The 97,579-nt window shown below is 54.8% G+C and carries 81 protein-coding genes and 1 pseudogene; 17 read left to right on the top strand and 65 right to left on the bottom strand.

The annotated features are described in order from the left end of the window. Positions 1-287: 287 nt before the first annotated feature. From nagZ to AC0YNU_RS17555, 13 genes are all read right to left on the bottom strand, one after another. The gene (gene nagZ / locus AC0YNU_RS17615; RefSeq protein WP_475758851.1) at positions 288-1,895 is read right to left on the bottom strand and encodes a beta-N-acetylhexosaminidase; all 1,608 of its coding nucleotides are present in this window, start codon (positions 1,893-1,895) and stop codon (positions 288-290) included. 71 nt (positions 1,896-1,966) lie between these two features. After that, entirely contained in the window at positions 1,967-3,649 is a 1,683-nt protein-coding gene (locus AC0YNU_RS17610) for a response regulator (RefSeq protein WP_475758849.1), read from the bottom strand. A gap of 4 nt (positions 3,650-3,653) precedes the next feature. Beyond that, positions 3,654-5,456, bottom strand: coding sequence for a sensor histidine kinase (locus tag AC0YNU_RS17605; RefSeq protein ID WP_475758847.1), 1,803 nt, complete (start codon positions 5,454-5,456; stop codon positions 3,654-3,656). An 87-nt stretch (positions 5,457-5,543) separates the two neighbouring features. Then, on the bottom strand, positions 5,544-6,440 hold the full coding sequence (locus AC0YNU_RS17600) for a carbohydrate ABC transporter permease (protein ID WP_475758845.1): 897 nt from the start codon (positions 6,438-6,440) through the stop codon (positions 5,544-5,546). Next, positions 6,440-7,321, bottom strand: coding sequence for a carbohydrate ABC transporter permease (locus AC0YNU_RS17595; protein WP_475758843.1), 882 nt, complete (start codon positions 7,319-7,321; stop codon positions 6,440-6,442). The genes AC0YNU_RS17600 and AC0YNU_RS17595 overlap by 1 nt, the downstream gene beginning before the upstream one ends. 268 nt (positions 7,322-7,589) lie before the next feature. After that, positions 7,590-8,963, bottom strand: coding sequence for an ABC transporter substrate-binding protein (locus AC0YNU_RS17590; RefSeq protein WP_475758841.1), 1,374 nt, complete (start codon positions 8,961-8,963; stop codon positions 7,590-7,592). A gap of 229 nt (positions 8,964-9,192) precedes the next feature. After that, positions 9,193-10,170: an aldo/keto reductase gene (locus AC0YNU_RS17585; RefSeq protein ID WP_475758839.1), complete on the bottom strand. Its 978-nt coding sequence runs from the start codon at positions 10,168-10,170 to the stop codon at positions 9,193-9,195. Positions 10,171-10,318: 148 nt separating this feature from the next. Further along, entirely contained in the window at positions 10,319-10,597 is a 279-nt protein-coding gene (locus AC0YNU_RS17580; RefSeq protein ID WP_475758837.1) for a hypothetical protein, read from the bottom strand. Positions 10,598-10,685: 88 nt separating this feature from the next. Further along, positions 10,686-13,625: a DEAD/DEAH box helicase gene (locus tag AC0YNU_RS17575; protein WP_475758835.1), complete on the bottom strand. Its 2,940-nt coding sequence runs from the start codon at positions 13,623-13,625 to the stop codon at positions 10,686-10,688. Next, on the bottom strand, positions 13,622-15,205 hold the full coding sequence (locus AC0YNU_RS17570; protein WP_475758833.1) for an SWIM zinc finger family protein: 1,584 nt from the start codon (positions 15,203-15,205) through the stop codon (positions 13,622-13,624). Before AC0YNU_RS17570 ends, AC0YNU_RS17575 begins: the two co-directional genes overlap by 4 nt. A 154-nt stretch (positions 15,206-15,359) precedes the next feature. Then, complete coding sequence (locus AC0YNU_RS17565; protein WP_475758831.1) at positions 15,360-17,108, bottom strand: sensor histidine kinase; 1,749 nt, start codon at positions 17,106-17,108, stop codon at positions 15,360-15,362. A gap of 191 nt (positions 17,109-17,299) precedes the next feature. Continuing rightward, the gene (locus tag AC0YNU_RS17560; protein ID WP_475758829.1) at positions 17,300-17,974 is read right to left on the bottom strand and encodes a tetratricopeptide repeat protein; all 675 of its coding nucleotides are present in this window, start codon (positions 17,972-17,974) and stop codon (positions 17,300-17,302) included. Between the two features lie 181 nt (positions 17,975-18,155). Further along, the gene (locus AC0YNU_RS17555) at positions 18,156-19,625 is read right to left on the bottom strand and encodes a DHA2 family efflux MFS transporter permease subunit (RefSeq protein WP_475758827.1); all 1,470 of its coding nucleotides are present in this window, start codon (positions 19,623-19,625) and stop codon (positions 18,156-18,158) included. Between the two features lie 233 nt (positions 19,626-19,858). Here AC0YNU_RS17555 and AC0YNU_RS17550 point away from each other — a divergent pair, with 233 nt between their 5' ends. After that, positions 19,859-20,461, top strand: coding sequence for a TetR/AcrR family transcriptional regulator (locus AC0YNU_RS17550; RefSeq protein ID WP_475758825.1), 603 nt, complete (start codon positions 19,859-19,861; stop codon positions 20,459-20,461). Between the two features lie 198 nt (positions 20,462-20,659). Here the strand turns inward: AC0YNU_RS17550 and glpX are convergent, their stop codons facing one another. From glpX to AC0YNU_RS17530, 4 genes are all read right to left on the bottom strand, one after another. After that, the gene (gene glpX / locus AC0YNU_RS17545; protein ID WP_475758823.1) at positions 20,660-21,634 is read right to left on the bottom strand and encodes a class II fructose-bisphosphatase; all 975 of its coding nucleotides are present in this window, start codon (positions 21,632-21,634) and stop codon (positions 20,660-20,662) included. A gap of 61 nt (positions 21,635-21,695) precedes the next feature. Continuing rightward, complete coding sequence (locus tag AC0YNU_RS17540; protein WP_475758822.1) at positions 21,696-22,520, bottom strand: pyruvate, water dikinase regulatory protein; 825 nt, start codon at positions 22,518-22,520, stop codon at positions 21,696-21,698. Between the two features lie 6 nt (positions 22,521-22,526). After that, positions 22,527-23,168, bottom strand: a complete 642-nt coding sequence (locus AC0YNU_RS17535; RefSeq protein ID WP_475758820.1) for a CBS domain-containing protein — start codon at positions 23,166-23,168, stop codon at positions 22,527-22,529. Positions 23,169-23,392: 224 nt separating this feature from the next. Further along, a complete protein-coding gene (locus AC0YNU_RS17530) occupies positions 23,393-23,617 on the bottom strand; it encodes a helix-turn-helix domain-containing protein (RefSeq protein WP_338046040.1) in 225 nt (74 codons plus the stop codon). 254 nt (positions 23,618-23,871) lie between these two features. Here AC0YNU_RS17530 and AC0YNU_RS17525 point away from each other — a divergent pair, with 254 nt between their 5' ends. Continuing rightward, the gene (locus AC0YNU_RS17525; RefSeq protein ID WP_475758818.1) at positions 23,872-24,135 is read left to right on the top strand and encodes a hypothetical protein; all 264 of its coding nucleotides are present in this window, start codon (positions 23,872-23,874) and stop codon (positions 24,133-24,135) included. 114 nt (positions 24,136-24,249) lie between these two features. Here the strand turns inward: AC0YNU_RS17525 and AC0YNU_RS17520 are convergent, their stop codons facing one another. Then, complete coding sequence (locus AC0YNU_RS17520) at positions 24,250-25,164, bottom strand: phytanoyl-CoA dioxygenase family protein (protein ID WP_475758816.1); 915 nt, start codon at positions 25,162-25,164, stop codon at positions 24,250-24,252. 175 nt (positions 25,165-25,339) lie between these two features. On the opposite strand from AC0YNU_RS17520, the gene AC0YNU_RS17515 reads away from it, so the two are divergent. Then, positions 25,340-26,185 carry a helix-turn-helix transcriptional regulator gene (locus AC0YNU_RS17515; RefSeq protein WP_475758814.1) on the top strand — a complete coding sequence of 282 codons (846 nt, stop codon included), beginning with the start codon at positions 25,340-25,342 and terminating at the stop codon, positions 26,183-26,185. A 100-nt stretch (positions 26,186-26,285) separates the two neighbouring features. Here AC0YNU_RS17515 and AC0YNU_RS17510 read toward each other — a convergent pair whose 3' ends face one another. The 8 genes from AC0YNU_RS17510 to AC0YNU_RS17475 form a co-directional block, all read right to left on the bottom strand. Then, complete coding sequence (locus AC0YNU_RS17510; protein ID WP_475758811.1) at positions 26,286-27,917, bottom strand: YhcN/YlaJ family sporulation lipoprotein; 1,632 nt, start codon at positions 27,915-27,917, stop codon at positions 26,286-26,288. Between the two features lie 292 nt (positions 27,918-28,209). Continuing rightward, complete coding sequence (locus AC0YNU_RS17505; protein WP_475758808.1) at positions 28,210-29,361, bottom strand: ABC transporter permease; 1,152 nt, start codon at positions 29,359-29,361, stop codon at positions 28,210-28,212. A gap of 2 nt (positions 29,362-29,363) precedes the next feature. Beyond that, positions 29,364-30,479: an ABC transporter permease gene (locus AC0YNU_RS17500; protein WP_475758806.1), complete on the bottom strand. Its 1,116-nt coding sequence runs from the start codon at positions 30,477-30,479 to the stop codon at positions 29,364-29,366. A 27-nt stretch (positions 30,480-30,506) separates the two neighbouring features. Further along, entirely contained in the window at positions 30,507-31,442 is a 936-nt protein-coding gene (locus AC0YNU_RS17495; RefSeq protein ID WP_475758803.1) for an ABC transporter ATP-binding protein, read from the bottom strand. A gap of 304 nt (positions 31,443-31,746) precedes the next feature. Then, positions 31,747-32,859: a sensor histidine kinase gene (locus AC0YNU_RS17490; protein WP_475758801.1), complete on the bottom strand. Its 1,113-nt coding sequence runs from the start codon at positions 32,857-32,859 to the stop codon at positions 31,747-31,749. 25 nt (positions 32,860-32,884) lie between these two features. Beyond that, positions 32,885-33,592, bottom strand: a complete 708-nt coding sequence (locus AC0YNU_RS17485) for a response regulator transcription factor (protein ID WP_475758799.1) — start codon at positions 33,590-33,592, stop codon at positions 32,885-32,887. 224 nt (positions 33,593-33,816) lie between these two features. Then, positions 33,817-34,578: a hydroxypyruvate isomerase family protein gene (locus AC0YNU_RS17480; protein ID WP_475758797.1), complete on the bottom strand. Its 762-nt coding sequence runs from the start codon at positions 34,576-34,578 to the stop codon at positions 33,817-33,819. After that, positions 34,575-35,645: a zinc-dependent alcohol dehydrogenase gene (locus AC0YNU_RS17475; protein ID WP_475758794.1), complete on the bottom strand. Its 1,071-nt coding sequence runs from the start codon at positions 35,643-35,645 to the stop codon at positions 34,575-34,577. The genes AC0YNU_RS17480 and AC0YNU_RS17475 overlap by 4 nt, the downstream gene beginning before the upstream one ends. Before the next feature lie 146 nt (positions 35,646-35,791). Between AC0YNU_RS17475 and AC0YNU_RS17470 the strand changes: the two genes are divergently transcribed. The 3 genes and pseudogenes from AC0YNU_RS17470 (at position 35,792) to AC0YNU_RS17460 (ending at position 38,663) form a co-directional block, all read left to right on the top strand. Continuing rightward, on the top strand, positions 35,792-36,649 hold the full coding sequence (locus AC0YNU_RS17470) for an AraC family transcriptional regulator (protein ID WP_475758792.1): 858 nt from the start codon (positions 35,792-35,794) through the stop codon (positions 36,647-36,649). A gap of 57 nt (positions 36,650-36,706) precedes the next feature. Then, a pseudogene (locus tag AC0YNU_RS17465) lies at positions 36,707-36,868 on the top strand (DUF2188 domain-containing protein); the annotation flags it as partial. A 289-nt stretch (positions 36,869-37,157) separates the two neighbouring features. Beyond that, the gene (locus AC0YNU_RS17460; protein WP_475758790.1) at positions 37,158-38,663 is read left to right on the top strand and encodes an S-layer homology domain-containing protein; all 1,506 of its coding nucleotides are present in this window, start codon (positions 37,158-37,160) and stop codon (positions 38,661-38,663) included. A gap of 125 nt (positions 38,664-38,788) precedes the next feature. Here AC0YNU_RS17460 and AC0YNU_RS17455 read toward each other — a convergent pair whose 3' ends face one another. The 4 genes from AC0YNU_RS17455 to AC0YNU_RS17440 all read right to left on the bottom strand — a co-directional run bounded on the left by AC0YNU_RS17455 (position 38,789) and on the right by AC0YNU_RS17440 (position 46,325). Beyond that, positions 38,789-39,463, bottom strand: coding sequence for a hypothetical protein (locus AC0YNU_RS17455; RefSeq protein WP_475758788.1), 675 nt, complete (start codon positions 39,461-39,463; stop codon positions 38,789-38,791). A gap of 24 nt (positions 39,464-39,487) precedes the next feature. Further along, positions 39,488-40,039, bottom strand: coding sequence for a HupE/UreJ family protein (locus AC0YNU_RS17450; protein ID WP_475758785.1), 552 nt, complete (start codon positions 40,037-40,039; stop codon positions 39,488-39,490). 89 nt (positions 40,040-40,128) lie between these two features. After that, positions 40,129-45,105 carry a CehA/McbA family metallohydrolase gene (locus AC0YNU_RS17445; RefSeq protein ID WP_475758783.1) on the bottom strand — a complete coding sequence of 1,659 codons (4,977 nt, stop codon included), beginning with the start codon at positions 45,103-45,105 and terminating at the stop codon, positions 40,129-40,131. A gap of 425 nt (positions 45,106-45,530) precedes the next feature. Further along, positions 45,531-46,325: an SDR family NAD(P)-dependent oxidoreductase gene (locus tag AC0YNU_RS17440; protein ID WP_475758781.1), complete on the bottom strand. Its 795-nt coding sequence runs from the start codon at positions 46,323-46,325 to the stop codon at positions 45,531-45,533. 294 nt (positions 46,326-46,619) lie between these two features. On the opposite strand from AC0YNU_RS17440, the gene AC0YNU_RS17435 reads away from it, so the two are divergent. Beyond that, positions 46,620-47,207, top strand: a complete 588-nt coding sequence (locus AC0YNU_RS17435; RefSeq protein ID WP_475758779.1) for a P-loop nucleotide/nucleoside kinase family protein — start codon at positions 46,620-46,622, stop codon at positions 47,205-47,207. Between the two features lie 52 nt (positions 47,208-47,259). On the opposite strand, the gene AC0YNU_RS17430 is transcribed toward AC0YNU_RS17435, so the two are convergent. From AC0YNU_RS17430 to AC0YNU_RS17415, 4 genes are all read right to left on the bottom strand, one after another. Beyond that, on the bottom strand, positions 47,260-48,387 hold the full coding sequence (locus AC0YNU_RS17430; RefSeq protein WP_475758777.1) for a glycoside hydrolase family protein: 1,128 nt from the start codon (positions 48,385-48,387) through the stop codon (positions 47,260-47,262). A gap of 102 nt (positions 48,388-48,489) precedes the next feature. Continuing rightward, entirely contained in the window at positions 48,490-50,352 is a 1,863-nt protein-coding gene (locus AC0YNU_RS17425) for a heparinase II/III domain-containing protein (RefSeq protein ID WP_475758774.1), read from the bottom strand. Positions 50,353-50,667: 315 nt separating this feature from the next. Next, entirely contained in the window at positions 50,668-51,501 is an 834-nt protein-coding gene (ypfJ, locus tag AC0YNU_RS17420) for a KPN_02809 family neutral zinc metallopeptidase (protein ID WP_475758773.1), read from the bottom strand. Between the two features lie 257 nt (positions 51,502-51,758). After that, a complete protein-coding gene (locus tag AC0YNU_RS17415) occupies positions 51,759-52,658 on the bottom strand; it encodes an AraC family transcriptional regulator (protein WP_475758771.1) in 900 nt (299 codons plus the stop codon). Between the two features lie 111 nt (positions 52,659-52,769). Here AC0YNU_RS17415 and AC0YNU_RS17410 point away from each other — a divergent pair, with 111 nt between their 5' ends. Next, positions 52,770-54,701: a glycoside hydrolase family 127 protein gene (locus AC0YNU_RS17410; protein ID WP_475758769.1), complete on the top strand. Its 1,932-nt coding sequence runs from the start codon at positions 52,770-52,772 to the stop codon at positions 54,699-54,701. Between the two features lie 202 nt (positions 54,702-54,903). Here AC0YNU_RS17410 and AC0YNU_RS17405 read toward each other — a convergent pair whose 3' ends face one another. From AC0YNU_RS17405 to AC0YNU_RS17385, 5 genes are all read right to left on the bottom strand, one after another. Then, on the bottom strand, positions 54,904-56,250 hold the full coding sequence (locus AC0YNU_RS17405) for a sulfatase family protein (RefSeq protein WP_475758767.1): 1,347 nt from the start codon (positions 56,248-56,250) through the stop codon (positions 54,904-54,906). A gap of 29 nt (positions 56,251-56,279) precedes the next feature. After that, entirely contained in the window at positions 56,280-57,107 is an 828-nt protein-coding gene (locus AC0YNU_RS17400) for a carbohydrate ABC transporter permease (protein WP_475758765.1), read from the bottom strand. 10 nt (positions 57,108-57,117) lie between these two features. Continuing rightward, positions 57,118-58,422, bottom strand: coding sequence for a carbohydrate ABC transporter permease (locus tag AC0YNU_RS17395; protein ID WP_475758763.1), 1,305 nt, complete (start codon positions 58,420-58,422; stop codon positions 57,118-57,120). Positions 58,423-58,503: 81 nt separating this feature from the next. Continuing rightward, positions 58,504-59,859: an ABC transporter substrate-binding protein gene (locus tag AC0YNU_RS17390; protein WP_475758761.1), complete on the bottom strand. Its 1,356-nt coding sequence runs from the start codon at positions 59,857-59,859 to the stop codon at positions 58,504-58,506. Positions 59,860-59,952: 93 nt separating this feature from the next. Beyond that, the gene (locus AC0YNU_RS17385; RefSeq protein ID WP_475758759.1) at positions 59,953-60,963 is read right to left on the bottom strand and encodes a LacI family DNA-binding transcriptional regulator; all 1,011 of its coding nucleotides are present in this window, start codon (positions 60,961-60,963) and stop codon (positions 59,953-59,955) included. A 353-nt stretch (positions 60,964-61,316) separates the two neighbouring features. On the opposite strand from AC0YNU_RS17385, the gene AC0YNU_RS17380 reads away from it, so the two are divergent. Continuing rightward, positions 61,317-62,687, top strand: coding sequence for a dicarboxylate/amino acid:cation symporter (locus tag AC0YNU_RS17380; RefSeq protein WP_475758756.1), 1,371 nt, complete (start codon positions 61,317-61,319; stop codon positions 62,685-62,687). 241 nt (positions 62,688-62,928) lie between these two features. Here AC0YNU_RS17380 and AC0YNU_RS17375 read toward each other — a convergent pair whose 3' ends face one another. The 13 genes from AC0YNU_RS17375 to AC0YNU_RS17315 all read right to left on the bottom strand — a co-directional run bounded on the left by AC0YNU_RS17375 (position 62,929) and on the right by AC0YNU_RS17315 (position 76,122). After that, positions 62,929-63,483 carry a TlpA family protein disulfide reductase gene (locus AC0YNU_RS17375; protein ID WP_475758754.1) on the bottom strand — a complete coding sequence of 185 codons (555 nt, stop codon included), beginning with the start codon at positions 63,481-63,483 and terminating at the stop codon, positions 62,929-62,931. A gap of 14 nt (positions 63,484-63,497) precedes the next feature. After that, positions 63,498-64,202, bottom strand: coding sequence for a cytochrome c biogenesis CcdA family protein (locus tag AC0YNU_RS17370; protein WP_475758752.1), 705 nt, complete (start codon positions 64,200-64,202; stop codon positions 63,498-63,500). Between the two features lie 96 nt (positions 64,203-64,298). Then, on the bottom strand, positions 64,299-66,506 hold the full coding sequence (locus AC0YNU_RS17365) for an S-layer homology domain-containing protein (RefSeq protein ID WP_475758750.1): 2,208 nt from the start codon (positions 66,504-66,506) through the stop codon (positions 64,299-64,301). Positions 66,507-66,574: 68 nt separating this feature from the next. Then, the gene (locus AC0YNU_RS17360; protein WP_475758748.1) at positions 66,575-67,291 is read right to left on the bottom strand and encodes a hypothetical protein; all 717 of its coding nucleotides are present in this window, start codon (positions 67,289-67,291) and stop codon (positions 66,575-66,577) included. Between the two features lie 330 nt (positions 67,292-67,621). Next, complete coding sequence (locus AC0YNU_RS17355; protein WP_475758746.1) at positions 67,622-68,419, bottom strand: prolipoprotein diacylglyceryl transferase; 798 nt, start codon at positions 68,417-68,419, stop codon at positions 67,622-67,624. Positions 68,420-68,784: 365 nt separating this feature from the next. Continuing rightward, positions 68,785-69,585, bottom strand: a complete 801-nt coding sequence (locus tag AC0YNU_RS17350; RefSeq protein WP_475758744.1) for an alpha/beta hydrolase family protein — start codon at positions 69,583-69,585, stop codon at positions 68,785-68,787. A gap of 524 nt (positions 69,586-70,109) precedes the next feature. Then, complete coding sequence (locus tag AC0YNU_RS17345) at positions 70,110-70,910, bottom strand: COG4705 family protein (RefSeq protein ID WP_475758742.1); 801 nt, start codon at positions 70,908-70,910, stop codon at positions 70,110-70,112. Between the two features lie 79 nt (positions 70,911-70,989). Continuing rightward, on the bottom strand, positions 70,990-71,556 hold the full coding sequence (locus AC0YNU_RS17340) for a hypothetical protein (RefSeq protein ID WP_475758740.1): 567 nt from the start codon (positions 71,554-71,556) through the stop codon (positions 70,990-70,992). A gap of 407 nt (positions 71,557-71,963) precedes the next feature. After that, on the bottom strand, positions 71,964-72,650 hold the full coding sequence (locus AC0YNU_RS17335) for a response regulator transcription factor (RefSeq protein WP_475758738.1): 687 nt from the start codon (positions 72,648-72,650) through the stop codon (positions 71,964-71,966). Continuing rightward, positions 72,647-74,122: a sensor histidine kinase gene (locus AC0YNU_RS17330; protein WP_475758735.1), complete on the bottom strand. Its 1,476-nt coding sequence runs from the start codon at positions 74,120-74,122 to the stop codon at positions 72,647-72,649. The genes AC0YNU_RS17335 and AC0YNU_RS17330 overlap by 4 nt, the downstream gene beginning before the upstream one ends. Before the next feature lie 98 nt (positions 74,123-74,220). Continuing rightward, positions 74,221-74,835: a DedA family protein gene (locus AC0YNU_RS17325; RefSeq protein WP_475758733.1), complete on the bottom strand. Its 615-nt coding sequence runs from the start codon at positions 74,833-74,835 to the stop codon at positions 74,221-74,223. Positions 74,836-74,875: 40 nt separating this feature from the next. Beyond that, positions 74,876-75,703, bottom strand: coding sequence for an undecaprenyl-diphosphate phosphatase (bacA, locus tag AC0YNU_RS17320; protein WP_475758731.1), 828 nt, complete (start codon positions 75,701-75,703; stop codon positions 74,876-74,878). A 224-nt stretch (positions 75,704-75,927) separates the two neighbouring features. Next, on the bottom strand, positions 75,928-76,122 hold the full coding sequence (locus AC0YNU_RS17315; protein WP_475758729.1) for a hypothetical protein: 195 nt from the start codon (positions 76,120-76,122) through the stop codon (positions 75,928-75,930). A gap of 366 nt (positions 76,123-76,488) precedes the next feature. On the opposite strand from AC0YNU_RS17315, the gene AC0YNU_RS17310 reads away from it, so the two are divergent. After that, a complete protein-coding gene (locus AC0YNU_RS17310; protein ID WP_475758727.1) occupies positions 76,489-77,496 on the top strand; it encodes an iron-siderophore ABC transporter substrate-binding protein in 1,008 nt (335 codons plus the stop codon). 65 nt (positions 77,497-77,561) lie between these two features. After that, a complete protein-coding gene (locus tag AC0YNU_RS17305) occupies positions 77,562-78,383 on the top strand; it encodes an AraC family transcriptional regulator (protein WP_475758725.1) in 822 nt (273 codons plus the stop codon). A 134-nt stretch (positions 78,384-78,517) separates the two neighbouring features. On the opposite strand, the gene AC0YNU_RS17300 is transcribed toward AC0YNU_RS17305, so the two are convergent. The 4 genes from AC0YNU_RS17300 to AC0YNU_RS17285 form a co-directional block, all read right to left on the bottom strand. Continuing rightward, a complete protein-coding gene (locus AC0YNU_RS17300) occupies positions 78,518-79,930 on the bottom strand; it encodes a hypothetical protein (RefSeq protein WP_475758723.1) in 1,413 nt (470 codons plus the stop codon). A gap of 56 nt (positions 79,931-79,986) precedes the next feature. Beyond that, complete coding sequence (locus tag AC0YNU_RS17295; protein WP_475758721.1) at positions 79,987-81,345, bottom strand: sensor histidine kinase; 1,359 nt, start codon at positions 81,343-81,345, stop codon at positions 79,987-79,989. A 5-nt stretch (positions 81,346-81,350) separates the two neighbouring features. Beyond that, a complete protein-coding gene (locus tag AC0YNU_RS17290) occupies positions 81,351-82,034 on the bottom strand; it encodes a response regulator transcription factor (RefSeq protein ID WP_475758719.1) in 684 nt (227 codons plus the stop codon). Between the two features lie 113 nt (positions 82,035-82,147). Continuing rightward, on the bottom strand, positions 82,148-83,488 hold the full coding sequence (locus AC0YNU_RS17285) for an extracellular solute-binding protein (protein ID WP_475758716.1): 1,341 nt from the start codon (positions 83,486-83,488) through the stop codon (positions 82,148-82,150). A 376-nt stretch (positions 83,489-83,864) separates the two neighbouring features. Here AC0YNU_RS17285 and AC0YNU_RS17280 point away from each other — a divergent pair, with 376 nt between their 5' ends. The 5 genes from AC0YNU_RS17280 to AC0YNU_RS17260 all read left to right on the top strand — a co-directional run bounded on the left by AC0YNU_RS17280 (position 83,865) and on the right by AC0YNU_RS17260 (position 88,846). Beyond that, on the top strand, positions 83,865-85,187 hold the full coding sequence (locus AC0YNU_RS17280; RefSeq protein ID WP_475758714.1) for an S-layer homology domain-containing protein: 1,323 nt from the start codon (positions 83,865-83,867) through the stop codon (positions 85,185-85,187). Between the two features lie 400 nt (positions 85,188-85,587). Next, entirely contained in the window at positions 85,588-86,541 is a 954-nt protein-coding gene (locus AC0YNU_RS17275; RefSeq protein ID WP_475758711.1) for a glycosyltransferase, read from the top strand. Next, on the top strand, positions 86,542-87,231 hold the full coding sequence (locus tag AC0YNU_RS17270) for a glycosyltransferase family 2 protein (RefSeq protein ID WP_475758709.1): 690 nt from the start codon (positions 86,542-86,544) through the stop codon (positions 87,229-87,231). Positions 87,232-87,257: 26 nt separating this feature from the next. Then, entirely contained in the window at positions 87,258-87,428 is a 171-nt protein-coding gene (locus AC0YNU_RS17265; protein WP_475758707.1) for a hypothetical protein, read from the top strand. 119 nt (positions 87,429-87,547) lie between these two features. Beyond that, on the top strand, positions 87,548-88,846 hold the full coding sequence (locus tag AC0YNU_RS17260) for a M48 family metallopeptidase (RefSeq protein WP_475758705.1): 1,299 nt from the start codon (positions 87,548-87,550) through the stop codon (positions 88,844-88,846). A gap of 24 nt (positions 88,847-88,870) precedes the next feature. Here the strand turns inward: AC0YNU_RS17260 and AC0YNU_RS17255 are convergent, their stop codons facing one another. From AC0YNU_RS17255 to AC0YNU_RS17215, 9 genes are all read right to left on the bottom strand, one after another. Further along, on the bottom strand, positions 88,871-89,875 hold the full coding sequence (locus AC0YNU_RS17255; protein ID WP_475758885.1) for a GerAB/ArcD/ProY family transporter: 1,005 nt from the start codon (positions 89,873-89,875) through the stop codon (positions 88,871-88,873). An 85-nt stretch (positions 89,876-89,960) separates the two neighbouring features. Continuing rightward, positions 89,961-90,623: a DUF998 domain-containing protein gene (locus AC0YNU_RS17250; RefSeq protein WP_475758703.1), complete on the bottom strand. Its 663-nt coding sequence runs from the start codon at positions 90,621-90,623 to the stop codon at positions 89,961-89,963. A gap of 18 nt (positions 90,624-90,641) precedes the next feature. Next, positions 90,642-91,454, bottom strand: coding sequence for an alpha/beta fold hydrolase (locus tag AC0YNU_RS17245; RefSeq protein WP_475758700.1), 813 nt, complete (start codon positions 91,452-91,454; stop codon positions 90,642-90,644). Between the two features lie 449 nt (positions 91,455-91,903). Further along, a complete protein-coding gene (locus tag AC0YNU_RS17240; RefSeq protein ID WP_475758698.1) occupies positions 91,904-92,275 on the bottom strand; it encodes a MerR family transcriptional regulator in 372 nt (123 codons plus the stop codon). Between the two features lie 25 nt (positions 92,276-92,300). Continuing rightward, positions 92,301-92,660, bottom strand: coding sequence for a carboxymuconolactone decarboxylase family protein (locus AC0YNU_RS17235; RefSeq protein ID WP_475758696.1), 360 nt, complete (start codon positions 92,658-92,660; stop codon positions 92,301-92,303). A gap of 445 nt (positions 92,661-93,105) precedes the next feature. Further along, on the bottom strand, positions 93,106-93,282 hold the full coding sequence (locus tag AC0YNU_RS17230; RefSeq protein ID WP_475758882.1) for a glycine zipper domain-containing protein: 177 nt from the start codon (positions 93,280-93,282) through the stop codon (positions 93,106-93,108). Positions 93,283-93,564: 282 nt separating this feature from the next. Further along, the gene (locus AC0YNU_RS17225) at positions 93,565-94,431 is read right to left on the bottom strand and encodes an aldo/keto reductase (protein WP_475758694.1); all 867 of its coding nucleotides are present in this window, start codon (positions 94,429-94,431) and stop codon (positions 93,565-93,567) included. A 657-nt stretch (positions 94,432-95,088) separates the two neighbouring features. After that, positions 95,089-95,730: an NAD(P)H-dependent oxidoreductase gene (locus AC0YNU_RS17220; protein WP_475758691.1), complete on the bottom strand. Its 642-nt coding sequence runs from the start codon at positions 95,728-95,730 to the stop codon at positions 95,089-95,091. 25 nt (positions 95,731-95,755) lie between these two features. Further along, positions 95,756-96,229: a carboxymuconolactone decarboxylase family protein gene (locus AC0YNU_RS17215; protein ID WP_475758689.1), complete on the bottom strand. Its 474-nt coding sequence runs from the start codon at positions 96,227-96,229 to the stop codon at positions 95,756-95,758. A 197-nt stretch (positions 96,230-96,426) separates the two neighbouring features. On the opposite strand from AC0YNU_RS17215, the gene AC0YNU_RS17210 reads away from it, so the two are divergent. Continuing rightward, entirely contained in the window at positions 96,427-97,293 is an 867-nt protein-coding gene (locus AC0YNU_RS17210) for a sigma-70 family RNA polymerase sigma factor (RefSeq protein WP_475758880.1), read from the top strand. Positions 97,294-97,579: the final 286 nt, after the last annotated feature.

The raw sequence follows: 97,579 nt of genomic DNA, 5'->3' as shown, positions 1-97,579 counted from the left end.
TTCCAACCAGCCTCTCGGCCGGAATTAGAATATATCATATTTCAAAACCGTTTGGCAAGCTTTATTTTTGGGCTTGTTTCGATTTCGATCACCGTTTCGACGTGTCCGTCTTGGCCGGAATTAGAATATACCATGTTGGCGAATAGACTTGCAAGTTGTAAAATCTTACAGTTGATTGTCGTCCCGTGTCGAGGAGCGCAATTGCAATCCCCATCCAGCCAATGAACCAACAAAGAGACTGATCATGCATGATTGCATGGTCAGTCTCTCGGCAAGTCCCAGCTCCTCTATTGCTGCGCCTCCCAGCGCCAACCGTAAGGGTATTGCTCCGACAGGGTTAAAGGAAGCCTGCCCTTCGGCTTGATTTCGCCGATAAGCACGCGGGCCGCGGACTCCAGCGCGAGCGGACGGCACTCGTATACCGCCAGAAAGGTCGATACCTCAGGATAGACGAGCAAATCGAGCGGATTGCGGACCGATACCGCGATCGTTCTTGCTCCTGCAAGCGTCATTAGGCGCCTGGCCGTGTCCCGCTCGTTGTCGAGCTTCGCCGCGTCGTAGCTGACATAGACGATCTGCTCGAATGCTTCCAGTCCTTCAAGCGCATCTGCATCGTCGACGCGACGCTCCGTTACGTCGAGCATGCGGATCGATAAGCGAGCACCAAGCGTACCGTCGTCCGTAAGCAATTCATCCGCTTCCGACACCGTTACGATGGACGGCCACAATACCAGCGTCTTCGCCGAGCGCTTCAGCGGCAGCAGGCCGCGTTCGTTCTTCACGAGCGTAACCGAGGCTTCGCTCCACTGTCTTGCGGCCGCAGCCTGCTCCGGCGTATGAAGCGTCGGTGCTACTGCTGCCCATGTTTGAAGGGGTTCGCCGACCTTGCGTTTTGCTTTCAAGCTCATAATACGCGTAAGCGAAGCTTCGATCCGCGCTTCTGTCAGATCGCCGCGCTCCACGGCAGCAGCAACGGCCTCGATTGCAGCTCGCTGCTTGCTCGGCGTGTGGCAGACGAGCACCATATCCGCTCCGGCCTGAAGCGCCAGAACTGCGCCTCGCTCCGGTCCATAGAACTTATCGATCGCGTTCATCTCCAGGCAGTCCGTCACGATAACGCCTTCGTAGCCGAGCTCGTCCCGAAGCAGGCCCGACAACACCGGTGCCGACAGCGTCGAAGGCAATCCTGACGGATCGATCGCGGGCAGGCACACATGGGCGGTCATGACCATGTCCGCTTCGCCTGCGATCGCTTTGAACGGCACAAGCTCGACCGCCTCCAACCGGTCGCGGTCATGCGTTAGAACAGGCAGGTCGCGATGCGAGTCCACGCTCGTATCCCCGTGTCCAGGGAAATGCTTCGCCGTCGCGCTTACGCCTGCGCGTTGATAGCCGCGAACGGCGGCCAGCCCCAGCTCGCCGACTACTTCCGGCTTATCGCTGTAAGATCGAACGTTAATGACGGGATTGTCCGGATTGTTATTCACGTCCACGCAAGGCGCAAAATTCAAATTAATGCCCAGCGCGCGCATTTGTTCGCCGCAGATAGCCGCCGTCTCGAATACCCCTTCTGAATCGCCCGTTGCACCGAGCGCCATGTTGCCAGGCATCAGCGTCACGCCTTTCACAAGCCGCGATACCATGCCGCCCTCTTGATCGACCGCTATGAACATCGGAGGACGGCCTGCGCGCTCCGCGGCATTCATGAAAGCCGATGTCAGGCCATGCACCTGTTCGGCGTCGACGATATTGCGGGTGAAATAGATAATTCCGCCTACGCCGTACTCGTCTATCAATGCGGTAATGTCCTCCGACGGTTCATGTCCATGAAAGCCGAACACGAACAGTTGGCCGATCTTCTCCCGCAAGCTCCAATTATTCCACGCCTCTCCCATGTCAGCACGCCACCTTCTGTGTAAATTTCTTTATGTCGAGCGCCATACGTTGAACTTGAACCTATCGGCGTCTATCGATCTTCTTCTTGCTCCTCGTGGACCTGCACGAGCGCTCCCGCTCCCTGCAAGGCCATTCGATAATCCGTCGGATTCTGGCCTGCATACTTCATGAATACCTTCGTAAAATATCGCCGTTCCGAATAGCCGACTTCCTTCGCGATTCGGGCGACGCTCTTATTCGTCTCCTCCAGCAGCGATTTGGCCGATTCCATCCGCTGCCGGGTCACATATTCAATGAACGTTTCTCCATAAGCGCCTTTGAAAAGCAAGCTGAAATGCGAAGTGGAGAGACCGACGTACGTCGCGGTTTCCTCCACGCTTAGATCGCGGAAGAGATGGCGGTCGATATATTGCTTCGCCTGCGCCATCTGCAGCTCCGAATGTTTCCGTTTGTCCGTCGAACGGGCGACGCCCTCGTTCGATGCCTGCTGGATCGCGGCGAATAGATCCTTCACGCCGAAGCGCAAATCCATCTTGCGCCATAGCGCTTCTTCCTGCACCCACGAGAGCAGGTCCGCCTCTTTCAGCTCCCGCATCAAATGCAGCGCCAAAAAATGCAGCAGCGGCTTCAGCCTGCCCTCGGCGCCGCCGCCCGCCTGCCGCAGCTGCTCCGCGATGCGCCGCTGCTCCACGCCAACCCCCGAAGCGTCTCCGCGTTTCATCGCGCCGATCAGCCGCTCCGCAATATCCCACAGCGTCCGTCCAGCCTCGAAGACGCAGGGCAACTCGCTGCCGTAAAGCGCGATCGGCAGGGGCTCCGTCGACAGCTGCATGCCCCGCTGCACGTTTTTGTACGCTTCGGACAGCTCGTTCATCGCCGCGACTTTATGGTAGATACCCGCGTGAAGCCGCAGCTTTGCGTTCAGCCTCACCGCTTCCAACAACTGCTCCGTCCATCGCACGACCTGCTGCCTGTGACGCTCTTCCCGGTCCGCTTCCGTTAGGGCAGGCAGCTCTTCCGTCCTCCCCAGCTGGAGAAGCACGCACCATTCCCCGTCGCGCATCTGGATGACGGCATGCTGCAGTCCCGCGTTATGCAGCGTCTCCCGAAGCACGTTGCATACGGCGAAATTCCACATCTTCCGCTCTTTGTCCGGCCATTCGCGCCAGTCGCGGGCATCCGCGGAACCCACGTCAATATCGAGCACGATAAGCGAATACTGCGGCTCGCCGATCAGCTGCTCCTGCCCTGCCATCAGCCAGTGGTCCGGCGTCAGGTCGGTATAATCCATCAAGACGTCGTACATCATTTTCTCGTTCGCCATATCGATGATCCGTTGGAGCTTGCGGCGCTCCTCCCTGTCCTGCGACCGCTTGCTGCGCTGTTCCGACATGACGCGCGCAATGACGCCCGTCAACTCGTCGTACGGTATCGGCTTCAGAATGTAATCCTTGACCCCGTACTGGATGGCTGACCGCGTATACGAGAAGTCCTGATAGCCCGACAGCATGATCACGTCGCACGTGATACCGAGCTCCCGGATATTCCGCACCAGCTCCAGTCCGTCCATGACGGGCATCCGGATATCGCAAAGCACGAGATCGGCGGGCTCCGCTGCCAGTAGCTCCAGCGCCTCGACGCCGTTCTTCGCCGAACCGGAGACCTCCAGTCCGAGCATGCTCCACGGGATGACCTTCTCCAAATTGCGCGTGATATGAAGCTCGTCGTCGACGAGCAGCACTTTGCCGTTCATAGACTCACCTCTGCCTCGGTATAGTGATCCGGATGACCGTTCCGTACCCCGCCGCGGAGCACAGCCTCAGCCCGTACTTCGCTCCGTAATGGATGCGCAGCCGGTCCGCGACGTTGTGCAGCCCCAGTCCCCTGCGTTCCCCATGCTGCGCATCGTCCGCATCCAGCCCCCGCTCCCGGATTCGCGACAACCCGTTAATCCGCTTCAAGGCGACGACATCCATGCCGATGCCGTTGTCGGAGATCACGAATACGAGTTCGCCCTCCTCGACCGTCAAACCAATATGAATCGCCCCCATGTACGGAAGCCCTTCGAAGCCGTGCTGGATACTGTTCTCCACGAGCGGCTGCAGCGTCAGCTTCAGAATCGTGTCATCCAGCGCTTCCTCGGGAATGTCGAGCTCGTAGCTGAACACATCCTCGAAACGGTATTTCTGAATCTCGAGATAGCTTCGCACATGCTCGACTTCCTGGCGGATCGTAATGACTTCGGAATGATGCATGCTCGTTCGCAGCAAAATGCTCAATCGGCGCACCATCGCCATGATTTTGCCGCCTTCGTTCTGAGCCGCCAGCGCATTGATCGATTCCAGCGTATTGAATAGAAAATGCGGCTTGATCTGCGCTTGCATGAGCATCATCTCCGCCCGCTGCTTACGCTCCTGCTCCGTCCGGACCTCGGACAGCAACCGGCCGATCGTATCTACCATGCTGTTGAAGCTGCGCGCGAGCAGCACCGTCTCGTCCTTGCCCGTTGCGGGCACGCGGGTGTCGAGCACCCCTTGCTCTACGAGGCGCATTTTGCGGACGACGCGGATGATAGCCTTGGCCACGCGGCTGACGAAGAAAATATTGAACAGCACGGCGGAAATCAAACAAAGCAGCGTAATGCCGCCGATCCATTGCAGGAAGCGGACGTTCTCGCTCGTAAGCGACTGCCAGGATTTCACGGAGACTAGAACCCAGCCGCTCCGGTCGAGATTGTATGCGGAAATCAGCGAATCCTCATGACCGAACAGGCCGTGGTAACTGGCATAACGCTCGGTCGCCTGCAGATCCAGCTTCGTCTCGTTGCCGACCAGTCGGCCGTCCAGCTCGTGCCGGCTGTCCATCATGACCAAGCCGTCCTGGTCGATGATGAGATACCTCGACTGCGTCTGCTGCTCGCCGGTCAACGTAAAGTCCTGGAGCATGTTGTCGACCTCGTCCGACTTGATTTGGGTGACCATGATGCCGGAATCGTTCAAGGTGTCGACGTCCTTAACGAGACGCATCTGGGTGAACAGGGCCGCGCCCGTTCCGGTCAGCTCCGGCTGCTCGTAAGGACCGAGCCACAGCGGACGGCCGGCTAGCCGCATGATGTCGGGATAGATGGAATGACCCTGCAAAAGGTCGTACGGAATCGGTTTGAACGTCGTCGGATCGTTCCGGTAAGATCGGAACATCGTACCGTCCTTGCCATACAGCACGACCATGCTGAGCGCAGGGTTCTGGAACAGGATTTTGCCCAGCGACTTCTCGTATTGGCTGATTGCGATGAGCCTGCTGGCATCGTTGACGGATTCGCGCGAGCTTCGCAAAGCTTCCTGAACGCTCGGATTCGTCACGCTGGAGTCGGAGAGCTGATCCAGCTCCCGGAAGAAATAGCGGATGTTGCCGCCCACAGCCTTCAGCGTAATCTCGGTCTGCTCGCTGTATTTCTTCTCCAGCAAATGCTCCGATTTCAAAAACGACGCGATGCCGAGCCCGATCAGCGGCACGACGATCAAGGTGATGAAGGCAAGCAGCAGCTTGGGACGCAAATTCATAAGCGGAAGGCTCCTTGTACAAAATGCGCGAGCTCATGGCGAACGAGCCTGCGGCCGCAAATGCGGGTCGTCCGGGGTTCGAGGGTATCAGCCTTTGACGCTGCCCGCGGTCATGCCGTCGATAATTTGGCGCTGCAGGAACATATACACGGCCAGCACCGGGACGATGCTGATGATAACGGCCGCGGACAGCGAAGAGAAGTTCGTCCGGTAGCCGTCGTTGAAGATCGCCATTCCGGTCGGCAGCGTGCGCAGCGACTCCGACGTCACGAAAAGCTGGGAGAAAATATATTCGTTCCAATTGCCGATGAAAGCGAGAATGAATACCGTGACGAGTGCCGGCACCGTAACCGGAAGGATGATTCTGGCGAAAAGCCCTGCCGCGCCAAGTCCGTCCATGATGCCCGCTTCCTCCATTTCCTGCGGAATGGACTGCATGAAGGCATGAAGAATGAAAATCGTAATCGGCAGCGCATAGGTGCAGTATACCAAAATGAGAGAGCGAAGCGTATTAATCAGATGAACGTCATTCACTAGTTGATAGAGTGGTATAAATACCGCGCTTGGCGGCACGATGAGTCCAACGAGAATAAAGGCGAAAATTTTCTTGCTGAGCCCCTTGTATTTCATCCGGGAGAGCGCGAATGCCGTCGCCGATGATAACAGCAAGGTCAGGAAGCAGGCAGCCAACGTGACGTAGAGACTGTTGAACGTATAGCTGCCGATATGGGCGCTCTCCCAGGCGGCCTTGTAATTGCTGAAATTAAGCCGTGACGGCAGCGCCCAAGTATTGACCGTGATCTCCCGGTTCGTCTTGAACGAAGACAAGAGCAGCCATACGAGCGGAAACAACGCGATGACGACGTAAGCCCACAAGAGCAGATGCATCGGGAATTGGCTGCGCTGCATGCGGCCGAGCAAACCGGGCCTGCTGCACGTGGTACCGAAGGGTACTGCGGCGTTCGTTTGCAGCGTGCGGCCCATCAGTACTGCACCTCCTCCGTCTTGGATATCCGTTGCAAAATGCCCGTCATGACCATGGTGATGAGGAACATGGCGACGCCGATCGCGCTGCCGTATCCTAGCTCCATAGAGCGGAAGCCGACCTTCAGCATGTACGTGGACATGACCTCGGTAGATTGAAACGGCCCCCCGTTCGTCATGATTTGGACGATGTCGAGCACCTTGAGCGTCCCGGAAACGGTCAGGAGCAGCATGACGAAGAGAATGGGCCGGACGAGAGGCAAGGTGATGAACCAGGTTTCGTTCCACCCGTTCACGCCATCGATCTTGGCCGCATCGCCGATCTCCTTCGGAATGTTCAGAATCGCGGCGAGGCACAGCACGATGAAGAAACCGATATTCTGCCAGGCGTTCGCGATCAGGATGGAAAGCATCGCAAGATGCGGATCGGACAGCCACTCCCGGGCCCAGCTCTCGCCGCCGATGGCGCGCAGCGCTTGATTGAACAGCCCGGATTCGTAGTCGTAGAGGACCCCGAACAGAATCGCAACGGTAGCCGTCGAGATAACGACGGGAATGAATACGGCCGATTTATAGAAGCCGCGCATGCGCCTGACTTTGCCGATCACGATCGAGATCAGGAACACGAGCGGAATGTTGACGATAAGCGAGAAAGCCATGAAATATAAATTGTTGCCGAGCGCCTTGAGGAACGTGGCGTCATCGAGCAGGCGCGTGAAATTGTCGCTGCCGATGAACGACTTCGCCGACACGCCGTCCCATTTATACAAGCCATAAATGAAAGAAACGATGACCGGGTAAATGAAAAACAGGGAATAGAGCAGCAAAGTCGGAACGACGAATGCAATATAGGTCCAGGGATTGCGAAGCGTATGGATCATAAAGGGACCTCCTGAAAATTGGGCTGAGCGGGGCGGGGCCATAGATGACGAAACGGGATATAAGGAAGCAAAAGCAGTAGGAAAAAGGATATAAGGAAACAAGGATCGCCGTATCGCGCCGGGCGAACCTGTTTTCATCGAAAAGAGGATGCCTTGTTTCGGCAGGGCACCCTCTGCTTCATTCGGGAAGGACGAACATGGTAGCTGGTCATAATGGACTGACATGACAGACTGACATGACAGTACGGGTAATGCGGCTGACTCGCAATTACGATTGCTTGTTTGCCTTATCCTGGGACGCTTGGATTTGCTTCGCCACCGCATCCGGCTTCTTCACTTTGCCGATCAGCTCCTGCAGGCCGACGCCTACGTCCGCGCCTACGCTCGGTTGCACGATGGCGTCGAACGCTTTCCAAGAGGTCGATGCGCTTGCCATGACCTGCAGCACTTCGGAGATGAGCGGATCCACGCCGGACAGGTCGGACAGCTTCATGGACGGCAGCACTTTATCTTCTAGCAGCGTGCGCTTCTGGATGTCTTCGTTGAAGAAGTTCTTGATGAACGCCTTCACCATGGCCTTCTGGTCGTCCGTCAGGTTCGACGAGAAGCCGAAGCCGTTGGAATAGCTCGCATTGATGGACGTTTGGTCGCCTTTGCCGCCCTCGATGGACGGGAAGGAGAAGTAGCCGACGTTGCCCTTCAGATCGCCTGCTTCGTCGCCCGTGAACCGGTTCGCGTCCCACGTGCCCGTAAAGACCATCGCGGCATCGCCTTTGAGGAACTTCGCCCCTTGCTCCGCGTATGCCAGACCGAGCGCGCCTTTGGTAAAGTAGTCGTTGTCCACCAATTTCGCATAATCCGCAAAACCGGCCACGAAATCGGGATCCGTCCACTTGCTGTCGCCAGTCACCAGGCCTTCGAATCCCTTAATGCCGACATGGCGCTCCATGACCGTGTTCCAGAGCATGCCGTTTACCCAAGCGTCCTTCGCGGCCAGCGCGAACGGCGTTTTGCCCTTCGCTTTGATCGCATCCGCCAGCGTCAGCAGCTCATCGAACGATTTCGGAATGGCAAGGCCCATGTCCGCAAACATTTTCTTATTATAGAAGACGCCTTCGCTGTAGCCGCCGAAAGGCAAACCGTACACGTTGCCATCGATCGTGAATTCGTCCAGGCTGGCGAATTTGTCTTTGATGCCCAGCTCTTCGATAATCGGCGTCAGGTCGAGCATTCGGCCTGCCTTCACATATAAATTCAGGTCCGCGCCGCCGAACACTTCGAACATATCGGGCGGGTTGCCTGCCGCCATCTCCGCCTTCAGCTTCTGGTCGCGGTTGACGACCTCGTCGATGCCTTCCAGGTTGATCTTGAGTCCAGGGTTCTCCTGCTCCGTCTTCGCGACGACGTCCTGCAGGATCTTCAAGCGAACCTTGCTCGTTTCTTTGATCTGCGTATGGCGGAGCGACAAGGTTACGTCCTTCGCCTGTTCTGTATTCGCGGTCGTATTTGTCGCTGTATTTGACGGCTTGTTATCGGCCGCGTTGTTGGCGTTGTTCGTATTGTCGTTCGAGGAACCGCAAGCAGAGAGCACGAGTGACGCCGACATCAATGTCGTAACTGCGGCTGCCAAGCCCTTTTTCATGAAAAGACCTCCTGATTTGGTGATGATGGTTTCATTGCGTTCCTTACACTCTGAATTATAGAGGGAGAAGGAGAAAGACAGGAGGTCGAAATTACGACGAGCACGGGTGAATATTCGACGGAGATGTCAGGCGCGGGGAACAATAAACGGCCCACAGGAGGTGAATATCCTGTGGGCAGCGTTTTCAATCAGAGAATAGTATCCATCATGTCTGGTTATCGCAGTTCGCTTACCAAGCGTACGCGCGAGGCGCTTCTCCGCCCGGTCCCGGGAAAATTTCGTCGATCCGGGCAAGCGTCGCCGAATCCAGCTCCAGCTCCACGGCACGCAGGGAGCGTTCGAACTGCTCCAGCGTCCGCACGCCGATGATCGGCGCGGTTACGGCCGGATTAGCAAGCAGCCAAGCCAGCGAGACGACATCCTCGCGCTCTTCGAGCTCGTCGCAAAGCTTCGCGTAAGCTTCGAGCTGCGCGGCATGCTTGCTTTGGCGCGCCGTGTCGGCGCTACGCTTGCCGCCCCCGCCGCGGTTGATGTTGCCCGCAAGCAGGCCTCCGTCCAGCGGACTCCAAGGAATGACGCCGATGCCGAGGCCTTGAGCTGCAGGCAGCACTTCCAATTCCGGCAAACGGCAGAGCAGGTTATATTTATGTTGTTCCGAGACGAGGCCGAGTATTCCGCGTGATTTGGCTTCCCCTTGCGCGACGGCTAGATCCCAGCCCGCGAAGTTGCTTGCGCCGACATAACCGATTTTGCCTTGGGTCTGCGCCGTTTGGAATGCGTTCCACAGCTCGTCCCAGCTGACATTGCGGTCAACGTGGTGCATCTGGTACAGCTCGATATGGTCCGTTTGGAGCCGCTCAAGAGAAGCTTCGAGGTGACGGCGCAGCTTGTAAGCGGACAAGCCGCCTTCGCCGTTGGGACCGTCAGACTTGTTGCTCATGTCGCCGTAGAATTTCGTTGCCAGCACCGTACGCTCGCGGCGCCCGCCGCCCTGTTGGAACCAGCGGCCGATGATCTCCTCGGTGCGGCCGGCATTCTCGCCCCATCCGTAAATATTCGCTGTATCGAAGAAGTTGATGCCCGCGTCAAGCGCTGCGTCCATAATCTTGAATGCTTCGCTCTCTTCCGTGTCGACGCCGAAATTCATCGTGCCCAAGCAAAGACGGCTGACCTTCAAGCCGGAACGACCCAAGTACGTGTACTTCATTAATTCTCACAGCTCCTTTGGTTTGAAACCGGATTCAATTCACCCCGCGAGTGTTGTCCCGTTTCGATTCGGTATCCATAACAAATAAGGAAGGTTTCCCCTCCCCATTATAAAGAAAAGCAAGCCGCGAAAGAAATGTCATGAAGTCTTATTTACCTGAACGCATGTCCGAAACCGCATCCCGGATAGCGCGATAGAAGTCTCGCCACTGGGGAGCGGCGCCGGCAGGACCTATGGGAGCATCTACGGCAGCTTGCCCCTCTATGTCCTGCCCGCCATCAGGATCAGGCATGCCTTCCTCGGCGGCTGCAGCTGCCGGGGCATTCCTTACTCCGCTTTCGCTGCCGCTCGCGCTGCTTGAACCGCCTTCGCTGCCCCGCACAGTCCCGTCTTCCGCGATTCGAGCATTCGATTGATCCTCCGCCATCCCGCTTACCTCCCTCGCCGCGCGGCTGTCCGCAAGGCACTACTTGAACCTTTTTTCTTGTATCGCTTATCGTATAGGTTGGTATTGTTTATCCTTTTAACCGATTCTTCCGAAGCGAGAACAGCTCGCGCAGCTCGTCGGTGGACAGCTCCGTGATCCAGTTCTCCGAACCGCTGACGACTTGATCGTTCAGCAGCTGCTTGCGCGCGATCATATCGTCGATCCGCTCCTCCAGCGTGCCGAGCGTCACGTACTTGTGCACCTGCACGTTGCGGCGCTGCCCGATCCGGAATGCCCGGTCCGTCGCCTGGTTCTCGACGGCAGGATTCCACCACCGGTCGAAATGGACGACATGGTTCGCCGCCGTCAAGTTAAGCCCCGTTCCGCCTGCTTTCAACGACAGCACGAATGCGCAGCCCGGCTCGGCTTCGTTCTGGAACGTGTCGATCATCGCATCGCGGTCCGCTTTCGGCACGGCGCCATACAGATACGGCGTCGGCAAGCCGATTCGCTCCTCCAGCAGCCGTTTCAAAGTCAATCCCATCTCCACATACTGCGTGAAAATCAGGCAGCGCTCGCCTTCGGCCGCGATTTCCTCGACCATCTCCAACAGCCGCAGCACCTTGTTGGAACGCTCGGGATCCCAGGCGCCCGGCAGCACGCGGTCTTCCTTCAGCAGCAGGCTGGGATGATCGCATACCTGCTTCAGCCTCGTCAGAGTGGAGAGAATCATGCCGCGGCGCTGCAAGCCTCCGGCTTTCTCCAGCCCGTTCATCAGTTCGGATACGATGTTCTCGTACAGCGCGCCTTGTTCCACCGTGAGCGACAGATACGTGTTCATCTCGTTCTTCTCCGGGAGCGCGAGCTGAATCGCCGGATCCTTCTTCAAGCGGCGCAGCATGAACGGCTTCACCCAGCGCTGAAGCTCGGCGATCCGCTGCTCGTCCCGGTCCTTCTCGATTGGAAGCACGACCGCCTTGCGGAATTCGTTCAAGCTTCCCAAGTACCCCGGATTCGTGAAATCATACAGCGACCAAAGCTCCGTCAGGCGATTCTCCATCGGCGTGCCCGTCAGCGCGATGCGGTGATTCGCCGGCAGGCGGCGGAGCGATGCAGACTGCTTCGTATAATAATTTTTGATGTTTTGCGCTTCGTCCAAGCAAACGACATCCCACGGAATGCGCAGCATCTCTTCCTCGTCGATCGGCGCCAGCGTATAGGAAGTGATCACAAGGTCGGCTTCCGCGACGGCAGCCGCGAATTCTTCGCCGCGCGCGCGCTTCGGTCCGTAGTGGACGAGCACGCGAATATCCGGCGCGAACCGTTCCAGCTCCTTCTCCCAGTTGCCGATAACGGACGTCGGGCAGACGAGCAGCGTCGGACCCAGCCCGCTTGTCGCCCTCACATGAAGGAGATAGGCGGTGAACTGAATCGTCTTGCCGAGGCCCATGTCATCGGACAAACAAGCGCCAAGCCCGAAGCGGCGCAGAAACGCCAGCCAGGAGACGCCTTGCAGCTGGTAATGCCGCAGCTCGCCATGGAAGGCTTCGGGCTTCTCCACGAGCGGCAGCTCGCTGGACTCGTTCAGCTTCGCGATCCATGCCGTCAAATGCTCGTTCAGCTCCACCTCGGCAGTGAGCGATTCGCCGATCTCGTTCTCCGGCTCCAGCTCCGTCTCGCCGCGCAGATGCATCTCGAAGACGTCGCGCATCGTGAAGCCTTTCTTGCCGCCGTTCTTCTTGAGCCAGCGGCGCAGCCGTTCCACGTCGCCGGGATCCAGATGCACCCATTCCCCGCCGATCTGCATGAGCCGCTTGTTCTGGGCGGCCATCTGCATAAACTCCGCTTCGCTCACGTCGACGTTGCCTACGGCAAGCTTCCAATCGAAATCAACGATCTGCTGCAGACCGAACATCGACTGCTCGCCGGAGCCGACGGATGACTTCACCTTCGCCTTCAGCTTCATCTTCCGGCTCCGAGCCGCTTCCCACCAGCCTGGCAGCAGCACGGAGCAGCCGGAAGCGAGCAGCTTGGCGCTCTCGTGCTCGAGAAACTCCCATGCCTGCATGTCCGTCAACTCGGAGACGATTTCGTCGCGAGCTACCGCTGCGCCAGCCAAGCCCTCGGGCAGCGCCCAATCCGCCAGCGCAGCCGCCCATTTCGCTTCTTCTCTAGCCAATCGGCCTACAAAAGGCGCCCGCCATGAATCCGGAGCGTCCGCTGGCAGCACGAAACGAGTGACTTCGTCGCCGCTGCGCTCCCCTTCTCCATCCGAAGACAATTCCAGCGTGAACCAAGGGCCGCCTTGCTCACGGTCCTGCAAGGCAGGCCGGAGCCGCCAGCCGCCGCGTTCGTTCGGCTCCAGCAGTTGAAGGGCGATGCGGAACGGCACGTGATCCTGCTTCATGCCGATCGACACGAGCCAGTCGTCCTCGTCGGTTGCCTTCATCAGCAGCGCGCCTTCCCCCGCTGCCTCCGCCGCGCCGCGCCACGCTTCGGCTGCAGCCGGATCCGCCGCAATCAGCTCTTCGACGATGCCGCTGAGCCAACCCTGCACCGCAGACGCGTCGCCATTCGCTTCCAGACGCGGAACAAGATCTCGCCAGGCGTCCAACGTTTCGGCGCTGTCCTGCGGCAATTCGAGGCGCCATGCGCGGGCGTCGGACTGCCAGCGCGACCAATCCGGCGTATACCAGCCGTTCAACAGCGCCTGCCGCAAGAGCCGCGCAAGCTCGGAGAGGCCTTGCACGCGTTCGGTCCATTCCACTTGAAGCAGACGAACGGGCTCGGGAGAAGACAAATAGTCCATGGCAACGGCGGGCGTCAGCGCTAATTCCGTCCGTTTGAGCCGTTCATTGTTGCTTTCTTCGATCTCCGCGCCGTACCAGGAGGCCTCATGCCAAGCGAATAGCAGCCTGCGCAGCCGAATCGTCAGTCCGGCAGCATGCGCGGCGGCGAGAACGATACCCTCGCCTTCCTTCCAGAACCCGTCCACGATGACCGTTTCCGTACCTGTGTATCCTCTCATGTGACGATCTTTCCTCTCCACAGCTCTTCCTGCAGCGCGCGAAGCCGCTGATGCTTCCGAACGATGCCGTCCACGAATTTTCGCCAAGCCTCGCCCTGCTTCTCTGCCTTATACAGTTTCTCCAGACGCTTCATCAGCTTAACCGCCTGCCGGTAGCCTTGGCGGTTGCGCGTGCGGATGGCACCGTCGATCGCTTGATGATACAGCGGATACAGCACGCGAGGCGCTGCTTTGCTAATCTCGCGCATCAGCTGGACATCAATCTCGTCGGGCTCGATGCCGAACAGCAGCTGCAGATCCGCCCATTTGGTATATTCCCGCAAATCCAGCCAATGCTCCGTAAGCGCGGAATAAGAATACGGCAGGAAAGACACCAAATACCGCTGCCACTGCGGGTTTTCCGGCTGCTGCCGATCCGCTAGGCGGCACATGGACAGAAACGGGCCGAACGCCTTCGATTTACGATCGACGGACAAGCCGCCGTACAAATAATCGACCCAGCCCTCCAGCTTGTTCCAGTCCCTTTCCTCCAGCCGCTGCAAGGCGCAGTCGCAGGCCAGCAAAGCCGTCCGGTTGAACGTCGTGCGAGCCAGCAGCTCCATCGCATCTCCGTCGCGGTTATCGGCGAACGCCAGATAGGCAAGCGCCATGGGCAGGAAGAAGCTCCCGTGCTTCTCCTGCGTCTCCCGCAGACGGCCGCGCAGCAGCGCTTCCTCCCGCGACGCCCAGCCGGCATCCTCGATCAAATGCGCCCATAAGGAAAAATAAAGCGTCTCCCACCGGTGGAGCTGCTGCTCCCGATCCATGTCGCGCCGGTGGAAAACCGCAATCAGGCTTTCCGTCGCCAAGCGTTCCTCCGCGCCGAGCGCCGCCGGATCCAACTCGGCGGCCAGCTCTTGGAACTGATTGATCCAAGGCTCCGTCATGCGGGCAAACGCCATCTCATAGTAGTAGCGGCTGTACGTGTCCGTATGCGAATAAGCGAGCTCGGCCTGCTCCAGCACAAAGACGATGCCGTGCATCCAATGCAGCCTGCGAAGACCGGCCGGCCAATTCTTGGATGCCGCCTTAATGGACGTGAGCACGGCCTGCAGCGGGTGAAGCGAGTGGCGGCATTGCCGCCATACTTCCCCGTTCTTGGCTTCCATGTCCTCCAGCCAGCGGCTTGGTTCTTGCTCATGCGGCTGCTTGTCCCCGGGGGCCGGCTTCCCGGAGTCCTGAGCCTCGCCCGATCGGGAAAGGTAACTGCCGTTCAGCATCCGATTGTGAATTTCGTCCGGACTTTCGCCGATGCTTGCCTGATAGGCATAAAATACGGCAGCCATATGCTTACAATTGCCCTTCACCGGACAAGTGCAGGTACTAAAAGCGAAATCATCGCTGTCCAGCGTGACCGCGTAAATAGCCGTTCCTTTCACGACGCCGTAGACGGAAGAGCTCTCCACCACTTGAACGGAGAGCACCTTCTCGCGACGGTAATAATCGAAGCCTTTCTCCAGCACATCCAATGGAACGCTGCTTGCAATCGCAGTTTCCAGTGCCCGAAGCCGCCCGTCATCCAGCTGAAAAAACGTGGTCATGGCGCCCCTCCGTTCATAAATACCCATTCCTGCCATTATAACACATAGGGATGCGGTTTCGCTTCGCAATCTCCCCTTGGCCGCCGAACGCTTGAATAATAAAAGCCCCCTGTCTCGCAAACCAACGCGGACAAGGGGCAAGTGAATGAATGGATCAGTACGGGATTTTAATAATAAACGTCACGGTATTCGGCTCGTCGAGCACCAAGGAAATGACGCCTTTGTACTTGTCGACGATGGATTTGACGATATGCAGGCCAAGCCCGGAATGGCCGCCCAGTTTCGACGTATAGCCCGCCTGGAATAACGGCTTGTCCCGGAGCTCCTCCGCACGAAGGCAAGTATTGCTGATCATGAATTGGAAGTACCCGTCCTTCTGGCTTGCCTCGATGCTCACCTTGCGAAGGTCTTCCCCGTACGTCAAGACTTCATCGAACGCATTATCGATCAAGTTGCCGAGCAGCCGCGTCATGTCGAGCGACTTGATGCCGAGCTCGAGCTTGTTCATGTCCGTAAATACCGATGCAAAATCGACCTTGAGCATTTCTGCCTGCAGCGATTTGGAACGAATCAGCGCCGCGATCGCAGGATTGCCGATGCTGATGATATCGTTCATCGTGCGAATCTCGCCCGTCAGCTCGGCGGCGTACGCCTTCAGCTCTTCCGTCTTGCCAAGCTCGGCAAGCGACTGCATCGTCTGCACGTGATTCACGAAATCATGGCGCTGCGAGCGGATGGACTGGAACATGCCGTTGATCTCGTCCAGGTAAGTTTCCTGCGCGCGCCGGACAAGCTTGTCCTGCGACTTGCGGTAAGCCATCACGACCCAATACAGGAAGATCAAGCTCAAGAGCGTCGCGATTCCGATGATCAAGCCGATGTTGACGAGCTGCTTATCCAGCGTTTGCTGAATCGTGCTGTAGTCCGCCACGAGCGAAAGCACGTACCTGGGAATCGGCTTGCCGCTGCCATCCAGCATACTGGCGACCTTCGTGCTGACCTCGACCGGAATGAACAGCTTGATGACATGCTTGCCGCCGACGACCGCGTCTTGGTAAATCTTCGTGCCCGTCTTGTTCGCCAGCTTCACGTTCGCGGTATCGGTGCGATACTTCAACGTATAGGTGCCTTCAATGACTGAATTCTGCGTCTTATGCGAGACGAGTTCGCCGTTCTCGCTCATCGTCTGCGCCCTGCCGTCGGGGAAGGTCTCCGGATTGAGGACCGCGATTTCCTTCAACCATTGGTTCGCCTCCAGCGTCTGGCCGATAAGGTGGCTTACGCCGGTAACGTTATCGTAGTCGAGCTGCCTGCTTTTGTAACTGATATAGGGGTCGATGATGTAATTCGTCGATCCGTCATGATAATAGCCCCATTTTTGAATCATGTCCGTTGACGTCGACGAGAATTCGAACGGTCCAGTCCAAAAGTTCGGCAGGCGCTGCCCCCAATTAATAGCGACGTTCTTGTCGTCGAATAATTGGTTGAACGCCTTATACCAGGGATCCCAGCTGTCGGTCTCGTAGCCGAGCTCCTTGGGATCCGATGATTTATAGAGGACGATATTGTCTATCGTCCGCTTCAGCAGCGTAATATCGACCATGTCCAGCTTCTTCGCCAGTTCGCTAAGCTGATCGTTCGTCACTTTCTCGACGTCGGAATCCAGCGCATACTGCGTTGCGATAGAGGCCGCGCGCAGCTCGCGCCCGATCTCTTCTTGGTAAATTTCCGCCCCGTTCCTCGAGCTTTCGATCGAGAGCGCGACTTGCTTCGCGACGGAATCGAGTTCATGGCGAAGGCCGTCCTCAAGAGATTGTTTCGTTGTAAAATAGTAGACGGTGTTGTTCACACCAAGAAGGACGGCGATCAATGCGATGATCAACAGCCATACGTTACGGCGCATTCCCTTAACTCTCCGATCAAATCCTTATTTTATGCGAGTTTCGCGGAACTTCGACATCTGCCGAGCGCCTCTAATTATGACTGATTTCGAGCAGAGTGGCAATGTGAGGATTAACCAATAATGGCGCATAACAGTAATTAAGCCAAGCTAAATTATGGGGCTGCCGCCGACCTGCGGATAGAGGCGAATGCTTACGTCCGCATGCCTTTCAGCCAAGCTCGCAGCGCCCATTTGCGTTCCTGGCGCTTCTTATAGCGCGGAAGCGAGCGATAGATCGTTCCGCATTCCCTCAGCATTCCCTTCGCCTCGTCCCGCTGCCCCATCTGCGCATACAAGTCAGCCATCCGATAATAGGCTTCGATCGACGATGAATGGATCGCGCGAAAGGATTGCAAATACCCGATCGCTTTCTGCGGCTCCGTCTTGGCATAAATGGAGGCAAGGCGCAGATAAGGCGTCCCGTACTTGACCCGGGGGTTGATGGAAAGCGCATTGCCGATCGCCGCCTGCGCGGCTTCCCGTTCACCCAGCTGAAGCAGGGCGGTGCCGAGATCATCCCAGAATTCCGCGGAATTCTCGAGTGCATCCTGCATCGGCATCAGCCACGTCTTCGCTTCCGCGAAGCGCTTGCGCTCGATGAGCAGCCGTGCCAGCTCATGCTTGGCAGGAATATCGTTCGAATTCATCGCGACCTGCTGCCGCAGGCGCCGAATGGCACCGAAACGTCGCAGCGGCTTCACGATGCTTGGCGTCAATCCGACGTAACGACGCTCCAAGACATAGAAAATAATCAATAACACGATGACTGCAAGAATCGGACTTCCCGTCAGCCTCCATAACAACACAAATATAAGTATTTTACCCATGTGGCCTCCCGAGCGCGATATCGAAATGGCAATCTTCCTTTATTGTACACGATACCTATGCCAGCGTCATTGCGAGAATTGTCATGCGCCGGGCGGAACGCAAAACGAAAAACGGCTGCACAGGTCGCAAGAACCCGTACAGCCGTTATCATAATATATAGAAGCTTTGAACGAAGCTTCCTTAACCCATGTGCATCATCATTTCAGGCTGTGCGCCCTCTGTGCCTTCAACCTTCGCCGGACGGCGCAGCATCAGGCCGAGCACGGCACCGAAGACGGCGATGAAGGTCAGGATGAGGAACGTATCGCCGAACGACATCGAATACGCGTCGAGCGGCGTCTTCGCCGTTGGCGAATGCATGGTCATCCGTTTTGCAAGAATCGTGGACAGACCGGCTACCGCGAACGACGTCATGACTTGCTGCGCCGCATTCGTCAGGGACGTCACGCGTCCGACGAGTTCTCTCGGAGCCGCCTGCATCAGATGCGTATTGAGCGGCATCATCGACAGTCCCATGCCTGCGCCGAGCAGCGTGAGCGGGCCCATGATCATCATCATGCTGGACTCCGCGTCGACGAGGGACAGAATGAACGCCGCCAGCGTAACGAGCAGCATGCCGATGAAGACGAGCGGCCGCGCGCCGACTTTATCGTAAAGCTTGCCGCCGATCGGCATGAATACGCCTGCTGCGATCGCTTGCGGCAGCATGATCAGGCCTGTTTCGAGCGCGCCTTTACCGTGCGCGTTCTGCAGGAATACCGGAACGAGGAACATCGTGCCGAACAACGCGATTTGGGAAATCCATTGCACGATAATGCCGCGCGTGAAATCGGAAGAACGGAAGACGCGAAGCTCGAGCAGCGGTTCTCTATGCTTCAGTTCCGCGATAACGAACAGTACGAGCGCGACCAAGCCGACGCCGATACCTGTGAGCGTCTTGGCGGAAGTCCAGCCGTTAGCCCCTTCGCTGACGCCGTAGGACAAGCCCGCAAATGCAAGCGGGGCGAGAATAAATCCAAGACGGTCGAGGGAAGCAACAGCTTTGCGCTCGATGCGCGGAAGCGTCTTGATGCCGAGCAGGATACCGACCACGCCGATCGGTATGTTGATCAGGAAGAGCCATTTCCAGCTGACGGATTCGATCAGCCAGCCTGCAAGCACGGGACCGAGCGCAGGCGCGAGCAGAATCGGAATACCCATCATGCCCATGACCTGGCCGACCTTATCGGGCGGGCTGAGACGGTAAGTAAAGGCCATTGCGATCGGAAGCACCATACCGCCGCCGAGGCCTTGAACAATACGGAACGCAATGAGCATTTCCACGCTGGTGGACAGGGCGCATAGAAGCGAACCTACCGTGAACAAGAAGACGGAAACGAGAAAGACCTGCTTCGCGCCGTACCGGTCGGACAACCAGCCGGAGAGCGGGATCGCCGCGGCTTGCGCGAGCGCGTAGCCCGTTACTGTCCAGCCGACGATTTGAAAGGTAGAATGAAATTCAGTCATGAGGCCTGGAATCGCGACGTTGACGGCCGTACCGTCCAGAACGACCATGAAAATACCGATGATGATGGCTGCAAGCGGGGCCAAGATTTTCTTAATCGAAAACGGCTCCTCGATGCTCGCAGCGGATGAAGCTTGTGCCGACATGCAAACCCTCCTACCCAATGAATCTTATTTCCGCTCCAGTCCCTGTTCTTCACCTGACATTGACCCTCCGCCGTACGTGAGGTTACAATGGAAGCAGCAACAGTCGTATGCTGTGCGGATTTTTTATAAATGGACAATTGTCCGCTTACTTAGTAACAGCTTACCGAACAACACGATCATTGTCAATGAAAGACAGTGTGATTTTTTCCGTATAAATTAGGGGGTCGTCGCTTATGCAGCAGCGCAACGAACGCAAGGATGCCGCCAGGCACCGCGAGCTCATCCTCGATACCGCTTCCCAATTGTTTCACGAACGCGGCGTCGAAGGCGTCAGCATGCACCAAATCGCCAAGTCCGCCGGAGTCGGGCAAGGCACGCTGTACAGAAGGTATTCATCCAAAGCCGAGCTCTGCATGGAGCTTATGGCGGATAGCTTCCAGCGATTCACCGCCGGCATCGACCATTATTTGGACAGCTCGGCAGGGTCTCCGGTCCGCGAACGGCTGGAAGGCTTTCTAACCCGCATCATCGAGTACATCGGGAACGAAATCGAGTGGCTAAGCGCCATTAAGCCGACGGTCTCCTGTGCCGAGGAACGGCTCAGCCTCTATCAATCGGAGCCGTTCGTTTACGTCGTCGGCAAGCTGAAAGGGCTGCTCGACGAAGCGGTCCGCAGCGGCGACGCGCGCACGGACGACACGGAATTTGCCGCCTTTGCGGCAGCCACTTCGTTCGATGCCAGCATGTTCTTCTACTTGACCAAAGACCGCGGCTTCACGATCGAGGAGATCAAAGCGAAATATATCCGCTATTTCACCGGACTGCTGCTGAACTGACGGTAATGGCAGCTTCTTGGGGAAACAGTGACGTGGAATGAAAGCGCATCATAAAAAAGGACGCCTCCGCAAGCCAGGTTTTCGTGCACCTGGTTCGCGGAAGCGTCCTTTTTGTCGAAGGGCTGCAGCAGTAAGTCGTAACAGATGGCCGGCAGCTGCGAGCAATATTATGGTTCATCCGTTCTCCTAATCTTGAAATTAGGCTTGCAGCTTGTTCAGCAGAGGCTTGTTCGGCAAATGATGCAGCGACTTGATGAACCGGATGGTCCGCGTGCGCGCCCTCATGACGATCGAGTGGGTTTCCGCGCGCTGATCCGGCAGCATCGTCACGCCGCCCAGGAATTCGCCCGGCGTCACGCCGGTCGCCGCGAATATCACGTCTTCCCGCCCGATCATGTCCGCCATGCGAAGCAGCCTGCGCGGATCGGCCAGTCCCATCTCCATGCAGCGCTGCTCCTGTTCTTCATTCTCCGGCATGAGCCGGCCTTGAATCTCGCCGCCGAGGCATTGGAGCGCCGCGGCTGCCAGCACGCCTTCCGGCGCGCCTCCGGAGCCGACGTACAGGTCGATTCCCGCCTCGGCAAATGCCGGAGCGATCGCACCCGCTACGTCACCGTCGGACAAAAATTTAATGCGAACGCCTGCCTCACGGAGACTTTGAATCAATACCGCATGGCGTGCGCGGTCCAGTATCATGACCGTCAGATCGGATACCTGCTTGTGCAAGACAAGCGCCGCCTTCTCCAAGGTCGTCCGAATGGGGTCGTCGAGACTCAGTTTGCCCGCAAGCGCCGGCCCGACTGCCAGCTTCTCCATATACATATCGGGTGCATGCAGCAATCCCCCTCTTGGAGCTACCGCAATCACCGCCATCGCGTTGTTAAGTCCTCTTGCCACCAGCTCCGTGCCTTCCAGCGGATCGACGGCCACATCGACTTCCGGCCCTTGCATGCTGCCGACTTGCTCGCCGATATACAGCATCGGCGCCTCGTCCATTTCCCCTTCGCCGATGACGACCGTTCCGCGGATCGATACCGAATCCAGCATGCCGCGCATGGCGTTCGTCGCCGCCTCGTCGGCGTGATGCTTGTCGCCCCGTCCCATCCACGGCGCCGCCGCAAGCGCAGCCAGCTCCGTTACCCTTACGATTTCAAGTGCAAGCTCGCGTTCCATCCTGCCTCGCCCCCCGATTCTTCTCTTTCCTGCGCACTTCTTCGAAAGTCCTATTAAAACCTTAAACCTGAAGCTCCTGCAGCCAGCCGATAATAATCGCAGCCGTCTCTTCGATCGCCTTCTCGGTAACGTCGATGACCGGGCAATTCAGCCGTTCCATGATCGTTCCCGCATAGCTCAGCTCCGCTTGAATCCGGTCGGCGGAAGCGTACTGCGCGGAGAACGGCAGTCCCATCGCCTTCAGCCGCTCGGCGCGAATGCCGGACAGCTTCTCCGGCTGCATCGTCAATCCGACGACCAGCCGGCTGCCGCCGAAGAGCTCCTCCGGCACGCCGACCTCCGGAACGAGCGGCAGATTCGCTACCCGAATGCCTTTGTGCGCCAAGTAAATGCTGAGCGGCGTCTTCGACGTGCGGGACACGCCGACGATCACGACTTCGGCAAGCAGCAGGCCGCGGATATCCTTGCCGTCGTCGTATTTCACGGCGAATTCGATCGCCTCGATCCGGCGGTAATAATCGTCGTCCAGCGTATGAAGCAGACCCGGCTGCCGCTTCGGCGAATCGTTGAACGTATCGATAAACGCCTGCATCATCGGTCCGAGCACATCGATCGCGCGCACGCCCCGGAGCAGCGCCTCTTCCTTCATCGTCTCCCGCAGCTCCGGCTGCACGAGCGTATAGGCGATAAATCCTCCCGTGCCTGCCGCCTCGTCCACGATTCGGACGATCTCATCCTCGGTCTTGATGTGGCCGCATCGGACGAGCTTCACGCCGTCATACGCAAATTGGCGCATTGCCGCCTTCACGACAGCTTCGGCCGTTTCCCCGACCGCGTCCGAACAAATGTAAATCGGTGCGCGTTTCCCCGTACTCTCCACCCTCATGCCCTCCTACTCCTGTCCGTTCGACTCTACTTCCGTCATCCAGCGGAGAATATTCGTCTTGCTGATCCAACCGATGACTTCATAGCGCGGCGAGGACTGCTCAAGCTTGGACACGACAGGGAGTCCGTCCAACTCCTGCACCAGCATCTTCCGGACGGCCTCGATCAGCGGCTGGTCGGCGCGAACCGCGGCCACGGCCGGGATACGCGACATCGCCATGCTGACCGGGATCGAGGCGGGATTGGCATTGCCGAGCGTCACCTTCAGCAAATCCTTCGGCGTCACCACGCCGACAAAATGCCGGTTCTCATCCACGACCGTAAGCGCCTCCGCGTTGCCCATGAACAAGCTGATGACCGCATCATGAACGGTAGAGCTGTCCGCGACGCTGTTCGGCAGTCCCTGCACATCCTTGACCCGTGCGGTTTCCCATCGTTTGAACGACCCTTCCCCGTCCTTGCCGGCCGTTCCCGGAAAATAACCGACGCGCGGCTTGGCTTCCAGCAAGCGGAGCATCACGAGCAGCGACAGATCCGCACGCAGCGTCGGCTTGCCGGTGCCGAGCATTTCGGCCAGCTGATCGCCCGTAATCGGCGCGTGCAGCCGGACAAGCTTCAGGATTTCGAGTTGTCTCGCGGTTAACGACATGCCGGCCACCTCCAATGTTACGTCTTTAATTAATAATTAATCTATCATATTAACCGATTAATACACAATATATAAATTGTTAAACGTTGCCTGTGCGTTCGGCGCATTTTGGGCATCTGCTCGCGCCTATTCCTGTTTCCGCACGTTAAAAAACCTTCTCGCGGCGTTTCCGTCAGAAACGGAAACACTGCTAGAAGGCTGAGCAAGGTATGCGGCGACGTTTGTCAGATCTTCAATTCCCCAAGCTTTATCAGCTCGACAACCGCTTGCGAACGACCTTTAACGTTTAATTTCTGCATGACGTTAGAAATATGATTTCTGACGGTTTTCTCGCTGATGAACAGCTGCTGCGCGATATCGCGAGTCGTTTTGTCCTGAACCAACAACTCGAATACCTCGCGTTCGCGATGAGTTAATAAGAACTTGCTCTTCTGGTCGCTACCCATAATTTGTTTGTCACCCCTCCTTGCTCGGGTTTTTATGGTTTAACAAGGTTAAGGGATACAGTCAAAGTATCATATGAAAGGGCTTATGGAGTGGTGCGATTATCCGTAAAAATGGGCGTTTGCCGTCGTTTGGCGGCCGCTGTCCCTCCATATCCTATTCACGCCGTTAGGTAATGGAACAGGCGAACCGCCGGGGCAAGCATATGATGTAGGATGCGAGCGAACGCAACCATCAGAACGAAGAGGACGGGATGAACATGGCAGTCAGATTGAGCAGGAATTATACCGTATCGGATTTGAAGGACGAGATTCTCTACTTCAACAGCCATTGGAAACGGTCTTTCTCGGGGAGCAAAGCCGTCTATACGGCGACCTCGAATTACGCGACGATCAAGCTTACGTTGGTTACCCCGAGCGGCAGGCGCATCCCCCAAGTGCTTCAATTCTACAAAAAAGGAAGCCGCGTGGTCATCATCGATACCGCCGTGCATTCTGCCCCCCACACCACCAAGCAGCTTTAAGCGAACAGGTTTAATTTCAAGTCCGCTGCTCCCTGCTCTCCCGTGTCTTTTCCGTGAAATAAACGAAAAGGGCCGCGTTCCCCACCGGGGATCGCGGCCCTTCATCATTCTATATTACCGGCGCCAATACACTTCATGCGGCAGACGATACGCTTCCGGCTGCTTCCGAGCGCTGACCGCGAACGCGCCGTTCGGCTTGTAGGCGAACGGCGTCTCGCCCTGCGCGTAGGAAGCCGCTTGGCGGCGCTGGATGCAGTCGAGCAGTACCTGCTGCTTGATCGGCAAGTACTCCAGCGTATGGGGGCCGAATTCCGCTTCGATTTCTCCCGGCCGAAACTCGTAATACACCGTGCGGCGCAGCGGGTTGCCGTCACCGGCGGGAGATCCGTGGAGCACCTCGATATTATGGAAGATCACGTCGCCCGGCTGCATCGGCACTGGGATGGCGTCCTCCGTCGAGAAGCCCGGCTGCGCGCAGCGCGCGTCGGACTCCGCCTTCGTCCATTGGTTGCTGGCCGGAATGACCCACAGGCAGGTTTGCAGATCGGCCTCGTCCAGGTAAAAATCGACGTTGAAGATCGGCCGTTTATCCTCGCAGCCTTCGGGAACGGCGGCGTCGCGGTGCCACGGCACGATGACGCCTTCGTTCGGCGCCTTGAGCACCATGGAATCCCAAGTCGGGATGAAATTGCGGCCCTGCAGCTTCTCGACGGAACGAAGGATGAACGGATGGCCGAGCAGCGCCTTCATCGGATCGCTCTTATCGATGACGTATTCGATGCGCTTCAATATTTGTTGGCCTGATTTCACACCGATTCCGTACATATAATCCGGTTCGTTCACGACTCCGGCGACGCCTTTATCGAAAAGCTTCTGCATTTCGTCCTGCACGAGCTTCAACTCTTCGCCCACGATGACGTTACGAATGACCAGAAAGCCGTTATCCAAGAAAAACTGCGCTTGTTCATCCGTAATTGCATCCTGCGCCCTTGCATCCACAACCGGTATCTGCACCTCGGTCAACCCCATTCGAATCGCTCCCATTCCTGGCATGTATGCCTTTACACTCGTTAGTATAAGACAGAATGGCCGGACTGTAAGTAACCGAAAGTAACAAAGAGGTTGCTTAAATCACTATTTCGTGGGATCGTATTCTCAGGCTTAGTCTGACGTCCATTATGCAGATGCAACAGGAGGGATTTCATTGTCGAACGTCATCCATGTTCCGCCGCCGGAGCATGCGGCCGATATGTATTTTCATCCGCCGTACATTACGCTGGCCCATCTCTTCCACGCTCCTCAGCATTGGGGCATTTCAAGCCGTCAGCTGTCCAGCTACCAGTTCCAATATGTCGTTGAAGGCGCGGCCGAGTACGAGATCGAGGGCCGGACGATCGTGACGAGGCGCGGGGATCTGATCTATCACTCCCCTTCCCAGATTCATGAGGTACGCACGTATCCGGACGAGAAATACATCTGTATCTCCATCCTGTTCGATTTCGGCGAAGCGCCTTATCCGGTCGAGCAGCTGCTGGGACAGGACCGCTATCTCGGCAATTTCGCCGGCCATGCCGTCGAGAAAATGCTCACTCAGCTGATCACGCATTATCACCAGCCCGGCTTGGCGCGCCATACCCTATGCCAAGGCCTGCTGATGCAAATTTTAGGTGAGATCGCGGGCTGGAAGCAGGAGCAGGAAACGAAAACGCAAGGACAGCAAAAGATCAAAACCAAAATGGTGCTCGTCCGCAATTATATCGCGGAGCACTTTGACCACGATATCAAGCATCGCGAGCTGGAAGAGTTGTCCGGTCTGAGCCGCAACTACATTATCTTGAAGTTTCGCAAAGCCTTCGGCATGACGCCGTTCGAGTATTTGACCCGCGTTCGGATCGAACGCGCCAAGGAGCTCGGCATTCAGACGAACATGTCCATCGGCGAAATCGCGGGCCGCGTCGGCTACGCGGACGTGCATACCTTCGGCCGCATGTTCAAACAAAACATGGGCATAAGCTTCAGCCAGTTCTGCTCCTCGATGGTGACGGATTAAATCAGTGTATGAAAACAAAGAATGAGCAGCTGTCCATGGACGACGTTTCGCGCCATGAATCAGCTGCCCACTTTTAGTCCATCTTAATAAATGATTCCTTTTACGAACGGGATCGTGCCGGGAAAATGCGCTCGACCATCGCGTTGAATTCCGCGATATAGCCTTGGATCGGCTTGCCCGCTTTGTAGTCGCTCATATAAGCGTCCATGCGTTCCACGAAATCGGCATTGGCCGATACGTAGACGTTTTTGATTTGCGGCGCCATCTGCTTGATTTCCTTGGCGATCTGATCTTTAATGGCCGATGCCGCATCGCCGGTAGCATACGTACGGCTTGCGGCATGAGGCATCGAGCTTCTGTTCAGGTCAGCCGTATTTCTCGTCACGCTGAGTCCCGTCATGTCTCGTCTCATGTTCCGGGCCGAATCCGTCGTGCCGCGGGCGATGTTTCTCGACAGGCCCGTCGTGCCTCGAAGGAGATCGGCCGTTCCTTCGCCGAGATCCCGCACGCCGCGGGCAACGTCCCGGCCTACGTTCGTAGCGCCCCTGGCTGCATCCTTAGTCAGGTCAGCCGCACCGCGAGCGACGTCCCGGCCGGCGTCTACGGTTCCGCGAGCGACGTCCCGCCCCGCGTCTACGGTTCCGCGAGTCACATCCATGCCGGCATTGGTCAGGTCTCTTCCGACGTTCCCGGTACCTCTGGTCAGATCCATGCCCGCGTTAGCCGTACCGCGATACATGTCTCTGCCCGCGTTCGCCGTGTTTCGAGTCAGGTCCCTTCCCGTATCGGAGACGTTCCGGGTCAGGTTTCTCCCCGCGTTCGAAGCATTCCGATTCAATTCAACGGATGCGTTCGAGGATCCGCGGTAGATATCTCTGCCGCCGTTGGAAGGTCCTCGATACCAATCGTTCGTCGTCGCCGTACCGCGCGACATGTTCGTTAAGCCGCGTGCCGCATGACCGGACAGTTTGTTCATTCCTGCGCCAGTAGAAGGGCCGGACATGCTGAGGGACATATTCCGCACACCATTGGCCGCGTTATAATACGAGCTGCTCGCATAGCCGTAATGCTTGGCATGAATCGATTTGCCGCTCATGGATCGCGCATTCATGGATTGGCCAAGCATATGATGGCTGTTCGTGGATCGGGCAGGAATGATCCCTGCACCCTTGCCGGAGCTGTGCAGACGCATATTAGGCGTCGCAATGGAGCTGGCCCGCGCGCCCCGCTGCTTGCTTGTGAACGCATGCGCGTTCGACGATTTCATGGAGCTGGACATCCCTGTACTGAAAGGCTGCATATATCCTTGCTGCGTTCGTCCGAGCGGCGCCGGCGCCGAGAAGCCCATGGCATTGGTGCCGTTCTTCGCAGCGCCGTTCTTGAGCGTGACCGCCACGTATGCGTTATTGTCGGTCAGCATGACATAGGCTTTGCCCACGCCCTTGATGTTCGAGATCCGGTCGCCCAGCGACTCGCTCATCTCCAAGCGGTAATTCTTATGCAGGCCGACAAGATTATTGCTGTTCAACCGGTGACCGTCCACGCGGTTCATTTCGTTCAATTGATCATTGGCAAACCGCGTATTCAGGATTCGGTTGCCGTTCATGTCGTACGTGACGCTGTTGCCGCGAATATTCTTATTGCCCAGCTCGCCGTGATTCTCCATGCAACCGGTCAGCATGGTCGATAACATGGCTCCGGCTGCAAGCATTGCCCACTTCCGCTGCTGCATCCTCTCATCCTCCGTTTCATCGTCTGACCGCACTAATGCGGCCCATATGTAGCGTTAGCCGAACGGGGAAAGGCTATGCTGGCAACTTTTTAGCGGATATGCGCCGCAATTACCAAGTTGACCGACTGGCCGATATTTCGGATCGGATCTCGGCTTGCAGCGAAACATAACGAAGAGCTCCTGCACGCGGCAAGAGCTCTTCGTTATTTTCGTATGTTTCTCGTTCCTTGATTTATTCCTTGGTGAATTCCTTGGTTTATCCCTTGGTATATTTCTTGTACCTTGGCCGCGTTTAAACAAAATTACGCGTATCGTTGCTTCGTCCGAATTTGTATACCGCAATCAAGAAGAAGACGGCGGCGAAAACAAGCAACACCGAGAAGTTCAAGCCGATTTCCTGCAGACCGCTGCCCGACTGCAGCTTCTCGATCGCCTGCAGCACCCAACGCTGCGGCAGGAAATCCGCGATGCGCTGCATCGTCTCCGGCATGACGGAGATCGGGAAGAAGCAGCCCGCGATCAAGCAGCTCGGCGTCACGATCAAATTCTGCATGGCGCTGGCGGCTCCGGAGCTCTTCGCGAACGATACGATCGCCAGCGAGAGGCTGACCGAGACGAGCGCGTAGACCGCGAGCAGCAAGGCGAGCGAGCCGAAGGATATACCGGCGCTCAGGTGGAAGACGACCCGCATGAAGAACAAGGCTACGGCGATTTGCGCCATCATGACGATGAGATTGACGACGATGTTCGAGAGGACGTACACCTTAGCCGAAATCGGCGACGACAGAATTCGGAAGTACGTCCGGTTTTCCCGGTTTTTCAAGATCAGCTCCGACAGGCTGCCGGCAGACGTCAGCATGAACATCAGCAGAAACCCGATCGACTGCGTCGACATTTGCTTCGTGCTCGACGAGTCGTCGACCGTCGAGGTCGTCAGCTTGAAATCCGACTCGCTGTAACGCTCGTAAAGGCGGTCGAATTTGGCGGAATCCCCCGCGGACAGCCGAGCCATCGCGCTGACGTTCTCGACGTAGCTGTTCAGCATCGATTTGAAGTATTCCTTCCCGGCAACATCCTTGACCGACTGCAGCGCGATATGATCCGGTTTGCCTGCCATCACGCTGTCAGAGTAGCCCTCCGATATAACAAGCCCGGCGTCGAGCTTGCCCGCCGCGATTTGTTCCTTGAGCTCGCTCTCCGTCACGTCCACCAGCTTCATGTGATTTATTTTCCCCATGAATTGAACCGTGTCCGACGCGATCTTGGCGCCTCCGTCACCGTTCGCGACACCGATTCGGAGATCCGGCTGCCCGCTTGAACCGTAGATTACGGTCGACAGAATAATGCCCACGATCGGCAGACCGAAATTAATGATCAGATTCGACCGGTTGCGGAACGTCCGCCGCAGCGTCGATACGACGAGAAACCATAATTCCTGCCACATGGCTATGCGACCTCCCTATTTCGCCGAAAATCTCCCGTTGAGACGAGCAGCAGCAGCGCCGCCCCTAGAAAAAGCCCGATTGCTGGCCAAGCGGCAGCCGCGTCGTCATTATAAATGATCGACATCAGCGCATGATTGCCCCATCGAAGCGGAGACAGCCAAGCGACCGCTCCCATGATACCGGAATCGGCAACCGGGAAGTACGCGCCGCCGATGAACGAGGACAGCTGCACGACGAGCATGACCAGCCCGCGCCCTCCGCCGTTCTTGATCCACGAATTCGCCGCGATTCCGAAGGATGTCGCCATTATGACTTCGCAGAGCAGGACGGCGATGACCGCGGCCAGATGAGTGCCCCAATACGCCTTGAACACCCATTTGCTGAAAAACACGATGAGCAGGATGCAAAGCGTGTTCGCCACGACGTTGCCGAATACTTTGCCCATGAAGATATCGCTTCGTCTTATCGGAGCGGCGTAGAGCCTGACCCCTGTACCCCGCACCCGTTCGGAGGTGATTAATCCGCCTGCCGACATCGCGCCGAACATCCCGACCATGACCGTCATCGACATCGCGTAATAATCCATGGAGCCCGGCATGCGATCGGCGACGACGGACTCGTCTCTCACGTAATCGCCTCCGCTGCCCGCGAAGACAGCCTGCACCGCGGCCGAATCGGCCTCCTGCGCAACGGCCGCCGCGGCGTTGTATTTGTCCGTAAACGCGCTCAGCATGCCTTGAACGATGATGCTCTCCACCGTCGTGCTGCTGCTGCTGTACAGCGACATGCCCGTATTGCTCACTTGAACGTAAGCCGTGTAATGATCGCTGCCGATTTCTTCGCGTCCGTCCATCCCCGATTTCAGCTTCTCGAATGCAATTCCCGTATGGCTTAATTCGCCTTGGAACGCCTCGAACGACCGCGAAAGCTCGCCGCTGCTCGTATCGCTGACCAGCACGTTGATGCCGTCCAATTTCACCTCGCTGGTGAATGCATTGGTCAGCGTAATCCCCAGAATCAGCATGAGGACGATCGGAAACGCGAGCATGAAGAAGAGCGTCCGGTAATCGCGAAAATGCTGCTTCACTTCTTTGACCGTTATCAGCCAAGCTATCATGCGTAAATCCCCTCCTTTCCTATGCTATTAATCTCTCAGATTACGCCCCGTCAACGTCAGGAACACCGTCTCCAAATTCGGTTCCCGCTCCTCGACGGTGCGGATCTCCAAATCCGCAGCCATGAGCTGCTTCAAGATTCGATTCAAATTATCGACCGAGGCATCGCTATGGATGCGGATGACGTTCTCCTCTTGGCTGACCTTGCGCACGCCCGGGAGCCCCTTCAACAAATCGCCCTCTCCGCCGGCCGCGTGCTTCAGCTCGATCACGATGTCTTTCGTATCGGTAATGCTTGCGGTAAGCTGCTCCTTGGTGCCTTCCGCGATGATCTTGCCGTGATCCACGATGGCGATGCGCGAACAGATCTCTTCGACTTCCTCCATGTAATGGCTCGTGTAAATGATCGTGCAGCCCGCTTCGTTCAGCTCCCGCACCGAGGACAAAATATAATTGCGCGACTGCGGATCGATGCCGACGGTCGGCTCATCCATAATGATCAGCTTCGGCTTATGAGCGATGGCGCAGGCGATGTTGAGCCGCCGTTTCATCCCGCCGGAGAAGTTCTTCGGGAAGCTCTTCGCCTTGTCGCCAAGTCCGACGAATTCGAGCGCCTCTTCCGTCCGCTGCTTCAACAGCGCGCCTCGGAGACCATACAAGCCGGCGAAGAAGCTCACATTCTCGTAGGCGGACAAATCTTCATAGATTGCCAAGTCCTGCGGCACGACGCCGAGGCTTTGTTTGGCGAAGCGGCTCTGCAGCTTAATGTCATGGTCCATGATTCGGATGTCCCCGTCCGTCGGCTGAAGCAGGGAACAGATCATGTTGATCGTCGTGCTCTTCCCGGCACCGTTCGCGCCCAAGAATCCGAAGATTTCGCCCTGCCCGACTTTAAGCGATATATTGTCCACCGCGACGAAATCTCCGAACTTCTTCGTCAATCCGCGTATTTCCAGCACGTTCATACCCGCTCACTCGCTTTCCATTCTTAAGATAGTCTCATTATAGGAAAAAGGGATGCCCTTATGTCAGTGCATAAGTTCATCCCTTCCCCATGGGAAATCTCATATCTATAAGTCTGTTAAGCCGCCGTGCAAAGCATGAATGGCTCCGTCATGGCCCCATCCGACATGAGGAATCTCATGGCATCTCATGGAATCGGTGGGCAAAGCTGGGCAAAAGCGTCGCAGCCGGACATGGCGGAGCCGAATCGGCCGAAGCGCCGGCGCTGGAGCGGACGGTTCGGCTTGTTGCCGGAGGGCAGCCAAGCTACCCTTCTCCGCTTCGCGGAAGCAGCGTCGTGACGACGAAGCCGCGCTCGCCGTCCGCCGTCACGGTCCCGCTCAAAGCCGCAGTCCGCTCCTCCATGCCGATCAGTCCCATGCCCTTGACGATTTTGTCCGCGCCTTGTCCGTTATCTTCAACGACCGCCTTGATGAACCGGTTCAGCACCCGGATCTCCACATGCACGGCCGAAGCGCGGGCGTATTTGGCCGCGTTCGTGAGCGCCTCCATCACGTTCTCATGAATGATCTTCCACTGGATGGGCGTGATGGCCTCGATATCGCCCTCATGAACGACCGACGTCAGCAGATCCGATTGGCTGCCGAAGGTCTCGACCGCCGTCCGCAGCCTGCCCAGGCCGAGCTGCTCCACAGGCGGCTTCAGATCCTTAAGCGTCCTGCGGATTTGCTCGATTCCATCCTTGGAAATGGCAATCGCGTTGCTCAGCAGCGCTTCTGCCGCGTCCACGTCCCGGCGAAGCGTCAAACGAGCCGCCTCCATCTGGATCAGCCCGCCCGTAATGGCATGTCCGATGCCGTCGTGGATTTCCTGCGCCACCCGGTTGCGTTCCTCCAGCTTGACGAGGTATTCGCTTGCTTGCGCGTACTCCGCGTTGTCGTTCAACTGCCTGCCGAGCAGCTGCAAGCGCCGGCGTGCTCGTTCCAGCTCATCCTCCTGCAGATTGACCCGTTCCATGTAGCGCTTGACGATGACGAAGTTGAAATAGACGAATACGGCGATAAAGCCGTAATGCACGAGCAGCGACGTCGGCAGGAACAACATGGGTGCAAGTACGAGAACGAACACGACGCGCCGATCGCGAATGAAGAAGGAGGCGAATTCAAAGAAGGCAAACGGCAGCAGCAGGAGTAGTTCCGGCTTCACGTACGCTCCGCAGAAGACCAGATAGCCGATGACCAGCGCGATCAGCCCTTGCTTCAGCTGTGCCGATTTGGCGATATGGACGACTAAATTGATAGCCAGATAGAGCAGGAAGTACAGCACCAGCAGCCGCTTGGCAGCCGGATGCGAGAAATACGTCAACGCGATGACGTAGAGCCATACGATCGTCTTGTTGCCGACAGTCCAGAGTTCCACGGCGGACCAGCCTCCTTCACGTGCGCTAGCGGGTTCGGCCCGTCAGATAATAGATGGCGATCTGCGTCCGGTGCTCCAGTGCGGTTTTATTCAGAATCGACGTGATATAGTTGGCCGTCGTACCTTCGGAGATGAACAGTTCCTTGGAAATCTCCTTGTTCGAGTACCCCTTCGCGATCAGCGCCATGACGTCGGTCTCCCGCTCCGTGAACGGACTGAGGTCGATCGGGCTCGCCGACGCAGGTACCGCCACCGATGGCTCCGAAGCCCCTTTTATAGCCGGTTGCGGCGGCGTTGAAGCTCCATTCGCCGGCTGCGCGCCAATCGAACTCTTCAGCTTATCGAGAATAATATCCTGGAGCACGTTGTTCCCATGGTAGACGCTCTTGATCGCATCGCGAATGCGCTCGGGATCGTTGTTCTTCAGCAGATAGCCCTTCGCACCGCAGCGGATCGCCTCCAAAATATATTCGTTTTCGTCGAACGTCGTCAGAATGAGAGGCTTCGTCGTCGTCTGTTCCGTAATCAGCCGCGTCGCCTCCACCCCGTTCATGTTCGGCATCCGCACGTCCAAGAGCGCGACGTCGACGTCATGAGCCAGGCAATAATCGACGGCCTGCTGCCCGTCCTCAACAGCGTCCAGCACCTCGAATTCCTCGAACGTATTCAAAATAATCCGCATGCCTTCGCGGATGAACGAATTGTCGTCTGCGATCAACACTTTGATTTTCATGCCGGCATCGCCCCTTTGCTGCTCTTAGTTTACCTTATTCGGCCGGCAGCTGGAAAGTTGTGGAGTTGCGGAGATTGGAGATGTGGTGTTGAGGGTCGTAGAGTCGTGGACAAAACAAGAAAGCCGCCCGCGGAATATCCGGGAGCAGCTTCCTTGATTATGCCTATTTCACTAAGCCTGATCACCAGGACCATTCAAATCTGTCCGATCAGCCGTTCAGGCGTTCAGGCGTATTCCTTCAGGAACGCCTTCAGCCCTTCATCCGCGTTATCCAGCGGGAAATACTCCAGCCCGATCGGCCCGGTATATCCCGCGCCGCGAATCGCATCCAGCACATTGCGGTAATTGATCTCGCCCGTCCCGACCTCATGGCGTCCCGGATGATCGGCGATGTGGAAATAACCGATGCGCTCGATATTCGCCCTGATCGTCGAGATCAGATTTCCTTCGGAAATTTGCTGGTGATAGACGTCGTACAGCACCTTCACGTAAGGGCTGCCCACCTTGTCGATAATCTCGAAGGCTTCGTCCGAACGCACCAGGTAGTAGCCTGCATGATCAACAAGCGTATTCAGCGGCTCCACGACAAGCGTAATGCCCGCTTCTTCCAGGAACGGCACCGCCGCCCGCAAGCCCTCCACGATGCTATCATGCTGCGCTGCGCGCGACACGCCTTCAAGCGCATTGCCGACCGTCACGATCAGGCTGGAGCAATCCACCTTCTTCGCCGCGACGATAGTTTCCTGCAGCCCTTCCAAGAACAAGCCGCGCTTGGCCGGATCTACGAGATCGCCGTATTTCGTACAGAACGAGCCGACCTGCAGTCCGATCCGCTTCGTCACTTCCGCCAGCCGATCCAGCTCCTTGTCGCCCCAGCCCCAAAATTCAATCGATGTATAACCCAGCTCGCGCGAACGCTCGACGCGTTCTTCGAACGACAGGCCGGTCTTGCTGAATACGGCATCCAATGATACGGAAAAAATCATTCGGTGCACCCCTTTCCGGTTAAGGAGACGCCAAGCTTGATGCTGGCCTCCGGTTTCTGATCCACATAGACTTCGTATGCCTCGGCCGATTGCTCGAACGGAACCACGGGATTGATAATCTCTTCGCAATTAATGGCTCCGGACGCCAAGAGATTCCAGCAGGCCTCGCGGATCCGCTTGAAATCCCATCGCGGATGATCCGGATTCGGCTCGCTGCACGCCCGGGAGAAGACGATCTTCGCATTGTTGAAATGCGCTTCGCGTCCCCAGTCCATGCCGCCCTTGAACGCGCGCGCCCAACCGATGAACGCGATCGTTCCGCCGTACGCCAAGCCGCGAAGCGCTTGCTGCAGCGCGAATTCATTCGCGCTCGTCTCGATGACGACGTCGACGCCGAGCTTGCCGGTATCCTGCTTCAGCAGGTAGCCTACATCGTCGACCGTCGGATCGTAACAGGCGTCCGCGCCTGCCCGCATCGCCACTTGGCGGCGCTTCTCGATCGGATCGATGACGGCGACGTAGGACGCGCCGGCAAGACGAGCCATCTGAGCCGCGAGCTGGCCTAGGGCGCCGAGGCCGAACACGGCGACGCGGTCGCCGATGCGAACATTCGCATCGCGGATAGCCGACAAGGCAAAGTGCGCCGGATCATAGCAAACCGCGCTTTTCCAGGACATGCTCTCCGGCATTTTCAGCAAATGACGCGCTTCCGTCACGACCGTTTCCCGGATGCCCGAGTAACCGCAGACTCGTTCGCCGACCGCGAAGTCCGTCACTTCGGAGCCGATCTCCGCAATGACGCCCACATACTGGTTACCGAGATTCCATTTGCCGAATACCGCCTGCGGTTCCGCCGCTTCGGCGCGCGGCAGGAACGCATGCCACTCATCGTCGTAATAATCCGTCACGAACGGGCTGAGGCCGCGGAAATCCGCCAGCTCCGACCCGTGCTTCGGAGAAGCGTAATCCACGCGGATTCTCACTTGATCGGGACGAATCGTTTCCTTCTCTTCATAAGCCAGCAGAGCCGCTTTGCGCGGCGCGACCGCGATTAATTGATTCGGCATCCAATGCACCTTCTCTTCCTGAAGTGATATGGCGACACAATACCCTCATTGTAAGCCTGCGGCCGATGAAAGCGCTATGAATTGCTGTGCGTTTTTGTTGCACGGATGTGGTTTGTTTGCTAGTGTCTAGCTAGGAGGCGATTCCGTTGAAGATCGAAGGTTTCCACATTCCATCGCAGATTTCCGACTTGGATCTCTATTATTGCGGCATCGAGACCGTCGTCGATTCTTTTGCCTGCGGTCCTTTCATACGAGATAAACATTTGATCCATTACATCATCAAAGGCAAAGGCTTCTTCGAGTGCCGGGGACGGAAGCAGCCGGTGCAAAGGGGCGAAATATTCGCCATCTACCCGGGCGAACTCACCTATTACGAGACGGATCCAAGCGATCCCTGGACCTTCTGCTGGTTCGCGTTCGGCGGCAGGAGGACGAAGGAGCTGCTGCAGCGGGGCGGCATTTCCGTGGAGGAACCGGTGCACTGCATACGCGACGGCTCCGGCATACCGGATCAAATCAGCCTCATGATCGATACGCTGAAGTCGTATCCGAGCCGCGATCTCCCCGCCTCCAGAATCCATGGCGCGCTGTATACGATTTTCGCGATGCTGGAAGTGTCCCATCTGGCGTCGAGTCCGTCCTACGCGCATCGAACCGAAGCCCCCGACTACATCGGCAAAGCGCTGAAGTTTCTGGAGACGCATTACCAGAATCCGATCTCCATCAAGAACATCGCCGATTACGTCGGGCTGGAACGCACGTATTTCACCAAGCAGTTTACCAAGGCAACGGGCGTATCCCCCCAGCGCTACTTGATCAAATACAGAATCGAACAAGCGCTGCGACTGCTCGCGACGACGGACATGACGGTCGGCCAGATCGGGAAGAGCGTGGGCATTCCGGAGATGACGTATTTCTCGCGGCTGTTCAAGAAGGTCGTCGGCGTCGCGCCGAAGCAGCACAGCCTGACCGTTCAAGCAGGCCGGACGGCGGCTCGTGTTTAGGCGGCAGCCCAATCGGCTAATGAATGGTAGGACAAGCTGCAAAGGAGGCCGATTCAAATGCCTTGGACGCATGATGATTATCCGGATTCCCTGAAGAACTTCCTCGCTCCCGTCCGCAACAAAGCGGTCGACATCGCCAATGCGCTGCTCGAGGATGGATACGAGGAAGGACGCGCAATCTCGATCGCGACTTCGCAGGCGAAGGAATGGGCGGAGCACCGGCATAAGCGGATTCGCAAGAAAAACCATTGATGGACCTATAGGCTTCGCATGAATCAGAACCCGCGGCGCTGCGGGTTCTTTTGTGCGTCCGGCGCGCGTATCCATCAGCATGCGGCATGCGATCGCAAGCGGCATACGTTCCAGCAATGAAACGGGTCAACCTCGTCCCACCCGATGGAGCGCACGGTCAATATACTTCCTTCGGATAATATCTTCTGCCGCCGTTCCCTTGTAAACTGACTATGATAGCCGTTATTTCTATCCGACTTTCCGGGAGGAATCGATTATGATCGTAAGGGCTCCATTCCGCTCAAGGCTTGCCCTGCTGACGCTCTCCCTGCTTCTGGCCGTCTTCTTCGCCGTGCCTGCCCCGCGGGCGCATGCAGCGGTAAACCTGATCGGCTTCGAAATCGCCAGCGGCGGCGCCCCCTATCTGATCGCGGGCACGGCGATTTACTATTCCTTCGGCGACGACCGCGCGATCGGCACAACCTTGGACAAGGTCAATATCGAATATTCCAAGGACAACGGGCTCAATTGGATTTATGTCCAAGAGCTGACGGTTAGGGATGTCTTCGGCACTAATGGGACTTTCGTGCTGCCGGTCGATTCGACGCTCACTTCGGCGCTTATTCGACTGTCGACGAAGTATTCGCCGCTCGTCGGATCGAACAGCTTTCCCTCGCAGACGCTCGGTCCCGTCAAAATCATGCAGCCCGTCGACGCCAGCGATTTTACCGCCGTCGCCAATTCGGATGCCTCCGCCTCGATTACGCTCTCTTGGACCGATAATAGCAACATGGAATCCTACTACGAGATCAAGCGCGTCGGAGGCACGAAGGGCGACAAGACGTTCTATGTGCGGGATACGATGGACCATATCGGCAATCTGACCTATCAAGATAAAGCAACGGAACCCGAGACCTTCTATGTCTATACCGTCAAGCCGGTAATCGATACGATTGCGTTGCCGGAGTACCTGATTCCAAGCGGAAAATCGATCTTGATGAAGAGCAAGAAGCTGACGCTCCGCGATATCATAAAGGACACGGATATCACGAGTACCATCGTTACGCATCTGCCCGGTTCGGTCATTGTCGGCGGATCGACAGGGACGGGAACAGGCACCGGGACTGGAACGGGAGCAGGCACTGGGACGGGCGGCACTGGCGGTACCTCGACCGATCCTGGAGCAGGAACAGGCGGTTCCTCTACGGGAACGGCCCTGACCGACGAACAGCTCGCGAAGCTGACGGAAGGGGCAAGCGACTGGGCGAAAACAGAGCTGAAGGACGCGATCAAGCTTCATTTGACGACCGATGCGGTCACGGGCGACTATCGGCAGCCGATTACGCGAGAGGATTTCGCCGGTATCGCGGTCAAGCTGTACGAATCGCTGAGCGGCAAACAAGCCGCGGCCGTCAGTCCGAGCCCCTTCACGGACACGACGAACGAGGATGTGCTGAAAGCGAATAAACTCGGCATCGTGTTCGGCACGACATCGCTGCTTTATTCGCCGAAAGCAACGATTACCCGCCAGGAAATAAGCGTGATGCTGCTGCGGACGCTCAGAGCGGCAAAGCCCGACGGCGTCTATGACACAAGCGCCAAATCGGTCTTCGCCGACGAGAAGCAAATCGCTGCATGGGCTAGAAACGCCGTCCATTTCGCCGCGAACAGCGGCGTCATGGGCGGCGTAGGCGGCGGTCGTATCGACCCGCTCGGGAATACGACGCGCGAGCAGGCCATCATTCTTATCAAGCGTGCCTATCAAGCCTTCAACAAGGTTTGATCGCATCGACAACGTGTGCTGCTACCGCAAGACGAACAGCCGCCTTTACCGGAGTATCCGGCTAAGGCGGCTGTTTGTCTGTGCACATCATTCATCGAATGACGGATTTCTGATTACGACATTGCTTATGCCGCGCTCTTATCGGATTTTCGCCTTTTCCACACGGCAGCAGTCAAAGCGGCCAGCAGCGAGAAAATCATCAAGCCCCCCAGTCTGATCATCGTCCCGGTCGATATAGCCGATACGTGTCTGACCGAATGATCTCCGCCTTCCCGATCCCACTCGAAGGTCGAGCCGGACTTCGTAAAGTTGATATCCTTGGTTTCGCCTTGGAACGCGATATGAGCCATATTGATGTGATGAACGAAGCCTTCCTTTTGGAAAAAGGCATATTCGATCCCGAGGTCATTGACCGGCGTCTCGAAATCGAACCGCATATGAGCCGCTATCATCGGAAGCCTGCCACGATCCTTCATTTCGATCGTACCGATTCGCGGCTCCGCGGCTGCGCCGCCGTTCGTTACCACAAGCCCCGTACCCATGAATGCCTTCAGCGCTTCCGTCTGCTTAACGATCTCCGCTTCATCCACGTAACCGTCCGTATTAAGATCCAAATCGATAAACTCCAGCAGTTGGTAAGGATCCATATACAGCTCATAATCGACCGTGCTGCCATTCACGACGACATCGGAATAGCCAACCGGTTCAAAATGCGCCGAAGCGCCCAGCGGCCAGGCGCCCAGCAATCCGGCTGCAAGTGAGCAGACAGCCGCCATTTTCCCGAATCTCCCGATTTTCATGCGCGTTCTCCTCCTGCCTGCCGATCAATATAATTGCTGCGTGACGCGTTCGATGAACCAATATATCCCGAAGCATGCCACGATGCCCGAACCTCCGGTAATCAGAAGCCGCTCGTCCAGCTTCGTCTGCTTGTACGCCCAAATGAGCGGCAGCACGGCGGCCAGCACGAGGATCTGCCCCGCTTCAACGCCTAGATTGAACGAAAACAACGGAAGCGCGAAGCGGGCGGACAGCGTCCCCCGCAAGATATCCGCGAATCCAAAGCCGTGGATCAGACCGAAGAAGAACGTTACGATCCAGCGGTGGTTAAGGCTTCGGACAAACAGGTTCTCGACGGTTATATACACGATCGAGAGCGCGATCAGCGGCTCGATAATGCCGGGCGGCAAGCTGACGATTTCCAGCGCGGATAAGGCCAGCGTCACGCAGTGCCCCGCCGTGAAGGCGGTCAATACTTTCAAAATGCTCATTTTCGACATGCGTGCGATAATCAGCCCGAAGAGAAACAACAGATGGTCATATCCCGTCAGGATATGCTCGATGCCCATCGTCAGGTACTGCATGAAGTCAGCCATGCAAGCAGGCTCCTTTCGGCACGGTTGCCGTTAAAATAAGGCAGGGAGTGCGGTCAGCCCGCACTCCCGAACCTGCGAATCCATCGGCGTTACGATTTGTCCATCAGCTGCAGGACGGACAGGATGACCTTGATGGCTTCCGCCCGCGTCGAAATGGCATTCGGAACGAATTTGCCGTCTCCGCGCCCTTCGATGATGCCCAGCTGCTTCAATTGCTCCGCGAGACTCCGTGCCCATGCAGGGATGGAGGCCGCATCGCTGAACGTCGACTTCATACCGTCATCTGTCAGTCCCATCGCCTTGGCGAGCAGGACGATCATCTCCGAGCGGCTCAATTCCTGGTTCGGACGGAACGTCTCGTCCGCGTAACCGGAGACGATGCCCGCCTGAAGCGCCTTGCCGATCGCCTCGGCTTCCCAAGCAGGCGCGTTCGCCAAATCCTTGAAAGCAAGCGTTGGCGCGGATGCTTGATAGCCCATCGCTTTCACGAGAACGGCAAGGAACTCCGCCCGCGTAATGGCCTGATTCGGCTTGAAAGTGCCATCGGGAAAACCTTTGATCAAGCCGTTGTCGACGGCTTGTTGAATATAGCTCTTGGCCCAGTTTCCGCTCACGTCGTTGAAAATTTGTTCGACAGGCGTAGGCGGAGCCGGATCTGTCGTTACCGGCGGTTCAACCGGCGGCTCGGGCTCCGTTACCGGTTCTTCCGGCTCGGCTGGCACTTCCGGCGTTGTCGGCGTACTCGGCGTTGATCCGTTGTTGCCGTCATTCTCATGGCCCGGCCCCGGCGGCTTAATGGCGATCGTGACCGTCGCCGTATTGGACACGCCTTTGCCGTCGCTCACTTGATAGGTAAACGTATCCTCCGATTCCGTCGTCACGTCGGCCGAAGGGGTATATGTCGCTTTGCCCGTTATGGCATCCGTAATTTCGGCCGTTCCTTTGACGCCGTTCGTCAGGATCGCGTACGTCAGCGGATCTCCGTCGGCATCCGTTCCTTTGAGCGTCAGGTCGATTGCGATCCCCGTCGTCGTATTGAACGACAGGTTCTGCGCGACCGGCAAATGATTGCCAGGCAAGATCGTAACGGTTACCGTGGCCGTATTGGAATCCGCATGGCCGTCATTGGCCTTGAAGGTGAAGCTGTCCGTCCCCGTTACGCCGGCTTGAGGTGTATATGTGAAGCTGCCGGTCGCCGGATCGACGATGGCTGCCGTTCCTTTCAAGCCGTTGCTCACGATGATGTACGTCAGCGAATCATCTACGTCCGCATCCGATGCAGACAGCGTCTCACCCGTCAGGATAACGTCCTGATTCGTGGAGAAGGCTCCGTTCGCCGCGACGGGAGCCGCGTTATCAGGCGTCTCTTCCTGCAGCGTGATCGTCACGGCCGTTTCCGCGGAAGTAAGCAACCCGTCCGAAGCGGTGAACGTGAAGGTATCCGTTCCCGGAGCAGCATCTTCATTCGGTACGTAAGTAAATGCGCCAGTGACCGGGTTCGTTACGGTCGCTACGCCTTTCGTTCCCTGCACGGCGATTTGGTAAGTGATCGGGTCGCCGTTCTCGTCGCTGGCGGCCAGAATGCCGTCGATCGGGTGTCCGACGGTCGTCGAATAGGTTCCCGGATGACCGACCGGCGCTTTATTCGCCTCGACCGTGACGGTCGTATGAATCTCCAAATTGCCAAAGGCTACAGTAATGACCGCTTGGCCGGGCTTTAAGCCCGTCACCAAGCCGTTGGCATCGACGGAAACTGTCGTTGCGTCGCTGCTTGCGAAAGCGAGCTTGCCCGTCGGCGCCAGCGCCAACGTGCTCTTGTCGATGTACGTGCCCGTTACGCCCAGCACGGCCGTTTTGTTCTCGAGCAGCTTCATGTTCGCCTGGTCGAAAGCCATGCTTTGCGGAACATTGACGCCGTCCGTCACCCAGATCGGATTGGAGAAGGCGAATTTGCCCCCGGTGCCTTCAATCTCCATGCGATAGAAGTCGCCTGGCTTCGCGTTATCCTGCACGTTCTGCGTCCAGCTCGTTCCCGTAAGTCCCGTGAACTCCTGCAGCACGGTGCCATTCTTGATGAGACGCGCTGCCGTCAAGCCGCCAGGCGCGGAACCGCTCAGCACGATCGTCGCTTGGCCGCCTGCCGCATCCACGGTCACGTCGGTGCCGATCTGTTGCCCGTTCAGGGTAAAGCCGAGGTCGATGTCCCCGTTCGTGCCATACAGCATGCCGGAACGAATCGCTTTGTACACGTCTTCCTTCGACAGCTTGTCCATGTAGGCTTTGATATGCGGATCGCCGACTTTGCCCGGATTATGGGCATCCGAGTTAGCAAGACCGATCAAATGGCGGCCTTGTACGTTCAGCTCGTCCCACTTCTTAAACGCGCTGTCGTTGACCGGATGCTTCGGCGGATAAAATCCGTTCCACACCTCGATGCCGTTGTAATTCTTAACGCTCCAATCATCCCACTCCAGGCCGGGATAGAAAGGATGCGCGATGAAATGCATGCCTTGGCCGTCATTATTCGCGCGCGTCTCGTCGATATAGCCCTGCGCCGGCTGGGCCCAGTTGATCAGGCTCGAGATATCGTAGGCAAGCGAGTGGCCGCCGCCGGTCGTAATTTCTTCGCCGAGCAGCTCCACGAAATCGGGACGGTTCTCCTTCAGCACGTCGTCCTTCTGCTTGATCGAGTTATGGTCGGTTGCCGTCAGGAAGTCCAGCCCTTTGTTCCGGGCAACGGTCGCGTTGTCGTTGATCGAGCCGCTGCCGTCGCTGTACCGGCTGTGCGTATGGTTGTCCCCGGAGTACCAGCCCGGACCGTTAACGAAGACTTGGTCGGTCTTTACCGTATACGGCGCGCCGTTCTTGGCGATATCGACTTCGATATTGCCATGGCCGCCGCTCGTAGCCGTCAAGTTCCAAGTCACCGTCTCGCTTCCGTTCGGCGCAATAGCCGGAATCGCGGCCTCGAGATTGTCCGTGGTCGACAAGTTGGCAGGAAGCTTCATGCTACTGGACAAGCCGGAGACCGTCGACTCCGAGCCGTTCGTAACGGTCAATGTCGCCTTGAAGCCATCTCCCGTCCCGAGCTCGCTCTTGTCGGTCGTCAGCTCCATGCGTACGCCCGTCTGCTTGCTGATGATTTCGTCGTATACGTTGCTGATCGCGACGCTCTTGTCGACGAGCCCTTCCGTACCCGTCGCCACGAGATGGCGCATGATCCGGAACTCGCCGTTCGCGGGAATCGTGATTTGCTTCTCGCTAATCACGTATGAATTGTCGCCGTATACCGTAAAGCCCGAGAAGCTGCTGTCGTATACGATTCCGTAGGCTTGGCCCGAGGTCCCGTACTGGGCAAACCACGGCGCCGTCGGCGTGTACGTCGCAAGATTGGGCAGTTGGCCCGTGCCCGGCACGTAAGAGAGCGTTCCTGCTCCGTCATGATCGAGCGCATCGCCGGCATAAGCCGTTAGCGGCGTCCCGGTCGTATTCTTGAAGACCGTCTCCGCGTCGATCCATTGCTCCCCGCTTTTGACGGCGTAGGTCGTCTCGACATCGATGCCCGGCACTTCGGAATACGTCCCTTTCACCTTGACCGACGCTTCATCCGGATTGGACGCCCCGACCTCGACGCTCGTATTGGTTACTGTCTCGACGTCCCAAGGGTTCTTGGTCGGCATAATGCCGGTTCTCAAGTACGGAAGATTGATCCAATCCAGGTCGTCCTCCATGCCTTGAGCGGAGAAATCGAGCGGGCGTCCGATCGAATTCTTCAGTTGCGAGTCGACGGTCGTCTTCGCGATCGTCATGGCGAGCTTGGAGTTCTGCAGGACGATATCGTCCATCGAGCCCTCCGCCAGCGCCCCTAGGAGATGCACGCCCGTGCCAGCCGATACGGAGATCGGCTTCATCTCGTAATCCATCGGATACGCGATGGACGAATCGGGCGTAATCTCGACCGAGCTGGACTTGGACTCGTAGCCGGGTCTTGAAGCCGTCAGCGTGTAAGTATTCGGCGGCAAGAACAGCTCGTATTTGCCGGCGGAATCCGTCGTTACCGTACCCGCAACCTGGGCGTTGATGTTCTTGGCGACTAGCGTAACGCCCTTGATTCCCTCTCCCGAGGCGGAATCCGTAATCGTTCCGCTGACTTTGCTGTAATCGGGCACGTCCGGATCTAGGACGGATAGCTCTCTGGCATACGCGGAGAAGTTATCGTACGCGTTGCCGCGCTCCGACGGGATCTCCGTCATGTGATACCAAGTAATCTGCTTGCTCTCGCCCGCTTTCACGCTGGCGTCGAACCAAGCACCGAAATAGATGTTGCTGCCATGTATGGCAGTCGGCTGACTGTCCAGCCAAGCAATGGCATGAGCAGGCTCGCCGGAGGACGTGTCGGTTCCGTCATAGACATAATTCTCGTTCCAGCCCGTGGTCCGCAGTCCGGGCAACCAGCCAATGCCAGGCGCGTACGAAACCTGCGCTCCGGGTACGTCGGGATCAAGCGAATACAAGAAATAGCCCGCGAAGTCCTTCGTATCCGTGTTGTTCAGCGTCATCGTCATTTTCATGATCGGCGCATCCGGCAGCATTTGGTATTTGACCGAGCTTTTGATCTTGGCATTGCCGTCCCATTGACCGGAAGCCACGATTGCGTCTCCGACTGCGCCGATCGTTTTCAGATCGAGCTGGGAGCCCGTTTGGCCGTATTTATCGTTCATCGTTGGACTGAGGACAAGCTCCGACCAGTCCAGCGTTTCCTTCATGTTCGCCTTCGGATCCTTGGATACGAAATCGATGGGCCACCCTTTCTTGTAGGAGCCTTGCGAATTATTTCCGCCTACCTTATTGGAGATAATAGCGACGGCCTTGTCGTTCTGGACGTAATAGTAGGTATCCCCGGCAGCCACGTCTTTCCCTGTCGTGCCTTCGTAAGTAAATCCCGGATCCTCCGTCGAAGTGCCTGCCTTCACATCCGCCGGCAATGCGGCATAAGACTTGCCAACCGGCAATACGCCGAGCACAAGCGCGGCAGCCATGCCCGCATTCAACCACTTTTTCCACATATGTATCGCTAGCTTCCCTTCCCGTTTAGTCATCTGCGTACCAACGCTTTACCGAGCTTAGTGATTCTTTTGACCTCGCCCATTTCATGTACTAAAGCGACATAAGTCTACAATTATCGTGTTAATGGGATGTTTCCAGCACATGAATAAATTGTTAATACGAACGTGAATAGTGCAGCCATCTGCCGCAAACGAATCCTTCTGCCTTATACGGCACAGGATGATCGTAAATATTAAGGTTTCATAAATCAGGAGTACATCCGCTAGAATGACTGCTTTAATTGTTTAAGTCGTTAAACTAGACCGCCTAATAGAACGCATAAACCACGGCAAAAAAACAAGGGCTGCCCCTGAGCTCGCAGCTCGCGGGACAACCCTTGCCATAATTAATGTTAGCTAATATTGGAAAATGTGCGCGGCCGATTTCAATCCCAGCTGCGCATCGGCTTCTTCAGCCCGTCTTCGATCCAGAGAAACCGTCCCGTGACCTCGTCGGATTCGGGAAGCAGCAGATCCAGTATCAGCTTCACCGATTTCTCCGGCGAATCCCCGCCGGTCCGTTCCACCCAAGCGACCCAATCCTCCAGCTCGCCTGGCACGCGAACGGTATCTCGGATCGCCTCGAACATCTCCGTCTTCACCTCGCCGGGATGAAACACGTTCGCGGTGACGCCTGTTCCTGCGAGCTCCGCCGCCAGCTGCCGCGTAAAATGATTCAGCGCGACCTTGCTTGTCGCATAAGCGCTGTTTGTTCCTTCAGGCTCCGCGAGGGAGGCGGCGGATGTCACGTTGATAATTCGCCCCCAGCCCTGCTTCACCATATCCCCGGCCAATGCCCGGCAGACCAGATACGGACTCACCGTATTGATCAGGATCGTATCCATCCACCCCGCCGGATCGCTCTCGAGAATCGGACCGATCTCTTTGAACACGCCCGCCGCGTTGACCACGACCGCAGGAACGCCGTAGTTCGCAAGCACATGGCCGGCCATCGCATTCACATCCTCGAGCTTGGCAACATCCGCCGCGAACGAATACGCGGTCCCGCCTTCTGCTTCGATTAGTGCCGCCGTCTCCTCCAGCTTCGCGGCTCTGCGTCCGACAAGCACGACGCACGCGCCCTGCTTGGCCAAACCGACCGCGATCGCCCGCCCGACGCCGCTGCCTGCGCCGGTCACCAGCGCAAGCTTTCCTTGCGCAGCTCCGAATTGATCCGTCATCCCGCTCTCTCCCCTGTTATCTCGAATAGGTTACGAATCTTACGAATCTACCTTCACGATCCGTAGGTAGAACTGTACGTCTGGTTAGGTTCCTGCATCGTTCGTTGTTCCTGCAAGCGTTCCCGTTGGTTTCGCGCAAATCGTCATTTCGCGCCACGGGTTAGCTGCCAAACACATGCAGCGTTACGTCTCCTGTTGGACACGATGGAGCACGATGATACAATACGTTTAATATCGCTTCGATCGCACATGCTCACGATGAGAAGCGGCTTGATTAGATTGGAGGTCATGCAAATGCGCAAGCTAATATTCTTCATCGGTCCTGCCGGCGCAGGCAAAACGACGCTGGCCGAGGCATGGATCCGGCGGCACGGCGGCGCTTACCTGGACATGGATACGCTGCTTCGGCCGGCAGCGGTAGCGCTGATGACGCTCGCCGGCCGCGATCCGGAGGATCGGGACTCGCCGTTCTACAAACAGCATTGCCGCGATCTCGGTTACCGAATAACGATGGATGCCGCTCTGCAGCAGCTGGCACTCGATCGAGACGCCATTGCGGTCGGTCCGTTCACCCGGGAAACGGAGGATGCGGATTGGCTTGAACATGAGCTTGCCCGAATCGGAGCGTCGTCAGCTAACGTGCTCGTGAAGGTCGTAGACGTCCATCTGCCCGATGAAGACGACTACCTCTCGCGCATCCGAAGCAGAGCATCGTCCCTCGACGCCTGGAAGCTGCAGAATTGGCCGCAATTCCGGCAATCGCTGCAGCGCCGGAAGGTTGCCTGGCCCCTGCCTCCGTCAGCCGTTCTCCCTTTCGACAATTCCGGCCCCTACACGGAAGAAAAGCTGGCGGAACTGGAACGGTTCATCCTGCGGAGCTGAATGAACGGCGAGGCCGATATGCCCGAACGCCGTCACGCACAGACATACTCGGCTACTCCCAGAAAATCGTTGCCGCGCCGCGAAGCCGCGCCAAGCCTTCCACGAAATAATAATCGCCGTAAATCAGCGGAACGTCGACGTTCCGGCCATCCGGGAAGTGGCTGGTGCCGCTCAAGATGAGACCCTCTTGCGACTCGTCCTCCCACGCGCCGTAATTCCGGTACAGCGACTCCAGGATGCGGATCGCGGCCGGACGGTATGGCGCATCCTTGTCGGTCACCAAATCCGCCAACAGCAGCAGCCCGCTCGCCGCGCATGCACCCGCGGAAGAATCGCGGCAGCGTTCGATACCGTCCGGAAGCCGGAAATCCCAATGCGGCACGCTATCCTCCGGCAAATGCGCGATGAAGAAATGCGCGACCCGCTTCGCCGCGTCCAAATACGCCGTCTTGCCCGTGTGGTGGTACGCGAGCGTCAAGCCGTAGAGCGCCCATGCCGTACCGCGGGACCACGCGGATTCCGGGGCGAAGCCTTGACCGCCGATGTGCTCGACGCAGGCACCCGTAACGGGATCGAACCGGACGATGTGATAGACCGAGCCGTCCGGACGAATGAATTCGGCCAGCACCGTATCCAGATGTGCTTCAGCCACATGCCGGTACCTCGGATCATCCGTAATCCGGGAAGCCCAGAAGAGCAAGGGCATATTCATGGCGCAGTCGATAATCGCAAGGCCGGCGTTATCCTCGCCTTCCCGCCAAGGATTCCATGCGCGGATATAGCGGCCCTTCAGGTTGAACCGGGCTGTCAGAAAGTTGGCCGCGATCAAGGCGCGCCGCTTGGATGACTCCGAGCCGAGCAGCTTATACTGCGCAATGCTCGTGAGCGTCCACATGAAGCCCATATCGTGATCCAGTTCGTCGAACCCCGCCAGCACCGGATCAAGCCCCTCTTCGCATGCTTCGGCCAGCTTCCGGAACGATTCGTCCCCATTGTCGCTGTACAGCAGCCACAGCAGGCCCGGCCAGAAGCTTGCCGTCCACCAATCCGGCGCTTCCAGCACATAGGTTCCGCCGACGCTGGCGTGCGGATATCCGCTGCCGATTCGCTTGCTCGTTCGGGCCACCTTCGTCACCGTTTGATTCCAAGCTTCCTCGAGCCAATCTACCGTTTGCTTCATAGACTTCGCCTCCCTGCTTACATTATAGAAAACGTTTACATATTCGTATATCGTTAGTTGGCGATTCCTCTTGCTTGGAAGCTGGCGACCCGTCTGATCGGATTAACGAAAACGAAAGGTCAGCGTGACCCGCTGCTCCGACTTTGGCGCACGCACGTTGAAATCGAGCGCATACCACACGACTTCTCGATCGGAGTGGTCGCGCATTTCCCGGCGTTCAATCATCGGTTGCAGCTCGGCCGCATCATAATCGATAACCATCGCGCGTCCCGATTCGCTTGACAGAACAACGCTCGACTTTCCCTCCAGAACGGGGGCGATCCGGGTTACGATCCGCTCCGTGACCGAGACGGGCGGCGAGGCGAAACGGAACGTATCCTCGAGCACCAGGACCGGAAGCGAGCTTTTGCGCCACTCAAAGCGTCGCTGTAGTACCTCCAACTGCGGCAAACGATAAGCACCTGCCATATCGAATCGAAGCTCATCCTTCAGATCGCCGATGGCTACGGTCACATCGCGGGCGGCATTCTCCCTGCCTTCCAGCTGATAGCCGCCGTCCACGATCGGAACCGAGTGGCCCTGCGAGCCGTTGCAATCGTAGCCGTACCTTCCCGCGCCGAAATAATCGGCCGTATATTCGCCGCTGCCGAGATCGCAGACGAACGTCTCGCCGTCGCTCGTGAGGATAAATTGTCCGATATCGTTATGGTTATGCGGCTCGAGGTTATGGCCTCCCTTAGCAGCAAAGCCGAACCGGCCGTGCTCGTTGACCTGACGGGAAACGAACCATTCGGCATCCGGCAGATAGAAATCGCCGTCTGCCCAGCTATCGCCGCTCTGCCGCGGATCGAACCATAGCAGGTTGCGGAAGGCATGCGCCCAGCGGCTGCAATGATCCTCCGTATAAGGCGCGCGAAGCCCGCTCGGCGGTGCCGTCGTCTCCGGATACAGAGCGGTCAAATAATGCGAGAGCCCCAGCTGCACGGGTGCATGCGGGACGGAATCGGAGAAATTGACCGTCAGGCCACCATCCAGATAAGCCTTTTGCTGAAACTGGGCGATCTGCCGAACCTTGTCGCCGCGAAACGGATTCACCGCGCCCCGTGTCCTCTTCTTCAACAGATCCGCGAAATAGACGAAATACCCGAACCCGTAATTCCAATACCCGACGCCCTCGAGACAAGCGCCATCCTCGCCAAAGCCGGCCAAATAGTGATCCATGGCACGGAGCGCCTTCTCCACGATCTCCGCGAGCGGCTCCGAATCATCCAGCAGCAGGAGCGCTGCGGATCCGATCGATCCGGCACAGACCGATGCCCAGTTGTGTTCGGCGGTCTCCCAGAAGTAAGGACCCTGGAGCAGGTATGGCTTGAACAGCCGCTGGACGACTTCTTCGACGATCCTGCTGCGCAGAAGCGGAGGAAGTTCGGCTTCCGTCAAACTCAGAATCTCGATGAGCGCGAAGCCCGTCTCCGCGGAGAACAGATCAATCTGCGTGCGGCGTTCCCTCCTGCTCCATTCCGGCGAATCGACCGTGAAGCGTTGACCTCCGTCGACTTCCGTTGCATTCCTGAGGTGGGCCGGCAGGCACCAAGTATATTCATTGCAGATCGACCACAGGATATCGTGCAGCGCCGAGCGGAACGTCTCATCGCCAGGCTCAAGCAGCGACAAGAACGCCATCGTATTAAGCCTTCTCCGTTTCTCGAAATAGAGCTTCTCGAAAGCCCGCCTGTTGCCCGTCTGTTCGAACAGCGCAAACAGCGAATAACTCAGCTCCGGAATCGGCTCGTTCAGCAGCCGATCACCTTCGGCGCGAATTTCCGCGACGATGTTCTGATAAGCATTCTCCTCGCGGATTCGGCTCCAGAACCGTTCCTGCGTCTCGCCGCCCGGCGGAAATAAGAGGCCTGCTCCCGCCGGCGCTCCTTCCTTCAAGCTAGCGCGAATCGAATCCCCGTTCATGTGATCCCTCTCCCCTGCATGAATTGGAGCTTGGCTATCCCTATCCCCATTATTCATTGTACCTAAATTTACCGGATGGTTTAGTATTAATCGCTGTGAACTCGCAGAAAAAAGACAATCGATTGCTTGGGCGGCGGTCGGATGACATTCTTAGGTAATTACGAAAACAAGAGCTGCGACAAAGGCGGACGATGAAAAAAACAGCGCCGGATCCGTGAAGGATCCGGCGCTGTTGGATATCGACTTTGTTCCGGCCAGCCTGCTGTTCCAAATCGGACACAGTTCCGAATCGAACGAGTTCCGAATGGGCAGCCGTTACAAATTAACGGCGTGGAAGGTGTCCCCTCCCTCGACCGTACCGTTCGCGAGCCCTTTGGCGAACCAGCGCTTTCGCTGCTCTGACGTGCCGTGCGTGAAGCTCTCCGGCACGACATAACCTTGCGCCGCCTTCTGGATCGCGTCGTCGCCCACCGCGCTTGCCGCCGTTAACGCTTCATCGACGTCGCCTTTGTCCAGCAGCTGCTTCCCTTGCTCCTGCTTCGCCCATACGCCGGCGAAATAATCCGCCTGCAGCTCATACCGCACGGAGAACGCATTGGTCTGCTCCTTGCTGGCATTGCGGCCCGGCCGGGAATCGTCTCCGCTGCCAAGCAGCGTCTGCACATGATGGCCGACCTCATGGGCAATGACGTAAGCCATCGCGAAATCGCCCGCGGCATGGAAACGGTTCTGCAGCTCGTCGTAGAAGCTGAGATCGATGTAGAGCTTATGGTCGCCCGGGCAATAGAACGGACCGACGGCCGACGATGCCGACCCGCATGCCGAATCGACGCTACCCGAGTAGAGGACGAGCACCGGTTTCTCGTAAGTCAGCCCTTCCTTCCGGAAGATGTCCGTCCATACGTCCTCGGTGTCGGCGAGCACGACGGACACGAACTGGGCCAGCTCCTTGTCCTGCGCCGTTTCTTCATATGGCGTCCCCGTATCGGATCCTGTGATGCCATTCAATAAATCCCCCGGGTTGCCGCCGAGCAGGACGACCAGAAGCACGATTACGATCGAGCCGATGCCTCCGCCGATCACCGTCTTCCCGCCCATTCCGCGGCGGTCCTCGACGTTGCCGCTTGCCCTTCTCCCTTTCCATTGCATGAGCGGTACCTCCCTTTGCCTATCACGTTTTACGTTATGATTACCCAAGGAAAGCATTTTTCTCTCCAACTGGTAAAATTATTCTCATTTACGCCTGTTTTCCTGCCGCGCATCTATCGTACGGAGCTGAAGCTCCGGAAAATTCGACGATAACGACTTTGGTGCGGAGCGCCACGGGAGGATCGTCGAAGTTGACGGTGAAAGCAGCGGTACGGACAAGCGCATATCCAGAGGCATACTTTACATTCTCAACGATGCTACGGTTTCATATACAGCTTGCGATACTGCAGCGGCGAGACTCCCTCACGTTCCGTGAATCGACGTGTGAAATGGGATAATTGCCGAAAGCCGATTTCTTCCGCAATCCGCGTAATGGTCAATTCCGTTCGGAGCAGCATCAGCTTCGCCTGCTCGAGGCGGTAATTCTGCAAAAACTCCAGCGGCGTCACGCCGTACGCCTGCTTCATGCAGCGCGTGATATAATTCGGATGAAAATGCAGCGCCCGGTGCAAATCCTCGTTCGATATCGCTTCCTGGAAGTGCTGCTTGAGATACGCCTCCGTCTTCTCCGCAATCCGGATCGCCGGCAAAGTGCGCTCGATATGCTGCTCGCAGCTCAGATGCGTCAACAGCTCCTGGAAGAGCTGCTGCTTGCGCCAGGCGGTACCCGCCTGGGACTCCTGCTCCAGCGCCGTCAGCTGCGCCATGAGCTTGAATGTCTCCGGAGGCGCGTCGACCGTGGCATGCCTCGGCAGATAGATCGCGAAGACGTGGTGCATGGACATGCCCGTCTTGCGGCCGTGCTTCTCCTTCAATTCCCCAAGCCACTTCCCTTCCGGCTTGTCCGGCTCGGCGGCCTCCTCCCATTCCCCGACGGATTGAAAATGAAGCCAATAAAAATGCGTCTCCTCCGCACATGGCGCGAACGAATAATGATGGCGCCCCGGGGCCAGCAGCAGCATTTGGCCAGGTCCGACCGTCCAGCGGTTCCCCTCTTCGGCCATATGCAGCGCCCCTCGCGTCACCACCAGGAGATCGAATACGGGGAAACCGTACCGATTCGGATGCTTGTCGCCTTCATGATACATATCCTCGCCGCAGTCCAGGCAGTACGGGATCGGCGGCACCGCGAAAACCATCATCAAGCTCGCGTTCATTCGAGAACCTGCAGTGTGAAATGGGATAAAAAGAAGGTGATTTTCCCCATAGTCAACTTGTCTTGATTATTTTACTATCGAAACAGGATCAAGGACTAGGAGGAAATACAAATGAAGGACACGCAAGTTTATACCAAACAAATTCCGCTCTCCGCTTCGCGCCCTCTGCCGTACCGCAGCGTCCGCATCGACGATGCGTTCTGGAGCCCCCGCGTCGCCATCGTGACGAAGCAAACGATTCCTTTTCAATACGAGCAATGCGCGGAGACGGGGCGGCTCGACGCCTTCCGTCTGAATTGGAAGCCCGGCATGGACAAGCAGCCCCACTTCTTCTGGGACTCCGACGTCGCCAAGTGGCTGGAAGCCGCCAGCTACAGCTTGGGCTTGGAGGCTGACCCGGAGCTCGACCGCCTCGTCGACGGCGTGATCGACCTGATCGTCTCGGCGCAACAGCCGGACGGTTACTTGAACACCTACTTTACGATCGTAGAGCCGGAGAAACGCTGGCTTGACCTGCGCGACGGCCACGAGCTCTATTGCGCTGGCCATCTGATCGAAGCCGCCGTCGCTCACTATGAAGCGACAGGGAAGCGCAAGCTGCTCGATGCCATGATCCGGTTCGCCGATCATATCGATTCCGTCTTCGGCGACGCGCCAGACAAGAAGCGAGGGTATTGCGGTCATGAAGAGATTGAACTGGCCTTGGTGAAGCTGTACCGTCTGACCGAAGAGGAACGTTTCCTTCAGCTCAGCACGTTCTTCATCAATGAACGCGGGCAAGCGCCGAACTATTTCGCCGTCGAAGCGGCGGAACGCGGTACTCCGAACCTGTTCGACGAGCACAACGCCAAAGTCGACATTCACGACGTGCTGCAGCATATCCAGAGCCATCTCCCGGTGCGCGAGCAGACCGAAGCCGTCGGACATGCCGTGCGGGCCATGTATCTGTATGCCGGCATGGCCGATCTTGCGCTCGAGAACGCGGACGAAAGCCTCGTCGAGGCTGGACTTCGTTTATGGCATAACGTGACCTCGAAGCGCATGTACGTCACTGGCGGCGTCGGCACCTCCGCGCACAACGAAGGCTTTACGCGCGATTATGACCTTCCGAACGAGACGTCTTACTGCGAGACCTGCGCCGCGATCGGCCTGATGCTGTGGAGCCAGCGCATGCTGAGCCTCGACTGCCATTCCCGCTACGGCGACACGATGGAGCGTGCGCTGTACAATGGCATCATCAGCGGCATGTCGCTCGACGGCAAATCGTTCTTCTACGATAATCCGCTCGCGAGTAGCGGAGACAAGCGCCGCAAGGAATGGTTCGGCTGCTCCTGCTGCCCGCCGAACATCGCCCGCCTGCTTGCTTCGCTCGGCGGATACGTGTTCGCGGCCAACGAGCAGGAAGCGATCGTCCATCTCTTCGTGCAAAGCGAAGGCAGCTTTACGTTCGCAGGTAGCGGCGTGACCATTCGTCAGGAGACGAATTATCCGTGGAACGGCGCCGTGAAGCTGACGATCGGCGCTGAAGCGACGGCGGATTTCACCTTGAAGCTGCGCATTCCGAGCTGGTGCAAAGGTGCCCTCCTAAGCGTGAACGGAAACGCGCTGTCCCTGCAGGAGCTGACGATGAACGGCTATGCCGCCATTCGCCGCACATGGACGGACGGCGATACGGTGCTGCTAGAGCTGGATATGCCGGTCGAGCGCGTGTACGCGCATCCCGAAGTACAGGCCAATACCGGCCGAGTAGCGCTCGCCCGCGGTCCGCTCGTATACTGCCTGGAGCAGACTGACCACGAGGCGGACGTCGCAACGATTTCCCTTCCGAGGAACGCCTCGCTTGCACCAAGACACGACGCTTCCCTATTAGGCGGCGTAACCGTTCTGGAAGGCATTGCCGCTGCCGACGACAAGACGGACTGGAGCGACTGCTTGTACCGCAACGAGCCGGTCAACAAGGCTGACGTGTTGATCAAGGCTATCCCCTATTACGCGTGGGACAACCGCGAGGCCGGCGCTATGCGGGTCTGGCTTCCGGAATGAATGCCAGATTGACATCCTAACGAAAGCAACAGTCACATCGAACACAGCCAACTCAGTCGAAACGAACTTCACAACGAACACGCTAAAAATCCCGTTAAGCCTGCCGGCCTAACGGGATTTCTGTTCTTTTATGAGACGATGCTGCTTCAGGTGCCAGATGCCAGATGCCAGGTGTCAGATCTCCGATCTCCGATCTCAGTTATCAATCCTGACGCTTTGTTTGATAAGCGGTTCCATTATCGAATTGTTCCTGCCATTCAGGCGCGGCGATTCCCGGAACCGTTCCTTTCAATAAACGGTCTTCGGTACGGCTCATCCATGCATTCATTTGATTCCGCAGCTTATTCAGTTCGTCCTGAACGCTTTCATCGTGAACCAAGTTTCGGGTTTCCAGCGGATCCGTTTCCAAATTATAGAGTTCCTCCGGCACGTTAGGCTTGTAGTAAGACTCCCTTACGTCCTGACCGGATAAGCTCCGATGGATATCGAGAGGCAAATAAACCGAAGGTCCGTCTTCGAAATTACGGATGTATTTGTACTTCTCGGTACGAATGCCCCGCATCGGATGATACAAATCATGCCATGTGAGCTCCGCGAAGAAATGATCCCTCACCGGTGCGCTTGCATCTTCGACAAGCCGCTCCCAGAAGCTTTCCCCATCGATTCCTTCCGGGGCGGGCGCGCCGGCATAACTCAGCAAGGTAGGCATCAAATCGACGTTGCACAGCAGATCGTCATTGACACGGCCCTCTTCCAGATACGCCGGATGGCGCATGATGAGCGCCGTCTCCAGGCCTGCATCCATCAGCGTCCCCTTGGCCCGCGGAAAGGCGATGCCATGGTCGGTGGTGTAGATCACGAGCGTGTCCTTGTCGAGCCCCGTTTCTTTCAAGGCCGACAGAATGTGCCCGATGCCGGCATCCAACGTTTTGACGGAACCGTGCAGCAACGAGAAATCTTCGCGGACGTTCGGCGTATCCGGCAAATAAGGCGGCGGCGTCAGGCCGTCGGCATCATCCGCGATCGGCTCGTATTCATCAAAGTCGCGATGGGTTTCGAAAAATCCGACCGACGCGAAGAAAGGACGGCTTCCGCCTTCGTTCGCTTTGTTTTGCAAATAGGCAGCGACCTGCACGGCAACATCCGGCGCGCGGTCTCCGGGCACGGGAATGACGTTCTCGTAGCCGAGCTTGTGCGTGGAGGACGTGATGCGGCTATCGGGTTCGCCGATCGTCTCATGGCTGAAGCCGATCAAAGTCGTCTCATACCCGGCTTGGCTAAGCGACACCGGCAGCGTCTTCACGGTCTCGTGCATCGAGAAGCCGAGATGGCTCAGGCCGATCATGCCGTGATTTTGCGGGTAGAGGCCCGAGATGATGCTGCCTCGGCTTGGGCTGCACTGCGGCGCCGGGCAGAAGTAGCGGTCGAACCGGATCCCCTGATTTGCCAGCTCGTCGATGGCCGGCGTTTGGACCGGTTTGCCGTAGCAACCGAGATAGCGGCCCGTATCATGCGAAATCATGAACAATATATTCTTGTTAGCCATCATGTCGTGTCTCCTTTGGATGCGTTTTAGCGTTATTCTTTGACGGCGCCGGAAGTAAGGCCGGAGATGATGCGCCGCTGGAACAGCAGAATCAGCACGATAACCGGGATAGTGACCGTCACGGTCGCCGCCGAGATCTCGCCCCACGGGAACGTGAACTCGCCCTGGAACATCGCGATGCCGACCGGCACCGTCATCATGGATTCCTTGGTGTTGATCGTGAGCGCGAACAGAAACTCGTGCCAGGAATCGACGAAGATAATGATAGCCGTCGTGAATAACCCAGGCGCGACGAGCGGAAGCAATACTCTAGCGAATATAACGAGCACGGAGGCGCCGTCCATTTTCGCGGCCTCTTCCAATTCGAACGGGATCTTCTTGAAAAACGTCGTCATGTACCAGATTGCCAAAGGCAGCGCGTAGGTCGTATACGGAATAACCAGCCCCGCGTACGTGTTGCGCAGTCCGGTCGACTGCAAGAAGAGGAACAATGGCGAGATCGTGGCGATTTGCGGAAACATCGAGACCGCGAGCAAGACCCCAAGGAAAAACGTCTTCCCCCAAAACTCCAGCCTGGCAATGGCGTAGGAGGCGAACGAAGCCACGGAAAGGGATACGACCATCGTCAGCAAGCCGACGACAAAGCTGTTGAGCAGATAACGGCCGAACGGATGGTTCTTGAACACGGAGACGTAGTTGTCGAACGTGTATTTCGGCACGAAGACGTCGAAGGCATGATTGCCGTACAGATAAGCCGGCGCTTTCACGGACGCAAGGAATACCCAGAAGAACGGGAACGCGACGATCAGCACGAAGACGGCGATCGCAACATAAAAAGTCGGGCCAGCTTGCTTGTTCATAACGTTCCTCCTACCTGATGCGCCGGCTTACGACATCGCCGCCAAGCAATTTAATTAAGAGCATGCTGATGATCAGCACGCATCCGAACACAATGATCGAGAGCGCCGAACCCGCACCGAAATTGAGCTCCGCGAACATGGTCTTGTACGCGTAGATCGAGATCGATTCCGTCGAGTTGGCCGGTCCTCCGCCTGTCAGCACGTAAATCAAATCGAACACGCGGAAAGCGTCAAGCGTCCGGAACAGCAGCGCGACGAAGAAGGTGGATTTCAGCATCGGCACCGTGACGTGGACAAACTGCTTCCACCGGTTGGCGCCGTCCACTTGGGCAGCTTCGTACAAGGATGCCGGCGTCGTCTGCAATCCGGCCAGCAGCAGCAGGGCAACGAACGGAGCCGTCTTCCACGTATCCGCGAGCACGACCGAAAACATCGCCCATCCGCGCGTCGACAGCAAAGCACCCATATTAGGAATGAGCCCAACCTCCGTGAAAAGCTTGGCAACGATGCCGTTCTGCCCGTCATAGAGATAATGCCAAATCATGGCCGAGACGGCCGTTGGCGTCGCCCACGGAATCAAGACCGCCGCCCGGACGAGGCCGCGTCCGCGGAACGTACGGTTGATAAGCAGCGCGATCAGCAGTCCGATGGACATCTCCGCCGTTACGGCGGCTGCGGTGAATAGTGCGGTATGTTCGAGCGCGTCCCACAGTCTAGGCTGCGATAATAATCGTTGATAATGGTCCAGTCCGACGAAATTGGGTTCCGTCAACGACTGCTGCAGCGAAGCCGTCAAGCCGAGCGCATTATCGGCGCTGGGCAGCTTGCCTTGATCCTTCAGTTCTTGCAGCGTTTGCCGGATGGTTGCTAACTCCTGCCGCAGATGCGCCGCTGTCGATTTTGCGATATGGATATGCTGCAGGTTTTCAGGCACGGGCCGGAACTCGTCCAAGAATGCATTGACCTGATCGAGCCGTTTTGTCAATTCCGGCTCTTCCCTCAAGTCATGATCGGTCTGTTTCAATTGATCGGCCAGCAATTTCAGCGTCCGCTGATCGTCTCCCTCGGCGGCCGCTGCTTCCTTCGTCAGAAGCGACGATAGAATAGGGAACGCGGTCGCGTATTTCTCGGCGTTGATCCCGTAGGAAACGTTCAGCTCGTTTCGGACCGGATCGTTCAGCCGCAAGTCGTACATGCTGATCCAGAAGGTGCGGAATAACGGCCATACGGCGATAACCGCTATGATGAGCACGGCCGGCAGCACCATCGCATAGGCCGGCCAGGACGTTCGGCGAGCTCTGTTTTTGAATCGCATGAAGCTTCTCCTTTCGTTCGACCCGAAAGCAAACGAAGAGTCAGCTCGGCGACTCTTCGTTTGTCCTGCCGCGGCGGTACGTTATTGCCCGGCGTCTTGGTTGATTTGCTTCTCCAAATTGGCAAGCGCTTGTTCGGGAGTCTGTTCCTTGGCAATCGCCTTGGATACCTCGACTTGGATCAAGCCCGAAATCTTGGCGTATTCAGGCGTGATGGCACGCGGAATGGCGTTCTTCAGTCCGTTCACGAAATCGCGGTTGGCGAAGAGCGGGCTCGCCTTCTGGACTTCGGGATCGTCGAACAGCTTGAGGTCGGTCGGCGTCTGCGTGCTGTTGACGGCGATGATCTTCTCGCCTTCGTCGCTGATCAGGAAGGAGAGGAACTCCCATGCTTCCTTCGGATGCGCGGAATACTTGCTGATCGCGCCGAGCCATCCTCCAAGCGCGGCCGCCGAGCGGGCATCGCCCGCAGGCAGCGGCGCGATGCCGACTTTGCCGACGATCTTGGACTTCGCCGGATCATTGGCTTGGGCATACAACGCCGGCCAGTGACGAGCGAATACCGCGCTGCCGTCCAGAAATGCGTTCAACGTCTCCTTCTCGGTAAACGTGTTGATATTCGAAGGAACCGCGGAAGACGTATAGATGTCGATCAGCTTCTTCAAGCCTTTCAATGCCTCAGGGCTGTTCACCGCCGACTTGCCTTTATCGTCCAGAATGGATCCGCCGTATGCGCCGACGAGCTCCGTGAACGCAACGGTCAGACCTTCGTACTGTTTCCCTTGGGAGACGAATCCGTATTTGGTGCCGCCTTGGCCCTTCAGCTGTTCGGCTTGCTTCAATAGATCATCCCACGTCTTCGGCACTTCTTTGACAAGATCCGTCCGATAATAGAGCAGCCCGGAGTTGTTGTAACGCGGAAGCGCCCATTGCTGTCCATTGAAATTGCCGGCAGCAACGCCGCCCTCCAGATACTGGCTCAGATCGATGCCGTCGTTCGCGATATAACGGTCAAGCGGGAGCAGGAATCCGGCTTGCGCGAATTCGGCCGGCCAGACGACATCGAGGTTGATGACGTCGAGCTCGGAGGATTTTCCGCCCAAGATCGTGACTAACTGATCATGCGTCTGCGTAGAGTCGTTAGGGAAATCTCGTACTTCCACGTCGATTTCGGGGTGCTTCGCTTCGAAGGCCGCAATCAACTTCTTGGTTCCTTCCGTTTGATCGGCGCCTTGCCCAAATACGAGTTTCACCTTGGATGCAGACGAATCGTTGCCGTTAGCCGATGCTCCGTCCGTCTCCGATGACGCGTTTGCCGGTTGGTTCGCCGAGTTATTCGCAGCCGCATTATCGGAGGACTCGTTCGAATTGCCGCAGCCCGCCAGCAGACCTCCGGCCAATGCAGCAATCATGCCAATGCTTAACCAATGTTTATTCATGGATGTTGACTCCTTTATCAATTTTTATGAAAAGCTTTTCAGAATCGGATAAACCATGTACGGCTTCCATTTTGCTCCGTTCGCTTCTACCGTTTACGTGGCGTCGCACACCGAATTCCGGACGACGATGTGATGCGGAACAATCGTCCTCAGCTCCGTAATCGGTTCGTCGTTGATCAAACGCAGCAGCTTCACGATGGATAAATAGCCGATGTCATATAGAGGCTGCGCAACGGTGGTCAGCTTCGGAAAACACATGCCGGCCATCCGGGTATTGTCGAAGCCGACAACGGATACTTGCTCGGGAACGCGAATGCCATGTTCATGCAGATAGGAGATCGCAGCAAGAGCACGCTCGTCGCCGGAAGCGAAAACCGCCGTCATGGCCGGGAATTTGGCATATAGCTTCTTCATCGCTTCATAACTGTGTTCGAAATGGTAGCTCCCATACTCCATGATGCTTTGCGGATCGGCATTCAGTCCGTGATCGCCCAGCGCCCGCAGGAATCCTTTGATTCGGGGACCGCCGGAAATCGGATCGTTCGCCGAGCCGTTGATCATCCCGATCCGAACGTGGCCTCGTCCGATCAGATAGGCGGCCGCATCATACGCAGCCTGTTCTTCGTCTACCTTCACGGAAGCAATCTCGTAGTCCGGGCTGTGCGTTGCCGCAAGAACGACCGGAAAGGCAAACTTCGAGATCAATTCCTGATCGAACGGCGACACCGGTTCGCTTGTCAGGATCAGTCCGTCGATTTGCTTCTCTTCCAGAACCTTCAGAATCGCGTGCTTTCTGTCCGCTTCGTTCGCCGTGTTGCAAATGATCAAGTTGTTGCCCGACTCATGCGCTGCGCCCTCCATGCCGGCAAGAACCTCCGAATAAAATAGATTGGAGATATCGGGGAAAAGGACACCGAGCGTCCGCGTTCTTCCGTGAATGAGTCCCCGTGCCAGCGCATTCGGCGAATAGTTGAGCTGCTTGATCGCCGCGAGCACGTTATCGCGTTTTTCTTTGATGACCATGTCCGGCGCATTGAGTACGCGCGATACGGTGCTGATCGATACATGTGCCAATTTGGCAACGTCTTTTATGGTCGCTTTCATCCAGGTCACCTTTCTTGCAAGAAGTCTGAAAAGCTTTTCAGGATGAAGCGAAACGTTTCACATCCCTCCGGTTTCAGTGGATCAATGCGGTTGTGCCACGTATGAACCGTTCATCTCTTATATCATAGTATTATACTAGGCTTTATATGAATATCAAGTAGGATTTTAGAATTCCGCCAACAACTTCAGTGGGTAAATCGATGAGCGATAGTTCAGATCCACTCTATTCGCAAGCGTACTTAATGATTAACGGAATAAATAAATTATTCCAAACCATATTGACAATAAACGGGTAAATCGATAGAGTAATTTAGTAAATCCAATTATTCTTATATACTTAGGGGGTATAATTGATGGGACAAATAGACAACAATTTTTTGTCAGCCATTGAATCGAACTGGTACAGCTTCGTGACTTCGATTTTCGTATTCTGGATCTTATTTTTACTGGCCCGCAAACGCGTCAGCTTCGGCAAACGGGTGCTGATCGGGCTCGGAATCGGCGTGATCACCGGCATTCTGTTCCAAAATCTCGACTTCGACACGAAGGCGATCTCCACGTTCGGCAGCATTTACGTCAGCTTGATCCGGATGCTCGTCGTTCCGCTCGTATTCATTCTCGTCTTGAACAGCATCTCCTCGCTGACCAACCTGGAGTACCTGCGCAAAATCGGCGTCAAGACGTTCGCCTGGTTCCTCGGAACGACCGGCGTCGGCTCCATCATCGGCCTGCTCGTCGCCTTGATGATGAACCCGGGAAGCGGTATCCAACAAGCGGCTCCTGCGGATTTCCAAGCGCGCGAGATTCCGACCTTCTCCGAAGTCATCTTGGACATGGTTCCGTCCAATCCTATTAATGAGGCAGCCGAAGGCAAAGTGGTTCCGCTGCTCATCTTCGCGATTTTCCTGGCCGTGGCGATCATCAAGATCGGCTCCCGCAATCCGGATGCCGTCAAGCCCGTACGCGATCTGATCGGCTCGATCACGCAAGTGCTGCACCAAGTCGTCAAATTCATCATCCGGCTTACGCCTTACGGCGTCTTCGCCCTGATCGCCGGCGTAACGGCGCATTACGGCTGGGATACGCTGCAAGAGCTCGGCAGGGTCATTATCACGTCGTACGTCGCACTCATCATTCATTTCGTTCTCGTATTCGGCGGTCTGGTCTTGCTCGTCGCCAAAGTAAATCCGATCAAGTTCTTCCGCAAGATCTACCCGACGATCACCGTCGCGTTCACGACGCGAAGCAGTTATGCTACGCTTCCGGTGAATTTGGAGGTCATCACCAAGCGCCTTCACGTGTCGCCGCGGATCGCGAGCTTCGTCGCTCCGCTTGGCGCATCCGTAAACTTCAACGCCTGCGGCGGTATCTGGCCGGCAATCGTAACCGTCTTTACCGCGCATGTCTATAACATCGATCTATCGTTTACGGACTATATCGTGCTTGTGTTCGTCAGCATCATTTCTTCGATCGGCGTTGCCGGCGTACCTGGTCCGGCCGTCATCTCGACCACTGTCGTCCTGACCGCGCTTGGCCTGCCGCTGGAAGGCATCGCGATCGTCGCCGGCGTCGAAGCGTTGATCGACATGGGACGCACGGCCGTCAATGCAACAGGCACGACCGTCACTTCCCTGCTCGTGGCCAACTCCGAAGGCGAGTTCGACCGCGAAGCCTTCAACAACCGGGAAGACGATGAGGAAATTTCGCTTCAGGCAGCGCATTAATCCGTCGCTTCCGAGAATAGAAATCCTATTCTTGAAAACTCATAATCAAAGATCCAAGTTCCTAAATTAAGTTCCAAAACAGCCGAATGAAAGCCCTCCAGCTTCCCGCCAGGGATGCCGGGGGGCTTTCTGCCGTTACAACAAGCCGGAAGGCAAACTAAAGCCGCCGCAGCGTTAGCCGCGGCGTTACAGCCCTCCTGAATTGCGCCTGGATTGCTGACATCTGGCATGCCCTCAACATTTATTGCGCGAGCACGACCGGATCCAGCGCTTCCCTCATCTGAACCTCCGTCATCGCCCCAACCCGCTTGTGCTTGATGTTGCCAAGCGGGTCTACGATGATGGAGACGGGAATCGAGCTGATGCCGTACGATTTGGTCAGCTTCTTCTTCTCGTCGAGCAGGACGCGGAACGGATAGCCGTGCGACTGGATATAATCCAGAGCCGCCTTCCGGTCCTCGCCGACATTCACGGTCAAGACCACGACGTTCTTGTCTTTGTACGCCTCGCTTACCTTCTGCAAGGCAGGCATTTCTTTCTTGCAATATTTGCACCAGCTCGCCCAGAAGTTAAGATACACCGTACGTCCCCTCAGCTCGCGCATGGAAACATGGTTCCCGTCCAAGTCCGTCAACGTAAAATCAAGCGCGCGGGACAACTCCGCCGTGGATGACGCTTCCGCCCCAAGCGTGGAAGCCTCGCTCACGTCGTAATGACTGGTCAGGTATACCGCGCCGGCCAGAACGGCGGCGACGGCGACAGACGCCGCTCCCCACAGTACTCCTTTTCTCTTCATCGCTCCGAAGCTCCTTATAAATTAAACAATCCGCTTTTTTGACTGATGATTTCGAGCCTGTCGGTAAAGACAAGCACGCCCATCACGATCATGACGATGCCGCTCGCGACGGAAATCTTCGGGAGATGCTTCGTCATCTTCTTCAAATAATCCGTTAAGTTCCCCACCAAGAGGGCAGCCAGCAGCAACGGCAGCGCTAATCCCAAGGAGTAGGCCGCGAGGAGCAGAACGCCTTTTCCGATCGTATCCATGCTGCCCGCATAAATCAGAATGGACGAGAGAATGGGACCGACGCAAGGTGTCCACCCGGCCGCAAAAGCCATGCCGAGAAGCAGCGAACCAAGGGCTGTCTTCTCTCTTCGGCCTCCGCCCGTACGAAGCAGCCTTTTCTCCGAATAAAAAGCTTTGATTTTGAAAATCCCCGTGGTATGCAGGCCGAATACGATAATCAACCCGCCGCCGATCTGCTTCACGACCGTCAAATTCGTGGCGAGCAGCTTGCTGACGGAGCTCACGGACACGCCGAGCAACATGAAGACCGCAGAGAAGCCGACGACGAAGAAGCCGGCCTTGATCAACACATGCAGTTTGGCCTGGCTGTTCTGCACTTCGGGAAGCGACACGCCGACCAGATGGCTGAGGTAGACCGGTATGAGCGGCAGAACGCACGGCGATAGAAACGACAGCAAACCAGCCGAGAACGCAAGTAGAATATCCATGCTTATTTCTCCTTGTTGCAGGCGAATTAGGCGCCTTCTACGGAAATGGGCAAAATGGGCAGCCGATTGGATGCCCATTTTGCATAAGTGCTGCTATTATTTCGAAAGCAGGTTGTAAAGCACTTGCGCTACTTCTGCTCTCGTCGACAAGCCTGCAGGGATCAGCTTGCCGCCGTTACCGGTCACGACACCGCCGCTCACAAGGGCTTGGAACGCATCCTTCGCGTAGCCAGGAATTTGGCCAGCATCGGAGAAGTCCTTCAGGTCTGCACCTGCATTGTCCGCAGGCAGCTTGCCAAGCACGTCAAGCGCGCGGTACAGCAGGGTGAACAGGTCTTGACGGGAAATCTCTTTATCCGGGGCATAGACATTATTACCAAGTCCCGTCGTAATGCCAAGACGCTTCGCCGCGCCCAGGTAGTTCGTGTAATACTTATCGCCTGCATCCGAGAAGTTATTCGCTTCCGTCGCATTCGGTTGAATGTCGTAGGCTTTCAGCAGCAGCACGAGAAATTGACCGCGCGTTACATTGGCTGAAGGGCTGTAGTGCGTAGCATCCGTTCCGGAAGCAATGCCGTTCGCCGCGAGGTAATTGACGGCATCGCTGTACCATGCCGTAGCAGGAACATCCGCGAAAACCGAACCCGTTGCAGCCGGTACGACCACGTTTACCGATTGACCAGCCGCATAAGGCACTTGCACCGGGGCGATCAGCGTCGTAACGCCGTCTGTTTTGCTGCTTACCGGACCGTTAAAGCCATTCTTGGCCGCATAACGGACATTGTACGTTCCAGCCGCGAGACCCGTAATCGTCGTTCCCGTAACCGGCTTATATTCCGTTGCGCCTTCAGCTTTGTACTCCAATGCAGCATTCGCACCCGTAATTTGACCCGTATTACCTGCCGTCGGCGCGATGGCCTTCAATCCGGAAGGTACGGATTCCAATCGGGAGAACAAGGTATCGAGCGCTGCCTTGTAGGTCGCGTTCGGCGATACGCCGTTTGCTTTGTAATCCGGTTGGATATTGGTCCACGAGTACATCAGCTCCACATGGCCGAGAATCGGCGCGCTTTTGCCTGCCTCGTCTTTATTGTCTTTGTTGTACACGTACAGGTAAGGAACTTGCAGCTTGTTCGCTACGACGTCTTTGCCGTTTGCATCCTTGTAAGTCACGTTCGTTTTGTCTTTCACGTATTGCGTTTGGATGTTCGTCAGATAAGTGTTGACCAGGTCCACGTACAGGTTGGCATACGGGTGTCCCGTGCCGCGAACCATCAGACGGTCGACTTCATGGGAATCGAACGTAGCCGAGTCCGTCTTCGTCACGTCGACGCCGGCATCCAGACGCGGATCCCACATGTACACTTTGTTGATTTTATATTGGTGCGCATATTGATTGATGAATTTGATTGCCGCTTGCGTATTCGGGCACCAAGATCCGCCGAAGAGGATGACATAGTCGCCTTCGCTGCCGAGCAGCTTGGTCAGCTCGTGATACGTGACATGCTCGAATACGAGCTCGCCGTCCGTGCTGTCGAAGATATCGCGGCCGACAGTCGGGGAATTGAATTTGACGTTCTTGTTGAACGCGGATTCGAAGAAATCGTTGTTCGCGATCGTCTTGTAATCAGCCGCCGGCGCAGCGCCGAACAATTCCTCTACTTGGGTCTTGAAGGCGCCGACTTTGGCTGCATCTTCGGTGCCCCCGTTTTGGAAATCAGCGGCAACGCTGCTGCTCTTGATAAACTTGATGACCGGCTGGCTGTTGCTGCCGTTCTTATGGTCTTTGTTGAAGATAAACAGGAACGTTTGATTCTTCACGTCCGCTGCCGGGCTGACCGCCACCGCTTTGCCGCTGGCGTCCTTCTCCGTCAGATACTTGGCAACGAGATCCGTATACAAATTGGCGAATGGATTCGCGCTGTCCGCCAGATCCAGGCTGACGCCGTCGAGCTTCGTGTCGAAATTGTAGATCGTCTTGATGCCATACGCTTTCGCGACTTGATCGATGTAGCCGATCTCGGCTTGGGTGCTTGGGACGGAAGCGCCGCCGAACAATACGGCATATGTACCCGCGCTTTCGAAAATATGAGCCGCATCCTCATAGGTTACCGTCTTGAACACATGACTGGCATCCTTTAGGTTCGGGTAGACGTCGCTGAAATAATCGAAGTTGCTGACTGTGCTGCTGGAAGCCGGGGCGGCTGCCGCATCGGCGGCGGCGTTCGCGGAAATGACCGGGATGGAAAGGATAAGTGCCAAAAGCAAGGGAACGATTCTTGCAGCTTTAATGAATGTTTTCATAAGGGCTGAATCTCCTGTTCACATTAGTAGTAGGAATGCTGGTATGATGGGCTATCTTCGGACGATCCTTAAGGACAAACTTCCTCTTCGGACGAACTCGAGGACGTCGAAGTGTCGGAAGAAGCCGGGTCCGAGGACGCATCGGAAGACGGCGCGGGCGTAGTTACAGGTGCTTTGTCTTCTTTCACTGCAACGATTGCGCTGTCTTGCTTAGGCGCCTTATCTACAGCAGCCTGATCGGAATTCTTATCGACTGCCGGAGTGGAAGTTTTCGTCGTCTTGGCCGGCTGGCTCTTCACCGACGTTGTCGAAGATTTCGGCTGGGATGCAGCCGACGAAGCAGGCTTGCTTGTTTTCGGTTGTTCGGTTTTCGCCGGAGCTGGAGCCTGTTCATCCGACTTCTTCGTTTCCGTCAAGACGGCCGTCTTAACGTTCGCTTGACCGGAGGCGGACTTCGTTTCTTCTTGTACGGCCGACTCGTTAGCGGGCTGCTGGTCATTCGCCGCAGCTGTCGCCGGTTGATCGTCCGACGCTGCCGGAGCGGCATTGTCTGCGGCTGGTTTGGCGTCCGCTGCGGCCGATTCGGTTGCGGCAGGCGCATCGTTCTGCTGAGCGGCGTCTTGCGTGACTGCCTGTACATTATTGGAGGAAGCCGCCGTATTCGACGCTGCCGGATCGTCCTGCGGTTGTTTGTTGGCATACACCGCTGCGTAGGTCAGAACCAGGAATACGGCGGTTCCGATGAGGAAGGACACTGTGGATTTCGTTAGAAATTTCTTTTTCATGCTGACTTCATCCCCTTGTAGAAAATTAAAATGTGTACTTTCGGATAAAAAAAGAAGACCCAACAAGATACATGACAAAGTCATGCAAGCTCATTGAATCTCTGGCGGTCCAGTAGAATCGATCGTTCCCTATTATCCGTCAACGCTGTCGTTTCGGTTTACATAGTCTTATAATAGTTACCAGCCATTGCCTTGTCAATCCTTTTCCTATAATTTTACTCGGAATTGAATTTTCAGACTTTTCAGCCCGGCAAGGGTCCTCGATTCAGACAAATGGAAAGACAGAACGGGCAGCCGTTGGATACCCGTTCTTCACATGGCAATGCCGGATTAGCCGCAATCTTCGATGCCGCAATCCTCGTCGGCCGACGAATCGGCAGGTGCCGGATTCGGATTGGACGTAGACTGCGATTCCGGCGCGGAAGAAAGCGACGATTGCGAAGGCTCGGACACGACCGGCGTCTGAGGCGCTTTCCCTTCCTTGGCCGCTGCGATCGGTTCCGATTTCTTCTTGGATGCAGTCGGCGTGACGGCAGCAGCGCTGGATGCCGGCTTGGAACTTGTCTTAGCCGGTTTGGAGGACGACGGGCTGGAGGACGACGTCGATGATTTCGATTGAACCGCATTCCCTGCTGCAGGTTTGACAGCCGCTTGCTGCTTGGTTTCCGTTGGTTTCGGCGCTTCTTCCTTGTCGACGGAAGACTGCGTCAACACGGCCGTCTTCACGTTGGCTTGTTTCGCTGATGAGCCGGCATTGACGGACGGCTGCTTCAGCGTTTCTTGTGCAGTCTGCGTGCCCGCCTGCTGCGATTGCGCGTCCGGTTGGGTTGGTTGTTCAGCCGCTTGGTCCGCTGCCGCAGTAGTCCGTGCCGAATCGGATTGTTCCGCGTCTTGCTGCGCGGTTTCCGTGACGGCAGCCGATTCTTTCCCTTCAGGCTGCTCCGTTTCCGCAGCCGCGGCCTTGGTTTGCGGAGCGCCCGCTTGGTCCGTTCCGGCTGCAGTCGCGTTCGGCGCTTCGGCCGGGTCGTTTTTGTTATTTTTGTTCGCGTTGACTGCCGCGAACGTCAAAGCCAAGAAGACCGCGCTCGCGATGAGGAAAGATAATGTCGTTTTGGTCAGCTTCTTCATATGGAATGATAACCCCTCTGCATAAGGTCTAGGTACGATTGTTAGGTGAATTCGTTCAACGAAACGACAGCTGTCCTGAAGCTGCGATTAAAGTCTCGGTAGCCCCCTTATGACTATTTCCGGCAAAAAAAGAAGATCCAACGAGCGCGCTCCGGATCAGGCGCTCATTGAATCTCTGGTTGGTCCAGTAGATAGATCGCTCCAAGTCATCCGATAAACCTGTCGTTTGGATAACTCATCCATATCTTAAATACCTGACATTCTCTTGTCAATAATTCCCCTATCGTTTTTGTCGGAATTCATTCGAAGGCTCTGTTCTCAACATAAGCCTTGGCAGCCCAACCGATTCCCTTCCTGCGCGCCATTCACCCAATAGAGAAGACTTTTCTCAAAAACGTCTCCGTCTCTTCGAACGCCAGATCAAGCGATTCCGTCGTCCCCTCGTACGGGTCGACCGTTCCAAACGTATGGTCGCCGCCCAGCACCGGGACGAATGTCTGCGCAGGCGCGATCTTCTGCAGCTCGCGGTTTAGCTCCAGCAGCCTTTCGTCGTCCCGGTCCCCTTGCAAGACAAGCGCCGGAATCTCGAGCCGTCCGAACGCACGGGACAACTGATAACGCGCTGCATTGCGGTTCAAGTCATCCAAATACGCCTGCTCCTTGACGGACAACGGACGGCTGTTCGACGCGGTTGGGCGGTTCGGGATGCCACCGTTCCAGACGACGGCAGCACGCACTTCCGGATGCTCCGCGGCGAAGAGGACAGCCGTCCCGCCAGCCCGGCTATGTCCGAGAATCGCGAGCCTGCTGCGATCGGCCTCGGTGTCCGACAAAGGCAGCCGTCCCACGAGCAGCGCCGTGACCACGGTCTCCCAATCGAGGAGCTCCCGGGCAAGCGTGCTCGCTTGCGTCTCGGCTTCCTCGCCGCGCACCTTCGCCCCGATTCTGGCGAAATCGAATTTCACCGTATAAAACCCGCGTTCCGCGAACCGATTGGCGATATCCGGCCAGAAACTCCAGTCCTTATGCCCGCGGAAACCATGCCCCGCGATCAGGATCGGTTTGGCCGAGCCGTCCTCGACCGTCCTCACATCGCCCGACAGAAACAATCCGTCCCCCGTGTCGATTCGAAACTTGACCGCTTCGAGCAGATGTTTGCCCATCATCGTCCACTCCTCATTGTCCGGGTTTTTTAAAATCCGTTCATGCAACATCGAAGCCCTTGACCAACCCGCCCCCACGCCTGCAACCGGCGGCTAAACTTTATCCAGAAACAGAAAAAGGGGGACATTCTCCGGGTATGGGAACGTCTCCGCCTGTACGGACGACTTGGGGGATCGAAACCAAAAAGGAGACCTCCCGGATAACCTGCATCCGAAAAGTCTCCACCTGTGCGGCCGACCTTTATCTTATTATTCCAAGCGACTTACTGTAGAATAACCAAAATTTAACACCGGGCTTCGTTTTTGTCAATGCCTCAGCGATAAATTCCGATTTGCTTGCAGAGCTCTCCGGGATGGGCTGTAGAAGTGTTCCGGAGCCTTATTAAGGAGGACTTTCAATTATAGTGCACTACTTCCCTTTAAGGTCTTCTATTCCAACCAGCGCAGGTTCTCTATTATTAATTAAAAATGTCAGCCCCTTTTATGATTGGCAACCGTCAATTTTCATTATGGCTACTCCATATATATTAACTTGCCATATCCATTTCAGAGCTCGATTTCGTGCTTTGTGCAGGTGAACCGCCTCGGAAGATGACCAGAAGGACAATCAGAATCGTCAGGACGAAGGTTACCGGTCCCTTGCCCAGCTCCATGCCTCCGCTGCTATGCGCCGCGGACAACCAGTCGGCAAAAGAAGCCCCGACAGGGCGCGTCATAATATACGCGAACCAGAAGGCAACGATTTCCTTCAGACCGAATAGCCAGAAGCCGATCGCCGGAACAGCCAAGATGATGGTGAACATCACGCCCGAAGCCAAATATCCGAGATGCATGTTCGTCGCGGTCATGTCGCCAGCCGCCGTGCCGAGCGCGAACGTCGTCAAGACGGTGAGCCAATAGAAGACCTCGCGCCTTCGGGTAAAGATGCTGTGCACGGACAACGTCTTCTCTTTCCTGTACCATACGATGAGAATTGCAGCGAGCGCCACGACGAAGAATAGCGTCGAGACCATATAAGGGATGCCGAGCCCCACGCGGACAACATCCGCGGCTGTCGTGCCGAAGATGCTGACCATGACGACGACGAGCCAGTATATGCCCGCGACATACCGGCGCACCTTGAATTGCAGGATCATGGCCGCGACGAAGATCAGCACGCTTAACGGGACCGAGATGAGCGGATTCAGACGTTCGAATAAATAATCCGACGCTACCTCTCCCATTCCCGTCGTCAACAGTTTCGTCAGCCAGAAGTAAACCGTGATTTCGGGTACTTTAGCAAGCATCCCGGCAGCATGGTCTTTGGCGAGCGAAAGCATTTTGTTCATATTCAGGTTCCTTCCTCCAACAAATTAGCGATCCGAGACGCGAATACCGTGTAATCCGTTATGAAACTTGAATGGAATTTCACGGACGATCGTTATCTCGCTTTCTTTTCTCCCCTGTAATTGCCTTGCGCAAATTCCGTACCCCTACATATAAGATTGCAAAAGCCAGGACGATAACGGAAATGTCACCTATGTTCCGTGCTCTAAGGCCTGGGCTTGTCGAGCCTGAGCTTGCCGGGCCTGATTTATCTCGCTCTCTCAACGTCTGTGCATGGGCTACCGCTTCCATCGTGACGCTGAAGTCCATGGCCTGAGTCTTCGAATCAGATAGATGCTGCAGCCGAACATCGGCTTCATAATCCCCAGGCTTGAGCATAGGCGCAGTCCGGATAACAAGCTGCCGCTCTTTCCCAGGCATGAACGCGATGCCGCGTACCGCTTTCAAGTCTCCGACTTTCTTGAACCGATAGTCGTCCTGGGAGGATGAAATCGCCTTGCTTACCTTCACGGAAAGATCGGCATGCATCACCTGCGCACCAGGATTCAGGATCGTGAGCTCGATGACCGGCATTCCCGTGGGCGTGAAGACGTAATCGTAATGCTCGACGACAAGGTCGGCCACGGACATTACCGCGACGGGAAACATCAGACGGGCTTCCTTTCCTTAAGCATCAGCCAGGGTACCGGCCGTGCGCCGGCGAGCACGCAGCTCGCGATTCTATTCCCCGGACGACCAAACCGTCGCCGGAATTGCCGTAAATTCGCAGCATCCGATATTTCGTGTTCCTCGATCTGTCGCAACCCGCATTCTCCTCTCTTACTCAGGAAGGCTCGCCCAAACAGTGCCTGCCCTTGTTATCGGAAAAAGCCGATGAAATCGCCCGCAAAGATCAGATAGCCTAATGATGGACATCCCTTCATGAGCTAATCTCACTGTAATCCCCATTCCTAAACCAGGTATGAACGGTTTATTAACATTTTCTTAACTGCCATTAAAGCTTTATTGCTTCCCCGAACGCAGAAAAAAGCCCGATTCCCCGATCAGGCTTTCTCTTATCCTTTGAAACGATAACCGGCTCCCCATACCGTCTCGATATACGCCGGGTTGGCAGAATCGGCTTCGATTTTTTCGCGGATTTTCCGAATATGCACCGTTACCGTCTGCAGATCGCCCTGTGCGTCGATGCCCCATATTTTTTCGAATAGATGATCCTTGCTGAATACCCGGTCCGGATGCCTTGCAAGAAAATAAAGCAGATCGAATTCTTTCGTCGTCAGTATGGTTTCGACTTCTTTCACGAATACTTTTCTAGTATCGGGATCAATGCGCAGCTCGCGAATATGGATATCGTTCTTCACGTCCGCGACCCCGACCAGGCGGTCGTATCTCGCGAGATGAGCCTTTACCCTGGCAACGAGTTCAGCCGGTTTGAACGGCTTCGTGATGTAATCGTCCGCGCCTAGACCAAGACCTCTTATAATATCGATATCCTCGCGCCGAGACGAGACCATCAGAATGGGAATATTCTTTTTTTCCCGAATTTCTTTGCATACCTCGAAGCCGTTCTTGATGGGCAGCATCAAATCGAGAATAATCAAATCATGCATGCCGCTTAATCCCATTTCCAAGCCCGTTTTACCGTCCATGGCCATTTCGACTTTATAGCCGTTTATCTCCAAATAATCCCGTTGAAGCTCCGAGATGGTCACATCATCTTCGATGAGAAGGATGGTTTTCACTGTTCATCAGCCCCTGTCAGTATGGGAAGGCTTAGCTTGATCGTCGTGCCGGCGCCAGGTTCGCTGTTCGCCGAGATGATGCCGCCATGCCCGTCCATGATTTGCTTGGCAATGGCCAGACCGAGTCCGCTCCCGCCCGTATGCGCGTTGCGCGATTCGTCCGCGCGATAAAAGCGTTCAAATATATGCGCCAACGCTTCTTTATTAATGCCGATTCCGTTGTCAGCGATCTCGAGAACGACCTCGCCATCTTCGCGGTAAGCCGACAGATGGATGCGCGATTCGTTTTTATCCATATACCTCACGCTATTCTGGATGATATTGCCCAGCACTCGTTTGAAATGGTCGCGGTCCAAAGAAACCCTTGTGCGGGGATCGAGACAAATATCGGCATGGAACTTGATCGTCCGCTTCTCGAGCTCGAATTGCAGCTCTTCCGTCCAATCGTGAAGGAACGGAACCACGTTCACCGCTTCGAATTGGAACGGCTGCCGGTTTAAATCCAATTTGGAATATAAAAAAAGCTCTTGGATCAAGTGGTCCATCTCGTCCACTTTGAGGTCGATGGTGCGCATGTACTTCGCGTTCTTCTCCGGCGTATCGGCGACTCCCTCCATAATACCGTCGATATATCCTCTTATAGCCGTAAGCGGCGTTCTCAGGTCATGCGAGATATTCGCGATTAACTCTCTTCGATTGTTCTCATACTGCATTTGTACTTGAATCGATTGCTGCAACCGAGTGCGCATTTCTTCGAAAGCGACGACTAATTGGCCGATTTCATCCTTGCCGGCAACCTGAAGCGTGAAATCCAAATTGCCTTCCTTAATCTCTCTTGCCGCGTTGCGGAGCGCTTGAAGCGGACGAATAATATGCTTGGACATGAATGACGTCAGAAGTAGATGCGTCAGCACTAGGATGCAAAGCAAAGCAATGAACAACGTCGGGAAATATTTGCGAATGAAATAAGTGATCGGATCGATTTTTGAAATGATGAAGACTGTACCTTGCTCGTTGTTAAGGTATGTGAAATCGTATTGCAAATATAGATAATCCACATTGGCAATCTTCTTGACCGGGTACTGACTGAATGTATCTTGCCCTTTGAAGACCGGTAAATCCATCGTCAACTCCGGCACTTGCTGAACGCCTGGCGAACGATAGATGATCGCGCCTTTCACTCGGACGGCCAAATAAGAGTTTTTGCTCTGCAACTCCGTCGTCATTTCGTCCAAGTAGGCGGGATCCATCAACAAATCAGGCTGCCGCTGGGCCGAACGTTTTATTTCTTTCGCAATATGCTCCACGTCCTCATGGTCGAACCGGTCCTCTGTAGATTCATAAATCCCTTTTATATTTTGCAGGTCCCCTTTGAAGAATACGACCATGAGCAGGGAGACCAGCAGGATGGAGACCAGCGGGATGAGGAGCATCGCCGCGTAGGACAGTAGCAATTTCATGCGAATGGACATGCCGGGAAAACTCCTCCGCTTTGCGCTTCTTTGCGATCAAACATAAGGTATTCGAATGGAAAAAACAAGATTAGCCTCGATACCGCAACAGCGGGGCATTAACCCGCGATTTTCCTTCTACGGCTTACGAGCCAATAGATGAGCAGAAGGCACGCGATGCCTGCAAGCGCATAGCTCAGCGGATGAAGGTAGCGCTCAACGGCATCCGAATTCGCGCCAAGCCTGTAACCCGCATAAGCTAACGCCATGTTCCACGGGATGCAGCCAAGCAGCGTGAATAGGGCGAACTTCCGGAATCCCATGCCCGCAATTCCCGCAGGCAGCGAAATAAAAGTACGGATAAAAGGTAAATTCCTGGCGAAGAAGGCGGTTCCTTCGCCGTGGCGATCAAACCAGCGCTGAGCCTGCTCGAAATGGGAAGCGTTGAACAGCACGTATTTCCCATAACGTTCCAGCAGCCTCCGCCCGCCTCGGACGCCTGCATAATAGGCGAGAATAGAACCGATCAAATTCCCTAGCACCCCTGCCGTCACGACGCCGGCATACGACATGGAACCGTTCGCCGCCGCCGCGCCGCCGGAAAGCAAAATAACTTCGCTCGGTATTGGAATACATGCGCTCTCAAGCACCATGCCGACGAAGATGCCCGCCAATCCCAGCTCGTCGATTAGATGTACGGCGGTACTAGACAGCCATTCCACGATTTGTTGCATTTCAAACCCTCCCTTCCATTAACGCACCGCTGCCGCCTAGTCACGCCGTAAGAAGCAAATAGACGAGAAACACGGCCGCCAGCACGAAGCGGTAATACGCGAACGGCGCGAGCTTCAATCGCTCCAGCAGCTTCAAGAACGTCATGACGGCAAGCAGCGCGACGACGAAAGCCACGATGAAGCCGGTCGCGAAAAACCCGGCGTCCGACGACGTCAACGTGTCGTAACTTTTGAGCAGCTCGTAGCCGCTTGCGGCCACCATCATCGGGATGGCGATCAAGAACGAGAAATTCGTCGCCGCGCGGTAGCTTACGCCCGACAACAACCCGCCCGCGATCGTGGCTCCGGAACGGGAGAACCCCGGCCATAGCGCGAGGCACTGATACAGGCCGATCTGCAGCGCTTGCTTGTACGTCAGCTGATCCATGCCATCTGCCTCCACCGCGGCCTGCTTTTTTTGGCCGAACAGCATGAAAATGCCGCCAAGCACTAAACCCGCAAGCACCGTATAGGGCGAGAACAGATAGGATTTGATGAACGAATGCAGGACCAGCCCAAGCACCATGGCAGGCAAACAAGCCATGATGACATGGAGAAGGTTCAGCTTGCGTACCGGATCCGGATATCGGCCGTTCCCGTCCGGCTTCATGCCGCCAATGCCGAGCAGGTTGAAGATCCGCCGCCAATAAATGACCGCGACGGCCAGAATGGCGCCAAGCTGAATGATGATCTCGAACGTATCGGCTTTCTCGCCGGAATAGCCGAGCAGTTCGCCCGTTAGAATCAAATGCCCCGTCGATGAGACCGGGAGAAACTCCGTCAATCCCTCCACTATGCCTTGCACGATGGCCGTAAATATGTTTTGCATGAACGATTGCACTCCTTTGAAAATAAATGCGCGTTCTTGTGCGGGGTTGTCCTGCTTTAGCATAAACAATGCTTCTAAACTGACGGTGAACTACGTATTAAAATTCTCTTAACTGCCATTTCGTTAAGCGAATGTCGCCCCTACTCCACCGTTTTTGAAGCTCTAGCTGGCGCGCGAAAAAAAACGACCGCCATCCATATCATGGATTGGCCGTCGTCTAATGATTACATGCTATCGGATAGAGGAGGCTTATATTCCATATAGTTTCTTAAGACCTCGTCAGCCGTCATTCGATACCTTTTCCCTAACATGCCTAGTTGTCTCGTAAAAGCCGGGAGCGCGTCATTAATGTCTGTTTTTCCGATTGAATCAATAAGATCTTGGCAAGCTTTCGCTAACTCCTGGCGATCGATTTCCATCGTCATCACTCCTCCTACCTTTACTTTAACGCGAACAGGTTTACATTTTATGAAACGATTCTTAAACCTTTCTTAACAACCTTACTGGTCAATCTTCCCAACTCTATGAAAATCATCACATACCGATCATTGATATATTTCCCTTATCGACACTTGCCCGCAATCGATACTCGGTTATCGCCTAACTGCCAAATCATATCAATTAGCCACAGCCAGCTGGATGGTTGTGGCTATACTCAATGAATCGGGACGACACATTCAGATAATCCATCCTTCTCATGCTATCCGTCTATTGCGCATTAAAGGAACGTCCCGTATAGTGTAACTGATAATGATTATCAATACTAATCGATAGGGGATTTCGCAATGAATAAGTCCATTCTGCTCGCTGTTTTACTTGGTGTATGTCTCATGCTTTCTGCTTGCGGCAGTAATTCGGATCCGGCACCTGCTTCATCTTCGGATTCTTCATCTACTCCCACCACACCTGATACGACCGATACGACCAACACGGCCAATACGACTGATTCGGCTGAGAACCAATCGTTCCCTAGAACAATAACGGATGCCAAAGGAGAGCAAACCATCTCTGCTGCTCCCAAAAAAATCGCCTTAACCGCATGGGGATTCATCGACCTGCTGTTAACCTTGGATCCTCAAGAGCTAGCAACGACCGGCTATACATACTATTCAAAGCTGGACGCATTTCATCCTTATTTCTCTTCGGAGTCGTTCGTAGATCTTGGTTCGGATTCCGAAATTAATTTGGAGAAACTCCTTGCTTATAAACCGGACATCATCCTAGCCGGCGGAACCGATAATGACCAGGTGTACGACCAGCTGCAAAAAATCGCACCCGTCGTGTTTATAGATGCAGTCAAAGGTTATGATGATTGGAAATGGGCACTGACTGAGTATGCGAAGGCACTCGGTCTGGAAGACAAAGCTAAACAGGTTATCGAGGAGCACGAGGCTAAACTCGGCGAGGCCAAAGCCAAACTGGAGAAATACAATGACGAAGATGTCATTTTCCTGGATGCAACTCCTGGGGAGTTCTATCTATGGGGAACCGATCGGCTCGGAACGTACTATACGGATCTAGGCTTAAAAATGCCGGCAGGCAAAATGGCCGAATCGGGAGGCGAGTTATCGCTTGAAGGCCTTCTCGAGTTGAATCCGGATCATATTTTCGTGCATGACCGTCCTACATCGCCGGCAGCGGACGCATTGGAAACGCTAAGCAAAGATAAGGTTTGGAAGCAACTCGACGCCGTGAAGAACGGTCACGTTTATACGCTGGAATCTTCCGCGTTCTCTCCTGGCCCGACAGGCGTGGGTTATGGAATCGAACATATTTTAACGCATCTGAAATAACAACAGAACACTTTCATGCCGCTCCCGACCTGTCACTCGGGAGCTTTGCGTTGCGGGGGATTAACATGATCGATCTGATCGAGCTGACGGAAGATTTACTGCGTGCCAAATTAGAAATCGCGGATGTATATCGCGTTCAATTGCCTCCGAATCAAAGCTACGGTAACGTAAAGATTAAGAATGCGGGATTTTTGTTCGTGCTTCGAGGAGAATGCGAATTCAAGTGCGATGGATTCAGTCACGTCTTACATGCAGGCGGCATGCTTCATGGCACGAAGGATATGCACTTATGGTATAAGACCGGTGCCTTCGAAGAGCTAGAATATGTGCTTATTAATTACCGTGACTTATCCATGGAGAAAAATGCTTACCGACATCTGAAAGATCACTTTGCACTGGACGTCTCGGCAAGTATGGAATTGCGGGAGAAGCTGCTTCAACTTCACACCCTGTCAATGGATCCTGCCCCCATATCGGCCTTGAAGCTTTATATATCGTTTATGCAAATTCTGCTGGACACGGTAAGCCAAACTCGCCAAGAATCGAAGCGAAGCCGTCATCCATCTATGATTGAAGAAGCGCTTGCTTTTATTCACGAGCAGTACATGCATCCCCTATCACTGGAATCGCTCGCGGAGCGGTATAATGTCAGCGCCGGGTACTTCGCCTTCAAATTCAAACATTTCACCGGGATCAGCCCGATCGAATATGTGTTGCGGTTTAGGATCAATCGAGCTAGAGACCTGCTGACTACGCAACATTTTTCCGTAAGGGAGGTCGCCAGGCAAGTGGGGTACGCAGATGCGTATTACTTTAGCAGGCTATTCAAGAAGCATACCGGAATATCTCCAAGCCAAGCTCATATGCACGGATTACCGTTTATTTAATGCAAGGTTCATCCCCGCCGCCTTCCGCTGGCAAGCCCAAAAAAAACTCCCCACGCAATAGCAGACTTTGGCATTCGCCTGTCTGTCTACCGTATGAGGAGCATCCGTCACCGGAACATTTTCATTCTAGAAGATTACTTTACATTCGCCTCGAACATCGTCTGCGTATGATCCACGAAATCTTCTACTTCCTTAAGCAGTGCCTGCTTCTTTTGATCTGCTTGTTCTTTCGTGATGTCTCCTTGTGCTGTAACGTCGTCGATTTTGGTCGTGAAGTCGGACGAAAGCGAATCGATAAGTTGTTGACGGGATACGCCGTGATCCTTGGCTATGTCCGCGAACGATTTGCCTGCTTGGACCTGTTCGGCGAAAGTCGCTTTGTCTATGCCGAGCAAGGCTAAAGCGGCTTGCAAATTAAACTCACCCTTGCCCTGCTCCTTCCCTTGCTCCTCATTAAGCGGGGTCGTGAAGACGCGCTGCGCTTCCATCGCGGCCTTTTTCTTCACGTTCTCTTTCTCCTCGGCCGTAAAAACATCCGGGCTGTGCTTCGTCTGAATTTCATTGCTGATTTCCTTCGTTACCTCATCAATCAACGGCTGAAGCTCTTTCCCTTTCTCTCTCGCGATATCAGCCAGAGACTTGCCTTCCTTCACGGCTTGTTGGAAAGCTGCTTTGTCCAGACCAAGCTTAGCCGCAGCGATTTGCTCAAAATCAAGTTTTATCCCTTTCTCCGCGTTCGGGTCCCCTTTATCGCCCTTGCCCCGCTCTACTACGAAGCTCTCTTTCTTCTTAAACAGCGTCTGCGTATGGTCGACGAAATCTTCGACATCTTTTAGTGCTGCCTGCTTCTTCTGATCGGCTTGCTCTTTTGTAATATCACCGTTTGCCTTAACTTCATCGATTTTAGTCCTGATATCGGTCAATAGTGCATCAATCAGCTGCTGACGGGATACCCCATGATCCTTGGCGATATCGACGAACGATTTGCCCGCGTGTACCTGATCGGCGAAAGCAGCCTTATCGATTCCGACTAATGCAAGAGCCGCTGCCAAATTCCAGTCGTTACGATCCTGCTTATCGCTCTCCTGATTGAGCGGTAACGTGAAGATGCGTTCTGCCTCCATCGCAGCCTTCTTCTTCACATTCGCCTTCTCCTCGGCCGTCAGATCCTTAGGATCGAGATTCGCCTGAATATCATCGCTGATTTCCTTCGTTAGCCCATCAATCAACGGCTGAAGCGCTTTGCATTTTTCTTTCGCGATGTCCGCGAGCGACTTGCCGTCCTTTTGCGCTTGTTCGAAGGCTGCTTGATCAAGTCCGAGCTTCGATGAAGCAATCGTTTGCAAATCCAGCTTCAGCTTATTCCCTTTGCCTGGATCCGGCTTCTCTCCTTGCTTACCGGCTGGCATTGTCTGCTGAGCATCCGCATAGCTTGCCTTCTTACCCTCCTGCGGCTTGTCGTTCAGGTTATCTGCCGCATAAGCGGTTACTGGCACTGCAATCGCAATTAACATGGCTGCGCCGGCGAGCTTCCAATTCTTCCTCATTGATTATCCCATCCTTATTTGAATTTGCCTTCCTCGCAATCGGGAGGCTGTATGGTTTAAGGTAAAGGAACATTCTGAAAAGAATCTGAAATGCTCGGAAGCGTTACGCGAAAAGTCGTTCCGACCTGAGGGGTACTCCAGACTTCTATCCTTGCCCGGTGCGCGTCAACAATTTGTTTGGCTATCGCAAGTCCGAGGCCTGTCCCTTCCGATCGGCGGGTCCGGGCTTTATCCATCCGATAAAATCGTTCGAAAATACGAGGCAGATGCTCATTTTCAATGCCAATTCCCGTATCGCGAACGGTAAAGGATGTCTTCTGAGGACTCGTGTCCAAGGAGACGGTAACTCTGCCGCCTTCCCGGTTGTACTGGATTGCATTCTCGATCAGAATGAGGATGAGCTGCCGCATGCGTACCTCGTCCGCTTGGATCATCGCTTCGTCCTCATCCGATGCGCCCGGACGGTTTCCCCATACCAGCTGCACATGTTTGGATGCTGCAATCGGCTCCAATTGCTCCATCGCTTGTTGGATCGTATAGCGCAACGAGAAACGCGAGACGACCAGTTCAAGCCGCCCGTTGTCGCTTCGCGCAAGCACGAGCAAATTTTCAACGAGTCGGCTCATATGATGGATTTCCCGTCCTGATTTCATCAATACATTCCGATGGAATTCCGGCAGCTTATCGCTCTGTTCGTCCAACACTTCGTAGGCGGATTTCAATATGCTAAGCGGCGTCCGCAGCTCATGCGATGCATCGGACGTAAACTGTTCCTGTCGGTGGAAAGCTTGTACGATCGGCCTCATCGCGCGTCCTGCCAATATGAACCCGGCTGCTCCGCCAACAGCAAGCATGAGCAGGGCGAACCCTGCAAACGCCCATCGCAGCTGCTTCAGAAGCTCATTATCATTCGTCACTTCCTGCGCAACGATTATCCTGTAGTCCTTGATTTCGCCATTCGGAATGATCGTTCCGCCAATTCGGAAGGTTCTTCCCTCGGCATTTACATTCCGATAAACATGATCTGGCTCCGCAAGAAGTCTGGGTAAGAGCGCCGTCAGCGGAAAATCCGCTCCAGAGGGGTCCTTGCCGGATGGCGAGGATTGAAAAATCACTTCCCCGTTCGAATCGAGCAGCCATGCCATTTGGTTCAGCTGTAAGCCGCTAGGTTCATAGAACGAATTCACTTTGTCCCTATCCACCGAAGGACCGAACAGCACCTGGCCTTTAGGAGACTGGCTCAGCTTCTGCAGCTCCGCCTCATACTGATTCCTTAATGAGTCCAGCTGATCGTCTTCCGTCGATGTCAGCATTTGCTGTACCATCCATAAGGAAAAAATCGCGGAGATCATAAGAATAATGCCGATGGTAAGCGAGAACTCTCGCGTTAACCGGGTTCGCGTCCGTTTGAACATGGCTCTCATTCACCGCCTATACTAAACCGATAGCCTGCGCCGTAGATGCTCTGGATGCATTTTGTTTCATAAGGCCCGTCCACTTTTTTGCGCAGTAATTTGATTGTGGCATCGACGGCATTCAGCGTCACATCCGACTCGAGCCCCCAAACCTGATCCAGCAGCTGCTCCCGTGAAAGGACTTGTCCCGCATGGCGCATCAAACAGACGAGCAGTTGGAATTCGCGTCGTGTCAATACGATTGCCGTGCCGCGGCGCGTGACCTCGAATCTCTTCAAATGCGCCGTTATATCTCCTAAGTTGATTGTATCCGACGATTGGTATCCCCGATCCTGTCTCCGAAACAGTGCGAATAACCGTGCTTCAAGCTCCTCGAACGCAAACGGTTTTATCATATAGTCATCTGCCCCTGCTCGCAGCCCTTCTACCCGATCATGAACGGCATCCCGCGCCGTTAACAGAAGGATGGGCGTATGATCCTTGCTTCTGCGGATCTCCCGTACGAGTTCTAAGCCTGTCATCTCGGGCATCATCCAATCCAGGACGTATACGTCATACCGGCCGGTTGCCAATGCTTCCTTCGCCTGGCGGCCGTCTTTCATCCAATCGACAACATGATATTGCCGCTTCAGCTGATGCTCGGTTAATTCCCCAAGCATCTCATCGTCCTCCGCCAGCAAGATACGCATGATTCTTACCCCCTGTACATCCATGGAACATCAATCATCAATGTACCGATAAATTATGAAATGAGCATGAAATTAATCAACCGAAGATATCTGTTATACATCCGCTTGATGATTTAACCTCCCCAACCGCCCCAGAAATTCTCCCCGTTCGTGTAGGCGGCAGGATTTCGTTTGATTTCCTGCATTAATACGTCCCCCTTGGTCTGCCATTCCCGAAGTGCATCCTTCACCGTCTTCTTCCCGTTGATTACATCCTGGAACAGCGGTTGTCCAAGATTGAACGCCGGAGACAGGTTCGGCGTCTCCCAATATAGTTCTTCCCGCTCTTCCAACGGCGGGACAGGCTTAAGCGCATAAAAGGCACCGAGGTTGTAATGCATGCCATTCTTCGGCTGCAGAAGCGACTGGCGGGCCGGGAGCTTACTGCTGCTGCGCGATTTCAGCTTAGTCATACGCTCGCTGTTATTATACTGAATAAAATCCCAGGCGGCTTCCTTGTTTTGCGCCTTGGCGCCGATCGCCATCAAATTGGTTAGAGCGATGCTCCCCCCGATCTCTGGCGTTTCGGCAAAGGACGGAAGCGATGCGACGTCCCAATCGAGCGACTTGATCGCGGGATTGGAAGCGTAAGTATGGGCAGCCGACAATGTGTTGATATAATCATAGCCCCCAATCAACATGGCAAGACGTCCATTTAGAAATAGATCGCCATCCCCTCCGCTGCCACCATCAAAATCGGGTAACGAAGGAATAACTTTTTCAAGATAGAGTGCGGCAATGTCGGACCATGCCTTGTTCCACTGCGGCGTATCGACAGTCATTTTCCAAGCTTTCTTATCGAACAGCTTCAATTGGAGCGGAGCGGAATATGTCAGGACATCGCTGATGCCATCGGTTCCCCAAGGACTGAACGAGAATCCAAACGTACGAGTTTCCCCCTCGCCCGCGGCGACTTCCTTCGCGAGCAGGAACACATCTGACCAGAGCATATTATCGGTTGGAGGAGCGATGCCGGCATCGGTGAACAGCTGCTTATTATAGTAGAGCGCGGTGCCTCCGAACGTCGACGTCAAGGCATAGATAGAATGATCGTCCGGATCTCTGAGTCCGTTTGAGACGTTCGGCAAGAAGTCCTCTAGATCGAATTTGTTTGCCTCTATCAAAGGATCCAGCGGAGTAAGCAGATTATCCTGCGACAACCGGTTTAGATAAGCGGAATCTTCCAAAATCACCACGTCGACAGGGTTGCTGCCGCTTAACATCTGCTTCAACGCATCGTAATACTTCGGGCGATTGATATTGCCGGCGAGCTCTTCATTACGCTGATCGTCCATGTCGATGGCCGCAGTCAACTCGATATCGACATTCGGATGAGTCAACTCGTAATCATCCGTCAATTCCTGTCGAATGCCGGATTCATTGCCTTGACTGGCATACAGGACACCAATACGCAATACTTGGTGTTCCGCTATATCGTCCCCCCCGCCCGAACATGCGGCAAGTAAGCTCGCTGCGAGGATTAACGTTACGCCAAGCGAAACGCTGCGACGAACTTTGAAATGTTTTTTCGTTCTAGCACTATTATTCATGAACGGTATCCACCTCCGATTATTTAGGAAAAAACATTCGGCCTAAAGCCGCGGCTTTCGTGCCGCTTACCAGATGCTGCTTCGTTCGCATAGCATTATATAGAAATCTTCTTAACTTTTCTTCAATGTTTCCTGAGGATTCTATTAAATTATGAGAATCTTAAATTTAAGAAACCTTTTTAGACTAGGTCACGTCTAAGGGTACGCAACAGCAAGATACTACTCCATGAGGTGAATACAAATGAAGAAACCGTTTAAGATGATTGCCCTGTCCGCCACAGCTGCCGCCCTGATGTTCGGATTTGCCGGACCACAGATCACATCCGCCGCTTCCCTAAATGATCAAGCGCAAAGTAACAACCCTATAGCTGCAACTCTTCAGAGTAACCTGATTGCTGGAAGCAATCCATCGCAGCTAGATTCATTGCTCGATTCGTTAGGTTTGAACCTGAACTCGTTGCTCAATTCCTCCTGGTATACGCAGTATTCCCACAACCACTTTGCATGGTATGCAACTATGATCGCCGGGTTCAACAATCCGCATCACCAGATGACGCGCGAACAATTTACTTACCGGCTCGTAACGGATATGGAAGCACAGGGTAAGCTGCCGATGGTCAAGCCGGTAGTGATCAAGTTTAAAGATTCAGATAAGGTCTCTCCCGAATATGCCGCTTCGATTCAACGTGCCTTGTCCTATAATATCGTTAAATTAGATGCCAACGGAAAATTCAATCCTCAATCTGCCATTTCAAAGGCCGATGCTGACACGGCGATCCGAAATGCTCAGAATTATTTGAAAGCCCACTCTTCGCCGACCGACATGGGCAAGAACCTCACGGGGGAGCAAGCCGCTCAATTGATTAAGCAAGTTGTCGGTCCACAAGCTTCCCTGCAAATCAAGATCAATCCCGCAGCTAACGTGACTCGCGAATCGTTTACGTATCTATTGGTGCATACGCTCCAAACGAGTGGTCAACTGCCGATGATTAATGTCGTTCCGGTCGACGTGAAAGATGAATCTGAGATGGATGTATCCAAATCAGGGGCCATTCAAACAGCGCTGGCACTTGGCTTCCTCGGTTTGGACCAAGCCGGTAACTTTCATCCGAATGCCAAGCTGACCCTTGCAGAGGCTACCGCGATTGCAGCCAAAGCGACAGCCTACTTGAAGGGTCATTCGGAATCACCTGTCGATAACGCGACAATCACGGCCGAGCAAGCCGTTCAGTTAATTAAGCAAGCCGTAGGCTCGAATCTTCAAATTAAAATCAATCCGAACACCGTCGTGAACCGTCAGTCGTTCACGTACCTGCTGGTGCACACGCTCCAATCGAGCGGCCAACTGCCGAAGTTTAATTTGATTCCGGTAGAGATCAAGGACGACTTCAAGATCGATATCTTGAGCCAGGGCGCCATCCAGACTGCATTAGCCTTGAAGATCGTACAATTGGACCCGACAGGCATGTTTAACCCGAACAGCGGAATCACTCTCGCAGACGCGACAGCTATGGTCAACCGCGCTATTGAAGTCGTGAAAATGTACTCCGCGCCGCAAGCATAGCGTCATGCCATCGTTTTGATCATGTCTGCTTGGTACCTCTAGGCATGTACGAAATAAGCCCTTTCCTCCGTCGGAGGAAGGGCTTTTTTTGCTTTGTTAACATTCAAATTGCCAATAACCCGCCTTTAGCTTGGCGACCCTGCACGGCGTTCTGACTCCTGGCTTCGTCTTTCCAATGTTCTCTCAACCACGATTTTGAATAGCTCCGTCTCGTTAATCCTCCCCTCGTCGCCTTCGAACGATGGATGAGCCGTGCCCAGTGGAGAAGTCCGTACATATCCTACATGAAAGCCTATGGCAGACATCGACTAAAGGAGCTGACGGTGACTTGAAAATAGCTCAAATCTCAACGAATACCATTCCTGTCCCGCCGAAAAATTACGGAGGTACACAGCGAGATGTGCATTATTTGACAGAGGAGCTGGTCAGACGGGGTCATGAGGTGTATCTGTTCGCCAAGAAGGGCTCCACATCGAACGCAACCCAAACGTTCGAATATGAATCAGACGATCAAACGAAGCAGCTGGATTTCATTATCAAGAATATGCCGACGGACATCGACTTCATCCATGATCACTACGGTATCGTAGCAAAAGCGAATCCGCCCATTCCGACCATCTGCCAGTCGCATTCGAAAGCGATCAAATCGAGCGTGCAAATCCGGGTCTACGTCAGCAAATACATTTTGCGGAAATACGGCAAAGGGAAAGGCTACGCCATTTACAACGGCATGAGCATGGATGACTACACGTTCCGGAAAAAGAAGCAAAAGTACCTGCTTTTCCTCGGCAGGCTAATCAAGGAGAAAGGCGTTCACCTGGCCATCAAGGTGGCAAAAAAGACGGGCCGAAAGCTTATCATCGCTGGCACGCTGAACGACAAGAAATACTACCGCGCCAAAATCAAGCCGCATCTAGGAAATAAAATCCGCTACATCGGCCCTGTAGGCGGTAACCGTAAGCGCAGGCTGTTGGCCAACGCGCACTGCGTCTTGTTCACCTCTACTTGGGATGAACCGTTTGGGCTCGTCCTCGTCGAAGCCATGGCGAGCGGTACGCCCGTACTCGGCTTTCGCCGTGGCGCCGTTCCCGAAGTGCTTCGCGGCGTGCCTCGCCTCGTATGCGACACGACAACCGGCATGGCAGCGAAAGTCCGCAACCGCAAGCGACTGCCAAGTGCCCGCGCGTTAAGGAGATATGCCCGAACCCGATTCTCCGAGCAAAACATGACTGACGCCTTCTTGCGGCTGTATCAGAAGGTGATCGATAAGAAGCTGTACAAAATCAAACAAAAAACGTTATGGAATCGGCGCAAAGCAAAGCTTCAACCTATGTCGAACGGAGATGAGGGTTAGATGATTACCGTAATTGCATGCACGATGAGGTCTTCCTGCATCGACAACGTGTTTGAGAATTATGATCGTCAGCTGTGGAAGAACAAGAAGATGATCATTGTCCTGAACAATGACAGTATGGACATTGAGGTATATAAGGAGCGAGCAAGCCACTATCCGGAAGGCGAAATCACGGTTTACCAACTACCCCAAAAATACCGACTCGGCAAATGCTTGAACTATGCCATTAAAAACGCGGATAACGGCTTCATCGCCAAGTTCGACGACGACGATTACTACGGCCCTAAATTTCTTCGGGAGGCCGCTCGCGCGATTAAACACGGCAGAGCATCTATCGTCGGCAAGCACACCGCCTACCTCTATTTCACGGCAAAACGGGCACTGATGGTGTTCCGCCGCGGCGGCGAGTGGAAATACAAACGTAACGTCAAAGGAGGAACGCTTGTATTTCGCAAGGCGGTCTGGCGCCGCGTCAAATTCCCTTCCAACCGGAAAGCCGGCACGGATGCGCGATGGCTCTTTCGCTGCATTCGGCGAGGCTTCCACGTCTATTCCCTCTCCAAACGGCACTATGTCTGCATTCGCCGTAAAAACTGGAGTAGTCATACGCAGAAAAAAAGCACGCGCCGGTATATGCAGCATTGCAAGCTGGTGCGCCGTACGAAGAATTTTCAACGTTACGTCGAATAGCGCCGGGGGGTTGTGGAGGCGTCCCCATGTCAATCATCCGGTCGCTTCCCAGCCTCGTATTCGGCGAGGAACAGGCTGGCTATCCGGTCCTGTACGCGTTCGGGAACGATCGCCCAAGCGGCGCTCCGATCCAGCTCGCGTACGGGTTCCGCATTTTTTGCATCTTCGTACTGCCACTCAAAATGCGAATGTTATAGATTCATATAAAGTTTAAATGACATCCCTATTCAAGCGGCTCAAAGATTAGTATTATTGGAAAGCCGCGACGATATTTCAAGTTTAAGGGACCCTGTTTTAAATGAAAGGAGAGAATGTAATGGCAGTGGCGTTAAACAATGACACCGGTTTAGAGACTGTACTATGCCCGGAGTGCCGATCGGAAGTTCCCGCGCACCCGCAATATAAATCATGGTGTGAATGCGGATGGAATCTAACTCCTTACCAGAGCGAGCAAGTCTATACTCGATTCGACGCTACATATAAACGTCTCGGGCATAAGGTCGGCAATCGGATGTTACGCGACATGTACGATACTGAAAATTTCCGACCCAAATTGACTCGCATGAAAGTCATGGTTATTTTGCTAGCCTCGGTCATCCATCTCTGCACGGCGGCTTATTTTCTGCTAAGCATGTACATGGTGTGGCTCGGATTTCACAAGCCGGTATACTTCCTTATTACGATTCCAATGTTACTGATTCTCTGGTTCCAGCTCCCCCGAATACCTCGCTTAACTAAAGAAGAGCAATCGGACATTGCGCCACGAGAGCAGTTTCCTGTTCTGTATGCGTTTATGGACGAAGTGTCCGATCGACTCCAAACCCCTCGTGTGGATGGCATCATCCTTGATGAATCCTACAATGCCTCATACAGGCATGTCGGTCTTCGCCAGAAAAGATACGTCACACTGGGACTCCCGTTTTTCAGTATCTTATCGCCGGATGAAAAGTCGGCGATCATCGGGCATGAGCTTGGGCACGGAGTGAACGGCGATTTCAATCGCAGCTATTTTGTTCAATCCGCGATACGTACGCTGATTCGTTGGTATGCGTTACTGCGTCCGATAGACGAAATCATTTGGGGAGGGTCAGTGGTCTCTCTGCTTAGTCTGATATCCAATTATGTTATGGAGCTGCTTTCCTACATTCCGCGTGCGGTTATCGAGTTGTTTATCGTTTTTCAGTATTACGAGGAGCAAAAAGAAGAGTATTTGGCGGATTACATCGGCGCACAAATAGGGGGCACGCAAGGCGCGATCGGCGTTATGCACAAAATGTACTGCGCAACGACATTTTTGCTCTGCATTCAGCGATTCGTCATGAATCCATCAAAACTGAACTTTTTTGATGAATTTCAGGCAGCAGTTGACGCTATGCCGGCTCGAGAGATAGAACGGATTCAACGCGTTGAAATGTTGGAAGGATCGACCTTGAATCTTACGCATCCGCCTACGGCGTATCGGCTTACGGTTTTGCTTGCGCGCGAACAAACAACCGATTCTATGGTTCGATTGAATGCTGCACAGTTGGAACGACTGGATCAAGAGCTTCAAACCGTCCAACCGGAGATCCAGGCAAGGCTTGTAGATGCGTATCGGAATAGTCTTTATGAATAGCCCTATGAATAGGGTGCTGCCACGCTATTTCAAATTCCAGCTTTTTCGCTTCATCAGAGAGACGAAAAGCATGCACAACGGAACGAGAATCAGAAAAGGAACCGAATACAGCGGCCAAATGTCTTTAACGAATTCGACGACATCCAGCTGATTGGGATGAATAATTATGGATCCGATAAGAACCAGCAGCCCAAGGGGGATAATATAAAATCGGTAATCCCGACTGCCGATCGTCTGCGAGAAGGCTAAGGTCGTTGCGAATAAACAGACGCATAGTTTGGTGAATTCATTGAAAATCCACACCGTAAACCCGAACGGCTCGATGCGTTCAATGAAGTCTCCGACTCCTATATACGTCAAAGCGGTATAACTGGGAAACAGCTGATCGCTCGTGATTTCCCCTAAAACCATGATATCGGCGAGAACCTGAACGACAATGAACGTCCCTACTACGGCAATCATGGAAAGGACGGTTTTCTGCACGGAGGCCGACCGATTGACATAGGGAATGAACATGGAAAACAAAACGGTCTCTCCGAATGTAACGGTGGCGATTTGTCCAGCGCCTTTGAAGATGGCCGTCCAGCCGCTTTCAAGGACCGGCAGTACTGCCTTCGGATCCATATCCGGTATCAATAATAGTTGTATCAGGAAGGTTGAAACCACGGTAAGCACCAGTAAAATAATCGCGCATCTGCATATGACCTCCACTCCTTTAAATACCGTCCAGCCGACTACGCAGATCATAATGCTTCCTACGATCAAGGAAGGCGTTCTTGGCAGCAGAACCGTTCCCGTCAAATCCGTGAAATTGCGCAGCACATAAGCCCCGAGGAAAACGCCATACCAGGTATACAATAATCCGACCCATTTGCCGAGCCATGGCCCGAATAAGATGTGCGCGATTTCGACTAACGATTTTTGCGGGTATTTCTGACATAAGTATGCGTAAATCCAATTGATTCCAAGCCCCGCTATCGTGCCAAGGATGGCTGATATCCATGAGTCATGTCCTGCAACGTAACCGATCTGCCATATGGATGAATCTTAAAGCAGCGTCTTAAACCCGTGTCAAGTAAAACCCGGAAGAAATAGAGTGCTTAACAAGGAGTATTTAACTCTGATAGGCTTTGGAGCGCAATCTTGCGGCTAGCGCAGAGACCCACCCGAAGGCAACCATTCCTGCGATTCCCATGATTACCCCAATCCCATTAGCCATCCCCATTCCTGCAACAATAAGCAACGGGGCAATGACAGCCGTCATGATACAGTAGATTTTCCACACGCGCTCCTCTTGGGAGGCAAATCTGAACGCCAAGACGATGCACGCAGCAATCAAGCAGATAAAGGCCGTAAAAAATGCGAAAGAATGAATGGCTGCATGGCCGCTCATGGTTGTCGGCATGCCCGCAGGGGCTCCAGAGGGGAAGCTGAGACCGGGGTCCGGGCGGAATAGACCAGCCACCATCATCCCAATTCCATAAGTGCCGATGAGCAATGGCCCCCATGTTCCGCCTTTGCCACCTCGAATCATGCCGCGTATTCCGATTGCCGCCAACACAGCGAGTAATCCGGTTATGATGAAATTCGCGCTTTGAATCCATCCCAAATCACCTAACGTTAACGTGCTGATGGCGTGACGCCTGATATCGAATCCCTCACGTGTGAATACTTGAACAATGGCTGCTGCGAAGAACAACGGTGCAGAAGCGACCCCTCCAGCTAGAAGCAGCTTAATGGTGCTTGCGTTCATCTTTGAAACGATTGCTGTTTGCATAATCAATCATCCTCTCTCTTATTTTTCGTCCTTAAAGAATGATGTCAGCTCCGATGAAATGATTTTTGTATGGAGTTTCTTGGTATGGCCAAGTCCTTTTTTGCTCCTCAATTGCGCGTTAGGAAGCACGCCTGCCAGTGCCTTGGCGCTATGACGCAGCGCAACTGGGCTCTCAACGCCTTCGAGCACCAGCGTTGGCATCGTGACCGTACGCCATAATTCGGCATTCAACGGCTTACCATCCATGTATCCATCGAGCAAAGCCGCATCATAGGGGAGCGTGTGGGCAACAGCCATGAGATTGGACCACACGCCTGGCATGATTCGCATCAAGCTGACAACGAATGAAGGAGCGCCCATTCCCTGAATCATAAAATACTTGATAGCCTCCTCCCGACGATTTGCGGCAATCAGCTCAGCAACCTGCGAGACGAAATTTTTCGGCGGCTTGCGGTCCGCGTCCTCAACCACAAACGGAGGCTCATGAAGAGCTAGCTTGGTGATGTTTGCTCCCCTGGCTGCTGCCTGCAGGGCAAGAACCGCCCCGGATGACAATCCCCACACGTATGCCGAGCCGCCGGCTTCATCAATCATGGCCTGGAGATCTTCATACTCGCGTTCTGCTTCATAGGGCTGCGTGTCTCCGCTGTCGCCTCTGCCCCGGCGATCATAGTTATACACCGTGAAATCTTGCGATAACAGATTAGCTAACTGCACCTGGCCGGGAAAGTTACGGTAGCTGAACGCGCCCGCAACCAAGATGAGTGCCGGTCCGCGGCCTGTTTTGTCATAAGCAATCTTGGTGCCGTCTTTTGAGAGGAAGGTGTGCATGGGAAGTCTCCTTTTTGTTGTTGGAATTTCGTCTCTATATGGACGACGATTAGATATGTAATGAATCGACAGGTCGAAGTTTATTTTATAATTTTTTTTTGAATCAAGACCAAAACCTGTGTGTGACAGGCATTCGACGTGGCTTGCGGCTATTAAGGGAAATGAGAAGTGGGTTACGGATATTACCGAGTTCAAACTGTTTGGAGAAAAGCTCTATCTCTCACCCGTTCTAGACTTGTGTAACGGCGAAATTATCACCTATACACTCGGGTCTCGTCCAAATTAAAAGGCATGAGTCCGGTACAATACCGAGCCCATGCCCAACAGGTTGCCTAAATAAATATGTCTAACTTTAAGGGGTCACTTCAAATGCGCCGGCCGCCATCGTGTTACAGAACTTTCGATTCCAGTTATTTCAATAGAAAATTCAGAGCCATTCGATTCGTTCTTTAATGTCCCTGCTCCAGCTCTTTGTAATACTCGGTTTTCTCGTTTAAAGCCTCTAAATTCCCTATAAGCTGGTCAATCTGCTCCCGGATCTGTTGTTTATGGTGCTCGAGCATCCGTCTGCGCTCGGCGATCGTATCGTCACCGAGATAGCGCAGCTCGGCGAAATGCTGCATATCGCGAATCGGCATGCCGGTATCACGTAAGCGGATAAGAAACTTGAGCCATTCCACGTCCTGTTTGGAATAATAGCGGTAACCGTTGCCTTCTCTTCCAATGGCGCGGATGAGATTAGCTTTTTCGTAATAACGCAGCGTATGAGCGGAAAGACCGGTGAGCTTCGTAACTTGCTGGATAGTATACGTCTTATTCATACTAGTACTATATCAGAATGCAGCGTCATTTTCCTTCACTCGGCAGAGTCATGCTGTTAAGCAGGTTCATCCCGTTGATGGCCGTCGGGAATCCCCCATAAAGGACCGATTGAATAATAACCTCTTCCATTTCCTGCCGAGTCAGCCCTACATTGGATCCGGCCTCTAAATGTACCCTCAATTGCGGCTCCCTGTTCAGTACCGTCAGCATGGCTATCGTTGCAATTTCTCGTTCCCTTAAGGTTAGCCTCTCGCGGCCGTAAATATCGCCGAACCATTCCACGAGAATGTTCCCTAAGTCACCTAAGGGGGCTACGACAGCCTCGCCTGCATGTCCGTCCACTTTATTCAACATTTCCATTCCGAATTCATATCGATTCTTCATACGTTCAGCTCCTTATGTTTCAACTGATTCTCATTCTAAACTTTAGAGCGCGCTCTAAAGCAAGACATTTATTGAAAGTCTTGCTTGTATTCGCTGACGGCCGCGACGCATCGCCTTGACCCAACTCGGAGCACGGCTCGGATATTTGGACGTTAATGATCTCATCTTGAACGTCCTCGGCGGAGCAGGTGGAAACGGAGCATGGACAATAAACGTTGCGAGTTGGCGGCTTGCGTTGCGAAAGATGCTTCTTTGATTGGGAGAATTGGGAGACGATAGCACAACGACTATTTATTTAGACACATAAACACACGATGGTTCAGACAATGGTGAGGAAAGTTTTTCCAAGTTAATAGGGCTGTAACTAATGCTTCAGACGTTGACGGTCGGGAACAACCTAATGTTTGATTGAGCAAACGTTCTCCGTTAACGTAATCGAGCGTTTTCACTTGTTCTTGTTATTTCTAAAAATACCGACTGCTAATCCGACTACAATTCCAAATGAAGTTCCATATACAATTCCAAGACCTACATTACCGAATACTGCTCCAAATGCGACACCAAAAGCGGAACCAAAAGCAATTCCAACGCCTATGAAAGAACTATTTCCGTCATCTTTCATTTTCAAATAATCACTCCGCTTCTTAATTTCATTCCAAAGCTTTACTGCTGTGGCAGTTTCGCCTCATACTACGACTTTCCAAAATATGTAGGTATAACTCAATACGATAAAACACCAATACTCTATACCTTCGCTATATCATATCCTAGTGAATCTACCTTTATACGTCAATTTGCTAGAATGGATACGCAAAAAAGCGCCTCCCGCGTAGGAAGCACCTTTTGTTGTTCAATACGAAACCGGTATGCGGATCTTGCTAACACTTCCGGAAATTAAACGAGATTATTCGCCCGGAATTGTCCGTTCGACCGGGAAGTTAGCTTCGATCCGCGCGATATCGTCACTGTCCAGCTCCCAGCCCAAAGACTGAATGTTATCCTCGATGTGCGCCAGGCTGGCGGCTTTGGGAATCGTGATCAGATTGTCCTGCCTAAGCACCCAGTTCAACGCGACTTGGAAGGCGTTTTTGCCGTACTTGGCACCGATGATATCCAAGACCTGCCGTTGCTCCGAACCCGCCTCTGGGAAGCCCACTTCCCCGAATACATGTGGTGCATAGCCAAAAGGCGAATAACCCATGACGGTGATGCCGGCTTCCTCGCAGTAAGGCACATTGTCGCTTTCGATGCGCCGATCGTTCAAATGATAGGGAACCTGATTGCAGACTAGCGGAATATCGCCGAGACAGCGCTGCGCTTCCCGCAAGAGCGCGATTGAGAAATTACTCACGCCGACATGCTTGATCATCCCCCGCTTGACCAATTCAGCCATGCCAGCCATCGTTTCCGATACCTCGTGCTGCTCGCTCGGCCAGTGCTGCAGATACAAGTCGATGTGATTGGTTTTCAACCGCGCCAGGCTTGCTTCCGCTGCATCCAGAACACCTTGGTACGAACAATTGCGTGCCGCTACCTTCGAGACTAGGAACACATCGTCACGAAGGCCTGCGATCGCCTGGCCGACGACCCGTTCGGAACCGCCGGCGGCGTAATCCTCGGCCGTGTCGATAAGCGTAAGCCCATGCTCGATACCGAAAAGCAGCGCCTCTATCTCTTGCTTCGCACTCCGTTCCTCTTCACCGAACTTCCACGTCCCTTGTCCTATTGCCGGAACGCGGACATCCGTGTTGCCTAATTTACGCTGTAGCATAAGATTCCTCCGATCTCTCAATCATTAATAGCACCACTTAGTTCAAAACCTATCGTATTCTTATGTATTCGATCTTTTGAAGGATATCCCTGTTCTTGCGTATAGGTATCCATTTGCTTAACGAAAAGTGGAGTATCTGCCATCGGTACACTGCTCAACTATCGGGCCCAAAAGCTGAGCATTCACGATTTGATCTAATAAAATTGGTTTAAAGGTGTCAGTATTTAGTTCAATATCATACTCTTTAGAGCAATAAACTTATCATAGTGTGAGATTGCTAAGCTGCCCTCTAACGCGTCGTTCCATGATTCCAAAAAGCTCGCAGAAGCCCGTTTGTGTCAACTTTTTCGCCACATGCAGCCCCTATCGAACCTATGTCCGGTTAAGCTCCCGTTCCGAGCCTGCTGCGGGATTTTCCGAGAAAACTTGCCATTACTTATGGTACGGTTCTCCGCGCTGTCTGTAACGGCAAGTTTAAAGGCCATCCTTTGTGGGATGGCCTTTAATGGGATATGCATTACCCCTCGTATGCTTGTTCTAACTCCAAACTTGTCTTTCAACCACTCGCACACCTGAGCCTTCTCGTCTCCACTATCGGAGAGCTTATCCCAGAAATAATCCTATTGTTTGAATTACTCCGTAAGTAAAGACTAGACTTTAGAATCTTCGGGCAACCTCGCGCGCTTGTTGAATCGCCTTTTCTTTTATCGCAGTTTCTTGGTCATGTTTCGCAGCCATACCCTCAACAAATATTCCCTCAAAGCCAGGGATTCCAAAAAACTCCATCATAACTTTCAGGTGGCGGTGACCCATTTCTAAGTTTGCATCATCTGAGCCTGGCGACAAGAAGCTTCCGCTAGCTTGAATATGAACGGCTTTTTTATCACTAAGCAAGCCAACCCGGCCTATACCCGGTAAATATTTGAAAGTCTTACCTGCTATGCAAATGGAGTCAATGTATGACTTCATAACGGGTGGATACGAATAATTCCAAATCGGAGTAACAAATACGTATTTGTCTGCGGCAACAAATTGATTTACCAACTCATTAATACGGCTTAGTTTCATTTTCTCAGCTTCGGTCAATTTTTCAAATGCGATACCTGCTTTCAGTTTGCTCCAACCGCTAAAAACATCTGTATCAAGTTGCGGTATATCCATTTTGTACAGATCAAGATGGATAACTTCATCATTCGGATTTGCAGATCGATAAGTCTGTAGAAACTCTTCACCTACTAACATACTGTATGATTGTACATGATCATGTGGATTTGCCGTAATATATAATACTGTTGCCAAAATGGAATACCCACTTTCAGTTTTTTTACTTACTCCCAGAAACGTTGACGATCTGTCTGGTGGAGACGTTAAGTCGATTCCAAAGGTTGGCCGTGGCTATCCCGGTGATCATGGTCGCCAGTGCCTGCACATCGAAGTGTCGGGCTGCCTCATTAAAGATGTCATCTGGTACTGGGTCTACTCGGTCATTGAGCCGGGTAACAGATTCACTGAGTGCAAGCGCAGCACGCTCGGCGTCATTGAAGTATTGCGTTTCACGCCATGCCGACACGGCCAGCAGACGCTCTGTAGATTCGCCTGCCGCCAAGGCATTGCGCGAATGGAGTTCGACGCATACACTGTCCCCATTGATTTGGCTTGCTCGAAGATACGCAAGGAAGAGTGTACGGCTTGGAATTTTTGTTTTCTCTGCGGATGCAAACAGAGCTTTGCCCAAGGCTTGTAAAGCTTGAGTCGCGTCGGGCACGATCATAGTAGGACGATCCATTCTTGATTTCACGTGGAGATCTCCTTTAATTTCAATTAGAACCGTTTTGGCTCTTTACTATGCTGACGGATCAACCCTCGGGAAATGTGATAACATTTTTGGAGAAAAGAATAGAACAACAAACGATCGACGTCTCGTCACAATGTTCAGATTGCATTCGTCAGTATTTATAGGGGTATTTTGATTTTTGTGATGAGGGAGTTTGAATGATGAGCGAACAGGATTGGTTGGCAAATACATTCGAAGCGCATCGGAAGCACCTTCAGGCCGTGGCTTATCGAATGCTCGGGTCATTGAACGAAGCGGAGGACGCGGTACAGGAGTCTTGGTTGCGTCTTAGTCGTGCGGATGCAAGGGGTATTGAGAACATGGGAGGATGGATGACCACTGTTGTTTCACGGATTTGTCTCGACATGTTACGATCGCGAAATTCTAGGCGCGAAGAATCGATAGAAGCCCATTTGCCAGAGACTTTCGGGAGCCAAGATATAATCGACCCCGAACAAGAAGCCATCCTGGCTGATTCTATCGGTATTGCACTGCTAGTCGTGCTCGGTAATTTGAAACCTGCAGAACGCATCACTTTCGTGCTGCACGATGTTTTCGCCATGCCCTTTAATGAGATTGCTCCTATTGTAGGAAAGTCGGAAGCCGCGACAAGGCAGCTTGCGAGCAGAGCACGCCACCGGGTTCGCGGGGCGAAAGCGAAGCCGGAAGTCAGCCTTGCTCTCCAACGCGAGGTTGTTCAAGCTTTTCTTGCTGCAGCGCACGCAGGCGATTTCGATACTCTTGTAGCTGCGCTCGATCCGGACGTTATACTTCGTGACGATCGTCAAACAGGATCTTCAAGAGTAACGCGTGGAGCGGTCGCTCTAGCGAAACAAGTTTCGGGACGTGCTCAGAAGGCAGTTCAACTTGCCCTAGTGAACGGAACGGTAGGCATCATTGCGGCTCCTCTAGGCAAGTTGCACTATGTACTCAAATTTACAATGAGTCACGGAAAGATTGCCGAGGTCGACCTAATCTCCGATCCTGAACGCATAAGTCAGCTTGATTTGGCAGTGTTGAGCGATTGAGCACCGTTGTGCCCCGTATACAAATATTTCATACGTTAATCCGTATTTCAATTGAAAGCCCCCTAGCTGTATCAAGCTAATCGGGCTTGAGTTAACACATGCTGCCACCCTTACTAATAGTTACAGACTCTTTAATCGTATATCTAAAAAAACATGCCGTTACTTATGGTACGGTTCACCGCTTGTACTCTTAAACTAATCTGCCCTTTACTTCAATGAAAAGGCAGCTGATCGTTTGACCGGCTGCCGTTGTGTCTCCATTCAACTATAGTCTCCCGTTAGAATA

This window comes from Paenibacillus sp. J31P316 (genome assembly GCF_056269105.1).
Note: the sequence above shows the minus strand (reverse complement) of the source record. Positions and strands in the feature narration are given on the sequence as shown.

Coding starts and splice junctions, on each gene's coding strand:
- nagZ (WP_475758851.1), bottom strand. CDS start 1,895: ATGGGAGAGGCGTGGAATAATTGGAGCTTGCGGGAGAAGATCGGCCAA.
- AC0YNU_RS17610 (WP_475758849.1), bottom strand. CDS start 3,649: ATGAACGGCAAAGTGCTGCTCGTCGACGACGAGCTTCATATCACGCGC.
- AC0YNU_RS17605 (WP_475758847.1), bottom strand. CDS start 5,456: ATGAATTTGCGTCCCAAGCTGCTGCTTGCCTTCATCACCTTGATCGTC.
- AC0YNU_RS17600 (WP_475758845.1), bottom strand. CDS start 6,440: ATGGGCCGCACGCTGCAAACGAACGCCGCAGTACCCTTCGGTACCACG.
- AC0YNU_RS17595 (WP_475758843.1), bottom strand. CDS start 7,321: ATGATCCATACGCTTCGCAATCCCTGGACCTATATTGCATTCGTCGTT.
- AC0YNU_RS17590 (WP_475758841.1), bottom strand. CDS start 8,963: ATGAAAAAGGGCTTGGCAGCCGCAGTTACGACATTGATGTCGGCGTCA.
- AC0YNU_RS17585 (WP_475758839.1), bottom strand. CDS start 10,170: ATGAAGTACACGTACTTGGGTCGTTCCGGCTTGAAGGTCAGCCGTCTT.
- AC0YNU_RS17580 (WP_475758837.1), bottom strand. CDS start 10,597: ATGGCGGAGGATCAATCGAATGCTCGAATCGCGGAAGACGGGACTGTG.
- AC0YNU_RS17575 (WP_475758835.1), bottom strand. CDS start 13,625: ATGAGAGGATACACAGGTACGGAAACGGTCATCGTGGACGGGTTCTGG.
- AC0YNU_RS17570 (WP_475758833.1), bottom strand. CDS start 15,205: ATGACCACGTTTTTTCAGCTGGATGACGGGCGGCTTCGGGCACTGGAA.
- AC0YNU_RS17565 (WP_475758831.1), bottom strand. CDS start 17,108: ATGCGCCGTAACGTATGGCTGTTGATCATCGCATTGATCGCCGTCCTT.
- AC0YNU_RS17560 (WP_475758829.1), bottom strand. CDS start 17,974: ATGGGTAAAATACTTATATTTGTGTTGTTATGGAGGCTGACGGGAAGT.
- AC0YNU_RS17555 (WP_475758827.1), bottom strand. CDS start 19,625: ATGTCGGCACAAGCTTCATCCGCTGCGAGCATCGAGGAGCCGTTTTCG.
- AC0YNU_RS17550 (WP_475758825.1), top strand. CDS start 19,859: ATGCAGCAGCGCAACGAACGCAAGGATGCCGCCAGGCACCGCGAGCTC.
- glpX (WP_475758823.1), bottom strand. CDS start 21,634: ATGGAACGCGAGCTTGCACTTGAAATCGTAAGGGTAACGGAGCTGGCT.
- AC0YNU_RS17540 (WP_475758822.1), bottom strand. CDS start 22,520: ATGAGGGTGGAGAGTACGGGGAAACGCGCACCGATTTACATTTGTTCG.
- AC0YNU_RS17535 (WP_475758820.1), bottom strand. CDS start 23,168: ATGTCGTTAACCGCGAGACAACTCGAAATCCTGAAGCTTGTCCGGCTG.
- AC0YNU_RS17525 (WP_475758818.1), top strand. CDS start 23,872: ATGGCAGTCAGATTGAGCAGGAATTATACCGTATCGGATTTGAAGGAC.
- AC0YNU_RS17520 (WP_475758816.1), bottom strand. CDS start 25,164: ATGGGGTTGACCGAGGTGCAGATACCGGTTGTGGATGCAAGGGCGCAG.
- AC0YNU_RS17510 (WP_475758811.1), bottom strand. CDS start 27,917: ATGCAGCAGCGGAAGTGGGCAATGCTTGCAGCCGGAGCCATGTTATCG.
- AC0YNU_RS17505 (WP_475758808.1), bottom strand. CDS start 29,361: ATGTGGCAGGAATTATGGTTTCTCGTCGTATCGACGCTGCGGCGGACG.
- AC0YNU_RS17500 (WP_475758806.1), bottom strand. CDS start 30,479: ATGATAGCTTGGCTGATAACGGTCAAAGAAGTGAAGCAGCATTTTCGC.
- AC0YNU_RS17495 (WP_475758803.1), bottom strand. CDS start 31,442: ATGAACGTGCTGGAAATACGCGGATTGACGAAGAAGTTCGGAGATTTC.
- AC0YNU_RS17485 (WP_475758799.1), bottom strand. CDS start 33,592: ATGAAAATCAAAGTGTTGATCGCAGACGACAATTCGTTCATCCGCGAA.
- AC0YNU_RS17480 (WP_475758797.1), bottom strand. CDS start 34,578: ATGATTTTTTCCGTATCATTGGATGCCGTATTCAGCAAGACCGGCCTG.
- AC0YNU_RS17475 (WP_475758794.1), bottom strand. CDS start 35,645: ATGCCGAATCAATTAATCGCGGTCGCGCCGCGCAAAGCGGCTCTGCTG.
- AC0YNU_RS17460 (WP_475758790.1), top strand. CDS start 37,158: ATGATCGTAAGGGCTCCATTCCGCTCAAGGCTTGCCCTGCTGACGCTC.
- AC0YNU_RS17455 (WP_475758788.1), bottom strand. CDS start 39,463: ATGAAAATCGGGAGATTCGGGAAAATGGCGGCTGTCTGCTCACTTGCA.
- AC0YNU_RS17450 (WP_475758785.1), bottom strand. CDS start 40,039: ATGGCTGACTTCATGCAGTACCTGACGATGGGCATCGAGCATATCCTG.
- AC0YNU_RS17445 (WP_475758783.1), bottom strand. CDS start 45,105: ATGTGGAAAAAGTGGTTGAATGCGGGCATGGCTGCCGCGCTTGTGCTC.
- AC0YNU_RS17440 (WP_475758781.1), bottom strand. CDS start 46,325: ATGACGGATCAATTCGGAGCTGCGCAAGGAAAGCTTGCGCTGGTGACC.
- AC0YNU_RS17435 (WP_475758779.1), top strand. CDS start 46,620: ATGCGCAAGCTAATATTCTTCATCGGTCCTGCCGGCGCAGGCAAAACG.
- AC0YNU_RS17430 (WP_475758777.1), bottom strand. CDS start 48,387: ATGAAGCAAACGGTAGATTGGCTCGAGGAAGCTTGGAATCAAACGGTG.
- AC0YNU_RS17425 (WP_475758774.1), bottom strand. CDS start 50,352: ATGAACGGGGATTCGATTCGCGCTAGCTTGAAGGAAGGAGCGCCGGCG.
- ypfJ (WP_475758773.1), bottom strand. CDS start 51,501: ATGCAATGGAAAGGGAGAAGGGCAAGCGGCAACGTCGAGGACCGCCGC.
- AC0YNU_RS17415 (WP_475758771.1), bottom strand. CDS start 52,658: ATGAACGCGAGCTTGATGATGGTTTTCGCGGTGCCGCCGATCCCGTAC.
- AC0YNU_RS17410 (WP_475758769.1), top strand. CDS start 52,770: ATGAAGGACACGCAAGTTTATACCAAACAAATTCCGCTCTCCGCTTCG.
- AC0YNU_RS17405 (WP_475758767.1), bottom strand. CDS start 56,250: ATGATGGCTAACAAGAATATATTGTTCATGATTTCGCATGATACGGGC.
- AC0YNU_RS17400 (WP_475758765.1), bottom strand. CDS start 57,107: ATGAACAAGCAAGCTGGCCCGACTTTTTATGTTGCGATCGCCGTCTTC.
- AC0YNU_RS17395 (WP_475758763.1), bottom strand. CDS start 58,422: ATGCGATTCAAAAACAGAGCTCGCCGAACGTCCTGGCCGGCCTATGCG.
- AC0YNU_RS17390 (WP_475758761.1), bottom strand. CDS start 59,859: ATGAATAAACATTGGTTAAGCATTGGCATGATTGCTGCATTGGCCGGA.
- AC0YNU_RS17385 (WP_475758759.1), bottom strand. CDS start 60,963: ATGAAAGCGACCATAAAAGACGTTGCCAAATTGGCACATGTATCGATC.
- AC0YNU_RS17380 (WP_475758756.1), top strand. CDS start 61,317: ATGGGACAAATAGACAACAATTTTTTGTCAGCCATTGAATCGAACTGG.
- AC0YNU_RS17375 (WP_475758754.1), bottom strand. CDS start 63,483: ATGAAGAGAAAAGGAGTACTGTGGGGAGCGGCGTCTGTCGCCGTCGCC.
- AC0YNU_RS17370 (WP_475758752.1), bottom strand. CDS start 64,202: ATGGATATTCTACTTGCGTTCTCGGCTGGTTTGCTGTCGTTTCTATCG.
- AC0YNU_RS17365 (WP_475758750.1), bottom strand. CDS start 66,506: ATGAAAACATTCATTAAAGCTGCAAGAATCGTTCCCTTGCTTTTGGCA.
- AC0YNU_RS17360 (WP_475758748.1), bottom strand. CDS start 67,291: ATGAAAAAGAAATTTCTAACGAAATCCACAGTGTCCTTCCTCATCGGA.
- AC0YNU_RS17355 (WP_475758746.1), bottom strand. CDS start 68,419: ATGAAGAAGCTGACCAAAACGACATTATCTTTCCTCATCGCGAGCGCG.
- AC0YNU_RS17350 (WP_475758744.1), bottom strand. CDS start 69,585: ATGATGGGCAAACATCTGCTCGAAGCGGTCAAGTTTCGAATCGACACG.
- AC0YNU_RS17345 (WP_475758742.1), bottom strand. CDS start 70,910: ATGAACAAAATGCTTTCGCTCGCCAAAGACCATGCTGCCGGGATGCTT.
- AC0YNU_RS17340 (WP_475758740.1), bottom strand. CDS start 71,556: ATGTTTCCCGTCGCGGTAATGTCCGTGGCCGACCTTGTCGTCGAGCAT.
- AC0YNU_RS17330 (WP_475758735.1), bottom strand. CDS start 74,122: ATGTCCATTCGCATGAAATTGCTACTGTCCTACGCGGCGATGCTCCTC.
- AC0YNU_RS17325 (WP_475758733.1), bottom strand. CDS start 74,835: ATGCAACAAATCGTGGAATGGCTGTCTAGTACCGCCGTACATCTAATC.
- bacA (WP_475758731.1), bottom strand. CDS start 75,703: ATGCAAAACATATTTACGGCCATCGTGCAAGGCATAGTGGAGGGATTG.
- AC0YNU_RS17315 (WP_475758729.1), bottom strand. CDS start 76,122: ATGGAAATCGATCGCCAGGAGTTAGCGAAAGCTTGCCAAGATCTTATT.
- AC0YNU_RS17310 (WP_475758727.1), top strand. CDS start 76,489: ATGAATAAGTCCATTCTGCTCGCTGTTTTACTTGGTGTATGTCTCATG.
- AC0YNU_RS17305 (WP_475758725.1), top strand. CDS start 77,562: ATGATCGATCTGATCGAGCTGACGGAAGATTTACTGCGTGCCAAATTA.
- AC0YNU_RS17300 (WP_475758723.1), bottom strand. CDS start 79,930: ATGAGGAAGAATTGGAAGCTCGCCGGCGCAGCCATGTTAATTGCGATT.
- AC0YNU_RS17295 (WP_475758721.1), bottom strand. CDS start 81,345: ATGTTCAAACGGACGCGAACCCGGTTAACGCGAGAGTTCTCGCTTACC.
- AC0YNU_RS17290 (WP_475758719.1), bottom strand. CDS start 82,034: ATGCGTATCTTGCTGGCGGAGGACGATGAGATGCTTGGGGAATTAACC.
- AC0YNU_RS17280 (WP_475758714.1), top strand. CDS start 83,865: ATGAAGAAACCGTTTAAGATGATTGCCCTGTCCGCCACAGCTGCCGCC.
- AC0YNU_RS17270 (WP_475758709.1), top strand. CDS start 86,542: ATGATTACCGTAATTGCATGCACGATGAGGTCTTCCTGCATCGACAAC.
- AC0YNU_RS17265 (WP_475758707.1), top strand. CDS start 87,258: ATGTCAATCATCCGGTCGCTTCCCAGCCTCGTATTCGGCGAGGAACAG.
- AC0YNU_RS17260 (WP_475758705.1), top strand. CDS start 87,548: ATGGCAGTGGCGTTAAACAATGACACCGGTTTAGAGACTGTACTATGC.
- AC0YNU_RS17250 (WP_475758703.1), bottom strand. CDS start 90,623: ATGCAAACAGCAATCGTTTCAAAGATGAACGCAAGCACCATTAAGCTG.
- AC0YNU_RS17245 (WP_475758700.1), bottom strand. CDS start 91,454: ATGCACACCTTCCTCTCAAAAGACGGCACCAAGATTGCTTATGACAAA.
- AC0YNU_RS17240 (WP_475758698.1), bottom strand. CDS start 92,275: ATGAATAAGACGTATACTATCCAGCAAGTTACGAAGCTCACCGGTCTT.
- AC0YNU_RS17235 (WP_475758696.1), bottom strand. CDS start 92,660: ATGAAGAATCGATATGAATTCGGAATGGAAATGTTGAATAAAGTGGAC.
- AC0YNU_RS17230 (WP_475758882.1), bottom strand. CDS start 93,282: ATGAAAGATGACGGAAATAGTTCTTTCATAGGCGTTGGAATTGCTTTT.
- AC0YNU_RS17225 (WP_475758694.1), bottom strand. CDS start 94,431: ATGCTACAGCGTAAATTAGGCAACACGGATGTCCGCGTTCCGGCAATA.
- AC0YNU_RS17210 (WP_475758880.1), top strand. CDS start 96,427: ATGAGCGAACAGGATTGGTTGGCAAATACATTCGAAGCGCATCGGAAG.